Source organism: Pseudooceanicola nanhaiensis DSM 18065, assembly GCF_000688295.1.
Taxonomy (GTDB): Bacteria; Pseudomonadota; Alphaproteobacteria; order Rhodobacterales; family Rhodobacteraceae; genus Pseudooceanicola; species Pseudooceanicola nanhaiensis.
Map to the genome: position 1 here is coordinate 1174370 of NZ_JHZF01000011.1, position 109152 is coordinate 1283521.

Consider the following 109152-nt stretch of genomic DNA (forward strand, 5'->3'; position numbering starts at 1 on the left):
GGCGACCTCCTCGCCCATGACGAAGACGTTGGGATTGTCCCGCATCTCCTCGGCCATCGCGTCGCGAAGCGCCTCGCGGACGGTCTGGGTCTTCATCTCCGTCCCTTCGGGCCAGTCCGGAGTCTGATCGGGCTTCGGCGGCGCGTCGTCTTCCTTCGCCTTGGCGGGCGCCTTTTCGGGCGCCTTCGCGGATGTCTCCTCCGCAGGCTCTTCCTTCGCCTCGTCCGGGCCGCGCGCCTCGGAGGTCTCGCCGATGTCGTCGGCGCTCTCGCCCTCTTCCAGCAGGACGGCGATCGGCTGGTTCACCTTCACGCCCTCGGTCCCTTCCGCGACGATGATCTTGCCGATCACCCCCTCGTCGACGGCCTCGAACTCCATCGTCGCCTTGTCGGTCTCGATCTCGGCCAGGATGTCACCGGAGGAGACGGTGTCGCCCTCCTTCACCAGCCATTTCGCCAGCGTCCCCTCTTCCATCGTCGGGGACAGTGCGGGCATCAGAATTTCGGTCGGCATCTCGTCCCCCTCAGGCGTCTTCTTCCACCGCGGCACCCTGCGGGATGTCGTCGGCATAGATGTCGGTCCAGAGCTCGCTCGGGTCCGGCTCCGGGCTCTCCTTGGCGAATTCGGCAGAGGCGTTCACGATCTCCTTGATCTCCTTGTCGATCGCCTTGAGGTCGTCCTCGCTCGCGTGCTTGCCCGAGATCAGCAGGTCCCGGACATGTTCGATCGGGTCCTTCTCGTCGCGCATCTTCTGCACCTCCTCGCGGGTCCGGTACTTGGCCGGGTCCGACATGGAATGTCCGCGGTAGCGGTAGGTCTTCACCTCGAGGATATAGGGCCCCTTGCCTTCGCGGCAGTGCGCGACGGCCTTCTCGCCCGCCTCCTTCACGGCCAGCACGTCCATGCCGTCGACCAGCTCTCCGGGGATGCCGAAGGGCGCGCCGCGGGTATAGATGTCCTCGGTCGAGGTGGAGCGCTTCTGCGAGGTCCCCATGGCGTACTGGTTGTTCTCGATCACGAAGATCACCGGCAGCTTCCAGAGCGACGCCATGTTGAACGTCTCGTAGACCTGCCCCTGGTTCGCGGCGCCGTCGCCGAAATAGGTGAAGGTCACGCGGTCGTTCTCGAGATACTTGTCGGCAAAGGCCAGGCCGGCCCCGAGCGGCACGTTGGCGCCGACGATCCCGTGGCCGCCGTAGAAATGCTTCTCGCGGCTGAACATGTGCATCGAGCCGCCCTTGCCCTTCGAATAGCCGCCCTCGCGACCCGTGAGCTCGGCCATCACGCCGTCGGGATTCATCCCGCAGGCCAGCATGTGGCCGTGGTCGCGATAGGTGGTGATGCGCTTGTCGCCCTCCTCGGCGGCGGATTCGAGCCCCACGACAACGGCCTCCTGACCGATGTAGAGGTGGCAGAAGCCCCCGATCAGGCCCATGCCATAGAGCTGACCGGCCTTCTCCTCGAAGCGGCGGATCAGCAGCATGTCACGGTAGAATTGCTTGAGGTCATCGGCCGATACGTTCGGCTTCTCGGCGGCTTTCCTGGCGGCCATGAGCGCCCCTCCCGAAGATGGTTTAGCGTTAAACTATCTCTTACAACATTCCTCCGGGCCATGCGAGGCGAAAGTGACGCCGGGTCGCGGCAGAGGGCCGGGCCCGTGCAGCACCGCGCGCCGAAAGGGCACGGCGCCGGACGGCGGACTGCCGGTGCCCCGGAGACGTATGAGCGAGAAGGTCGAGGTGCGAACCGTGCCGCGCGGCACCCCCTGCGGGATCAGCGGATGACGATCTCGTCGCTGCGGATCAGGCCGAGCACGTCGCGGGCCTGCTGGTCCAGAAGGTCGAGGTCGAGGTAATCGTCCGAGAGCCGGTTCGTCAGGTTCTCCATCCGCGCGACATCGGCATCGAGCTCGGCCAGCTGCGCCCGGAGCGCATCCACGTCGGCCGAGATCTCGGCCCGCCGAAACAACCCGTAATCCCCCTGCACCGCGGCAAAGGTGAAATACAGCCCCAGGCTGAAGGCGATGAAGAAGAAGGTGACGGCCCCGATCGCGGGACGGTTGCGGATGGTCATTTGCTGCCTCGTTCCCCGCCTCTTTCGGGCGGTACAGGCACAATGACACAGGCGATTCGCAATGTGAATCCCCTCCCTGCCCCGATTGGCGAAAATAAACGCATGGCACTGGCCTCCCCGCCCCGTCCCTGCCATCCTTCACCCGAGGAGGAACGCCATGTCCCGATCCGCCCCCGACACGCGCCTGGCCACACACGAGGTCACGAACCAGCCCGAACCGCGCCGCAGCCGCGACGCCTGGGCCGAGGACGCAGCTCTGCGCGACGCCGCCGCCCGCGCCGGAGCGGACAGCCATGCCCTCGCCGCGGCCGGGGCCGCCTTCGGCACGGAAGAGGCCCTTGCCCTGGCCGAGGATGCCCGCCGCGACCGGCCCCGCCTCGTGACCCACGACCGCACCGGGCGGCGCCTCGACGAGGTCCGCTTCAACGACGGCTATCACGCCTGCATGGCGCTCGGGATCGCGCACGGCTATGCCGCCGTCGCGTGGGAGGGGCAGCCGGGCGGCCACGCGACCCATGCGGCGCTCGTCTACATGCTCAGCCAGCTCGAACCCGGCACCTGCTGTCCGCTGACGATGACCTACGCGGGCCACCCCGCCCTCGCCGCCGCGCCCGACATGGCCGCGCCCTGGCAGCCGAAGCTCGCCTCCCGCAGCTACGACCCCCGCCTCCTGCCGGTGGCCGAGAAGCGCGGGGCGACGCTCGGCATGGCGATGACCGAGAAACAGGGCGGATCGGACGTGCGCGCCAATGCGACCCGCGCGCTGCGCGACGGCGATCACTACCGGCTGACCGGCCACAAGTGGTTCTGTTCCGCGCCGATGTCCGACGGTTTCCTGACGCTCGCGCAGGCGCCCGAGGGGCTGACCTGCTTCCTCGTGCCGCGCTGGCTCGAGGGCACCCGCAACGTGTTCCGGCTGCAGCGGCTGAAGGACAAGCTCGGCAACCACGCCAATGCCTCCTCCGAGGTCGAGTTCGCCGACACCCTCGCGATCCGGCTGGGTGACGAGGGCGCGGGCGTGCGCACGATCATCGAGATGGTGCATCACACCCGCCTCGACACGGCGCTTGCCCCCGCGGGGCTGATGCGCGCGGCCCTCTCCGAGGCGCGTTGGTGGGCCGCGGGGCGCACGGCCTTCCAGCGCCGCCTGATCGACCAGCCGCTGATGCGCGCGGTGCTCGCCGACCTCGCGCTCGACTGGGAAGGCGCTCTGGCCCTCGGCATGGCCGCCGCCCGCGCCTTCGACGGCACGGGGCCCGCGGACCGGGCGCTGGCCCGGATCGCGGTGGCGCTGGCGAAGTTCCTCAACAACAAGCTCTGCCCGCTCGTCACCGTCGAGGCGATGGAGGTGCTGGGCGGCATGGGCTATGTCGAGGAGACGCCGATGCCCATGCTCTACCGCGAGGCACCCCTGAACGGCATCTGGGAGGGCTCGGGCAACGTGATCTGCCTCGATATCCTGCGCACCCTGCACCGCGCGCCCGACAGCGCCGAGGCCCTGACCGCGGCCCTCATGTCCGCAACGGGCAGCGACCGCCATTACGACGCCGCGCTGAAGGCCCATGTCACCCGCTGGCCCGGCGCCCCGGAGGAGGCCGAGGCCCGCTGGTTCGCCGAGAGCCTCGCGCGCCTGCTGGCCGCCGCCGAACTCATCCGCCACGCGCCCCCCGCGGTCGCCGACGCCTATGCCGCGACCCGTCTCACGGCGGAGCGCGGCCGCCTCACCGGCGCCATCCCCGCCGCCGACCACACGGCGATCCTGGAGCGTATCGCCTGAACCAGGTTCCCCTGCTTCCTCTTGCCATAAATATCCTGGGGGGAGCTCGAGGGGGGCAAAGCCCCCCTCGTCAGCAAGAATAGATAGCGTGCGCGGGCCGCAGGCCCGCGCTCCGCTGGATCAGACCCGGCTCACCCGGCGATCGAGGCCTCGTGGATGCTGGCGATCGTGCCGGCCAGCTCGCTGTCGAACTCCGTGTCCGCCTGCTTGGCCGACAGCCCCTCGGTCAGCGCCCGGCTGAACGAGGCGATCATGCCGCGGTTCGCCGCCAGCCGGCGGTTCGCCTCTTCCCGGGCATAGCCGCCCGACAGCGCCACCACCCGCATCACCCGGGGATGGGCCACGAGATCGGCGTAGTAGTTCTCCTGCTCCGGCAGGGTCAGCTTCAGCATCACCTCCACGCCATCCTCCAGCGCGTCGAGCCGGGCCGCGATCTCCTCGCGCAGGATGGTCTCGGCCGCCTGCTTGTCGTCGATCGAGATGGTCACCTCGGGCTCGATGATCGGCACCAGCCCGTGGGCGAGGATCCGGCGGCCGATCTCGAACTGCTGCGCGACCACCGCCCGGATCCCCGAGGGCGAGGCCCCGTTGATGACAGAGCGCATCTTGGTCCCGAAGATGCCCTTCGACACGGCCTTGCTCAGCAGCGCGTCGAGATCGGGCATGTCCTTCATCAGCTGGACGCTGTCCCGCTCGTTCTCGAGCCCCTTGTCGACCTTCAGGAACGGCACCACGCCGCGCTTTTCCCACAGGTATTCTGCGGTCGGGATGCCGTCGATCTCACCGTCCATGGTGCGCTCGAAGAGGATCGCGCCGATCACCTTCTCGCCCGAGAAGGCCGGCGACTTGATGATCCGGGCGCGCATCTCGTGGATCAGGCCGAACATCTCCTCCTCGCCGGAATAGGCGTCCTCGCCGATCCCGTAGAGTTTCAGCGCCTTGGGCGTCGAGCCGCCGCTCTGGTCGAGCGCGGCAATGAAACCCGCGCCGCTGCGCATCTGGTCCGCCTGTTTGTCGTTCATGATCTTTTCGCCTGAAATTGCTGGGAATGGCCGGGCTCGCGCCCCTCGCCAAGGGTTCTAGGCGAGGGGTCGGCCGGTTTCAATTCTGGTGGCGCTAACGCGGCCGCCCTTGCGTCGGTTCAGCCTTCCAGCGCGGCGACACCCGGCAGGGTCTTGCCCTCCATCCACTCGAGGAAGGCGCCCCCCGCGGTGGAGATGTAGGTGAAATCCTCGGCCGCCCCGGCGGTGTTGAGCGCCGCGACCGTGTCGCCGCCGCCCGCGACCGACACGAGGCTGCCCGATTTCGTCAACAGCGCCGCCGCCCTGGCCGCAGCCCTGGTGGCCGCGTCGAAGGGCTCGAGCTCGAAGGCGCCGAGCGGGCCGTTCCAGACCAGCGTGCCGGCCTCGGCGAAGATCTCCTCGATCCGCGCCACGCTCTCGGGGCCGGCGTCCAGGATCATCGCATCCGCGGGGCACTGGGTCGCGGGCACCGTCTCGTGCGGGGCGTTCGCCTTGAACTCGCGGGCCACGACCACGTCCGAGGGCAGCACGAGGCTGCACCCGAGGTCGAGGGCCTTGAGCCGGATCTGCACCGCCATCTCGGTCATCTCGTGTTCGCAGAGCGACTTGCCCACGTCGATCCCGCGCGCCGCGAGGAAGGTGTTCGCCATCCCGCCGCCGATGATGAGGTGATCGACCTTCTCGACAAGGTTGCCCAGCAGTTCGAGCTTGGTCGAGACCTTGGCCCCGCCCACCACCGCGACCAGCGGCCGCTTGGGCTGGCCGAGCGCCGCGTCGAGCGCCTCGAGCTCGGCCTGCATCAGCCGCCCCGCGCAGGACGGCAGGTGATGCGCCACGCCCTCGGTCGAGGCATGTGCGCGGTGCGCCGCCGAGAAGGCGTCGTTGCAATAGATGTCGGCCAGCCCCGCCAGCCGCCGGGCCAGCGCGGCGTCGTTCGTCTCCTCGCCCGGATGGAAGCGCATGTTCTCCAGCAGCAGGACCTCGGCCGCCTTCTGTTCCTCGGTGCCGCGTTCCAGCGCCTCGAGCGTCTCGACAAAGGTGACCTTGCGCCCGAGCGCCTCGCGCAGGGCCGGCAGGACGACGCGCAGCGACATCTCGGGCACGACCTTGCCCTTGGGCCGGCCGAAATGCGCCAGCAGGATCGGCTTGCCGCCGGCCGCGAGGATGTCGGTCACCGTCGGGACGATCCGCTCGATCCGGGTCGCGTCGGTGACCTTTCCGTGATCCACCGGCACGTTGATGTCGACCCGGACGAGCACGCGCTTGTCCTTCAGATCCATGTCGTCCAGCGTCTTCCAGCCCATTCGCGCTCTCCCGGCCAAGTCGGTCCGCGCGTTTCATGGCGACTTGCGGCCGAACCGTCAACCGCAGGCGGCTTGGCAATCGGCCCGAGGTCTCTTAATTGGGATCAAAGCCTGAAAGGAATTGCACATGGCCGAGATCAAGGACCCCGAAAACACCATCCTCATGGAACTCTCCGGCGGCACCGTCGTCATCGAGCTCCTGCCCGACGTGGCCCCCGCCCATTCCGACCGGATGAAGGAGCTGGCCCGCGCCGGCGCCTATGACAACGTGGCCTTCCACCGCGTGATCGACGGCTTCATGGCCCAGACCGGCGACGTGAAGCACGGCAACATGGAAGCCGATTTCAACATCCGCATGGCCGGCACCGGCGGCTCCGAACTGCCCGACCTGCCGGCGGAATTCTCGCGCCTGCCGCATGACCGCGGCACCCTGGGCGCGGCCCGGTCGCAGAACCCGAACAGCGCCAATTCGCAGTTCTTCATCAACTTCAAGGACAACCACTTCCTGAATGGGCAGTACACGGTCTACGGCCGCGTCATCGACGGGATGGAGCATGTCGACGCGATCACCCGCGGCGAGCCGCCCGCGAAGCCCGACCGGATGATCTCGGTCAAGGTGGCCTCGGATGCGTAAACTCATCGCCATCGCGGCGGCGGGGCTTCTCGCCCTGCCCGCCCATGCCACCGGGCTCGACATCGAGATCGCGGGCGAGGCCAACGGGACCGTGCATGTCGACCTCTTCGAGGACGTCGCGCCCGAGCATGTGAAGCAGATCACCCAGCTCGCCGCCTCCGGCGCCTATGACGGGGTCTATTTCCACCGCGTGATCGACCAGTTCATGGCCCAGACCGGCGACGTGGAATTCGCCCGCACCGAGGGCGGCGACATGCGCCGCGCCGGCATGGGCGGCTCGGATCTGCCCGACCTGAAGGCCGAGTTCTCGGACCGTCCCTTCGAACGCGGCGTGGTCGGCATGGCCCGGTCGCAGGACCCGAACAGCGCCAATTCGCAGTTCTTCATCATGTTCGGCCCCTCGCCGCAGCTCAACGGCCAGTACACGGTCGTCGGTGAAGTGACCGAGGGCATGGACGTGGTCGACCGCATCAAGCGCGGCGAAGGCCAGAACGGCGCGGTCATCGGCGAACCCGACCGCATGGTGAAAGTGACCGTGACCGAGTAACCTCAGGTTGTGGAATACCTCGCCCGCGGGACTGGAACGGTCCCGCGGGCTTCGTATACTCCCCGGATGCCAGTAGGACTACCGGGATGAAATTTGCGGGTCCGCTCCGGGCTGCGCTCTGCGTGGCCCTCGCCCTGATGCCGGTCCATGCGCCGGCCCAGAACCCGTTCCACGGGAAAGCCTGGCCGAAGACCGATTTCACGGCCTTCCTCGTCGATCCGCTGGAATTCGAGCCCGGCGGCCCGAACAAGGACGGCATCCCCGCGATCGACTTCCCCCGGATGCACCCCGCGGCGGAGGAGCACAGCCTCGATCCCCGCGAACCCGTCATCTCGGTCAAGATCGAGGGCCAGCTCACGCGGGGCTACCCGCTGCGCTACCTGCTCTGGCACGAGGTGGTCAACGATACCGTCGGCCACACGGACATCGCCGTGACCTATTCCGTGCTGGTCGATTCCGCGGTGGTCTACGACCGGCGGGACGCGGAGGGAAATGCCATGGTCTTCGGGGTCTCGGGGCTTCTGCGCTTCTCGAACAGCGTGCTCTTCGACCGCGGCACCGAGAGCTGGTGGCAGCAGACCACCGGCCGCGCCATCGTCGGCAGCCATGCCGGAGAGCGGCTCACCCCCCTGCCCGCCCGCGTCGAAAGCTGGGACGTGTTCCGGCTGCACCATCCGGACGGGCTGGTGATGATGCGCCCGGAATGGGAACGCGCCTACGGCACCACCCCCTTCGTGGGCTATGACAGCGCGCCCGTCCCTGCCCGCTATGCCGGGCCACTTCCGCCGAAGGGCATCGCGCCGCTCGAACGGGTGCTCCGGGTCGGCAGTCATGCCTGGCAACTGTCGCGCCTGATGAGCGAAGGGCGGATCACCGAGGCGGGGCTGGTCCTGACCTGGACACCCGGCATGGCCTCGACCCACGACGCGGCGGACATCGCGCGGGCGCGGGACATCGGCATGGTGCGGGTGCGCGACGCCGTCGGGCGGGACCTGCCCCATGACGTCATCTTCGCCTTCTGCTTCGCGGCCTTCTGGCCCGACGGCAGATGGATGCTCGGGGGATGCGGCGCCGCCGGGCTGCCGTGCTAGCCGCGGCTCACGCCGCCGCCGCGGCGGTCTCGCGGATGCGGCCGATCATCGCCCTCAGCCCGTTCGAGCGCTGCGCCGAGAGGTGATCCTGCAGGCTCAGCCGCGCCAGCTCGCCCCCCGCATCGACCTTGGGCACCTCGGCCACCGGCAGGCCGTTGTAGAGCGCGCGCAGCACCGCGATCAGCCCGCGCACGATCAGCGCGTCGCTGTCGCCGTCGAAGCGGAAGCGCCCGTCCTCGACCACCGGATGCAGCCAGACCTGGCTCGCGCAGCCCTCGACCTTCGTCGCGGGCGTCCTGAGCGCGTCGTCGAGCGGGTCCATCGCCTTGCCCATGTCGATGACGTGCCGGTAGCGGTCTTCCCAATCGTCGAGGAATTCGAAATCCGCGACGATGTCCTCGAATGCGTCCTGCGCCATATCCGTCTCTCCTGCTTGGCCCTGACCTAAGCGGCACACCCGCCAAGATCCAGACCTCGCGACCCCAGCAAGCGGCTTTTCAACGCGCGGCCGATGGGTTAACCCATCGGGACGCGACGTTGCAAAGGCCCGACCAGATGCGCAAGACCATCGCCCTCATGCTGATCTCGACCCTCGTCCTCGGCGGCTGCGGCGGGGTCCGTTCCTGGTTCGGCGGCGGCCGCGAGGTCCAGACCGCGGAGCCCGGCAACCCGCTGATCCCCACCTCGAGCGGCATGATGAGCCTGAACGCGGCCCGCGCCGTCTATCGCGGCAACCCGGTCGGGCAGATCACCGCGCTGAACGTGGAGCGGATCCCCGGCGGCGCCATCATCCGGGTCGAGGCCGTGGCCGACCGGCAGGGTCCCTTCAACGTGCGCATGGTGCCCGCAACGCCGGCCGACACGCCGCAGAACGGGGTCCTCGCCTACACGCTGGCCGCGGAACTGCCGCGCCGGTCGCCCGTGGGCACGCCGGCCACCCGCCGCATCGTCGCGGCGCATTACGTGGCGGACGACGCGCTGGCCGGCACCAGCGAGATCCGCGTCTCGGGCGCGCGCAACGCGCTCAGCTCGCGCCGCTGAGCCTCAGAGCTCGATGATCTGAACCTGGGCGCCCTTCGCGGCGAGACCGACCTTGCCGTCGCAGAGCTTCAGCGCGTCCTCGCCGAAGACCTCCCTCCGCCAGCCCTTGAGAGCCGGAAGATCGCGCATGCCCGCGGCGATGGCGTCCAGGTCCGAGGTCGGCGCGATCAGCCGCGCGGCAACGCCCGCACCGTCGCTCTTGGCCTTCAGCAGCACGCGCAGCAGATCCGCGAGCGCCGGGTTCACCTGCATCTTCTCGCGGCTGTTGTCGACCTCGGGGTAATCCTCGGGCTTGCACGCGATGCCCGCCTCGACGGCCGCGATGATGCCGTCCGCGATCTCGCCCTTGCGGGCCTCGCGCAGCAGCAGCCGCGACCGGCCGAGGTCCTTGAGGTTCGTGGGCTTGGTCGAGGCCAGCTCGACCAGCGCGTCGTCCTTCATCACCCGGTTGCGCGGGATGTTGCGGGTCTGGGCATAGCTCTCGCGGAAGCGCGCCAGCTCGCGCAGGACGGCAAGGAACTTGCCCGAATTGGTGCGCGTGCGGATGCGCTGCCAGGCGTCCTCGGGGCGGACGGTGTAGGTCTCGGGATTGGTGAGGATCTCCATCTCCTCGGCCACCCATTTCTCGCGCTTCTGCTTGCGGATCTGCTTGTCGAGATATTCGTAGATCTCGCGCAGGTGCGTGACGTCGGCCAGCGCGTATTTCTTCTGCGCGTCGCTCAGCGGGCGCCGGGACCAGTCGGTGAAGCGCGAGGACTTGTCGAGCTGCTCGCGCGCGATCCGCTTGACCAGCGTCTCGTAGCCCACCTGTTCGCCGAAACCGCAGACCATCGCCGCGACCTGGGTGTCGAAGAGCGGCTCGGGGATGACCCCTGCGTCGACCTGGAAGATCTCGAGATCCTGACGCGCGGCGTGGAAGACCTTCACCACCGAGGTATCGCGGAAGAGCGTGTAGAGCGGGTCCAGCGACAGCTCCTCGGACAGCGGATCGACAAGGACCGCATCCGCGTCGCCCTCGCCCGGAAGCGCGAGCTGCACGAGGCAGAGCTGGGAATAATAGGTCCGTTCGCGCAGGAACTCGGTATCGACGGTGACGTAATCGCAATCCGAGGCGCGGGCGCAGAATGCGGCCAGGTCCTCGGTGGTGGTGATGGTTTTCATCTGTCCCCGTTGTTGTTGTTTTCCCGCGCGGGCGTCCGGCGGGTATAGCCGAACGCGCGCGCCATGGAAAGCGAGCCCGGCGCGGCTGTCAAGGCAGCAGCACCGGCGTGCGGTCCCCGGCCGCGAAGCGACGCAGCACCGCGGGGTAGAGCCGGTGCTCCTCGACGAGGACCCGGGCGGCCAGCGTCTCGGGCGTGTCGCCCGGCAGGATCGGCACCCGCGCCTGCCCGAGAAGCGGGCCGTCGTCCAGCTCGGCGGTGACCTCGTGCACGGTGCAGCCCGCCTCGGTCTCGCCCGCCTCCAGCGCGCGGGCATGGGTGTGGAGCCCGCGGTACTTGGGCAGGAGCGAGGGGTGGATGTTCAGCATCCGGCCCTGCCAGCGGCGGGTGAAGCCCTCGGTCAGGACGCGCATGAAACCGGCAAGGCAGATGATGTCGGGCTGCGCCGCGGCGAGCGGTTCGGACAGCGCCGCCTCGAAGGCCGCGCGGTCGCCCTTGAAGGGCTTGTGGCTGACAGCGGCCGTGGGCACGCCCATCTCGGCGGCGCGCCTGAGGCCCCCCGCCTCCGGGTCGTTCGACAGCACCAGCACCGGCCGCGCCGGGTGATCGCCGGTCATGCTCTCGACCAGGCGGACCATGTTCGACCCGCCGCCCGAGACCAGGATCGCCACCCGTTGCGTCACGAAAGGGCGCCCGTGTAGGTGACCTTTCCGCTCTCGGTGACCGTGCCAAGACGGGCGACGGTCTCGCCCTCGGCCTTGAGCAGCGCCGCGATCTCGTCGGCCCTGTCGGGCGCGACGACGATGACCATGCCGATGCCCGAGTTGAACGTCTTCAGCATCTCTGCGGTCTCGATCCCGCCGGTCTCCTGCAGCCATTTGAACACCGGCGGAAGCGGCCATGCGCCAAGGTCGATCTCGGCCCCCGGCACCACGCGCGGCAGGTTCTCGGTCAGCCCGCCGCCGGTGATGTGCGCGAGCGCATGCACGCCGCCCGCGCGGACCGCCTTCAGCGCCGGGGTGACGTAGAGCCGCGTGGGTGTCAGGAGCGCCTCGCCGAGCGTGCCCTCGCCGAAGGGGCAATCCGCATCCCAGCCGAGACCCGAGATCTCGACCAGCTTGCGGACCAGCGAATAGCCGTTGGAATGGACCCCGTCCGAGGCGAGGCCGAGCAGCACGTCGCCCGCGGCCACGTCCTTCGGCAGGTCCTGCCCGCGCTCCATCGCGCCGACGGCGAAGCCCGCGAGGTCGAAATCGCCCTCGGGATACATGCCGGGCATCTCGGCGGTCTCGCCGCCGATCAGCGCGGTATTGGCCCGCGCGCAGCCCTCGGCGATGCCCTCGACCACGCGGGCGGCGTGATCGACCGAGAGCTTGCCGGTCGCGAAATAGTCGAGGAAGAAGAGCGGCTCGGCCCCCTGGCAGACCAGATCGTTGACGCACATCGCCACGAGGTCGATGCCGACGCCGTCGACGAGGCCGGTGTCGATCGCGATCCGCAGCTTGGTGCCCACGCCGTCGGTCGCGGCGACGAGGATCGGGTCGCTGTAGCCCGCGCCCTTCAGATCGAACAGCGCGCCGAAGCCGCCGAGGCCGGACATGGTGCCGGGCCGCTCGGTCCGTTTCGCCGCCGGCTTGATCCGGTCGACGAGCGCATTGCCCGCGTCGATGTCCACGCCCGCGTCCGCGTAGGTGATGCCGTTCTTGCCGCTCATATCCCGCCCTCCGGTGGTCTCCGGGGTCCGATACGGCAGGACGCGCGCGGAGTCCACGGGGGCGTTCGGGGCGGCGGGGCGATAAGGCCGGGATGGTGCGGGTTCGGGCATCCGAAGCGCCCGATCTCCGCACCGCCGCAGGCCGGGCCTGCCGCCCTGGGCGGATCGGGGGGACATCGGAACCGCGCCGCCTCCGACCCGGTGGCAGATAGGCGCGCAACGCTTCCCCGCCCCCGCCACCGCTGATGCGCGGAACCGGTTCGCGTGCTATGCTCCGCCGGGCTCGTTCGGAGGAGGCGTGCATGGCCGAAGGCGTGAAACTGCTCGTGGGCACGACCAAGGGCCTCTTCATCGTCGAGGGCGATCCCGGCCGGGAAAGCTGGAAGGTGAAGGGCCCCCATTGCGACGGCTGGCCGATCAACCACGCGATCGGCACCGGCGACTCGCTCTGGGCGGGCGGCGGCGGCGAATGGTCGGGCGCCGGGGTCTGGCGCTCCACCGACGGCGGCGAGAGCTGGGAGCTCACCCGGCTCACCCGGGGCTCGATGGACGAATGGGCCGCCAACGACCCGGACTTCGCCAAGATGATCGGCTGGACCGACACGCCCCTGCCCCATGGCACGGCGTTTTCGCAGATCTGGTCGCTCGCCCATGCCCATGGCCGCCTCTACGCCGGGACGAAGCCCGCGCAGCTTCTGGTCAGCACCGACGGCGGCGAGATCTGGGACAAGGTCGAGGGGCTGACCGACCATCCCTCTGCCGCCGAATGGCAGGGCGGCGGGGCGGGGCTCGTCCTGCACACGATCCTGGCCGATCCCGACGACCCGCGGAAGCTCTGGGTCGGCATCTCGGCCGCGGGCGTCTTCGCCACCGAGGACGGCGGCGCGACATGGGTGCGGCGTAACCGGCTCTCCAACGCCGATTGCGGACACCACGACCACCCGGCGGCTCCGCGCGACGGCGAGATCGGCCATTGCGTGCACAACATGAAGCGCGCGCCGGGCGACGGTGAGACCATCTATCAGCAGAACCACCACGGCGTCTGGCGCTCCTCCGACGGCGGCCGGAGCTGGGACGACATATCCGCCGGCCTGCCCTCGACCTTCGGCTTCCCGATCCATGTCCACCCGCGCGATCCCGCCACGATCTGGACCCTGCCGCTGAACGGCGACAGCCAGGGGCGCTATCCGCCCGACGCGAAGGCCGCAGTGTGGAAATCCACCGACGCGGGCACGACATGGGCGGACAAGCGCGCGGGCCTGCCGCAGGAGGCGTGCTTCTTCACGGTGCTCCGGCAGGCGATGGCCGGGGACCGGCTGGAGCCGGCCGGGGTCTATTTCGGCACGAACTCCGGCTCTGTCTTCGCCTCGCGCGACGCGGGCGAGACCTGGAGCGAGGTCGCGCGGCACCTGCCCACGGTGCTGGGCGTCGAGGTGGTGGAGAGCGCCTGATCGGGGCCGCGCCCGAAGGGATGAGACGGCCGACGCGGGGCGCGGAGCGCGTTGGAGCCGCGGAGGCGCGAACGACGGCGCGGCAGGCCTCTCCCTCCGATTGCGGTCATCATCCGGTTCGGCCGGATGATCTCCGACGCCGGGGGGCCGCGAAACATGCAAGGAGGCCGGTCACCCCTGGTGGGACGCCCCCGCCCCGCCGCCCCTCCCTAGGCCGGCACCAGCCGGTATCCCTGCGCCATGCGCTCGACCTTCCGGAGCCCCGGACCCCGGACATGCGGCCCGGTCACGGTGATCCCGTCGGTCGCCACCCGGTCGAATATCCGGCGGCGCGAGGCGCGCGCCATGTCGGGGTCGATGTCGAAGAGGACGCCCCAATCGGGCTCGGCCATCTGGAAGGTCTCGCAATGGATCGTGTCGCCCCAGATCAGCAGCTCCTCCCCGCCCGAGGACACATGCACCCCGGAATGACCCGGCGTGTGCCCCGGCAGCGGCACGAGGCCGACGCCCGGGAGCACCTCGGCCTCGCCCGCGACGTCCCGGCGCCTCTCGGCATAGGGCGTGACCGCGCATTTCGAGAAGAGGAACGAGTCGAGCGCCCGCCTGCGGCCCTGCAGCCGCGCCTCGACCTCGGGGCTGGTGAAATGGTCCCACTCGCCCGCACCCGAGACGAGTTCGGCATTGGCGAAGACGGCCCGGCCCTCCGCATCGACGATCCCGCCCACGTGGTCGATGTGTAGATGCGTCATGACCAGGTGCGTGACCTCCTCGGGCGCAACCCCGGCCTCGGCGAGCGCGGCCGGAAATGCCCCGGTCGTCGGCGCATGGCCGGGCGGGCTGCCCGCATCGACCACGGCCGTGAAGCCACGGCCCCGCAGGAGGAAACCGCGGATCGGGATCAGCGACTGCGCGCCGTCGTAGGCCACCCCGGCCTGCGCCGCCGCCGCGCGGGCGCGGTCCATGTCGTGATCCGGAAACAGGGTGTTCGGCGCGTGCTGGAAGCCGTCCTCCAGCACGGTCACCTCGATGTCTCCGATCCGGTGGCGTTCGATGGTCATGGCCTGCTCCCTGCTGATGCCGGGACACAGAACCACCCCGCGACCGCCGCGGCAAGGCGCCGAGGATTGACCGCCGCGTGGCGCGCGCCTATTGCAGCCTTGTGGCGGGCCTGTAGCTCAACGGTTAGAGCAGAGCGCTCATAACGCTTTGGTTGGGGGTTCGAATCCCTCCGGGCCTACCATCGCCGCCGGGCCATCCGTCGGACCGCGCCGATTGTGCGTCCTTCCAAAGCATCATCCCCTCCGCGATCTCGGTGCCCGGGACCATCTGCGTCGTGGTCGGGAACTCCTTGCCTCTCCCGCGACGCGCGGGGCGCAGGCGCCCCGGGACTGCCGCCGAGATCAAGGCAACCGGTCCGGCCCCCGGCCCGGCTGGTCGCCTCCCCCGCCCGGCGCCGCTTCCGCGTCACGTCCCGGACCCTGCCCGCCCTCAGCGCGCCACCACGAGGTCCGCGCGCAACCCGCCGAGCGTCTCGCTCGTGTCGAGCCTCAGCACCCCGCCATGCGCCCGCGCCACGTCCGCCGCGATCGAAAGGCCGAGCCCCACGCCGCCGCCCCGGTCCTGGTTGCGGGCCTGGTCGAGCCGCTCGAAGGGGCGCAGGGCGGCCTCGCGCGCGGCCTCGGGGATGCCCGGCCCGTCGTCCTCCACCCGGATCCGCAGCGCACGGTCGCCAAGCGCGACCGAGACCTCGGCGCGGCTGCCGTAGCGCACCGCGTTCGAGACGAGGTTCTCCACCGCGCGCCGGATCGCCGCGGGCCGGAGCTGCATCTCTCCCGCCCCCTCGGTCCGCACCAGATCCACCGGCGTCCCGCCGCGGCGCAGGTCGGCCACGAGGTCCCGGATCAGCCGGACCGGATCGACCGTCTCGGGGGTGTCGTCCGCGGTGCCCCGGGCGAAATCGAGAAAGCCCTCGATCATCTCCTGCATCTCGGCCACGTCGCGCTCCATCGGCTCGCGCTCCTCGTCGTCGAGCATCGAGAGCCCCAGCTTCAGCCGGGTGAGCGGCGTGCGCAGGTCGTGGCTGACCCCCGAGAGCATCAGCGTCCGCTGGTCGAGGTAGCGTTCGATCCGCATCCGCATGTCGAGGAAGGCCTGCCCCGCCTGCCGCACCTCCAGCGCACCGCGCGGCTTGTAGGGCACCACCCTGCCCCGCCCGAAGGCGGCCGCCGCCTCGGCCAGCTCGGTCACCGGGCGCAGCTGGTTGCGGAGGTAGAAGAAGGCGATCGCAGTCATCAGCCCGCCGAAGAAGACCATGTTCACGAAAAGCTGGTGCGGGTTCGAGGCCGAGACGTGTTCGCGCGCGAAATCGTAGAGCACCGGACCCTCCGGCCCGTCGAGGTAGACGCTGACCCGACGCTCCCGCATCAGCGACACCGCCAGCAGGTCCTGGCGCAGCCGGTCGAGCGTCGAGATCACCGCTGCGCCGGAGAGATCGTACCAGGGCCGCAGGTGGCCGGAGGGCACATCGCCCGGCGCGACCGTCTCGGCGGTGATGTCCAGCAGGCGTTTCGTGGCGTCGGGCGCCGCCGCGCCGCCCTCGGCCTTCAGGAGATCGAGCTCCCGGCTCACGGCGGCGGTCATCTGCTCGGTCACGCCCTCGAAATGGCGCTGGATGAAGACCACGGAGACCACGAGCTGCAACGCCACGACCGGCAGAATCAGGATCAGCGCGGCCCGCCCGTAAAGCCCGCGCGGCACATAATGTTTGAGCCATTCCGATATCATGGGCTAAGCCTACGCGGGCACCCCACAGGAAGGAAGCCGCCATGGACGCGCCCGACGATTTCGACCCGAAACCCGGCCAGGCCGAGCCGGTCGCCCCCGGCATCCGTCGGGTGCTCTGCAACAACCCCTCGGCCTTCACCTACCGCGGCACGAACACCTACCTGCTGGGCGCCGGCGGCGGCGTGGCGGTGATCGACCCCGGCCCCGAGGACCGCGCGCATCTCGAGGCGATTCTCGCCGCGCTCGGCCCCGGCGAACACGTCAGCCACATCCTCGTCACCCATGCGCACCGTGACCATTCGCCTCTCGCCGGACCGCTCGCCGCCGAGACCGGCGCGAAGGTCTGGGCCTATGGCGACGCCACCGCCGGACAGTCCGAGGTCATGCGCCGTCTCGCCGCCAGCGGCGCCATGGGCGGCGGCGAAGGAGCCGACCAGGGGTTCGTGCCCGACGAGATCGTCCCCGACGGCGGCACGATCTCGGGCGACGGCTGGTCCGTCACCGGCCTCTGGACCCCGGGCCATTTCGGCAACCACATGGCCTTCGATGCGCAGGGCGAGGTCTTCTCGGGCGATCTGGTCATGGGCTGGTCCACCTCCATCGTCTCGCCCCCGGACGGAGACCTGACGGATTTCATGGCGTCCTGCGAACGGCTCGCCGCCCGCGCGCCCGCCCGGCTCTGGCCCGGCCATGGCGCCGCCATCGAGGCGCCCGCCGACCGGATCACCTGGCTGCTCGGACACCGCCGGACCCGCGAGGCCGCCATCCTCGAGGCGCTGTCCGAAGGCCCCGCCGACGCCGCGACCCTGGCCGACCGGATCTACACCGACATCCCGCGCGCCCTTCTGCCGGCCGCGACCCGCAACGTCCTCGCCCACCTCGTTGATCTGATGGGAAAATCCCGCGTGGCCCCGCAGACGGAGCTCTCCGCGGAGACGGTTTTCGCCATCACCGGATGACCCTGCGGAAAAACCCGAAAATCTCTCCCTTTCGCCCTTGCCGAGGATTCAGGGTGTTGCTATACGGGCGCCCAGTTCCGGCGTAGCTCAGCGGTAGAGCAGTTGACTGTTAATCAATTGGTCGTAGGTTCGATCCCTACCGCCGGAGCCAACACAAAGCCAACGTGTTGATACTGAATGAAAAGGCGACCCGTCCGGGTCGCCTTTCGCGTTTCCGGCGGCCTTGCACGGTTCTGTCCCCACCCTTTCATCGCACGCGCCCTCCAGCGGTACGGCACTCACGACCCGTCGCACGCGGCCGCCCGACTGTCCTCGGCCGGAAGACGCCGGGCCGGCGGCGATCGGCGCTTCAAAGCGCCGTGCGGCTCGGTTAGTGCTGGGCCCATGGCACGTCACCTTCTTCCGATCACCGCCCTGCTCCTGGGGTCCGCGCTCCTGCTGTTTGCCGGGGGGATTCACGGGCTCATCCTGCCGATCCGCGGCGCGGCCGAAGGGTTCTCGGCCAGTTCGCTCGGCCTGCTGGGCACCGGCTGGGCCGTGGGATATGTCGCGGGCTGCATCGTGGCGCCGCGCCTCGTCGGGGCTGTGGGTCATATCCGGACCTTCGGCGTCATGTGCGCCTTCGCGGCGGTGGCGATCCTGCTGCAGGCGCTGATCGTCGAGACATGGGCCTGGATCCCGATCCGCGCGGTGTCGGGATTCTGCTTCGCGGGCGCCGCGATGATCGTGGAATCCTGGCTCAGCGAAAGGGCCCAGCCCTCGACCCGGGGGACGATCTTCGGGATCTACACGATGGTGAACCTCGGCGCGGTCACGGCGGGGCAGATGTCGATCTCGCTCGGGGACGCGAACGGCGCGGTCTTCTTCGCGATCGGTGCGATCTTCTACTGCCTCGCGCTGGTGCCGACGGCGCTGTCGACCTCGGCCTCGCCGGCGCCGCTGACCTCGGTCAAGCTCGACCTGCCGGGGCTCTGGAGGAACTCGCCCGTGGCGGTGGCGGCGGTGTTCCTCGTGGGGGTCTCCAACGCCTCCTTCGGAGCGCTCGCGGCGGTCTATGCGGGACAGGTCGGGCTGGCGCTGACGGCGATCACGCTCTTTGCCAGCATCCCGGTCCTCGCGGGGGCGCTCGCGCAGATCCCGATCGGCTATCTCAGCGACCGGATGGACCGGCGGATCGTGCTGGTGGCCACCGCGGCGCTCGCGATGCTGGCCGATCTCGCCTTCGCCATCCTGCTGCCCGAGGGGCAGCTGGCGAACCTCGTGCTGGTCGGCCTCTTCGGGGCCGGGATCTTTGCGATGTACCCGATCATCGTGGCCCATGCGAACGACCATGCCCCGCCGGGCACCGCGATCCAGGTCTCGGGCGGGCTGCTGATGGTCTTCGGTCTGGGCTCGATCCTCGGGCCGCTGATGGCGGGCGTCGCGATGTCCGCGGTGGGGCCGCGCGGGCTCTTCCTGACGACGGTCGCGGCGCATGTCGTGCTGATCGCCTTCACGCTCTGGCGGATGTCGCTGCGCGGGGCCGTGCCGCAGGCCGACAAGGCGGCGTTCCAGATATCGGTGCCCGCGCGGGCCACCACGCCGGAAACCGCCGCGCTCTCGGGCGGGGAGGAGGAGGCGCTGCCGCTCGAACCCGAGGCCGCGCCCGCAGACGAGGCAGACCGCCCCGAGGCGGACCGCGCCTGAGCCCCCCGCCCCACGCCCGGTTTCCGGGCCCCGAAAGGCGCTCCGGAACACAAGTGTGATGTCCGTCGCCGCGGGGCTGCCGCGGCGTTGACCGGTCCCGCCGCATGGGCCTAGCTCTGGTCCGGGGCAGGAACCGGCAAGGGGAGGACAGCCGATGGACAGGGCCGTTGAGGGGATGGACCGCAGTTTCGGCGCGTGGACCATGCCGGATGAATATCGCGAGATGCAGAGGCTGGTCCGGCGCTTCGTGCAGGGCGACGTGCGCGCGGTCGAGGACACCCTGCCCCATGACGCGACCTCCTGCCCCGCCGACAAGCTGGCGCCCCTGCAGGAGAAGGCCAAGGCCATGGGGCTCTGGTGCGTGCGCACCCCCGAGGCCTATGGCGGCGCCGGGCTGAACCTCCTGGGACAGGCGGTCTGGGCGGAAGAGGCCAAGCAGGTCCGCATGGGGCTCTACAATGCCGCCATGGGGGCCTTCGGGATCGATCCGCCGAACGTGATCTGGGAAGGCAACCGCCGGCAGATCGAGGCCTACGGGCTGCCGGGCGTCGAGAAGGGCACGAAATGCTTCGTCGCGATCTCGGAACCCTCGGGCGGCGCCGATCCGGGCCGGTCGATCCAGCTCAGGGCCGAGAAGGTCGGCGGAAAATACGTGCTGAACGGCTCCAAGATGTGGATCACGGGGGCGGCCAAGGCCGACTGGGGCATCGTCTATGCCCGGACGGGCGGGCGCGGGCGGTCGGGGATCTCCTCCTTCATCGTGGACCGCGACACGCCGGGCCTGTCGATCCGGGAGATCCCGGTGATCCGCGCCTATTCGCCCTACGAGCTCCATTTCGACAACGTGGAGGTGCCGGCCGAGAACCTGCTGGGCGCGGAAGGCCAGGGTTTCCAGCTGGCCGAGAAATGGCTGGTGGACAACCGGATCCAGTATTCCGCGGGCACGCTCGGCGTGGCGCAGGCGGCGCTCGACATCGCCGTCAAATGGGCGAACGAGCGCGAGACCTTCGGCTCCAAGCTCGCCGACAAGCAGGCGGTGCAATGGATGCTCGCCGACAGCGAGATGGAGCTGCGCGCGGCCCGGCTGGTGGTCTACGATGCCGCCTGGCGCGGCGACCGGGGCGAGGATTTCAAGCTAGAGGCCTCGATCGCCAAGGTGACGGCGACCGAGACGGCGGGGCGGATCGTCGATCGCTGCATGCAGATCCTCGGCGGGCTCGGCGTCTCGAAGGAACTGCCGCTGGAACGCTGGTATCGCGAACTGCGCATCCACCGGATCGGCGAGGGTCCGTCCGAGGTGCACCGCATGGTCGTCGCCCGCAACGTGCTGAACGGGAGGCGCTGATGTCGATCGATTTCGACCTGTCGCCCGAGGGCATCGCGACCGTCACGATCAACCGGCCCGAAGCGATGAACTCGCTCGACGCCGACCATTACAAGGCGCTGTCGGACGCCTGGATCGAGGTGCGCGACAATCGCGACGTCCGGGTGGCCATCGTCACCGGCGCGGGCGACAAGAGCTTCTGCGCCGGCGCCGACCTGAAATCCGTGGTGACCGTCCAGCCCGACTGGGCCGACAACTGGCTGACCCAGCGGGACCAGCTTCTCAACCGGGGGCTCGAGGTCTGGAAACCCGTCATCGCGGCGGTGAACGGCTATTGCCTCGGCGGCGGGGTGACGCTGCTCTACGGCACCGACCTCCGCGTCGCGGCCGAGGGCGCGAGCTTCGGGTTGTCCGAGGTGAAGCGCGGGATCATCGCGGCCAACGGCGGAACGCAGCGGACGCTGAAGCAGCTGCCCTATTGCCTCGGGATGGAGTTCCTGCTGACCGGCGACCGGATCGACGCCGAGACGGCGCTGAGCTGGGGGCTGATCAACAAGGTGGTCCCCCGGGCAGAGCTGATGGATGCGGCGATGGACTACGCCGCCCGGATCGCCGCCAACGCCCCCCTCGCCGTGCAGGCGGCCAAGGAGCTGGCGGTCCGCTCGCTCGACATGGACCTCGTGACGGGTCTGCGGATGGAAGCCATGGTCTCGCGCACGCTGCGGGAGACGGAGGATGCGAAGGAGGGGCCGCGGGCCTTCCGCGAAAAGCGGACGCCGGAGTTCAAGGGGCGATGAGCGGCGCGCGTGTCGGGCACCGCCCCCTGTGTGAGGCGGCGCGATGACGCTTTCGGGCAAATGCGTGATCGCCGGGATCGGCGCGACGGCCTTCGGCAAGCACCCGGGAAGGTCCTCCGTCTCGCTCAACGTGGAGGCGATCCGCGCGGCCCTTGCCGACGCGGGCGTCGAGAAGGGCCAGGTGGACGCGCTCTTCGTGAAGCCGCCGACCTCGGACTTCCAGATGCTCTACACGGTCAAGGTGGCCTCGGCGCTTGGCATCCGGACCAGGATGGGCGGCGCCTGGGACCAGGGGGGCGCGGCCAATGCGACGCTGATCTCGATCGCCTGCATGGCCATCGAGGCCGGGCAGATCGACGTGGCCGTCGTGAGCTTCGCCGACACCCCGCGCACCGGCAATGCCGCCGTCTACGCGCGCCCGCGGGGCGATGACAGCCTCTACGGCTGGTTCGGCACCCTGCCCGGCTACGCGATGATCATGCAGCGCCACATGGGCGTGCACGGCACCCCCCGGGAGGCCTTCGGCGAGATCGCGGTCGCCGCGCGCAGGCACGGAGCGGCCAATCCGAAGGCGCAGGTGCGCAATCCGCTGTCGATGGCGGATTACATGGCCGCCGACCCGCTCGTCGCGCCGTTGACGCGGGACGATTGCACGCTGATCTCGGACGGCGGCGGCGCGGTGGTCGTGATGAGCGCGCGCAGGGCGGCGGAGCTGGGCGTGGCGGCGCCCGTGCCGATCCTCGGCTGGGGCTACGGGCAGACCTATGAGGAGGTGACCTACCGCGCGGACCTGACGACGACGATGGCGACGGTCTCGGGCGCGACGGCGCTCGGGATGGCGGGGCTGACGCCAGAGCGGGTGGAGTGCGTCCAGCTCTACGACTGCTTCACCATCGCCGCGCTGATGACGCTGGAGGATTACGGCTTCTGCAGGAAGGGCCAGGCCGCGGATTTCGTGAAGGACGGCGCCCTGCAGCTGGACGGCGCGCTGCCCTTCAACACGTCGGGCGGGCTTCTGTCGGAAACCGGGATGCCGGGGATGCAGCTGATCCACGAAGGCGTGCGGCAGATGCGGGGGACCTCGGTGAACCAGGTCAGGGGGGCGCGGAACGTGGTGATCTCGAACCAGGGGGGCGTGATGCAGACCCATTCGACGCTGGTGCTGGGCCAATGAGCGGCGTGGGACCGGATCGCAGCGGGCCGGCGGGGGCGTACTGGGCCGCGCTCGACGAAGGTGCGCTGCGGTTCCAGCGCTGCCGCGCCTGCGGGGCGGCACAGCTGCCCGCGCGGGAAGAGTGCACGACATGCCTGTCGCCGGAGCTCGGGTGGGAAACCGCGCGGGGCGGCGCCAGGCTGATCTCGTGGGTGGTCTATCACCGCCCCTATCACGAGGCCTTCGCCGACCGCGTGCCCTACAACGTGGCGGTCGTGGAGCTGCAGGAAGGCCCGCGGCTGATCTCGAACATCCTCGCGCCGAACGAAAGCCTCAGGATCGAGATGCCCCTGCGGCTGGAGCTGGGCGAAAGTTTCGGGCAGACCGTGCCGCTGTTCCGACCGGTCGCCGGCTGAGGACCCGCGGGGGGCGGCGCGCGGCGCGCGATGCGCCCCGTGCGGAGGTGCTCCGTGGTGCGGGCAGAGGGGGGCTGTCTGCCCCCCGCTGGCCTGACGGCCAGCTCCCCCCGAGGATACATGGACCAGAGGAAGGTGGGGCTCAGGCGCCCGTGAAGCGGGGTTTGCGCTTTTCCATGAAGGCGTGGCGGCCTTCGGCGTAATCGGCGCTGTTCATCGCATCGGTCGAGAGCTGGCGCAGGCGGTCGAGGTCACGGTCGGCCTCGTTCCGGGCCAGTTCGCGGAGCGCCTGCTTGGAGCCCTGGATCGAGAGCGGCGCGTTCTCGGCGATGGCGCGGGCATGGGTCAGGACGGTGGCGTCGAGCGCGTCGATCTCGGTCACCTCCTCGATGAGCCCCATCCGGAGCGCCTCGGCCGCCTTGTAGCGGAAGCCGGTGAAGAGGATCTTCTTCGCGTTGCCGGGCCCCACGAGGTCGGAGAGCGCGCGGATCCCGTCGAACGGGTAGACGATGGAGAGCCGCGCGGCGGGAATGCCGAATTCGGCATCCGCGGCGGCGATGCGGAAATCGGCCGCCATCGCCACGGCAAGTCCGCCGCCGATGCAATAGCCGCGGATCTTGGCGATCAGCGGCTTGTCGAGGGTGGCGAGGAGATGGCGGGCATGGCCCGCGATGCGGTTGTACTCCGCCGAAGCCTCGGCATTGCCGCGATGCGTCTCGAACTGGGAGATGTCGGCGCCCGAGACGAAGGCCCGCTCGCCCGCGCCCTGCATCACCACCACCCGCACCTCGGGATCGGCGGCGAAGAGCTCCAGCACCTCGCCCATGGCCTGCCACATCTCGAGGCTCATGGCATTGCGCTTCTCGGGCTGGTTGAAGGTCAGCCAGCCGATGCCCTCGCCCTTCCCGGCGATGATCTTCGGCGTGCTGGTCTCGAGCGTCTGCATGGTCTGTCCCCCTGTCAGATGACGTTGCGGTCGCGGAGGTCCGCGATCTCGGCCGGGTCGAGGCCGAGGCCGCGCAGGACCTCTTCGGTGTGTTCGCCCGCGTCCGGCGCGGCGCAGCGGATGTCCCGCGTCGTCCCCGTCATCTGCAGGGGCGAGGCGACGATGGTGATCTCGCCCAGCTCGGCATGGCGGACGGGGGCGGCGAGCCCGAGATGGCGCACCTGCGGATCGGCGAAGGTCTGGTCGATGGAATTGATCGGGCCGCAGGGCACGCCCGCCTCCATCAGCACCGCGACCCAATGGGCGGAGGGGCGCGTCGCGGTGACCTCGCCGATAAGCGCGTTCAGCGCGGCGCGGTTCCGCGAGCGGGCGGCGCCGTCGGCAAAGCGCGGGTCCTCGACCAGATGGCCGAGCCCCGCGGCGGCCGCGAAGCGCGTCCAGAGGCGCTGGCCGGAGGCGGCGATATTGACGTGGCCGTCCGCCGTCGGGAAGACGCCCGTGGGGATCCCTGTGGGATGGTCATTGCCCGCCTGCTCCGGCACCTCGCCCGTCATGGTCCAGCGGGCGCCCTGGAAATCTAGCATCGCCACCATCGCCTCGAGCAGCGAGGTCCGGACCCAGCGGCCCTGTCCCGTCGCCTCCCGGTCGAGCAGCGCCATCGAGATGCCCATGGCAAGGTATCCCCCGGCGCAGAGATCGGCGATCGGGATCCCGACACGGACCGGGCCCTGCCCCGGCAGCCCGGTGATCGACATCAGCCCGCCCATGCCCTGCGCGATCTGGTCGACGCCGGCGCGTTCGGCATAGGGGCCATCCTGCCCGAAGCCCGAGATCGAGCCGTAGACGATGCGCGGGTTCACCGCGCGCACCGCCTCGTAATCGATGCCGAGCCGGGTCTTCACGGTCGAGCGCATGTTCTCGACGATCACGTCGGCCCCGGCCGCGAGCTTCATGAAGAGCGCATGGCCCTCGGGCGTCTTCAGGTTCAGCGTAATCGCGCGCTTGTTGCGGTGGAGGTTCTGGAAATCCGGCCCGTGGCGCGAGCCGCCGACCGGGTCGGAGGCGCCGGCGCCGGCGGGCGGCTCGATGCGGATCACGTCCGCCCCCCAGTCGGCGAGATGGCGCACGGCGGTCGGACCCGCCCGGGCCAGCGTGAGATCGAGCACCCGGATGCGCGACAGCGGCTTGTCCGCGCGCCCCTCCGTATCGGTCCAGGATGTCATGGCGCTCTCCTTCTGATCCGTCCTTGCACCATGCACCGGCCGGCGCGCGCGGGCGAGACCTGTCCGCGGCGCGGCACGTGGGCGGCGGACGAAAAACCGCCGCGGATCGCGCCGCGGCGGTGTCTTCAGGGCCGGATCACTCGTCGATCCAGGCCCGTGTCACGTCGACGATGCCGCCGTAGGGCTTCGGCACGCCCTTCAGGCGCTGCGTGGTGAAGGCCCAGTAGCGGCCGCCGCCCATGTAGAGGATAGAGGCGTCCCGGTTGATCATCTCGGCCACCTGGCATTGCAGATCGAGGCTCTCTTCCCGGCTTTCGGCCACCACCATCTTCTTGGCGACCTCGTCGAGCTCGGGCAGGTCAAAGCCGGTCAGGTTGTAGTTCGAATCCGATGTGGTCGATGCGGCGAGCGTCGGCCCCATGTCCACGTCATCCGGGAAGCGCCAGCCCGACATCGTGTAATCGAGCGAGAGCACGTTGCGCACCAGAGAGGTCTGGTCGACCGGGATCAGATTTACCTTGATGTCGATCGCCTTCATCAGCTGCTGCATCAGCTCGCCCAGCTCGCGCCCCCGCGGGGTCGAGGTGTTGATGAAGTCGAACTCGATCGGCTTGCCATAGGCCGCGACGTATTCCCGGGCCTTGTCCTGATCGAAGGCGCGATACCCCGCCTCGCCGCAATCCTTCTGGTTGCCCAGCGGATGGGTGACCGAGGGGCGCGTGTCGCGGAAGCTGATCTTGACCAGCGCGTCCTGGTTCCAGCCGTGGGCCACCGCGGCGCGGACGTTCGGATCGTCGAAGGGCGCGCGACGCCGGTTCAGAAGGATCGTCGCGGCGCCCGCGCCGTCGGCATGCATCGACACGATATCGGGGTCGTTCTGCGCCTCGACGATGGTCGGGCCGCGGTCGGTCCAGATCGCATCGACCTCGCCCGATTGGAGCGAGGCATAGCGCGTCTGGGTGTCGGGCAGGATCCGGAAGACGATCTTGTCGAGGTTGATGTCGTCCGCGTTCCAGTAATCCGGGTTGCGCTCGACCACGATCCGGTCACCCGAGGACCATTCGACGAACCTGAACGGCCCGGTCCCCACGGGATTGCGGTTCTGGGTGCCGGCCTCGACCGCCTCGGGCGACGGGATCGGCCCCGACATGCCCAGATCGGCCAGCGTCGGCAGGAAGGCGGTCCAGGGATGGGCCAGGCGGAACTCGACCGTCAGCGGATCGACCGCGACCACCTCTTCGATGGTGGTGAGGGACGACCGGCCGGCGAACTTGTTCTCCGGGTCGATCATGCGGTTGTAATGGGCCGCCACGTCCCCGGCATCGAAGTCGGAGCCGTCGTGGAACTTGACGCCCTCGCGCAGCTTGACCGTCCAGGTCAGGTGATCCTCGCTCTCGCTCCATTCGGTGGCGAGCAGCGGCAGCGGCTCGTTGGTCTCGTGGTTCCAGCCGAGCAGCGGCTCTTCCATCGTGATCGCCACGGTCGAGCCGGTCTGGCCGAAGATACGTCCCTCGAGCGGTTCGAACCCGTTCGGCTCGGTCTCGAGCGCGACGGTGATGGTGCCGCCCTGCGTCTTCTCCTCCTGCGCCAGGACAGGCGCGGCGATGCTGAACACCGTCACGGCCGAGGCGGCAACCCCGGCAAGCAGTCGCGTCGCAAATCGTGCTTGTGTCATGTCGATCCTCCCTGATCGGCCGCCCCAGGGGCGGTCACCTCATTGATATGCCGGTTCCGGATTCTGTGAAGACCGATTCTTCAAATCGTCACATCTATGCATTTTGACGGTGGATAGGTTGGCATACCCGGGTTTTGAATGACGCCCGATCCCGCATTTACCCGCGGGCGGCCGGCAAGAGACAGCCGATATCAGTCGGATTGACCGCCACGGGCTGAAACATTGCGGTTTCGGCATTATTGTAGGGGGATCGGACGTGACGATGCGGCCAGTCGCGGGGCCGCCGCATCCCGTGCTTCCGTGAATGGAAGATGTAGGTTGTTCCTATGTTTACTGGTGTCCAAGCGCCCCGGAAGCCGACCCCATGCCAAGAATACTGATTCTCGAAGACGATCCGGACTTCGCCGAGATCCTCAGCCTCGACCTCGAGGATGCGGGGTATGACGTCGTCGTCGAGGAAACCGGAGACGCGGCGCTCAAACGGCTCTCGTCCGAGTCCTTCGACCTGCTGATCACCGACATCCACATCTGGAAGGAAGGCCGCCCGACCGGCGACGGCGGCCTGCTGCTGACCGGACGGCTCAGGAACTTCCCCGCGCTCCAGTCGGGTGGCCGGCTGGTCGGTCTGCCGATCATCGCGATCTCGGGCGCGGTCGGGCGGCCGGGGCAGTCGAACATCCTGAACGCGGCGAAGTCCGTCGGGGCGGATGCGGTGCTGGCGAAGCCTTTCGAGGCCGACGAGATGCGGGCGCTCGTGGCCAGGCTGATCGACGAACGCGAGCTCGCGCGCCGGTAGCGGGGCGCTCTCCGGTCCTCAGCCCTTCAGAGCGGTGCGGATCGCGGCGGCCAGCTCCTCGGGCATGCAGGGCTTCTGCAGGACCGGGTATTCGATCCCCTGGGTTTCCGATGCCATGCGCTCCGCATACCCCGACATCAGCACGACCCGCGCATCCCGGCGGACGCGGCGCAGCCGGCGTGCGAGGGTGAGGCCGTCGATCTCGCCCGGCATGATCATGTCGCTGAGCAGCAGATCGAACTCCAGCCCGCCCCTGATCCGGCTGAGCGCCTCGGTCCCGCTGGTCGCCGTCTCGACCACATAGCCGAGGTCGGTGAGCATCTCGGACATGATGGACAAGAGGTCGGGCTCATCCTCGACCAGCAGCACCGTCTCGCCCTCGCCGCGGACCACTTCGGGCCGGCTCACCGGCCCCTCGCGGCGGTTCTCGGGCGTGCCCCGCGGCAGCGTCAGGCGGACCGTGGTGCCATGCCCCTCATCGGAATAGATCTGCATCTCGCCGTTCGACTGGCGCGCGAAGCCGTAGACCATGGCGAGCCCCAGCCCGGTGCCCTGGCCCTGGTCCTTGGTCGAGAAGAACGGATCCGTCGCGCGGCGCCGGACCTCGGCCGACATGCCGGGGCCGTCGTCGATCACCGAAAGCTCCACGTAGCGGTAATCCTCGGCGCTGACCGGCCGCCCCTCGGCGGCTTCCGCCCGCTGCCGGCGGCGCAGGTCGGAACTGGTCGAGGTGACCGCACGGGCGCTCACCCGGATCTCGCTGCCCTGCCCCGCGCCGAGGATCGCGTCGCGGCTGTTCAGCACGAGGTTCAGGAGCGCGTTCTCGAGCTGTGACTGGTCGCAATGGACATAGAGCGCCGGATCCGGCGGCTCCACGTGCATGGCGATGCTGGCCTCGATCGCCGGGCGGGCCAGCGCCTCGAACTCGCGAAGGACCTCGGCCACCGTGCGCGACCGGGCGGTGCCGGGCTGGCGCTTGGCGAAGCTGAGCAGCCGGCCCGTGAGGGTGCGCCCGCGATCGACCGAGGCGATCGCCTGCTTCAGGAGCCGTTGGCTGCGCTCGCTCTGCTCCTCGTTCAGGGCGAGGTTCACGGCATAGAGGATCGTGGCCAGCAGGTTGTTGAAATCATGCGCGATCCCGCCCGAGAGCTGGCCGAGCGCGTCGAGGCGGCTGTTGCGCTCGATATGCTGGCGGTGCCGCTCCTGCTGCGTGACGTCGTCGAGCACCGCCACCGCGGCGATGTCGCCGCCGCTGCGCAGCGGGCCGCCGGTGATGCGGACGTAATGCTCCTCTCCTCCGGGGAGCGACAGAAGGTAGGTCTCGCCCTTGATCCCGTCGCCCGCCGCGAGCCGGCCGAAGGGTCCGTGCGCCGTGGCCGGCTGGTTGTCTTCCGGAGCGCGCAGCGTGGCCTGTTCGGGCCAGTCGAAGGGCGGTGTGGCGGTCTCGGCGCCCAGCATCGCCCGGCCCTGCCGATTGATCATCGCCACGCGCCCCGCGGCGTCGAAGCCGATCACCCCGCCCGAGAGCGCGCCGAAGACCGCGCTCAGCCGCTCCTCCTGTGCGAGGGACAGGCGATGTTCGCGCAGCAGCATGAAGGCGAACCACCCCGCCAGGGCGACCATGGACAGCATCCCGGCAACGGCCTGGACCAGATAGAGGTCGCGCAGCCGATCCAGCCGTGCCTTGAGTGTCCGCCGCGCCTGCCGGAGTGTCGTCTCGATCTCGGCCGCGGCCGCGCTGTCGCTCAGACGCACCGCGTCGTCGATCTCGAGGATGGGCCGGCCTTCGGCATGCGCCGTCTCGACCACGGCGGCGCGGGCGCCGTAGCCGCGCACCGTCTCGAGCAGGCCGTCGAGCCGCTCGTCGAGCCCGATCTCGGCCGCCAGCCGGTCGAGCTCTGCGATCAGCTCCTCCGCGCGCCGGGCATGGGCCTCGGCCTGTGCGCAATATTCCGGCTCGTCCGGACGCAGCACGCAGTTCTTGAAATCGTGGATCAGGCCGACGAATCCGATGTTGGCCAGCAGGTCCTGCGAGGTCGTCTCGAACCGCAGGCCCGTCTCGCGCAGATCGCGCGCCTCGTCGAGGAGACGCAGGTAGGACCACGCGAACACGCCCAGCACCGCCGCCGCGGCCACCGGGCCGAGTATCAGCATCCTGCGGAAACGACGGCCTGTCATCATCGGTTCTTCATCCCCTGCGGGCATTCTTCGCGAAACTTCCCCCACCTGTCCACGTCTGCCTGCGCGGCGTGACCCTTGGGAATACATTCGCTTCGGAAGATTAAGGGACGGTTCAGCCCGGACGGCCTTCCGCCCCGCGGTGCCTCAGCTCGTGGTGCAGCTCACCTCGGCACCATCCGGATCGGCCTCGCGGTAGGTCGCCTCGTCCCCGTGCAGCCAGATCGACCGGCCGAAGCTGCCCTCGTAGAGCGACCCGGACCCGCTGGGCGCGAGGGTGCCCACATCCACGGTGTCGCCCCGCTCGATGCGGACGCTGGGCAGGGGCGTGTCATAGAAATAGGTGGTGACCTCGTTGGCCGGATCGCCGTCGCAGGTCCATGTGGCGACGCTGGAGGGCTCCATCAGCTGGTAGGTCGCGACCAGCTCGGCCTCGCGCCGCCGGTAGCTCTCCACGATGCAGGCCCGCTTGTCGTCGGCCATCCAGCAATCGTCCCGCCCGCCGATCCAGCCGCACTGCGTCGCGCGCAGTTCGGCCTCGGCCGCCTCCGCCCCGGCGTCGAGACCCCTTGCCGCCGAGACCGCCGCCTCGAAGGTCGCGCCGAGCGCGCGGTCGAGCGCCGAAAGCTCCGCGTCGTTGCAGATTATGGTTTCGGCTTCGTGCTCAGCCCTGGCGCAGTCGAAGGTCGGGCCTTCCTGCGCGGCCGCGCCGCTGCCGGCGGCCATCATCAGGAGGGCGAGCGAGAGGGGGATCCGGGTCATGGCGATACCTCGCGGGATACGTGGCGGCACGGGACGCGCGCCGCTGTCACCGTTGAGCATACACGATACCCGCAGCCACAACCTAGAGTTTATCTAGGCGGCGAGAAACCTGAACCGCGTGCCGCAGATCAGCGCGCCCTCCGGATGCCCGAGCCCCGCGGCCTCTGCCCGCAGGCGCGCGGCCGCCGGGTCCGGCAGCCGCAGGTCGAGCCCGCCCAGCCCGGGCCCGCGCCCGTCGCTGTCGGCCACGAAGCGCAGCGTGGCATTGGCGAGCGCCACGGTCGGCGCGGCCTCCGGGCCCTCCGCCCGCGTGCCCAGCACCCGCGCCCAGTGCGCGGCCAGCGCCGCCGGATCGTCGCCCTGGATCTCGACCGCCGTGATCGCGCCGGGGGCGGAGCCCGCCGCCTGCCACTCCAGCCCGCCGGCGGGCATCCAGTTTCCGGCGACCTCGCCCTGCGTATCCCAGTCGACCTCGAGGAAGGTGGCCCGCATGTCGCCGGGATGGAACTGGCAGACGTTCCATGTGCCGCGGTCCGAGAAATAGGCCTCCCGCACCCCCGCCGCGCGGGCATTGGCGCGGACCGCGTCCTGCGCGTCCCGGTCGCCTGCCTGGCAGATCACCATGTAGCCGCCATCGCCGCCCCGCCGGTCGAGGTAGCGTTCGGCGGCGGTGCCCGCGCGCGTCGGGGCCACGACCTCGAGGAACTGGGAGCCGAGGGTCAGGAGCGTGTTCTCGAGCCCGAACTTGCCGACGGCCGGATCGACATGGGCCACCGGCAGGCCCAGCACGTCCCGCAGGGCCGAGACCGCCGGCGCGAGCGCGCCGGCGACAAGGCAGACCTGGCGGAGGTGGATCACCTCAGCGGTTCTTCCATTGCGGCGCGCGTTTCTCGACAAAGGCGTTCACGCCCTCGCGGAAATCCTCGGTGTCGCGCAGCTCGGACATCACGTCGCGCGAATATTTCAGCGAGGCCGCGAGGTCCTCCATCTCGTCCATCTTGTTCAGCACGCGCTTGGTGGCCTTGACGGACGAGGGCGAGACGCTGGCGATCTCCTGCGCCTTGGCCATCGCCGCGTCCATCAGCGCGCCCGGCGCATGGACCGCGTTGACGAAGCCGAGCGCCCGCCCCTCTTCGGCGCCGACGCTGCGCCCGGTGAGCATCATCTCGACCGCGGGCTTGCGTCCGATCTGGCGGCTCAGCCGTTGCACGCCGCCCGCGGCGGCAAACAGGCCGACCTTGACCTCGGGCAGCGCGAACTTGGCCGTCTCCGAGGCGAGGATCACGTCGCAGGCCAGCGCGGTCTCGAACCCGCCGCCCATGGCGAAGCCGTTCACCGCCGCGACCAGCGGCTTTTCCAGATCGTAGCGCATCGACAGCCCGGCGAAACCCGAGGGCGGCGGCGTGCCCTTGCCGCCCTGCGCCGTGTACTTGAGGTCGTTGCCCGCGCTGAACGCCTTGTCGCCCGCGCCGGTCAGCACCGCCACCCAGAGGTCGTCATCGGCCGCGAACTCGTCCCAGACCTGCGCCAGCTCGTTATGGGCGGGGGCATGCAGGGCGTTGTAGACCTCGGGCCGGTTGATCGTGACGATCAGGATCGGACCCTCGCGATCCACCTTGCAGAATTCATGGGCCATGTCCGGTTCTCCTCCACGTGCTGGCTTTGCGCAGCGGAGGGTAAGAGGCGCCGAAAGGCGAGGCAAGCGAGCGCCTTGCCACATATCTGCCGAGGCGGGAGCGGCGCGATCTGAGGCATTCGGGGAACGGTCGAAGGCCGATGGCCGGGAATGGCGGAGCACCGCGCCGGCGCGCCCCATTCGCGCCACATTTCATTGCTGCCCTCGGGGGACGAGCAGAGCAACGAGGCAGGACAATGCCCAAGCCAGAGCAGACGAAACCGAAACCCGGCGCCAAGCCGAGGCCCCCGGGGCCCGTCCGGTTCAACGACTGGGCCGCTATCTGAGAAGCGCGTTCCGGGTGCGGCTGAGGCAAGCCGGGCTTAAGCCCGGCCTACACCTGTGCCACCTGCGGAGCGCCGGGGACCGGGGGACCTCCCATTCCAACCGCGGTATGGTGCGTACTTGCACGCACCATCGCCCTTGTCACCACGCGCAAGACGGACAAGCGCCGGCCCGTGGGATGGCGCTTCCCTCCCTCCGTGCCTCGCGCCTTATGCCAGCCGTGGTAGCTCCCATGTCGACACAAGGCGCCAACGTCACCTAAGCGGCGCCCTTCGGGCTCGTTCCGGACTCGGAAAACGGCACTGCCCAAAACAGAAAAGGCCGCCCACTCGCGCGGATGGCCCTGTATTTCTGAAGGCGCGAAAAAGTCAGCCGACCAGTTCGAGACCCGAGAAGAAATACGCGATCTCCTGCGCGGCGGTCTCGGGCGCGTCCGAGCCGTGGACCGAGTTCTCGCCGACGCTCTCGGCGAATTCGGCGCGGATGGTGCCCGCGGCCGCGTCGGCCGGGTTGGTCGCGCCCATCACTTCGCGGTTCTTCGCGATGGCGCCTTCGCCTTCCAGCACCTGCACCACGACCGGCTCGGAGGCCATGAACTCGCAGAGCTCGCCGTAGAACGGACGATCCTTGTGGACCTCGTAGAACTTGCCGGCCTGCTCCATGGTCAGCTTGATCCGCTTCTGCGCGATGATGCGGAGACCCGCTTCCTCGAACTTGGCGTTGATCTTGCCGGTCAGGTTGCGGCGGGTGGCGTCGGGCTTGATGATGGAAAGCGTGCGTTCGGTGGCCATGTCGGTCCTCTTTCGTGCATGAGCATGAGACGGGGCGCCCGCGGACGCCCCCGAAAAATCCGCCGCTCGCCTAGCATGGGTTCCCGGGCTTGAAAAGGCGTATCCTCCCCGGCGCGCGAAATGGCGGAGACCCCCGGCCCGCACGGGCCCTGCCGCGCGCCGGAGACTCCGGCACAAGTAGCTAGAATGACTTCGGAAAACAGCTTTTATTGACGCGCAAATCAATAAAGGACTATGGTCCCGGCAACGAAACGACGCGGCCCCGCCTCGCGGGCGACGGCCGGCACAGCGCGCGCGGGGAGCCGATGGCCAAGCCGAACATTCTCATCCTGATGGTGGACCAGCTCAACGGGACGCTCTTCCCGGACGGCCCGGCGGAGTGGCTGCATGCCCCGAACCTCAAGCGCCTCGCCGCGCGTTCGGTCCGGTTCGAAAACTGCTACACCGCCTCGCCCCTCTGTGCGCCCGGGCGCGCCTCCTTCATGTCGGGCCAGCTTCCCTCCGTCACCGGCGTCTACGACAACGCGGCCGAATTCCCCTCGGACCTGCCGACCTATGCCCATCACCTGCGCCGGGCGGGCTACCAGACCGCGCTCTCGGGCAAGATGCATTTCGTCGGCCCCGACCAGCTTCACGGGTTCGAGGAGCGGCTGACCACCGACATCTACCCGGCCGATTTCGGCTGGACCCCCGATTACCGCAAGCCGGGCGAGCGGATCGACTGGTGGTATCACAACATGGGCTCGGTCACGGGCGCGGGCGTGGCCGAGATCTCCAACCAGATGGAATACGACGACGAGGTGGCCTTCGAGGCGACCCGCAAGCTCTACGACCTCGCCCGCGGCCATGACGACCGGCCGTGGTGCCTGACGGTCAGCTTCACCCACCCCCACGACCCCTACGTGGCGCGGAAGAAATACTGGGACCTCTACGAGGATTGCGCGCACCTGCTGCCCGAGGTCCCGGCGATCCCCTACGAGGAGCAGGACCCCCATTCCCGTCGGATCTTCGACGCCAACGACTGGCGCAGCTTCGACATCACCGAAGAGGACATCCGCCGCTCCCGCCGCGCCTATTTCGCCAACATCTCCTATCTCGACGACAAGATCGGAGAGATCCTCGACGTGCTGGAGCGGACCCGGCAGGAGGCGGTGATCCTCTTCGTCTCGGATCATGGCGACATGCTGGGAGAGCGCGGGCTCTGGTTCAAGATGAACTTCTTCGAGGGTTCCGCGCGGGTGCCGATGATGCTCTGCGCGGAGGGGATCGCGCCCCGGCACGAGACGACGCCGGTCTCGAACATCGACGTCTGCCCCACCCTCTGCGACCTCGCCGGCATCTCGATGGAGGAGGTCATGCCCTGGACCGCGGGGATGAGCCTCGTGCCGCTCGCCAGGGGCGAGGTCCGGGAGGAGCCGGTGGCGATGGAATACGCGGCCGAGGCGTCCTTTGCCCCGCTCGTCGCGCTCCGGTCGGGGCGCTACAAGTACACCCGCTGCGCGCTCGACCCCGAGCAGCTCTTCGACCTTCAGGCAGATCCGCACGAGCTGACCAACCTCGCCGGCGACCCGGACCATGCCGAGGCGCTCGAGGCCCTCCGCGCCGAGGCCGACAGACGCTGGGATCTGGACCGCTTCGATGCCGAGGTGCGGCAGAGCCAGGCCCGCCGATGGGTCGTCTACGAGGCGCTCCGGAACGGGGCCTACTATCCGTGGGACCACCAGCCGCTGAAGAACGCGAGCGAGCGGTTCATGCGCAACCACATGGACCTGAACAACGTGGAAGAGGGCCAGCGCTTCCCGCGCGGGGAACAGCCGGCCCCCTGATCCGGCCCCCTGATCCGGTTCAGTCGATCCGGCGGCCGTCCGCGCCGAAGACATGCAGCGCGGAGGGATCGACCGTCAGCGCGATCTCGTCGCTCAGCGCCTGCTCCGCCGGGAAGGCGGCGATCAGGCGCTGGCCCTCGACCTCGAAATGCCCCAGACGCTGCGCGCCCAGCTCCTCCACATAGGCGAGCCGCGCCGGGATCGCGGTCTCTCCGAGCCCGGCCAGGCGCATGTCCTCGGCCCGCATCCCGACCTTCACCTTGCCGGGCGCGACGCCGACCGGCAGGCTTGCGCCGCCGACCCGCAGCGTGCCGCCCGCGACCTCGCCGTCGAGCATGTTCATCGCCGGCGAGCCGATGAACTCCGCCACGAAGGTCGAGACCGGGCGCCGGTAGACCTCGAGCGGCGCGCCGATCTGTTCCACCTCGCCGTCGCGCAGGACGACGAGCCGGTCGGCCAGGGTCATCGCCTCGAGCTGGTCGTGCGTGACGTAGACCGAGGTCGTCCCGAGCCGTTTCTGCAGCGCCCGGATCTCGCCCCGCATCGACACGCGCAGCTTTGCATCGAGGTTCGAGAGCGGCTCGTCGAAGAGGAACGCCGCCGGCTCCCGCACGATGGCGCGGCCCATGGCGACCCGCTGGCGCTGCCCGCCCGAGAGCGCGCGGGGCTTGCGGTCGAGGTAGGCGCCGATCTCGAGGATCCGCGCCGCCTCGTCCACCCGGCGGGCGATCTCGGCCTTCGGCGTGCCCCGGTTCTTCAGCCCGTAGGAGAGGTTCTGCCGCACCGACATGTGCGGGTAGAGTGCGTAGTTCTGGAACACCATGGCGATGTCGCGCTCGGCCGGCTCCAGCCGGTTCACGACCCGCTCGCCGATGCGCACTTCACCTTCCGTGATCTCCTCCAGCCCCGCGATCATCCGCAGGAGCGTCGACTTCCCGCAGCCCGAGGGCCCGACCAGCACGACGAATTCGCCGTCGCGGATGTCGATGTCGATCCCCCGGACGGCCGACACGCCCCCGGTATAGGTCTTGCCGAGGTTCTCGATCGTGATGGCGGCCATCTATTTCTCCGTTTCCACGAGACCCTTCACGAAGAGCCTCTGCATGAAGATCACGACGAGCACGGGCGGCAGCATCGCCAGCACCGCGGTCGCCATGATGAAGTTCCAAAGGGGTTCACTGTCCACCACGTCGGCCATCCGCTTGATGCCCGCCACGATGGTGTAGAAATCCGCGTCGGTGGTGACGAGGATCGGCCAGAGATACTGGTTCCAGCCGTAGATGAAGAGGATGACGAAGAGCGCCGCGATATTGGTCCGCGAGAGCGGCAGCAGGATGTCGCGGAAGAACTTCATCGGGCCCGCGCCGTCGATCCGCGCGGCCTCCATCAGCTCGTCCGGGATGGTGAGGAACACCTGCCGGAAGAGGAAGGTCGCGGTGGCCGAGGCGATCAGCGGGATCGAAAGCCCCGCGTAGCTGTTCAGCAGGCCGAGGTCCGCGACCACCTTGAAGGTCGGCACGATGCGGACCTCGACCGGCAGCATCAGGGTGATGAAGATCATCCAGAAGGCCGTCATCCGGAACGGGAAGCGGAAATAGACGATGGCGAAGGCCGAGAGGATCGAGATCACGATCTTCCCGATGGCGATCGACAGCGCCATGATGAGGCTGTTCGTCAGCATCAGGGTCAGCGGCACGGTCATCTGCGCGCGCACCCCGCCCGAGAGCACCTCGGTATAGGTGTTCACCATGTTGTCGCCCGGCAGGAGCGGCATCATGCCGGACATGAACTCCACCGGGTGATGGGTCGAGGCGATGAAGGCGATGTAGACCGGGAAGGCCACGACCACGACGCCGAGGATCAGGGTGATGTGGGCCAGGATGTCCAGCCAGCGTTGGTTTTCGACCATGGTCCTGCCTCAGTAGGTCACGCGCCGCTCGACGAAGCGGAACTGCACGACGGTCAGGGAAATCACGATGGCCATCAGCACCACCGATTGCGCGGCCGAGGATCCGAGGTCGAGGCCGACGAAGCCGTCCATGTAGACCTTGTAGACCAGCGTGTTCGTGGCCTGCGCGGGTCCGCCCTCGGTGGTGGCGTCGATCACCGGGAAGGTGTCGAAGAGCGTGTAGACCACGTTCACGACCAGCAGGAAGAAGGTGGTGGGCGACAGGAGCGGCAGGGTGATGGTGAAGAAGCGTTTCACCGGCCCTGCCCCGTCGATGGCCGCGGCCTCGCGCAGGCTGGCCGGGATGGACTGGAGGCCCGCCACGAAGAACAGGAAGTTGTAGGAGACCTGCTTCCAGGCCGCCGCGACGATCACCAGCAGCATCGCGTCGCCCTTGTCGAGCAGGTGGTTCCACGAGATGCCGACCGAGGCCAGCACGTAGGGCATGATCCCGATGGTCGGGTTGAAGATGAACCACCACAGGATGCCCGCGACCGCCGGGGCCACGGCATAGGGCCAGACCAGCAGCGTCGTGTACCAGCGCGAGGCGCGGATCAGCCGGTCCACCGCCACCGCCAGCAGCAGCGACAGGATCATCGCCAGCGCCGCGGTCGAGACCGCGAAGACCAGCGTCACCTGCATCGCGTTCAGGTAGTCGGGGCTGTGGAACAGCCGGGTGTAGTTGGCAAGCCCCACGAAGCTGGTCTTGAGCCCGAAGGCGTCCTCGCGCAGGAAGCTCTGCCAGACCGCCTGGCCGGCGGGCCAGAGGAAGAAGATGATCGTGATGGCAAGCTGGGGGGCAAGCAGCAGGTAGGGCAGCCCGCGGCTTCGGAAGATCGTGCGTTTCGTCTGCATTCTGTCGTCCTGACGGAAGCGGCCCGCACCCCTCGGGATGCGGGCCGGCGTGAGGCGCCCGAGGGCGCCCCGGGGGCTCAGCCGTTGGCGGCTTCGAAGTCGCGGATCAGCGCGTTGCCACGTTCGACGAGGCTGTCGAGCGCACCCTGCGCGTCGACCTCGCCCGAGAGCAGGCGCTGGAACTCTTCGTCGATCACGTTGCGGATCTGGACGTAATTGCCGAAGCGCAGGCCCTTGGAGTTCTCGGTCGGCGCGTTCAGCGTGATCTGCCGGATGCCGATGTCGGTGCCGGGGTTGGCTTCGTAATAGCCCTGCTCGCGGCCCAGGTCATAGGCGGCCTGGGTGATCGGCAGGTAGCCCGAGAACTGGTGCCAGTCCGCCTGGACCTCGGCCGAGGAGAGGTAGGTGAAGAAGTCGGCCACCCCCTTGTATTCCTCTTCCGGATGGCCCTGCAGGACCCAGAGGGTCGCGCCGCCGATGATCGAGTTCTGCGGCGCGCCGTCCACGTCGTCGTAATAGGGCAGCATGCCGTAGCCGACCTCGAAATCCTGCGCATTGGCGACGACGCCCGCGCGGCTGGCCGAGGAGTTCATGTACATCGCGCATTCCTGCGCATAGAACTTCGGCGCGCTGTCCGCACCGCCGCCCGGTCCGCCGTACTGGAACAACCCGTCCTGCTGCCACTTGGCGAGGTTTTCCCAGTGCTTCGCCTGCACGGGGCCGTTCACCGTCAGCTCGGTCCCGAGACCGCCGAAGCCGTTCTCGAGCGTGCCGATCGGCTGGTTGTGCCAGGCCGAGAGGTTCTCGAGCTGCACCCAGGAGATCCAGCCGGTGGTGAAGCCGCAATTGGCCGCGCCCGATTCCATGATCTTGTTCGAGAAGTCTTCCAGCTCGCCCCAGGTCTTCGGCGCGGCGTCCGGGTCGAGGCCCGCCTTCTCGAAGACGTCCTTGTTGTAATAGAGGATCGGGGTCGAGGAGTTGAACGGCATCGACAGCATGTTGCCGTCGGTGTCGGTGTAATAGCCCACGACGGCCGGCAGGAAGGCGCTCTGGTCGAAGTCCTCGCCCATGTCTTCCATCAGCTGGTAGACCGGGTAGACCGCGCCCTCGGCGGCCATCATGGTGCCGGTGCCGACCTCGAAGACCTGCACGACGGCGGGCTGCTCGCCGGCCCGGAAGGCGGCGATCGCGGCGGTCATGGTCTCGGTGTAGCTGCCCTTGTAGGTCGGCACGACCTTGTAGTCGGACTGGCTGGCATTGTAGCCCGCCACGATCTCTTCCAGCTTGGTGCCGAGCTCACCGCCCATGGCGTGCCACCACTGGATTTCGGTTTGCGCCTGGGCCGCGCCGAGCGATGCGGCGAGGGCGAGTGCGGAGAAGGAAAGCGTGCGGATCATCTGAATCCCCTGTTGGTTCGATGGCCCGCTCATGCGCCCGCCGCGTGACAGGCGCGTTGCAGTTTTATTGAGTTATTGTAACGACAAAGGTGCCGTGGCGGCACTTGATGAAGGGGCGGTGCCGGGCCCGGGCCGTGACAAGAGCCGCGATCAGGTGACGCGGCCGGCCTTGCGATACTCCGGCCGGTCCCAGAGCCGCTGGTCGATGACCTCGGCAAGGATCGCGACCGCGCGCCTGACGTCGGCCTCGTCGATGTACAGCGGCGTGAAGCCGAACCGCATGACGTCGGGCGCCCGGAAGTCGCCGATCACGTCGCGGGCGATCAGCGCCTGCATCGCGGCATAGCCGTGCTCGAAGCGGAAGGAGACCTGGCTGCCGCGCTGGCTGGCGTCGCGGGGGCTGGCGAGCTCCAGCGCCGGGCATTTCGCCTCCACCTCGGCGATGAAGAGGTCGCAGAGCCGGACGGACACCGCCCGGAGCTCGGCCATGTCGACCCCGTCCCAGGCCTCGAGCGCCACTTCCAGCGCCGACATCTGCAGGACAGGCGGCGTGCCGACCCGCATCCGCTCGATGTTCCTGGCGGGGCGATAGCCCTGCTCGAAGGCGAAGGGCGCATCGTGGCCCAGCCAGCCCGAGAGCGCGGGCTCGATCGCCGCCACGAGGTCGGGCCTGACATAGATGAAGGCCGGAGCCCCCGGCCCGCCGTTCAGGTATTTGTAGGTGCAGCCGACCGCGAATTCGCAGCCGGATCCCGCGACGTCCACCGGCACCGCCCCCGCGCTGTGCGCCAGATCCCAGAGCATCACCGCCCCGGCCGCATGCGCCTTCGCGGTGATCGCGTCCATGTCGTGCATCCGCCCGGTGCGGTAATCGACCTGGGTGATCATCGCCACCGCGACCTCGTCGGTGATCGCCGCCTCCACCTCCTCCGGCGCCACGATCCGCAGCTCGTGCCCCTTGCCGAGATGCCGGATCAGCCCCTCGGCCATGTAGAGGTCCGACGGGAAGTTCCCGCTGTCGGACAGCACGACCTTCCGCTCGGGCCGCATCTCGAGCCCCGCGGAAAGCGCCTGGTAGACCTTGATGGAGAGCGTATCCCCCATCACCACCGACCCCGCGGGCGCCCCGATCAACCGCCCGATGCGGTCGCCGACGCGGGTCGGCTGCTCCATCCAGCCGTCGAGGTTCCACCCCTTGATGAGGTTCGCGCCCCACTGGTCCGTCACGACGGAGGCGAGATGCCCCTTCACCGCCTTCGGCAGCGGCCCGAGCGAATTGCCATCGAGATAGATCATCCCCTCGGGCAGATCGAAAAGGTCCTTCCGCGGAAGTGTCGTGCTCATAGTTCGCCTCGCAATTTCCAGAGCTCGGGGAAGAGCTCCACCTCCAGCATCCGGCGCAGGTACATCACGCCCGAGGTGCCCCCGGTGCCGCGCTTGAAGCCGATGATCCGTTCCACGGTCGTCACATGGTTGAAGCGCCAGCGGCGGAAGTAATCCTCGAGGTCGACCAGCTTCTCGGCCAGCTCGTAGAGCGACCAGTGGGTCTGCGGGTCGCGGTAGACCTCGGCCCAGGCGTTCATCACCGCCTCGTCCGCCGCGTGGGGCTGGTCCATCCGGTAGACCTCGGCAGAGAACTCAACCCCCAGCCCCTCGGCCAGCTTGTCGAGCGCCACGTGGTAGAGCGACTTCGTGCGAAGCTCCTGCTCCAGCATCGCGTGCAGTTCGGGGCGGTGCTCGTGCACCTTCATCATCGCCCGGTTCCGGTTGCCGAGGATGAACTCGATCAGCCGGTACTGGTGCGACTGGAAGCCCGAGGACGCGCCAAGCTGGTCCCGGAAGGCGGTGTATTCGCTAGGCGTCATCGTCCGCAGCACGTCCCAGGCGCTGTTCAGCTGCTCCCAGATCCGCGCGACCCGCGTCAGCATCTTGAACGTCGGCGCGAAGCGGCCCGCGGCGAGGTTCTCGCGCGCCGCCGCCAGCTCGTAGAGCGCCAGCCGCATCCAGAGCTCGGAGGTCTGGTGCTGGATGATGAAGAGCATCTCGTCATGGGCGTCCGACAGCCGCTTCTGCGACCCGAGGATCGGGTCGAGCGAGAGGTAATCGATATAGCTCATGTCCTCCTTGAAGGACATCCGGGCGCCCTCGCCCGAGGGATCGTAACCGGCGGACATGGCCTCGCCTCCGCTATGCTGTGTGCGGGCGGTTCCGGCCCCGCCCGGGCCCGACTTCGACGCTCAGAAGGCGTTGAAGGTCATCGTGGTGAGCGTCCGTTCGATCCCGGCGATGCCGAAGAGCCCCTCGTTCAGGAACCGGCCCACGTCCTCGCCGTCCGGGATGTAGACCTTCAGCATGAGGTCGTAATGCCCGCTGGTCGAGTAGAGTTCGGAGTGGATCTCCTTCAGCGCGATCTCGGTCGCCACGTCGTAGACGGTGCCCGGCTTGCACTGGATTTGAACGAATACGCACTGCATGGCCGCTTCCTCACTTCCCGTCCGGCAGGACCGCCGTCGCCTCGATCTCGACCTTCGCCTCGTCCTCGACGAGCGCCGAGACGACGACCATGGTCATTGCCGGGAAATGGTAGCCCATCACCTCGCGGTAAGCCAAGCCGACCTGCCCCTGATGGGCGAGATATTCCTTCTTGTCCGTCACATACCAGGTCAGCCGGGTGATGTTCTCCGCCGTGCCGCCCGCCGCCTCGACCACGTCGAGAATGTTGCGCAGGGCCTGGGACATCTGGCCGATGAAATCCTTCGCCTCGAAGACCTGGCTCGCGTTCCAGCCGATCTGGCCGCCGACGAAGAGGACCTTGCCCTCGGCCACCACGCCGTTCGCGTAGCCCTTGGCGGGCTTCCAGCCCTCGGGGTGAATGATCATGGTGCTCACGCCACGTCCTCCGCATATCGTTCCAGGACCGCGCGCGGGCCGTCGGGCCAGCGGCGGGATTTCATTCGGTCGAGATCGACCATCACAAGCGTCCCCCGCGCCGTCAGCCGCGCCTCGTTCGCGCAGGCGGCCCGGATCACGAGGTCCGCGCTGGCCCCTCCTACACGAGCCGTCGCAAGCGTCCAGTCCAGCACGTCGCCAAGGCGGGAGGCCGCGTGGAAGTCGGCCTCGATCCGGCCCATGGGCACGCCGAGCCTCTCGACCACGTGCATCTGGTGGAAGGACCAGCCGACCGCTTCGGCGAAGAAGGTCTCCACCACGGCGTTGATCATCTCGAAATAGCGCGGGTAGAAGACGATCCCGGCCGGATCGCAATGCTGGAACAAGACGGTGTTGCTGTGCGCGAAGGCTGGCATGTCCGCTCCCTGTCCGGCCTGCGAACCCCTTGGGACCGCGTCGTTTCCGCCCTGGCGGGAGGCCCCGCCGCTCAGGGTCACTTTTCCCTGCGGAGGGAGAAATTTCAAGCCTAAAGTTTTATACTTGAAATTTCTCCGCGACCCGTGGAAAGTTTCCCGAGCACCGACGCCTTGAAGGAGGGAAGCGCATGAAGACCGTCTGCATCGGGGGCGGGCCGTCCGGCCTCTACTTCGCGATCAGCCTCAAGCTCCGCAATCCGGAGGCCGAGGTGCTGGTGATCGAACGCAACAGGCCCGACGACACCTTCGGCTGGGGCGTCGTGCTGTCGGACGAGACGCTCGACAACCTCGAGAAGAACGATCCCAGGAGCGCCGAGGCGATCCGCGGCCATTTCGCCTATTGGGACGACATCAAGGTGGTGAAGGAAGATGTGGCCATCACCTCGACCGGCCACGGCTTCTGCGGTCTGGGGCGGAAGGTGATGCTGATGCTCCTGCAGGACCGCTGCCGCGAGCTCGGGATCGAGATGCGGTTCGAGACGGAGGTCGAGGACCTCGATGCCCTCAAGGCCGAGTACGACCTCGTGGTCGCCGCCGACGGGATCAACTCGAAGACCCGCACGCAATATGCCGACGCCTTCAAGCCCGAGATCGACACCCGCGCCTGCAAGTTCGTCTGGCTCGGCACCCGCGCGAAGTTCGACGACGCCTTCACCTTCATCTTCAAGAAGACCCCGCACGGCTGGGTCTGGGCGCATGCCTACCAGTTCGACGCCGACACCGCGACCTTCATCGTCGAATGTGCCGAGGACACCTGGCGCGCCATCGGCTTCGACACGATGAGCCAGGAGGCATCGATCGCGGAATGCGAGCGCATCTTCGCGGACCACCTCGACGACAACGCGCTGATCTCCAACGCCAAGCACCTGCGCGGCTCGGCCTGGCTGAACTTCAACCGGGTGCTCTGCGAGAAGTGGCATCACGAGAACGTCGTCCTCCTGGGCGATGCCTCGGCGACGGCGCATTTCTCGATCGGGTCGGGCACCAAGCTGGCGCTCGAATCGGCCATCGCGCTGGCGGAGCTGGTCAGCACAAAGCCGTCGCTCGAGGAGGCCTTCACCGCCTACCAGGAGGAGCGCCGCCTCGACGTCCTCCGCCTGCAATCGGCGGCGCGCAACTCCACCGAGTGGTTCGAGGACGTGGAGCGCTATCTCCACCTCGATCCCGTACAGTTCAACTATTCGCTCCTGACCCGCTCCCAGCGGATCAGCCACGAGAACCTGCGCCTGCGCGACCCCGAATGGCTGAAGAGCGCCGAGGAATGGTTCCAGGCCCAGGCCGGCGCGAACGGCCACCGCGCGCCGATGTTCGCGCCCTTCCGGCTGCGGGACATGGCGCTGAAGAACCGCGTCGTGGTGTCGCCCATGGCCCAGTACAAGGCCGTCGACGGCTGCCCCACCGACTGGCACTTCGCCCATTACGCCGAACGCGCCAAGGGCGGCGCGGGGCTCGTCTATATCGAGATGACCTGCGTCTCGCCCGAGGGCCGCATCACGCCCGGCTGCCCCGGCCTCTACGCGCCCGAGCACGAGGCGGCGTGGCGGCGGCTGACGGATTTCGTCCATGCCGAGACCGGCGCGAAGCTCTGCATGCAGATCGGGCATTCGGGCCGGAAAGGCTCCACCCAGCTCGGCTGGGAGGAGATGGACGCGCCGCTCAAGGAAGGGAACTGGGAGACGGTCTCGGCCTCCGACCTGCCCTGGGGCGACGGTCACTCGAAGCCGCGCGCCATCGACCGGGCCGGGATGGACGCGATCCGCGACCAGTTCGTGAGCGCCACCGAAATGGCCGACCGCGCGGGCTTCGACATGATCGAGCTGCACGCGGCACACGGCTACCTGCTGTCGTCCTTCATCTCGCCCGTCTCGAACAACCGCACCGACGAATACGGCGGCAGCCTCGAGAACCGGATGCGCTACCCGCTCGAGGTCTTCCGCGCCATGCGTGCCGCCTGGCCCGAGGACAAGCCCATGTCCGTCCGCATCTCGGCCACCGACTGGGTCGGCGAGCGCGGCGTCGAGGGCGAGGAGGCGGTCGAGATCGCGCGCCTCTTCCGCGAGGCCGGGGTGGATATCGTCGATGTCTCGGCGGGCCAGACCTCGGTCGAGGCGCGCCCGGTCTATGGCCGGATGTTCCAGACGCCGTTCTCGGACCGCATCAGGAACGAGGGCGGGATCCCCACCATGGCCGTCGGCAATATCTACGAGCCCGACCACGTCAACTCGATCCTGATGGCGGGCCGCGCGGACCTCGTCTGCCTCGCCCGGCCGCACCTGGCCGATCCCTACTGGACGCTCCATGCCGCGGCCGCGCTCGGCGACGAGGAGACCGCCTGGCCCCTGCCCTACCTCCCCGGCCGCGACCAGATGCGCCGCCTCGCCGAGCGCGGCGAGGGGCTGGGGATCCGCGTATGACCGACCTCTCGGGCCGCCGCGCGCTCGTCACCGGCGGCGGAGGCGGCCTCGGTGCGGATCTCGCGCGGGGGCTGGCTGCGGCGGGGGCCGAGGTCTGGATCGCCGGGCGGAGGGCCGAGGCGCTGGAGACGGTCGCGGCGGACGCGCCGGGCGGGCGCATCCATCCGGTCGCAGCCGACGTCACCGACGAGGCCTCGGTCGCCGCGATGTTCGATGCGGCGGGCCCCTGCGACATCGTCATCGCCAATGCCGGGGCGTCCGAGAGCGCGCCCTTCGGGAAGACCTCGCTCGCCGCCTGGGAGCGGATGATCTCGGTCAACCTCACCGGCTGCTTCCTGACCCTCCGCGAGGGCGCGCGGCAGATGGACGGCTGGGGCCGCCTCATCGCGGTCGCCTCGACCGCGGGGCTCAAGGGCTACGGCTACGTCTCGGCCTATGCGGCGGCAAAGCATGGCGTGGTCGGCATGGTGAAGAGCGCCGCGCTGGAGATGGCGCGGAGCGGGGTGACGGTGAACGCCCTCTGCCCCGGCTTCCTCGACACCGAGATGACCGCGGCCTCCATCGCCAACATCACCGAAAAGACCGGCATGAGCGCCGAAGCCGCCCGCGCCTCGCTCGAGAAGATGTCCCCCCAGAAGCGCCTGATCCGGCCGGCGGAGGTCACCGCCGCCGCCCTTTGGCTCTGCGGGCCGGGGTCGGAGGGGATCACCGGCCAGGCCATCTCGATCTCCGGCGGTGAGGTCTAGGGCGGGATTAACCCTGCCGCGCCCCGCCCGAGGCGGGAAGTATGCCGGGCTTAAGCCCGGGGCTCCACGCGGATCACCCCGCCGTAGGGTGCCTGTCCGCACGCAGCGCCCTCAACCCGCGCAAGCCGGGCAAGCGCCGGCCCGTGGGGTGGCCCGGCCGCACCTCTGTGCCTCTAGATTTATGCCAGCCCTGGCAGCTCCCATGCCGACACGATGCGCCCAGGTCACCGAAGCGCCAGCCCGCGTTCGTCGGGCAAAAGGTCCCCCGGACCTTTTGCTGACCCTCCTCACCGGGCCGGCGCCTGTCCGGCGCCCTGCGGGCTTGTCCCGGACATTGGAAACAGCACAGCCCGAGAAACCTCCCGCATCGACGGGATAGGTTCACCGCGCCGATTATCCCGCCTCAAAAGACCCAGCGATTTCTTGACGCCCCCGGCCCTGTCATGGGCAGAACGAACGCTCATCCCAATCGCGCCGAGGCGCCCCGAACGTCGTAAGCCGGGCGCAAGCCCGGCCTACCGTCTTATCCAGCGCTCACGCGCGCTTCCGCGCCGCCGTCACCTTCGAGAACCCGGCCATGGACGCATACCCGCCCACGATCGCCTTCCGGTCGGCGAGGCAGAGCACCTTCTCGACGTCCTTGAACCCGGCCGGAGCGCGCTTCTCGACCTCGTCGATCACCCGCTCCGGACCACCGAGGCGGTTGGTCCGCACGACCTCGGCCGTCTTCGGCAGGCGCTCCTTCTCGTAGGCCCAGAGCGCCGCCCTCGGATGCTCCGCCCGCGCCATGTTGTCCGCCAGGCAGCGCGCATCCAGGATCGCCTGGCTCGCCCCGTTGGAGCCCACCGGGTACATCGGGTGCGCCGCATCGCCCAGGAGCGTCACCCGCCCGAAGGTCCAGCGCGGCAGGGGATCGCGGTCCGCCATGGGATATTCGAAGATCGCGGGGGTCTTCTTCACCAGCCCGCCGATGTCCATCCCCGGCACGTGGAACCTGAGCGCATGCGGCAGGACCTGCGCCAGAGAGGCCTGCCGCGACCAGGAATCCGGCGGCGGGGGCGACATCGCTCCGTCCTTCACCCGGATGTTCACCACCCAGTTCATCAGCTGCTTGCCCTTCACCGCCGGCGCAATCGGGTAGAGCACGAACTTTCCGCCGAGCCCGCCGCCGATGGCCATCGTCTCTCCGTCCTCCCAGACCGGCCATTCGGTCGCGCCGCGCCACATGACGACGCCCTGCCAGGAGGGCGACCCCTCGTTCGGGTAGAAGACCCTCCGCCCGACCGAGTGGATCCCGTCGGCGCAGATCAGCACCTCGCCGCGGCAGGTCTCGCCCGCGCCGCCCATGAGGCTGTCGCTGAAATGCGCGGTCACCCCGCCGTCATCCTGCACGAAGCCTTCGAGCCGCCGCCCGGTGCGGACCCTCGAGGGCCCGAGCCGCTCCAGCACGGCGTCATAGATCACCTTCTGCAGCCGCCCGCGGTGGATCGAGAACTGCGGCACCTCGTGGCCCGCATGGGTCCCGCGAAGCTCGGACCAGACCTCCTGGCCCTGCTTCGTCAGGTAGGACAGCTTCCGCGTCCGCACCCCGACCGCATCGAGCGCGGGCAAGAGCCCCAGCTCCGCCAGCTCCTTGATGGCGTGCGGCAGGACGTTGATCCCGACACCCACCTCGCGGACCTCGCGGGCGGCCTCGTAGACCACCACGTCGAGCCCCCTCGCGTTCAGCATCAGGGCCGTGGTGAGCCCGCCGATGCCCGCCCCTGCGACGATGATCGTCATCGGGTCACTCCTCTTCGGGCGGCAGGAAGTCCACCTCGTGCTTGGCCGAGATCGCCACCACGTCGGCCGGGTTCGGTTCGGGCCCGAGGTTGTGGAGCGCCCAGAAGAGGTCGTAGAGCCGCCGCGTGGGCGCGACCCAGAAGAGGCACTTGATGGTCGTGTCGGTCTTGTTGAAGATCCCGTGCGGGATGCCCATCGGCAGGCGGATCGTGTCGCCCGGCTCGGCATAGGTCTCGACCCCGTTCAGGAGCAGATCGAACCGGCCTTCGAGGACATAGATGAACTCGTCCTGCGTCGGGTGGATGTGCGGCGGCACGAAGGTGCCCTTCGGCAGGGTCGCGTGCCAGGCCATCGAGTTCTCGGACTTCGTCTTCGGGACATAGGTCTGCCCGAGGATGTTCCACGAGATGTCCTCGATGCCGGAGTTCGACTTGGTAACGCCAGGGATCATGGGGGGTCCTTTCAATCAGACGTGCAGGAAACGGTCCTTCACCTCGGGGGTGGCAAGGATCTCTTGCGTGGTGCCGGTCCAGACCACGCGGCCCTTCTCGATCACCACGTGCCGGTCGGCGAATTTCGTGAGCGCATCGACGTTCTTGTCGATGACGAGGATCGCCTCGCCCTCGGCCTTGAGCCGCGCGAGGCAGGCCCAGATGTCGGCGCGGATGAGCGGGGCGAGGCCTTCCGTCGCCTCGTCCAGCACCATGAGCCGCGGGTTGGTCATCAGCGCCCGGCCGATGGCCAGCATCTGCTGTTCGCCACCCGAGAGCTGGTTGCCCATGTTGCGGCGGCGTTCCTCCAGCCGGGGGAAGAGCTCGTAGATCCGCGTCAGCGTCCACTTGCCGGGCCGGGCGGTGGCGCGAAGGTTCTCCTCCACGTTCAGCGTCGGAAAGACCTGGCGGCCCTCCGGCACCAGCCCCATGCCGGCGAGCGCGATGCGGTGCGGCTCGGCCCCCGTGAGGTCGCGGCCGTCGATGGCCACGTTCCCGCCGCGCGGCCGCAGCAGGCCGAAGATCGACTTCACGGTCGTCGTCTTGCCCATCCCGTTGCGGCCGAGAAGCGTCACCACCTCGCCCTGCCCGACCTCCAGGTCGATCCCGAAGAGGATGCGGCTTTCACCATAGGCGGCCTCGAGGCCCTCGACACGCAGCATCAGGCGACCTCCTCTTCTTCCTCGCCCAGGTAGGCGGCGCGCACCTGCGGGTCCGAGCGGATCGCCTCGGGCGTGCCGGTGGCGATGATCCGGCCGTAGACAAGGACCGAGACCCGGTCGGCGAGCGCGAAGACCGCCTCCATGTCGTGCTCGATCAGGACCATGGTGAAGCGGCCCTTGAAGCGCTTGAGCCGGGCGACGAAGGCCTCGGCATCCTCGCCGCCGACCCCCGCGAGCGGTTCGTCGAGGAGGAGGACCTTGGGCTGCGTCGCAAGCGCAATGGCCAGTTCCAGCCGGCGGTGTTCGCCGTGGCTGAGCGCGCTGGCCCGGACATGGGCACGGTCGTCGAGCCCCGCCTCCTTCAGCGCGGCGAGGGCGGCGTCATTCAGCTCCTCCTCCTGCGCCACGGGGGCGAAGAAGCGGAAGCTGGAGCCGGAACGGGCCTGGACGGCCACGGCGACGTTTTCGAGCGCGGTGAAGCCCGGCAGGATGGAGGTGATCTGGAACGACCGCGCGAGGCCGAGCTTCACCCGCTCGGGCATCGACAGCCCGGTCACATCCTGCCCGCCGATGGCGACTGCACCGCTGTCCGAGGGCAGCTGCCCCGAAAGCTGCGAGATCAGCGTCGTCTTGCCGGCCCCGTTCGGTCCGATGATCGCGTGGATCTCGCCCGAGGCGACCTCGAGCGACACGTCGTCCGTGACCTTCAGCGCGCCGAAGTTCTTGGTGAGGTTCCTTACCGAAAGCGTGGTCATTCCTTGCCCCTCGCGATCCCGTATTTCTCCAGCACCCCGGTGATCCCGCGTGGCGAGAAGAGCACCATGAGGACGAGGAAGAGCCCGAAGAGAAGCGGCCAGTGCTCGGTCAGCACGCCCAGCCATTCCTCGAGCAGGAGCGCCGCCGCAGCCCCCGCGATCGGCCCGGCCAGCGTGCCGACACCGCCGAGCACGACCATGACGATCAGCTCGCCCGAGCGGTGCCAGGACATGAAGGCGGGCGAGACGAACTGCGCCTGGTTGGCGAGGATCACGCCGGCGACCGAGGTGATGCAGCCGGAGATGACGAAGGCCGTCAGCTGGTAGCGGAAGGGCGAATAGCCCACGGCCTCCATCCGCGTCGCGTTCTCGCGGATGCCGGTGAAGACCCGGCCGAAGCGGCTGCCGACGATGCGGTTGCACAGCAGGAAGAGCGCGGCCAGCAGTCCGAGGGCCATGTAGTAGAGCCCGTAATCGCTGTGCAGGATGTCGGTCCCGAGCACGGTCGACTTCTGCGACAGCGAATAGCCGTCATCCCCGCCATAGGCCGAGAGCGAGATGAAGAAGAAGAACGCCATCTGCCCGAAGGCGAGCGTGATCATGATGAAATAGACGCCCCGCGTGCGGAGCGAGATCGCCCCCGTCACCAGCGCGAAGAGCGCCGAGACGACCATCGCCCCGAGGATCTGGAGCACCATGTCGTTGATCCCGTAGCTCGACAGGATCGCGACCGCATAGGCCCCGAAGCCGAGGTAGGCGGCATGCCCGAAGCTCACCAGCGCGCCGTAGCCGAGGATCAGGTCGAGCGCCATCGCGGCGATCGCATAGGCGAGGATCCGGGTGCCGATCAGCACGTAGAAGGGATCGTTCAGCGCCGAGGCCAGGGGCGGCAGCAGCGCGAAGAGGACGAAGAGCAGCGCCGCCGCCTTCACCCGTCCCGCGAGGGCCGGGGCGCGGGTGGCGGTCGGAGCGGTGGTGACGTCCGACATCATGCGCTCCTCCCGAAGAGACCGGCGGGTTTTGCGAAGAGGATCAGCGCCATGAGGATGTAGACCAGCATCGGCGCCAGCACGCGGCCCATCTGCCCCGCCGCCGCCGGGTCGAGGACCGAGCGCAGCAGGATCGGGCCGAAGACGCCGCCGAGGGTGTCGACGATCGCCACGATCAGCGCGCCGAGGAAGGCCCCCTTGACCGAGCCGATGCCGCCGATGACGACCACCACGAAGGCGAGGATCAGCACGCTCTCCCCCATCCCGGTATCGACCGAGAGGATCGGCGCGACCAGCGCCCCGGCGAGGCAGGCGAGCACCGCGCCCAGCGTGAAGACGATGGCAAAGAGCTTGTTGATGTCGACGCCGAGCGCCGAGACCATGGTGCGGTTCGTGGCCCCTGCCCGCAGCAGCATCCCGATCCGCGTATGGTTCACCACGACGTAGAGCCCGACCGCGACGGCAAGCCCTGCGGCGATCACGGCGATCCGGTAGACCGGGTATTGCAGCGGTCCCATCAGCGGGACGGACCCCGACAGGAGCTCGGGCATCGGCACCGACAGCGGCGAGGTGCCCCAGGTGATCTCGACCAGCTCGTTGATGATCATGACCAGCCCGAAGGTCGCCAGCACCTGGTCGAGGTGCGAGCGGGCGTAAAGCCTTCGCATCACCACGACCTCCAGTATCAGCCCGACCGCCACCGCGGCGGGCAGCATCAGCAGGAGTCCCCACCAGAAACTGCCCGTCAAAGCCGCGAATGTGGCGATCAGGTAGGCGCCCACCATGTAGAGGACGCCATGGGCAAGGTTGATCACGTCCATGATCCCGAAGACGAGCGTCAGGCCCGCCGCAATCAGAAACAACAGAACACCCAGCTGAACCCCGTTCAGGAGCTGGAGAACGAACAGGTTCATCATGGACGCAATCCCCTCACCAACGCACCGTCACTGCATCGCGCAATCGGCGGCGTAGTTGTCGACGTAATCGTCGAAGATCTTCTCCTTCACCGAGGTGCCGTAATAGCCGTCGTCACGCTTCACGGCCTCCACGAGGTAGAAGTCCTGGATCGGATAGTTGTTGGCCCCGAACGAGAAGTCGCCGCGCGGGCTGTCGAAATCGGCCTCCTTGATCGCGGCGCGCAGGGCGTCGCGGTCGGTGAGGTCTCCGCCGACCTTCTTCACGGCGCTGTCGATCAGCTGCGCCGCGTCATAGGCCTGCATCGCGTAGGTGCCGGGAACGGCCTCGTACTTCTCGATGTAATCGGCGACGAAGGTCCTGTTCGCCTCGTTGTCCATGTCCGGCGCCCAGTTCGCGCCGCCCAGCATCCCGACGGCGGCATCCTGCGTCGCAGGCAGCGTCGTCTCGTCCACCGTGAAGGCCGACAGGAACGGAATGCCCGAAAGCCCCGCCTGCGCATATTGCTTCACGAGGTTCACGCCCATGCCGCCCGGCATGAAGGTGAAGACGGCATCCGGCTGGAAGGCCGCGATCTGCGCCAGTTCGGAGTTGAAGTCGAGCTGCCCGAGCTCGGTATAGACCTCGCCGGCCAGTCCGCCCTTGTAGGAGTTCTTGAAGCCCGCGACCGAATCCTTCCCGGCCTGGTAGTTCGGCACCATCAGGAAGACGTTCTGGTAGCCCTGCTGCTGCGCATAGGCGCCCATCACCTCGTGGTTCTGGTCGTTCTGGTAGGAGGTGGTGAAGAAGTTCGGGCTGCACTCGGCGCCGGCGAAGTTCGAGGTCCCCGCGTTGGTCGAGATCAGGATGTTGCCCGACGAGGTCACCGGCTGGTGGATCGCCATCAGGATGTTCGAGAAGATCGGCCCCACGACGAAGTCGACATTTTCGCGCTGCACCAGTTCGCGCGCCTTGTCGGCGGCAAGGTCGGGGCGGCCTTCGTCGTCCACGACGACGATCTCGGTCTTCATCCCTCCGATGTCGCCCATCTTCTCGGCCGCCAGCATGAAGCCGTTCTTCGCCTGCACGCCAAGCGCGGCGGGCGGGCCGGAGAGGGTGTAGACGAGGCCGATCTTCAGCACGTCGTCATTGGCCGAGGCGGGGACGTCCTGCGCGAAGGCCTGGGCGGAGAGCCCGAGGGTCAGCACCGTCGAGGCGAGCAGTCTGGTCTTGGTGGTCATTGGTAACTCCCTGGTTTGTGTCGTCGCGGCTTTGCCGTCTTGTTGGGCCTTCCGGCCTTTCGGAGGCATCCGCCGTGCAGGTGCATTCAGCGATCCAGCACGTTGCGAATGCAAGTTATTTCCCCGGTTCTGTCGCCTCCGCCCGGTCGAGCGCCGCGCGCATCAGGGGCGAGTCCGGATCGGCCAGCCCGTCGATGACGCTGAAATGGTGCCGGTCGGGTTCGACCACGCAGGCGGTCCGGGCGCCGAGCCCGTGCCAGATGTTGGGCAGAAGCGCCGCCTGACGCAGGAACTCCTGCCGCTCGCCGCCGCCGACCCATGCGGTCAGCTGCACGCCCGGCAGCGGGCGCTTGAGCGCCGGGCTGTTCGCCTCGGCACTCTCCATGTCGAGCTTCAAGAGGTCGTTCCGCGCGGTGTTCATCAGCGGGCGCAGGTCGTGCAGGCCCGAGATGGAGACCACGTGCTTCAGCCGGGCCTGAACGGCGCCGGGCAGCGGGCTGTCGTGGCACATCATGGCCGAGACGAGATGCCCGCCCGCCGAATGGCCGGAGATGACGATGGGGCCCGCGATCTCGTTGGCGGCATGCGCAATGGCCGCGCCGACCTGGCCGGTGATGTCGGTGATCGAGACGTCCGGGCAGAGGTCATAGGAGGGAATCGCCACCGCCCAGCCCCGCGCCACGGCGCCTGCGGCCAGGTGCGACCAGTAGCTCTTGTCGAGTGCGATCCAGTAGCCGCCATGCACGAAGACGAAGAGCCCGCGCGGCGTCCCTTCGGGCAGGAAGAGGTCGTAGCGGTGCCGCGCGCCTTCCCCGTAGGCGAGGTCCAGACGGGCGTTCGCGGAGTTGCGGAAATTTTCGGCAGGCGCCACCCACGGCCCCGGATATTCGGTGCCGCCGGGGATGTTGCGCCCGTTCTCGTAGGCGCTTTCCCAATCCTTCACGTCGAAGACGATCACGCAGGATCTCCCTTGTTTTATGGGGCAGCGGCCGGAAATCTCGCCTCCGAAGCGCCGTCCTTTTCAGCATCGTTACGCGGCGGCGAATATATTTCAAGCTCAAACCTTTTTTGCTTGAAATAATTTTGGGCGCTGCCTAGCCTTCGATCATTCCCGTCGAAACCACCGCAGGAGACGAGCGTGGCAGTGACCGGCCCCGATGCCAATCCCGAAGCGCAGACCCGTGACTTGCCCGCCTCGAAAGAGCGGCTGAGGATGTGGCTCCGGATGCTGAAGAGCACCCGCCGGGTCGAGGCCGCGCTACGTGAGCGGCTGCGCCGGGACTTCGCGACCACCCTGCCCCGGTTCGACGTCATGGCCGCCCTCGCCCGCTACGAGGACGGGCTGAAGATGAGCGCGCTGTCGGGCGTCCTGCGGGTCTCGAACGGGAACGTGACGGGCATCGTGGACCGGCTGGCCGAGGAAGGGCTCGTCGTCCGCGTGCAGGTGCCGGGCGACCGCCGCGCCTCGCTCGTGCGGCTGACGCGCAAGGGACAGGAGGTCTTTGCCCAGCAGGCCCGCGCGCACGAGGCCTGGATCGGCGAATTGCTCGAGGATTTCACGCCCGAGGAGGCGCGCATGTTCTCGGACCGCTTCGACGCGGTGACACACAAGGACGAGGAGGACCCGGCATGAAGGCCGACACCCAACATTTCCGCTGCGAGATCGAGGAGGGCATCGCGACGCTCCGGCTCGACCGGCCGGACCGCAAGAACCCGCTGACCTTCGAGTCCTATGCCGAGCTCCGCGACTGGTTCCGCGAACTGCATTACGACGACGAGGTGAAGGCCGTGGTCTTCGCCTCGAACGGCGGCAACTTCTCCTCGGGCGGCGACGTGCACGACATCATCGGGCCGCTCACCAGGATGTCGATGAAGGAGCTTCTCGCCTTCACCCGGATGACCGGCGATCTCGTCAAGTCGATGATCAATTGCGGCAAGCCGATCATCGCCGCCGTCGACGGGATCTGCGTCGGCGCCGGCGCCATCATCGCCATGGCATCGGACATCCGGCTGGCCTCTCCCGAGGCCAAATGCGCCTTCCTCTTCACCCGCGTCGGCCTCGCCGGTTGCGACATGGGCGCCTGCGCCATGCTCCCCCGCATCATCGGCCAGGGCCGGGCGGCGGAACTGCTCTATACGGGCCGGTCGATGTCGGCCTCCGAGGGCGAGGCCTGGGGCTTCTGGAACCGTCTGGTCGAGGCCGGGAACCTCGAGGCCGAGGCGGTCGAGATGGCCAGGCGCATCGCGGCGGGTCCGAACTTCGGTCACATGATGACCAAGACGATGCTGAACCAGGAATGGAACATGTCGCTCGAGCAGGCCATCGAGGCCGAGGCGCAGGCGCAGGCGATCTGCATGCAGACCGCCGATTTCACCCGCGCCTTCGAGGCCTTCGTGGCCAAGAAAACCCCGGTCTTCGCAGGCGACTGATGGCGGACACATCCTATCTCGACTGGCCCTTCCTCGAGCCCCGCCACAAGGCGCATGCCGAAACCCTGGACACATGGGCCGGCACCCTCGGCCCGATCGACCACCACGACACCGACAACGCCTGCCGGTCGCTCGTCGCGAAGCTGGGTGCCGACGGCTGGCTGGAACCGACCGCCGTGGACCCGGCCGATCCGAAGCCGCTCGATGTCCGCACCCTCTGCCTCTCGCGTGAAACGCTCGCCCGGCACGACGGCCTCGCGGACTTCGCCTTCGCGATGCAGGGGCTCGGGACCGGGGCGCTCTCGCTCTTCGGCTCGGACGCGCAGCGGGACGAATGGCTGCCGCTCACCCGCAGCGGCAAGGCGATCTCCGCCTTCGCCCTGACCGAGCCGCAATCGGGCTCGGACGTGGCGAACTCCACCATGACCGCGCGGGATGACGGCGACGCCTGGGTGCTGGACGGCGAGAAGACCTGGATCTCGAACGGCGGCATCGCCGACGTCTACACCCTCTTCGCCCGCTCCGAGGACACGCCGGGCGCCAAGGGCCTCTCGGCCTTCGTCGTCCCCGCCGACACGCCCGGCCTCGAGATCGCCGAGCGGCTCGAGACCATCGCGCCCCACCCCCTCGCCACGCTCCGCTTCACCGGCGCCCGGCTGCCCAAGTCGGCGCTGATCGGGGAGCGCGGCCAGGGCTTCAAGATCGCCATGTCCGTCCTCGACGTCTTCCGCACGACCGTCGCGGCGGCCGGCCTCGGCTTCGCCCGGCGGGCGCTGGACGAGGCCGTCACCCGCGTGACCGCGCGCAAGGTGCAGGGCAAGCCGCTCTCGGACCTCCAGATGGTGCAGGCGCATATCGCCGAGATGGCGCTGAAGGTCGATGCCTCGGCCCTCCTCGTCTACCGCGCCGCCTGGGCCAAGGATTCGGGCGCCCCCCGCGTCAGCCGGGAGGCCGCGATGGCCAAGCTCTTCGCCACCGACGAGGCGCAGAAGGTGATCGACGCCGCCGTCCAGCTGCATGGCGGCGACGGCGTGCGGGCGGGCGAGACGGTCGAACGGCTCTACCGCGAGATCCGGGCGCTCCGGATCTACGAGGGCGCCTCGGACGTGCAGAAGGTCATCATCGCTAGACAGACACTCGACGCGGCCCGCGCCTGACGCGGGCCTGAACCCGCCGCATCACGGGCGCAAAGACCCGGAGCGGCCTCACAGGGAGACCGACCACATGACGGCCACCAGCGACCTGTCCGACATCCTCGGCCCCTCGGCCCATGTCGACAGCTTCACCCGCGACAACCTTCCCGACCCGGACCTCTGGCCCGAGTTCCGGATGGAGGGCTTCCAGTACCCCGACCGCATCAACATCGGCGTGGAACTCACGGATGCCATGGTGGAACGCGGCTTCGGGGACCGCACGGCGCTGATCGGAAACGGGCGCCGCCGGACCTACAAGGAACTCGCCGACTGGACCAACCGCCTGGCTCACGCGATGGTCGAGGATCTGGGCGTAAAGCCCGGGAATCGCGTCCTGATCCGGTCTGCCAACAACCCGGCCATGGTCGCCGTCTGGCTTGCCGCGACGAAGGCCGGCGCGGTGGTGGTGAACACCATGCCGCTCTTGCGCGCGGGCGAGCTGGGCCAGATCGTCGACAAGGCCGAGATCGAATTCGCCTTCTGCGACACCCGCCTGATGGACGAGATCGTCACCTGCGCAAAAACCAGCAGGTTCCTCAAGACGGTCGTGGGCTTCGACGGCACCTCGAACCACGACGCGGAGCTCGACCGGCTGGCGCTGGAGAAACCCGTCCAGTTCCAATCGGTCGAGACGGGCCGCGACGATGTCGCCCTGCTCGGCTTCACCTCCGGGACGACCGGCTCTCCGAAGGCGACGATGCATTTCCACCGCGACCTGCTGATGATCGCGGACGGCTATGCGCGCGAGGTCCTGGGCGTCACGCCCGAGGACATCTTCGTCGGCTCCCCGCCTCTCGCCTTCACTTTCGGACTGGGCGGGCTTGCCGTCTTCCCGCTCCGCTTCGGGGCGGCGGCGACGCTGCTCGAGAACGCATCGCCGCCCAACATGATCGAGATCATCCAGAAGTATAAGGCGACGGTTTCCTTCACCGCGCCAACGGCTTACCGGGTGATGCTCAAGGCGATGGACGAGGGCGCGGACCTGTCGTCGCTCCGCGCCGCGGTCTCGGCCGGCGAGACGCTGCCGGCCCCGGTCTACGAGGAATGGATCAGGAAGACCGGCAAGCCGATGCTGGACGGGATCGGCTCCACCGAGATGCTGCACATCTTCATCTCGAACCGTTTCGACGACCACCGCCCCGCCTGCACCGGCAAGCCGGTCGGCGGCTACGAGGCGAAGATCATCGACGAGGCGGGGCAAGAGGTCCCGCGGGGCACGGTCGGGCGGCTTGCGGTGCGCGGGCCCACGGGCTGCCGCTATCTGGCGGACGACCGCCAGACGGCCTATGTCTCGGACGGCTGGAATGTGACCGGCGACGCCTTCACCATGGACGAGGACGGATACCTCCATTTCGCGGCGCGCAACGACGACATGATCATCTCGTCGGGCTACAACATCGCGGGGCCCGAGGTGGAGGCCGCCCTGCTCGCCCACCCCGCCGTGGCCGAATGCGCCGTCGTCGGCCAGCCGGACGAGGATCGCGGCGCCATCGTCGAGGCCCATGTCGTGCTCGCCCCGGATCACGTGGCCGGCCCCGAGCTGGCCAAGGCGTTGCAGGACCACGTGAAGGCCACGATCGCCCCCTTCAAATATCCGCGGTCGGTGAAGTTCACCGAGGCCCTGCCCAAGACCGAGACCGGGAAGATCCAGCGCTTCCGGCTGAAGACCCCCTCCGCCTGACACCCCGCTCACTGCAGGACAGACCCCGCCCGGCCCGGCCCGGCGGGGTCTTGGCGTTTCCCGGCCATGCGGGGGATGCAAGGCTCCAATGCGGATTCGGCATTACATGCGTTCTTCATCCATAAGCCTCCGTATTATATAAGGGCGTATCAACAGAGGATCCCTGCCATGAAGGACGTCGCCATTCTCCTGCACGAAGCCTCCGGGCTCCTGCGTCGCCGGTTCGAACAGGCGGCGCGGCCCGAGGGGCTGACGCTGATGCAATGGCGCGCCCTCGGGCTTCTGGACCAGCAGGGCCCGCTCAGACAGGTCGCCATCGGCGAGGCGCTCGAAGCCTCGCCCATGACGATCAGCGACCTTGCCGACCGGCTCGAATCCGCGGGCCTCGTGACCCGGGCGACCGACCCGTCCGACAGCCGGGCCAAGGTGCTGGAACTGACGGAAACGGGCGCCACGAAGCTTCGGACCATGCGGCGGATCAGCGAAGCCGTCTTCGCGCAGGTCTTCGCAGGCGTCACCGAGCGCGAGACCGCGGCGCTTCGGCAGGGGCTCCTCAAGCTCAAGAAGAACCTCGGAGGCGCGGCCCCGTCCGCCCCCGAAAAGGACGTCCAAGATGAACGCGAGAACTGAGAATATGGACGACGCCCAGCCCGTCGCCCCCGCAGCCGCCTCTCCTGCCGCCCCCGCGCCAAAGGCGCGCAAGGGCCGGCGCCGCGCATTGATGATCTCGGTCCCGCTGGCGCTCGCGTTGGCGGGCGGCGGTGCCTGGCTGCTCGGCGGCCGCTATGTCGAGACCGACAATGCCTATATCCACCAGCCGATGATCTCCGTCTCGCCCGACATCAGCGGGCGCGTGACCGAGGTGCTGGTGCACGAGAACCAGCGCGTCGAGGCGGGCACCCCGCTCTTCCGCATCGACCCGGCCGATTACCGCATCGCGCTCGACACGGCCGAAGCCCAGCTGGCGGCCGCCCGCCTGGCCGTGGCGCAGCAGCGTGCCGCCTACGCGACCGCCGCCGCCCAGCTGGATGCGGCCCGGGGGATCGAGGACGTCAAGCAGCGCGAACTCGAACGCCAGAGGGAGCTGACCGCCCGCGGCATCGGCTCCCAGGCCGCGCTCGACGAGGCGACGGTGGCCACCCGTTCGGCCACCAATTCCGTCGCCGTCGCGCAGGCCCAGCTCGACGCCGCCGCCGCGGCGCTCGGCGGCGATCCGGAGGCCGAGACCGATACCCTCCCGGCCGTGCGCGCCGCGCTTTCGGCCCGCGCCGCCGCCGCGCGCAACCTCGACCATACCGAGATCCGCGCCGCCGCCGCCGGCACCGTGAGCCAGATCGAAAGCCTGAACGTCGGCCAGTTCGTCCCCGCCGGCACCGGCATCGCGACGCTGGTCGATGCCGACGACACCTGGATCGAGGCGAATTTCAAGGAGACCCAGCTCGGCGGTCTGCAGGCCGGCCAGCCCGTGTCCATCGAGGTCGACGCCTATCCCGGCATGGAGCTCGAGGGCGAGGTCGAGAGCTTCGGCTCCGCCACCGGCTCCCAGTTCTCGCTGATCCCGGCGCAGAACGCGACCGGCAACTGGGTCAAGGTCGTGCAGCGCGTGCCGGTGCGCATCCGCCTCGACAGCGCGGCCGAGCGCCCGCTGCGCGACGGGATGAGCGTCACGGTCTCTGCCGACACGGGGGCCTCGCGGCTGGACCAGTTCCGATGACACAGACCCTTTCGGCCCCCAAGCTCTCGGTGGCCGCGCCGGGGCTGCTGACCGTCTCGATCATGATCGCGACCGTGATGCAGGTGCTCGACACCACCATCGCCAACGTCGCCCTGCCCCACATGGCCGCCAGCCTGAACGCGACGCAGGAAGAGATCACCTGGGTCCTGACCTCCTACATCGTGGCCTCGGCCATCGCGACCCCGCTGACCGGCTTCGCGGCCGACCGGCTGGGACGCCGGCGCGTCTTCACCACCTCGATCGCGGGGTTCGTGGCGACCTCGGTGCTCTGCGGCATCGCAAGCTCCCTGCCCGAGATGGTGATCTTCCGCATCCTCCAGGGCGTCTTCGGCGCCGCGCTGATCCCGCTCGCGCAGTCGGTGCTGCTCGACATCAACCCGCGCGAGAAGATCGGCCAGGCGATGGCGATCTACGGCGCCGGCATCATGGTGGGTCCGATCGTGGGCCCCACCCTCGGCGGCTACCTGACCGAGGTGTTCAACTGGCGCTACGTCTTCTTCATCAACCTGCCCGTCGGCCTCCTCGCCTTCCTGGGCGTGGCGGCCTTCATGCCCGCCGAGGACACGAAGCAACGCCGCTTCGACATGATGGGCTTCGCGATGCTGGCGCTGGCCGTCGGTTCGCTGCAGCTGATGCTGGACCGCGGGCAATCGGCGGGCTGGTTCGCCTCGGTCGAGATCTGGCTCTACCTCGGGCTGACGATCTCGGGCCTCTGGGCCTTCGTCATCCATTGCTGGGGTGCGCGCGAGCCCTTCGTGGAGCTCTCGATGTTCCGGGACCGCAACTTCGTGATGGGGCTGGTCTTCATCTTCATCATCGGGATGACGCTCTTCTCGGGTCTCGCGCTGCTGCCGCCGCTGCTGCAGAAGCTGATGGGCTATCCGGTGATCTCCACCGGGCTGGTGATGGCGCCGCGGGGCGTGGGCACGATGGTCTCGATGATCCTCGTCGGGCGGCTCGTCGCGCGCTTCGATCCGCGGGGGCTGGTGCTTTTCGGGCTGATCTGCACCGCCTGGTCGCTGCACATGATGACGGGCTTCGAGAGCGGGATGGATTCCACCCCGATCATCGTCTCGGGCGTGCTGCAGGGCTTCGGCCTGGGCTTCGTCTTCGTGCCGCTCTCCACGCTGACCTTCGCCACTCTGGCGAACCGGTTCCGGGGCGACGCCACGGCCATGTTCAGCCTCGTGCGCAACGTGGGCTCGGGCGTGGGCATCTCGATGGTGACGGTGGTGCTGGCGCATATGTCGACGGTCAACCACGAGGAGATCGCCTCGACCCTCACGGCGCAGTCGGGCGCGGTGCAGCACCTGATGCCGCAGCTCATCGCGGGGTCGCAGACCTATGCGGCGATCGTGGACGGGCTGGTCAGCCAGCAGGCCGCGATGGTCGCCTACATCGACAACTTCTTCCTGATGATGATCCTGACCGTCGCGACGATCCCGATCGTGCTGCTGCTGCGGCGGCCCGGCTGATCGTGGCCTCGCGGGCCACGCCCGGACCGCAGGGATCTCGCGCGCCCTCTGGCCCTCGCCGCCCGGGAGCGCTAAACGGGCGCGACACCTGAACAGAGAGCGCGGATCATGGCACGGCACCTCATCACCTCGGCCATCCCCTACATCAACGGGATCAAGCACCTCGGGAACCTGGTGGGCTCGCAGCTGCCCGCAGACCTCTACGCGCGCTACCTGCGGGGGCGCGGCCACGAGGTCCTGTTCCTCTGCGCGACCGACGAGCACGGCACGCCGGCCGAGCTGGCCGCCGCCAAGGCCGGCAAGCCCGTCGCCGAATATTGCGAAGAGATGCATGGCGTCCAGGCGAAGATCGCCGAGGGGTTCCGCCTGTCCTTCGACCATTTCGGCCGCTCCTCCTCGCCGCAGAACCACCGGCTGACCCAGCATTTCGCGGGCGTCCTGGCCGAGAAGGGGCTGATCCGCGAGGTCTCGGAGACGCAGATGTATTCGCCCACCGACGGGCGCTACCTGCCCGACCGCTACATCGAGGGCACCTGCCCCAATTGCGGGTTCGACAGCGCCCGGGGCGATCAGTGCGACAATTGCACCAAGCAGCTCGACCCCGTGGACCTGATCAACCCGCATTCCACCATCTCGGGCGCGACCGATCTGGAGATGCGCGAGACCAAGCACCTCTACCTGCGCCAGTCGGCCATGAAGGACGAGCTGGAGGCCTGGATCGACGGCAAGACCGACTGGCCGGTGCTGACCACCTCGATCGCGAAGAAATGGCTGAACGACGGCGACGGGCTGCAGGACCGCGGCATCACCCGCGACCTCGACTGGGGGATCCCGGTCAGGAAGGGCGAGGAAGACTGGCCGGGCATGGAGGGCAAGGTCTTCTACGTCTGGTTCGACGCCCCCATCGAATACATCGCCTGCGCGCAGGAATGGGTCGAGGCCGGCAAGGGCGACGACTGGGAGCGTTGGTGGCGCACCGACAAGGGCGCGGAGGACGTGACCTACACCCAGTTCATGGGCAAGGACAACGTGCCCTTCCACACGCTCGGCTTCCCGGCGACGATCCTGGGCTCGGGCGAACCCTGGAAGCTCGTCGATTACATCAAGTCGTTCAATTACCTGAACTACGACGGCGGCCAGTTCTCGACCTCGCGCGGGCGCGGCGTCTTCATGGACCAGGCGCTCGAGATCCTGCCCGCCGATTACTGGCGCTGGTGGCTGCTGAGCCATGCCCCCGAGAGCTCGGATTCCGAATTCACCTGGGAGAACTTCCAGCAATCGGTGAACAAGGACCTTGCCGACGTGCTGGGCAACTTCGTGAGCCGCGTCACCAAGTTCTGCCGCTCCAAGTTCGGAGAAGAGGTGCCCGCGGGCGGCAGCTACGGCCCGCAGGAAGAGGCGCTGATCGCCGATCTCACCGCCCGGATCGCGGCCTACCAGGGCCACATGGACGCGATCGAGGTCCGCAAGGCGGCGCAGGAGCTGCGCGCGATCTGGGTCGCGGGCAACGAATACCTGCAATCCGCGGCACCCTGGGCCGCCTTCAAGGAGGACCCGGAGCGCGCCGCCGCCATCGTCCGTCTCTCGCTGAACCTGATCCGGCTCTACGCGGTCCTCTCGGCCCCGTTCATTCCGGACAGCGCCGAGACCATGATGAACGCCTTCGGACCCGACGCCGTGCGCGACTGGCCCGCCGGCACCGCAGCGGATTTCGAGGCGCTGGAGCCCGGCGCGGCCTTCACCGTGCCCGAGAACCTCTTTGCCAAGATCGCCGACGAAAGCCGCGAGGATTGGCAGACCCGGTTCGCGGGCACGCGCAGCTGACGGCGCGCTGGCTCAGAACAGCATCTCGGCGTTGAGGCCCACGGTGATCGCGCCGATGGACTGGCCGGTGTCCGGATCGATGATCGGCAGGGAGACCTGGCCAAGGTAGCTCTTTGCCGATTCATCGAATTCGACATCGCTCACATGCATCGTGCCCGCCGGCATGCCGTAGGTTTCGTTGAACTTCGCCTCGTCGCCCTGCCAGTAGTCGGAGGTCGCATCGCTGGCGGCCACGTTCAGCCCGCGGTTGTCCATCACGAACACCTCCGAGATCACCCCGGCCGAGGCGGCCTGCCTGTCGCGCAGGAAGTCGGAGGCGGGGTTCGACAGAACGCCGTCGATCGTCGGACGGCTTTCGGCATTCACTTCGGCCTGCCAGCGCCGGTCGAGCGCGGTGATATCGGCATCCGAGAGCTCCGCATGCCGCCGGTTCTGCTTGCGGATCGCATCGATCAGCACCGGGTCGGACGTCCAGACGAGAACCTCGTTCTCCGTGTAGTATCGCATCGAGGGCTCGAAATCATTGGCCGATGCAGCCCCCGCCACAAGGCCCAGGGCCGTCGCCAGAAGAAGGGATTTCATGTCCGTCACCTATGGTTGGTCTCTCCGGCGGCGAGCATCCGCGAACTTTCTTGCGATGCCCTTAAGCGGCGCGGGGATTCGCGCCGGGCCACCAGCAGCGCCATCACCCCGGCCAGCTGCACGATGAAGAACGCCGCCATCGCCGGCACCACCCCCACCCCGTCCGCCAGGGCGCCCGCGGCGATCACCGGCACCGAGAAGCCGCAATAGGCATAGACGAAGAGCCCCGCCGTCGCCCGCGCGCGGTTGCCGGGCGCCAGGGCCGAGACCTCGGACAACGCGGCGAGATAGGTGAAGCCGTAGCTCGAGGCGCTGGTGAGCGCCGTGCCGAGCAGCAGGAGCGGGATCGACGGCAGCGCCGCGCCCGCGAGCATCGCCGCGAAGCCGAACGGGATCAGCCAGAGCCCCAGTGCAAGCGCCCGCGGATTGCTCAACCGGCGCGCAAGCGGCTGGCAGAGGAAGCCCACGAAGAGCGCGAGGAAGATCACCGGCCCGGACCAGCCCCCCAGCCCCTGCCCCTCGAGCACCAGCGGCAGGACCGAGATCGTCACGCCGGTCGAGGCCCATGTGAGCGCCATCGCCAGACCATAGGGCGCCGCGCCCGCCGGGAAGACCGGGCGCCGGAGCAGCGGCAGGCGCCGCACCGCGACCCGCGGCAGCGCGAGGCAGGCGGCGGCCAGCACCGGAACGGCGGCCAGCAGGGCGAGGAAACTGGCAGGCGCGAAGCCCGGCCCCTGCGCCATGAGGCTCAGCCCGGTCGCCAGCGCCCCGCCGCCGAACCCGAGCGTCGTGGCCGATGTCACGAGGAGCGCGGCCCGGCGCGAGCGCGCCTCGCCGGTCAGCTCGGTCATGTAGGCCGTGCCCGCGGTCGTGGCGAGCCCGGTGCCCACCCCCAGCAGGACCCGCGCGACAACCAGCTCGGCCCAGCCCGGCGACAGCACCAGCAGAAGCGTCGCTGCGCCGCTCAGGAGCAGGGCGCAGGCCACGGGCCCCCGGCGTCCGACCCGGTCCGACAGGCCGCCCAGGAAGATCAGCGTCGGCATGAGCCCCCCGACATAGGCCGCGAAGGCGAGCGTCCCCGCCATCGCCCCGACCCCGCTCGCGGCGAGGTAGGCGGGATAGAGCGGGGCCTGCAGGTTGACGGCGAAGGTGACGGTGAACAGGCAGAGCGCCAGCAGCGGAACGGCGTATCGGGGCATGATGTCCTCGGCGTGGAAATGTCGCTGCCGAGGATGCCGCCGACCCTCTGGCGCCGACAGGGCCAGTCCGGTACAGTTCGGCCGAACTGTACCGATCCACGGAGCCGTACAATGGAGGCACCACAGCTGTCACGCTCGGGCGAGCGGACCCTCGTGGATCAGGTCATGGAGACGCTGCGCACCCGGATCGCGGGCCGCCGGGCCGCGCCGGGCAGCCGCCTCCCCTCGATCCGCCGGCTGGCGGAGGAACTGGGCGTGTCGCGCTCTACCGTGGTCGAGGCCTATGACCGGCTGCTCGCCGAGGGCGTCGTGCAGGCGCGGCGCGGTTCGGGCTTCTACGTCGCGGCCCGGCTGCCGCCCTTTTCGCCCGGCGACAGCGGCCCGCCCCTGGCGCGGGAAATCGATCCCTTCCGCATCACGCGACAGGCGCTTGAAAGCCGCCGCATCCGCGCCAACCCGGGCTGCGGCTGGCTTCCCGAGGCGTGGATGCCGCGCGACGAGATCCGGCGGGGCCTGCGCAGCCTCGCGCGCCGGCCGGATGCGGGGCTGACGGATTACGGCACCCCGCTGGGTCTGCCGGAGCTGCGCGCGCTGCTCGCGGTGCGGATGGCCGACACCGGGGTCGCGGCGCATCCCGACCAGGTGATGCTGACGGAAAGCGGCACGCAGGCGCTGGACCTGACCTGCCGTCTGCTCCTCGAGCCCGGCGACCGGGTGCTGATCGACGATCCCTGCTACTTCAATTTCCTCGCCCTGTTCCGGGCGCACCGGGTCGAGGCGATCGGCATTCCGCGCACCCCGGCCGGTCCCGACCTCGCGGCCTTCGAAGCAGCGCTCGAGGCGCATCGCCCCCGGCTCTACATCACCAATTCCGGGCCGCACAATCCGACCGGGACGCTGACCTCGCCGGCCGTCTGCCACCGGCTCCTGCGGCTGGCCGAGGCGCATGACCTGCTGATCGTCGAGGACGACATCTTCGCCGATTTCGAGGACCGCCCGGCGCCGCGCCTCGCCGCTTTCGACGGGCTCGACCGGGTGATCCAGATCGGCAGCTTCTCCAAGACGCTCTCCGCCTCGATCCGCTGCGGCTACATCGCCGCGCGGCCGGAGTGGATCGAGGCGCTGATCGACCTGAAGCTCTCCACCTCCTTCGGCGGCGGGGCGCTGGCGGCCGACCTGCTGCTGCACCTGCTGAAGGAGGGCAGCTACCGGCGGCACGTGCAGGGGCTGCGCACACGGCTCGCCGGCGCGATGACCGCGCTTGTGCCGCGCCTGGCGGCACTCGGGATCACGCCGTGGCACCGGCCGGCGGCGGGCCTCTTCCTCTGGTGCCGCCTGCCCGAGGGGGTCGACAGCGCCGCCCTCACCCGCGCGGCCTGGGAGGACGGCATCGTCCTCGCGCCCGGCAACGCCTTCAGCGCCGGTCAGAGATGCGGCGGTTTCATGCGGTTCAACGTGGCGCAGATGCAGGACCCGGGGATCGACGGCGATCTGAGGGCGCTGCTGGCGGCGGGCTGATCCGGGTTCGGCAGACCGCCGAGGGCGCGCCCCGCGGGAGCGAACCGGACGCAAGGGCGCGCGACGGCCGACCGGCCTGCGGGTCCGCCTGACGACGGGCGTCGCCAACCTGCCGGCTGCCGGGCAGGCCCGATCGGCCGCGGCTCCGCCCGGCCAGTCGGCCATCGGCCGCTGGAGAGGCGCCGGCTTCTACCCGTCGGGCAGGAGTTCCTTCAGGCGCGCGGCGATCACCTGGTCCGAGAACGGCTTGTTGATGAACAAGGCCCCTTCCGGCAGGTCGCCCGGCGCCGGATCGACCTGGCCGGAGGCGACGAGGATCTTCACGGGCGGCCACCGCTCCGCGCATTGGCGCGCGAGGTCGAACCCGGTCTGTCGGCTGGGCGGCATCTGCACATCCGTGAACAGGAGCCGGATCGAGTCGGCATCACGCTCCAGGTGGGCAAGGGCCTCTTCGACATTGGCGGCCTCGTAGAGCCGGAAGCCGGCGTCGGAGAGAATGAACGATGCATCCATCCTGATGAGCGCTTCGTCGTCGGCCACCAATGCGAAGGGCTTGAGGTCTTCAGACATGGTGGCTTTTCCTTTTCGCTGTCGACCCACAACCCGCGAGGTGGCGGGTCGGGTTCCGTAGCTCCTGCGTCTTTCGTCTTGCGATGGTCCGACGGTTGCACTGCGGACATGTCGCGGCTCGGGCGCGCCCGAACGGTGGGGCGTGCAAGCCGGGCCCGCGCGGCTGGCCCCCGCGACCGCCGCATCCTTGATGCGCGGCGCCCGCCCCTCGGAAATCCGGGTGTTTGGTTGACGCATGCGCCGCGCTGATGCGCCCCCGCCGGGCACGGCGCGCGTTCCATGGCGACCGGGCGTCGCGCCCCGCTCTGCGAGGACGGCGGCCCGGGAAAACAGGTCCGTGCCCTCCGGGGCGATCTGCAAGGCCATGCCTGCGCGATCGGCAAGGACGGCGAAGCCGGAGCCCGGATACTCCGGACAGATGGAATGCGGAGCCTGGCAAGGGGCCCTGCGCCTTCGGCATCCGAGCCCTCGGACGAAGGCGCAAGGCTGTCTGGTGGTACCCGCGGCCGGCGTGTCAGGAAAGGCAATTTCACCAATGAAATCAGCGCTCAAGTGCCCCACGGGGCGCGAAATCTCGCGCTAATCAATACAACGGGTTAGCGCCATGGTGCCCCACGTATTCTGGCCGATCACCAGTACTTCCGCCGCTCCCCCGTCCCCATAAGATGCACGCCATCCAGGGCCTGCCCGCCGGCGTCCCAGAGGATGCGCATGTCCTCGGCCGCCTGTTGGCCGCACCGCGAGCACCACATCAGGCGCAGTATCGCGGCGCGCAGCCGGAGCTTCCCGCGAACCGGGGTCATCATTTGATGGCCGCAGCGGCAGTGGATGTGGTATGTGAGCATGCGGCGGAGGTGGCGCGCAGTAGACGGACAGTCAAGGCCGGTCCGACTTACCGCTGGGCTCAAGTCGAGCGCGCCAAAAGCGCGCTTGCTCAGCACTGAGCCGATAGCTAAAACGTATCGCCGTGACAGACACTCTAGAAACAATTGTCGGCGCGATGATCGCCGTAGGCGCGGTGGCGGTGCTCGTGTTGGATTCCGTCCTGCCTGACGGTCGAGCCAGCACATTGCTTAGGGCCGTCATGCTGCTCGCAACACCAATCGCGATGATCGCAGCATTGTACTACTTGCCCACCTAGCTAGTGGCAGCGCACCTTTTTTGGTGCGCAACTTCTTGCCCGGAAATTTGGCACCCACTTCCGCATGCACTACCTCGCCAAGGAGCGGCGCGTGGCCGACTTTCAGCGTGGCGCACGGCCCCGGTTCCTCAATCCACAACTTGGTGCCGGGGTCTCCTCTTCCAAGATGGCCGCGGCGACCGCAGAGGCTTGCAGTCAAGCATCGACATCGGCGGCTGGGCCTCCACACGGCCGCACCTTCACCAAGACGGTGCCAGCACAGCAATCGCTAACAGGATGGCCCCTACGCAGACAACGCCGATCGCCCCGCTTAGGCGCCTGTCCGTCAGGCGTAAGGCACCCCTCTCACCGAAGAAAAGTGCGATCAATATCGCCGCGAAAAGCCCTGCTACCAAGAATTGTGAAGCGCTAACACTCATGATACAACCTGAAGCTAAACATAGGAACCCGCACCACTACCTATAGTTTCCGACAGTATGCGGCAAGTTGCCAAGCTCCGGCATTCTCCTGGGTCCCCAGAGAGTGGCGCATACGGCATCCCTCGGTGCGTCGCTCGGCCCCGGCTGCTCGGCGAATAACCTGGTGCCGGGGCCTCCTATTCAGACTCGCGCTTCTTCGCGCGGCTCCGGCGCACATGCATCGCGCGGCGCGCCTTCTCGAACTCCTCGAGCACGCCCGTCCGATCGTCGGCCGGGTCAATCTCGCGGATCCCCTCGTGGATGATGACGGTCGCGCCCTTGCGCTTCAGCTGGTCGAGCATCCAGTCGACATCCTGCGGCGAGACGCCCAGGCACAGCAGGCTGGCGAAGTGCACGCGGTCTCCGGCGCTGAGGTTGCCAAGTAGGAAGTTGCGCTCGTGCAGCTGGCTCTGCGGCCGCGTGGCACGGGCCGGGAGATCGTCCTCCCAGACCGTGCCGCCATTGCCCAAATCAGCGCCGACGTAGCCCATGACCTTGAGCTGCGTTTCGCGCGAAGGCCGACCCGGCCCGGTTAGAACATAGCCCCAGATGACGCTCTCCATCGTGACTTTCTATACACTTGCTTGCACAAGTGTCTTGCGGTCACTTGTTGCACAATGTTATGCAATAGGCAAGAAGGTGAAGCCGAGGAGGCGCCGATGCCCGAACCGATCCAGAAGCAGTACCGGCAGGCGATGAACAAGATCGCCCGCGCGATCGACGAGGCTTTCAACGGGAAACGGAAGCCTGGGCGCAAGCCAACCGTGGGCTTCATCCTGCTGACGGCCGAGTTCGGAAAGGTCGACGGCGGCCGGGTCAACTACATCAGCAACGGCGAGCGCGAGGACATGATCGCGATGATGCGGGAGTACCTAGCCCGCGTCGAAGGCCGATACTCAGAACCCACCGACCGGCCGCAGTGAGCCGATCCAGCTAACCCGGAGGCCCCAATGGCTGACGTCACCGGTCCCATTCAAACCCTGCCCGGAGCGGGCCACGCCGTCCCGCCGGGCACCATGTGCGACGATCACCCCGACCGGCCGGCCGTCGCCCGCATCCAAGGCGAAACCGACAGCTTCGGCGCGGAGCTGATCGACTGCTGCGCGGAGTGCAGGGACGCGCTGCGCACATCAATCCGGGCACCGCAGGACGGATGGTGCGACTGGTGCAAGACGGTGGCGGAGGACGTCCGCGATCATCGCGACTTTGAGGAAGGCAGCAGCGGGCCGGTCTACTCAGTTTGCGCCGGATGCCGAGTCCGAGAGCAACAGCGCCTTGAGCGCGAAGATATATACTACGACTGAATCCAACAATCCCGGAGGCAACGATGACCGACCGCCCGATCCTGTTCTCCGGCCAGATGGTCCGCGCGCTCCTAGAAGGGCGGAAGACGCAAACGCGACGGGTGATCAAATCCCGTGGCTTCCCGCCTCAATTCTGCGGCGGCAGATACGACGACAAGAACGACCCGGAGTGCTGGGGATGGGAGGACTTCGACCGCGGCGAGTGGATCACGCTCGACCAGTGGCGGCGCTGGACCTTCGTTCCCTACGCCCCCGGGGACCGCCTCTGGGTGCGGGAAGCGTGGGCCTCGATCGACGCATGCACCCATAACGACCCGGGCTCGCAGGCGCTTGTCGACCGCGGCTTCTATCGCGCGGACCACCCGGTCGACTGCGGCGACGTCTCGCGCTGGCGTCCCTCCATCCACATGCCTCGCTGGGCCTCCCGCTTGACGCTGATCGTGACCGACGTTCGGGTCCAGAGGGTGCAGCAGATCAGCTGCGACGACGCGGTGGCCGAAGGGGTCGAAGTCAATCCGGCTGGTGTTGTCCTCATCGACGGGGTCGCGCACTCCGGGAAGGCCGCGTTCCGCAAGCTCTGGGATAGCCTCAACGGCCCGCGCGGCTTCGGCTGGGACGCGAACCCGTGGGTCGCCGCCTACACCTTCACCGTCCACCACCGGAACATCGACGCCGCCGCTGCGGCATGATCCAGCTAACCCCGGAGGCACGAAATGAACGGCATCGAGAGCATCGCCGCAGAGCGCGCGCGACAGGTCGAAGAGGAGGGCTGGACGCCCGACCACGACGACGAACACACGGACGGCGCGCTGGCGAAGGCCGCCGGCTGCTACGCGTGGGCCGCGGCGCAAAGCGACGGCTTGCGCGGGGTCTTTGTCACGCCGCCGCCGACGTGGCCGGAAGATTGGTCCGTCGAGTGGTGGAAGCTGAAGGACCGCCGCACCGACCTCGTCCGCGCCGGCGCCCTGATTGCCGCCGAGATCGACCGCCTCGACCGCGCCGCCGCGCGCCTGTCCAGCTAACCCGGAGGTCGGCATGCCGAAATCCTGCACATCCTGTCACTGGTTCGAAGCTGATTTCGAGGACACCAGCGACGGCCACTGGATGACCCGTCCTTACGCGGTCTGCCGCGCTCGCAATGGGGTGTCCAACCTGCGGCAATTCCCATTCACAAAAACCGACTGCGGCGAACACAAGCCGAAGTCCAGCTAATCCGGAGGCGCCTATGGCTGACGTGACCGGCCCCATTCAAACCCTGCCCGGAGCGGGCCACGCCGTCCCGCCAGGCACCATGTGCGACGATCACCCCGACCGGGCGGCCGTCGCCCGCATTCAAGGCGAAACCGACAGCTTCGGCGCAGAGCTGATCGACTGCTGCGCGGAATGCAGGGACGCGCTGCGCGCAGCAATCCGAGCGCCGCAGGATGGATGGTGCGACTGGTGCAAGACGGTGGCTAAAGGCGTCCGCGATCATCGCGACTTTGAGGAAGGCAGCAGCGGGCCGGTCTACTCAGTTTGCGCCAGATGCCGAGCCCGAGAGCAACAGCGCCTTGAGCGCGAAGACAGATACTACGACTGAATCCAACAATCCCGGAGGCCGAGATGGCCGAGTTCGCCAAAGGCACGACCGTTACCGCCGCGCGAAGCCGTGCAGAGATCGAGGACATGCTCGGCCGCTTCGGTGCGGACGGCTTCATGTCGGGCCGCGACGGGCGCCATGTGGTTGTCGCGTTCAAGGCGCGCGGCCGGCAGATCATGTTCCGAATGACGATGCCCGACCCCGCCGATCACTACTTGACACCGACGGGCAAGCAGCGGTCCGACGCGGATGCGCGAAAGGCGGCAGACGCCGAGGACCGACGCATGTGGCGCGCGCTGGCGCTTTCCATCAAGGCTAAGCTGGTCGGAGTGGAGGACGGCATCGAGAGCTTCGAGCAGGCCTTCATGGCCCATGTCGTCATGCCGGACGGGCTGACCCTTTCCGATCACATCACCCCGCGGATTGCCGAAGCCTACGATACGGGCTCGATGCCCCCGCTTCTGCCACCGCCCGCGAAATCCAGCTAACCCCGCTAGTTTTTGGCGGCTCCAGGGCGTCCAGTTCTATCCCAGTCTACGAGCTGCTTCTTTGCTTCACGCACCAGCGCCTTGGCGGCGTTCAACTTTGGGTGCACGCCGAGTGCCTCAACGTGTTCGAGCACCTCGTCTAGCGGCTTCTCCACGGGATCAGATGCAGGCAGAGAGGCGCTCTTTTTCGGGCGTAGGGACATAGCGTTGATCTCCTTTCCTCCGAAACATGACATTTGGGCCCGGAACCTGCAACTTGGCCCAGCAGGTGATCGCCGAAGTCCACCTAACCCCGCCTAATAAGGGCTTTAGCTTACTCGGTTTTTTGGCCGATATACGCTGCCGAGACCATGGCTGCTGCGGACTGGCTGGCTCTTATCTTCCTTCCATATCGAGCAGGCATCTCCGGTGACGTCCACCGACCAGCCACCATGATAGATGTAAGATCGCAGCCCAGCCGCAGCGCGTCATGTACGCCGCCGATGCGCGTGCTATGAGCCGACACGTCCGCCCGGTTTGTACACGTCTTTAGGATGCGCGATAGAGAAGATGGATGAAGTGGAGCGATCTTCCCGTTCGGTTGCGATTTTGTGAGAATGGGGTCGTCCCTCCGCAGGCCAGCGACTGCGATCCACGCGAGTACGGCCTCCGTCCCGGGGCCGGAAAGGTAGGCATACGCTCCTTGACCATAGGGGTCTGTCTTCGACCGGTGTACGAATAGCAGGCTTGAGCCATCGGATTGACGTTCGATGTCGCGAACCCGAAACGCCACGATCTCCGAGGCGCGGCACCAACTGTCAGTCGCAATCCAGAGAAGCGCCTTGTCCCTCATATCCCGCCGGCTGGCTCCAAGCTTCGCTATGACTGCGAGGACATCTGCTTTGCCGAGCGGTGGTGCCTGCCCAATTGCGGCCCCGTAGGTGCGTTTGACCCCCATAAGCGCGAGCTCGACCAGTCGGTGGCGACATGGATTAGGATAAAAATGGGAACGGTGCAGTTCAGAGATAGCCCAGAGCCTGCACTCGATCGTTGTGCTTTTAATCTTGCCCCCCAAGAAGTCGACGTACTCAGCCACAACGCGAGGATCGACCGGAGGCTTAGGATTGTGACCGTTCTCCGTGCACCATGCGACAAATAAACGGATGATCATGCGGTAATTTCGCAGTGTGGAGGGCGCGAACGCGGCCTCGCTTCGCGCGCGATACTCGGCCATCAGTTGCTCTCGATGCTCAAGAGGCGCTTGAGAGATTTGCACGACCGTAGCCTGCCGCTCATTCTCCCGGTCAAATTCGCGGTGTGCCATCGAATTTCCTCGAGCGGAGCGATCGGAGAACCGTCCCATAGCCAAGTGATTCCTGCACTCGCAAGCTGTTAACCAAATCTTAAGATTCTTCTGCTTTGCTCAATGTCGTGGCACATCTCGTGCGGAAGGCGAAATGCGAAGCAAGGCAGGAGGCCTCAGCGAAATGGTATTTAGACGTTCGGGAGGACGGCCCAAGCGGGATGAGGCGTGTGCACTGCTCGACGCGCCATCGCTACGTCGGGTGCCTACTAAATCTGATATCTCAAGGGTGCTGCGTGGGATGTTCAGGGACGCCGAGGTTCGAGGGCAGCGCCACATAGACGTCGTGGCATCCAAACTCGAACAAGCAGCCGATGGAAACGGTGGACAAGAATACCGCCTGCCATTGTGCTTCGATGCGATGATCGAAGAGTTGTGGACCGACGACGAAGTCCTGCATTGGCCACCATCAGTGGCAGCAGCCGAACTGGTGATCCGATTTAGGCTTCCGCGCCACTGATACCGATTTGCTGAACACCTTGGCCGCACAACGTCCTAGCGGTCGCGGCACCGACAAACCCTCCGCGGCGCTACGAGCCAAGCGGGGCCGATCTACCCCTGCTCGTGTTTGGCTCCGCCAGGGCGTCCGGCTCTATCCCAGTCAACGAGCTGCTTCTTCGCTTCACGCACCAGCGCCTTGGCGACGTTCAACTGTGGGTGCACACCGAGACTGTCAACGTGTTCGAGCACTTCGTCTAGCGGCTTCTCTACGGGATCAGAGGCGGGGAGAGAGGCGCTCCTTTTCGGACGTAGGGACATAATATCGCGTCTCCTTTCCCCCGAAACATGCCATTCGCGCCCAGAACCTGCAACTTAGCCTAGGAGCATGCTCAGCAAGTCATTGCCGAAGTCCAGCTAACCCCCGGACACCCGTTCCAGGGTTCAATCGTCATCCAGCCAAGGTGGAGTGGCGGCAGAAACGAAGTTACACTCTTGCCCTGAAAGCTGGAGAGGAGGCGGAACACATGGCCCGACGTAGCCTGAAAATCACCCTGCACCAGGTAAGTGTGGTGCTGTGAGGAACGGACCTACAGGCATCGAAATCCACGATGCAATCGAAGACCTCAAGACTGAGTTGAGTGAGGGCGAACCATTCACGGATGCCCTCTTGGGCGACGTCGCAAAGGACCACAGATTAAAACCGGAACTCTTGCGGCGGAAGTTCGAGGACGAAACCGGACAGAGGCCAGAAGATTATGCTGCCCCTGCCAAGGTGAGCCACGAACAGGCTATGAGGCTGCGGGGGCGCCAACTTGAAAGTCGGCTCGATCCGGTGGCATACAGCTTCTTTCGCCACTTGGAACCGAAAGTGTTCGGCCGAATTATCAATTTCGAGGGGCGCAAGCTCATGGCCGTGGCCGTGACGGGCGACCTCCATTGCCTCGACTGGGAAACCGGACGTGAAGTTCAAATCGTCTGGCAAAATCGCAACGAAGCCCACGACAACTTGAACCGCCTGATACGTGGAGAGGCAATCAGCGGACGCCTCAAAGGCTGATCCGCAAATGGCCCGGAGGGACCACAATGGCGCTGCGAAGGATGAGTCTGCTAACCGACCTCGAGCACGAGCTATGGCTTCTGCTCAAGGAGATGCAAACCCAGCACGACATCGACCCGTCCGATGCGTACGCCTACTTCGAACAAGCATGGGGCTAGGTCGGCGACGAATGGGGCTAGCGAGCACCCGGAAACTAAATCCAGCTAACCCCGGGCCGTGGGATGTCCGGTATGCGGACTTTTCTGCCGTTCGCCGCAACTGCTCGATCAAGGCCGCGTCCGCGGACCGATCGCTGGTGGAGCGGTCACTCCGCGGCTTGGGGCAGATGCTTCGGCAGGACTCCCTCGGCCTCGGCCTCCGTGCGCAACCATTGGCGGAATGCGGCGATCTTTTCCTCATCGGCACGGGCTTCGGGGCAGGCAATCGCGTAGATCGACATGGGCAGCGTCGTCACGTCGAAAAGGCGCTGCAATCGGCCTGACTCGATCGTGCCGCGGACCACCGCGTCGTAGGCCAGAGAGACACCCTGATGCTGCTCGACCATCGTCGTCGACAGCTCGCAGTTGGGATAGGTCGGTCCGGGCGGAAATTCCGCCCCGGCAAGGCCCGCCTCGGCGAACCATTCGGACCAGGCATCGTCAGTCTCGTCGTAGAAGAGCGTGAGGCGCAGCAGATCCTCTGGATGCCGGACATCCTCGCGCTCCCGCAGGGCCGGAGAGATCACCGGATACCGCGCCGAGGCCATCAGAGGCTCGACACGCAAGCCGGGCGTCGGGCGGTCGGACCACTGGATCACGACGTCCGCATCGTTGGTTGCGAAATCGAGCGACGGCGCGCCGTTCGAGACCCGCAGCCGAATGTCGCGGGCGAAATCGAGCCTCGGCAGGCGGGGCACCAGCCAGCGCGCGGCGAAGCCCGGCGTCGAGAGGACACGCAGGGTCCTCGGCGCCCCGCGCACGGCGTCGGTCTCTTCGAGAAACGCGTCCAACAGGTGCGTCAGCTTCCCGGCATAGGCCTCGCCCGTGAGGGTGAGCGCGATCCGGTTGCCCGAGCGCTCGAACAGTTGCGTGTCGAGAAAGCCTTCCAATGCCTTGATCTGATGGCTGACAGCCGAGGGTGTCAGGCAGAGCTCGTCCGCCGCGGCCTTGACCGACATGTGCCGTGCGCTGGCCTCGAAGGCGCGGACGGCTGCGAAGGGGGGAAGCTTGCGTCCCATCTTTTCCGCCTGAATTGAGCTCACGCCAGCCTGAAAAGCGATCGTTCGGTGACGTTAGGGAACCAGCATAGCATCGGGATACCAGATCTCAAAATCACATACCGGAGGGACCGATGCACCGATCCCGTTTCGCCGTGGCACTCGCCACGGCCCTCATCGCCTGGTGCCCGACGCTGCCACGCGCCGAGATCCCGACACCGCCATTGGTCGCCGAGTGGCGACAGGCGGAGAGCATGACCATGCTCGTCTCCACGCTCGACGCATGGCTCGATGCGCGAACAGACGTGCCACGCCGCGCGACGTCGCCGAACGTTCGTCTCGTCAGCGAGTGGCAGGCGGCCGCGCGGCAGGGGTCGACGGGGAGTTTCCAGCGCGGCCGTCTCAGGGGGCTCTACGACCCGGACCGATCGGAGATCCTCCTGGTGCGTCCCTGGGACCCGCGCGAAGCAGGCGATGTCGCCGTGCTGCTGCACGAACTCACACACCATCGACAGGCATCGCATCACTGGTATTGCCCGGCCGCACAGGAGCTGCCGGCCTATCGGTTGCAAGAGGCGTGGCTTGCGGAGCAAGGGCTTTCCGCCGAGGCGAACTGGATGGCCGTCGTGCTCGACGCCGGATGCACACCGCGGGACATTCATCCCGATTGAAGGCCCGGATGGCGCGGCGGAAGACCTGCGGCGCGAAGGACCGCCAGAAAAGAAGGTCCCGTGCCGCGGCTTTTCGTCGGCTGTCAGGCTCGAGAGCATTCAGAGAGGCAATCACCTTGGCCCGCCATCGGCGTGGTCGTGCGTCCGTCGCGCGACACTCCGTCACGGCGTGCAAGGCGGCTAAAACCGTGGGATATCGGTCGCCCGAACGCGGAAGGCTTCGCCGCGTTTGCGAAATCGTCCCGGCGCCCCGCTGTCGGTTTGGGGCTCGAAGCCGACTTTCGCTGCAGTCCAACTAACCCCCCGGAGGTACGACATATGAGCGTATTGATCAGTGGAACTCTTTCTTCAGGAGAGATCACGACCGAAGAGCCTACCTTTGCACTGCGCTATGCGCGGCGAAACGAAAACATGCATTACGAAAACATGCATTGGGCTCTCGTGCTCCAACAAAAATGGATTATCCGGAAGGGCGATGAGGTCCGCGCAGAATGCGCGCGACATCCCTACGGTCGACGAGTCAACCTAACCCCGCCTCAGCGACGCGCCATCTTTCGGTCCCGGGCCGCCTCGAGCTCCTCACGCTGCGCATCGGCCGCGAAGCACAGCAGCGCGAATGGCAGGGACAGCGCGGCCACCAACCAGCATATCCAGATCAACGGGGCATGCCATGTCAGGCTCCGCTTTGAGTGATCCCGCAGGCCTGCCGCTGGTTGGCCTCGCCAGTAGCGCGGGCGGCGCCTCATGTCGGCTCGATCGACGAGGCAAGCGTGATTGTCCCGTCGACCTGCAAGCGCCTCGGACCGGACAACTCGGTCCAGATGTTCAGGTAGTAGGTTCTGCCTTCCTTCAGCAGAGCAATATCCGGGGCCTCGAGGCGGATTTCGAAGAGCCCGGTCAGGGCATCCGCCAGCGTGATCTTTGCGGACGCGTCGTCGCTGGCGAATTGAAGGAGCGGATCATCCCCGTCAGTGCGCGCGAAAGTGAGGTACACCACCTGGCTCTCCGGGCTGTCGATCACAGCTCCGTCCGGCTCCTTCGCGAAGAAGTCGATCGAGAGCGGCTCGCCCTTGTGGACGGTGATGATCTTGAGTGTGCTGGGCATCAAAGGCCTCCGATGATGAAAGCGATGTCGTTCGGACCGCCGACACTCACCACCGGCGGCGCGGGGCGTCCGGTAATCGAAAGGCCCGCGGCAGGAGCGCCGGAAATCTCGATGACGACGAGCGACGGCAGGGACGCATCGCGGACGACGGGCGAGCCGACCTCCGAGGCCGTCACGATGCTGAAGGCCGAAAGGCTATGCACTTGCGTCAGGACCGCGGCTCCGACCTCGGCACTGACACCCAGGACCGCAGGAGTAAGGTCGTGGCGCTGCGCGATCACAGGCGCACCGACGAACGCAGCAATCTCAACGCCGACCCCCAGAAGGCCCGAGAATGAGGTGACGACGGGGGTCCCGACCCGGGCAGACGCCTCCACACCAGTCGCGGCAACGATGTGATCCTGCGTCAGAGTAGCGGACCCGATCTCCGAAATGATCGGCAATCCGGTGGGAGCAAGGGAATGAACCTGGGCGACGCCGACCGCGCCGAGATCCGCGACCCCCTCAAGGCCAGCCGCGGAAAGAGCGTGCCTTTGCGCTATCGCCGGTGAGCCGACCTCCGCTTCGACCTCGACTCCCTGAGGGACAGTCGCCTGCCCTTGGCTAATCGTTGGCGCCCCTAGCTCGACCGAGGCATCGAACCCCGCCGGAGTCAGAGCATGCCTGACCGAGAGCTCGGCCGCGCCAACCCCGGCGACCACCACCAATCCCGCGGCCGTCAGGGCGTGTGTCTGGGCCAAGGCAGTAGCCCCGATTTCCGCCGGCGCCGATACACCAACGGCTGTCAGGCTGACACCGGAGGACGGAAGGCTCACCCCGGGCGGGAGGTCTGCCTCGTCGAACACCACGCCGCCGTTCTCGACGGTGAAATGGTTGCCGTTTCCGCTGTCGTCATTGCCGACAGAGGTCAGGCCGCGCAGGGCGTAGACCAGTGCCGCCTCGGCAGCCGGGTCGAAGGCCTTGGCCTGGCCGGTCGTGGTGTCGCATCCGAGTTGGTCTAGCGTCCAGAGTCCATCGACAAGTGCAAGACCGAAGACCTTCACCTCGGTGCCATCGTCAGTGAAGGCGGTGCCGGCGTCGTCGCCCAAGGCGTAGTGGCGGCCATCGGTTTCGATGCGAGGCCCGCCTCCGCCCGAGGAATTCCCCTCTGCGGTCTCGTACCCAAGCACCGCGTCATAGGCTTCAAGCACGACGTCGTTCACGCCACCGCTGATGTCGAGGCCCATGCGAACGGCGAGGAAGACCCACTGCCCGACGGTGTACGTCGTGTAGAACCCGCCCGATGAGGTGTTCGAGTATCGCGCCGAGACACGGCCCGTGCTCGCATTGATGAAGATCTGACACCCGCCGTTGTCGTCAGCCCAGATCGTGTTGTTCGTGTTCCCGCCCGGATCTTTGAAGGCGAAGAACACGGTAAAATGCGCGGCCGCACCCAATCCCGGCACGAGTGCAGCGGAGTGCATGCCAGTCGCGGGCGACTGGCTGACCGAGGAAAGGGTGCGACCGGTGACGCTCACGGGGCTTAGCTCGGGTCTCTGAGAGTCGCCACGGCGAAAGCGCCCGTGCTGAACGTGTTCCCGGCGATCACCGCCTGCGTCGAGGCGAGGGCACCAGCTGCGACAAGCGTGTCGGAGCCGTTCGAAATGGCCCAGTGCGAAGCGGTGCCGGTGGCGCCAACGGTGCCATCGGTCACCGCGGGACATGTCACCTTGCGCCCGTCGGTATCGCCGTCCGCCGGGCCGGTCATGGTCAACCCGGTCTTCGATCCGAGTTCAACCGCCGCGATTCCCGCGTAGTTTGCGGGCTCGGCGGAGCAGATGTGCAGGACGGTCCCGGTCGAGACGATCCAGTCGAGGCCACCGTCGAGCGCCTCGTCGTTGAGATAGGACATGACGCCCCTCCTAGATGATGATGCAGAAGAGCCCCGCCCGCAGGCGAGACCGGCGGACCGGCCTTGCGCCGATCAGAACCGCCGTGCGCGCGGCAGGTGCTCCGCTCAGCGCAGACGCTGGTCGGAATAGTCGATCGAAGTGGTCGCGGGCGCTTTCTCCACGAAGCCGGGCAGCTGGTCGAGAGCCTTCCGGACGTACCGCTCGGCCAGGCGCTGCAGGATGAAGTTGTCCGGTGCCAGCTTCGCGATCGCGTCCGGCACGCTGGCCTTTGCATAGGCGATGGCCTCTTCGACCAGCATGTCGGCCGCCTTGGAGGGCCCGTTCTGCATTGCGGATTCGACACCCGACATCATGGCCGAGTGCAGGGCCTCGCGGTGCTTGGCTTCGATCTCGATGCCGGTCCAGCGCTTCAGCTGCGCGGCTGCGAAGGCGATTGCCGCCGTGATGATGATTCCGAGGATCTCGAGGATGTACGGTTCAAGCGCGTCCATCATGGCGCGTCTCCTTTCGGTGGTGGTGAGGCTCAGGCCTCGTTGGTGGAAAGCGCTCCGGTCGCGGCCGACGGCGCGGCGACATGGTTGAAGCCCGGCGGCACGCGGACACCGAGCAGCCGGTCGCGGTCGAACCAGGTCTCAGTGACGTTGTCGGACTGGTTGCCCCCGATGCCCCGGATGGCCGTTCGGCTCTGACCGGTCACGATGAAGACGTGGCCGTTCCAGCTCTTGGTCTTGTGCGTCCGCCACAGGACGCCGACGCCGCCGAGGGGCGGATTGTCGGCATCGGCCTCGTCGCCGTATTCGAGCCATGCTCGGGCGCCGAGACGGTTGAAATCCTGCGGGACGTTCGGCGCACCGGCCGACATGCAATGCGCGACGAACAGGCCGCACCACGGCACGTCATCACCGGGATACCACTGATCGAGATCCCGGGCCCAACCCATGATCGTCGGATTGTTCGCAGCGCCCGGCGCCTCCCGGGTGCCCAGCAGGCGCCGGGCCTCGGTGAGCCAAGCCGGATCATTCCCGACCGCCACCGGCGCGGGAGCCGGCTTTGCCTCGGCGGAGAACAGGGTCTCCAGCGTGATGGGTCCGGGGAACTCTCGGGCGCGGAGGCCGTGCGCTTCCTTGAAGTCGATCATCGCGTTTCGCGTGCCGGGGCCTTCCTGCCCATCGACACGCAGGCGGTAGTATCCGAGATCGGCAAGGCGCGATTGCACCGTCGACACGAGGTCAGACGTGAACGTCATGGTGATCTCCATGCGAAAAGGCCCCGCGGGCGGAGCGTAGGTTTCAGATTGTGGAGAGGGTCAGTCGGCTTTCGGGCCGGTGTAGAGCTCGGAGCAGTAGGGGCCGAAGTCAGCGCGCGCGCGACTCGGCAGCTCCGCCACGTAGCTCACGCAGAGCCGGAACGGCGTATTCGGAACCCAGCACGGGGCACCGATCCAGGCGTCCCAGGACCAGACCTTGGGGCTCTCGGTCGTGGGTCCGTAGTCGCCTGGTCCCTGACCGCCGCACAGCCTGGTCCCGCGCTCCCCCTCAACCCAAGCCTTCCATGTCGCGTGGAGCAGGGTCGGTGCGGTGACCGAGTAACTGACGAGCGGCTTGCCTTCCTTCGGCGCCAGCACCTCAACATGAGCCTCAACCCATGGCCGGGACCGCAGGTGCTCGTCGTAGAGGCGCTCAGCCGGGTCGATACCGACGAGAATCACCAGCGCGACCCCGACACCCACGATCAGGGTACGGAACGCGTTGGCGTTCGGCGTCCCCTTCTCAGCTCGCATCCCGATCATCCTTCTCCGCCTCCCGCTTGTCGATGACGCGCTCGATGAGGGTCACCGCGATCAGTCCGGTCATGAATGCCGCCGCGCAGAGCGTGCCGAGCTTGCCGTCGAGGCCCGCCGGCATCTCGCCGATCCATGGCTCGAGCACCTTCGGCCCCAGCTCCCCGAACGCGAAGCTGGTGGCCGCTCCGACGAAGATCACTCGGAAGCCCTCCCGCCACGTCGTTCTGAGCGTGGCCGATCGCACCGCGCCGCCGAGGGCACCAAAGAAGGCGAGGAGGGCGGAGCGGTCGTTGAAGATCTGCCCGATCAGGTTCGGGTCTTTCGTCGGATCGGACATACCGCCTCCCGATTTCGATGTGGGTGCCTTACTCGGGCCAGGTGATGTCGGGAATCTCAGCCACAGCCTCCGCCGGGGACGGAGCCGCACGCTCGCCGGCTTGCACATCCGCCAGCATCGCGAAGGCGGCCTGCCACACGCTGTCTCGCCAGGCGACGAAGGCCTGCGCTTCTGCGGCCCACGGGCCGACCGTGCTGGCCACGTATCCGGCCAGCGCCGCCGCGCTGTTGTAGTTGCGGGACCGCGCGGTCGCCTCGACGTGCGCGTCAATCGCTGCGGTCACGGCCACTCGGATCGCTTCGGCTTCTGCCGCCGCCTTGTCCTCGGCCGTCACCAGCTGGCTCAAGTCGATATTGCTCACTCTTCGGCCTCCTCATCTTCAGCGGGCTCGGGGTCAAACTCACTCAGGTCGACAGGGCCGTCCGGCACACCCATGCGTGGCGCAGGGCTCCATGCCGCGGCCGGTGCGCCAGCCTGCAGGCCGACAACGATCGGCAGGCTGAGCGTCCCGTCTTGGTCGCGCTCGACCGGGCCGTTGATGAGTTCGCAGGACACGGCGCCGAACGGCAGGGTGGCCCCGGCCGGAACGATCGAGAAATCGAACGCCTCGCCGTTGATGGTCAGCGTGTCCCCGGAAACTGCGAGTGTCAGAGCGTCGTCGCGGCGCTGTGCGGTGAAGATGATGTTCATGGTGTGCTCCTCAGAACCAGCGGCCGACGGCGAGGCAGCGCGCAGCGGCACTGTTCCCAGCGACAAAATCGGGGAGACCGGTGATCCGGTAGAGCGCGATCGTGGCTGATGTCGCGGTCTCGTTCGATGGCGCGCACTGACCAACTCCGGTCAGACCGGGCGCGGCGGAGTTCACCGAGTTCATGTCCGGCGCGGCGCTAACAACCTGCAGCGCGGAGAACGCAGCCGGATAGGTCCATGTCGCCGAGAGGTTCGATGCCGCGACATTGTTCAGCGTCAGGATGTGGGTGCAGATCTGTGTGCCGTCTGCCAAGCGCACGTACTCGCCGTTCGCGTTACTGCCGCGCTCGATCAACGCGCCGGTCGGCACGCCGCCGGACTGGCTGACAGTGCCGAGGATGCTGCGCATTGCAGCGGTCCCGGCCGCTGTCACGACAGGGATCTTTGCCCCAGACGACCCGGCAAGCGCAAGGATGGCCCGCGCAGCAGGCGTCAGGTCAGACACGGTCATCGCCCCGGCCCCAGTGAAGTAGGGCACCTTGTCCGCCGCACCGGACAGACCGGCCAACGCGCTGATGTTGCCGTTTTGGAGTTCCTGCAGCAGCTGGTTCGCCGCGACCAACGATCGGACGTTGTCGTCCAACAGCATGATGTCGTAGTTCGCCCCGGTCTGGGCCGCGCCCGGCCATGCGCGTGCTAGGGTGATCGAGGTGTTGCTGTTCACCGCCCCGATCAGAACCGAGAGGCCCGCGAGCATCAGCACATCCCCCGCTCTGATGCCGGACGTAAGCCACGAAGTACCATTACCCGTGACCGTGGTCCCGGTGGACCCGACGGAGACTGTCCCTGCCGAATAGGTGCTGTCACTCATCGTCAGTCTCCTGCTGTTCCGCGGCCTGCGCCTCGGCTTCCTTTTTCAACTCGTGGATCGCCTGCGCTTGGATCAGAACGCGGTTCCTCAGCCATGCAATCTCGGCTCTCATCTCGGCCATGGATACCTCCGGAGAGATCTCAATTGTTGTCGTGCTCATGCTCACCTCTTGGCCGCCAAGGCCCATATGTTTGAGAAAATCACGCCGGAACCCCCGGCGTTCACTATTGCCGCGCGAACAACCACAGGATCTCCGGTAACTCCGCCGCGTGCGAACGAAACGTCGAAGCGACGCTTACCTGGCTCAAGCGCCATCTCGGCCTGTGTAAGCTGAGCTCGCAGCACCCCCGCAATGTAGACTCGCACGGCAAAGTTATTCGGCATCGACGATGAGGAGGCATTCAGCAACAGAGTCAGATTACCGATCACTTTCGACGCCACCAGTTTGGTCGGAAGCGTTACGGAGCACATCTCGGTCTCGGTGCTGCTGTTATTCGTGACTACCTCGGACCCGCTGACGTCCATCACTGTCAGCGCGTCTTCCTCTAGACTCAACGTCCTGACGCGGGCGTCGGCGATGTAGACCGTGCCGCCATCGATGACGAAGGGTGCCGCGACTTCAACCCCGCCGCCGCTCGCGACAATAAATCGATCCGCCTCCACAATGACCCGGCTTTCGTTGCTTGACGAGGTCTCCAGAAACAGCGCGGCGGTTCTGTTGGTCCCCTCCTCCTCGTCCACGGCGGCCATCAGACCGATGCGCGACTGAGCGCCATGCTGATCGACGCTCGCGGTGGCACGCAGCAGACCAGAGGCCGACAGGTTCCCAACCGTCGCGCTGACGCTGGTGACGCTGTCGGAGAGGGCCGTAATACTGTCGCCCTGGCTCGTCACGGTTGTCGATAGGGCGTTGAGCGCCGACGTGCTGGCCTTGGTGTTCACCGTCGCGGTGAGGCTGGTGATCGCCGAGGTGTTGGCCGTAATACTATCGCCTTGGTTATCGACCACGGTGTACAGTGATGACAGCGCCGACGTGCTGGCCTTCCCCACCAACGCTGCATTGATCGAGGTGATGGCGGTGGCATTGGCCTCGATCCCGCTCTCATTGTCATCCACCCGCGCAGTGAGCGATTGCAGCGCAACCGCCGAGGCGAAATCTGGGACCGCTGCCTGCAGCAACGTCACCGACTGGCTCAGGACCGAGACGCTGCTATCGGTCGCGTCGATCCGAGTGGTCAGGGTCTGCGCCGCCGAAGCGGTGTATTCCCGCAACTGCTGCCGAGCGAGTTGATCGGCAGAGAGCCCTTCAATTGCCTGGGCAGTCAACTGCCGGAGCGACGATTTCAGCGCCCGAATTGCCTCTGACTGGATAACCTGCGATCCGTCACCGTCTAGAACCTGCGTTGATAGCGTGTCGACGGCATCCGCGAGCGCCTGTAGCCCCGTGGCCGGGTCTTCGACCTCTGACTGCAATGCGGTGAGCGCGGTGCCGGTGGCCTCCAGCCCGGTCTCAGTATCGGTGACCCGAGTTTCGAGACCGCCAACTGCGGTGGACAGACCGGAGACGTCGCCCTCCGCATCGGTCAGCCGGGTGTCCAGCTGGGTGATATCCGACGCAAGAGCGGTGTCGGCCTCCGTCACAGCCTGCTGCAGCGCGGTCAGATCAGCCGACGATGCGCCGGGTGCCGGACGGCCAATAGCGATCCAGTCGATGTCGATCAGGTTCCCGACGGCATTATCGGCCAGGTCCAGTCTTACGCGATCTACGGTACCGGTCCACGGCACGGTGACAGTGACGAGGCCGACGTCATCCGTCCAGGTGGGTTCCGGAACGGAGACACTCCGCCCTGCAGCCCATCCCTGCCCTGCAGCTTCCCACCAGAGCGTGCCGGTCCATGTCGGCGCTCCGGTCCTGACTACGCGGAGTCGAAGCTGAGAATACCGAGCCGCATCCAGCGCCATGCCCGCAGGCGAGATGACGTAGCCGCCAGCGCCGTCCGCAGGGCGAAGGAAGCCCCCCATCTGCCACACAGGGTTGGACGGCGAACCGGCCCAGCCCTCGGCCGTGGCGTCGAAGTGCCAGATCGCGGCTATATCGAATTGCGTGGCCGCCCCGACCGACAGGTTGGCGATGGTCTGTGCCAGCGCATTATCACCGTCCACAATTGCCTGCTCTATGGTCGTGATTTCAGCCGACAGCTCAGCCGTCTCCGCCTCGAGGGAGGTGAGCCGCAGGACCGCAGCGAATTCGCCATCTGCCTGTGCTGAGATCAGTTCGCTGAACGCCGCCGAGACACCGTTGATGGACGCGGTGAGGGTTCGCCGGATTTCCTCGCGCGCCAGATGATCAGCCGCCGCCAGTTCCACCGCCTGCGCGGTCAGGTCGCGCACGGTGTCCCGCGTCGTCCGCCATTCATTCGCAAGCGCCGAGGCATTCGCAACCCGTTGTTCCGTCTCCGCCGCCAGACCCTCGGCGATCTCAGTCAGCGAGCCTGGGAGGTCTTCGAGCCCACCCTCGATCCAGTCGTGCAGGCTCTCCAGATCGCCCGCCAGATCGGCCTCGAAATCGGAGAGGTTGAACCCGACATCCGGAGTGACGACGGTGCTCCAAACTGTCCAGAGCGCGCCCTTCCGAGAGAGCGCCCGGCCCCGCACCTCGTATTCAGTGGCCCGAAGGATGCCTTCCGACACGATGATCTGCCCGGCCGCGAGGTCCTGCGTCGTGCCGCTCTCGATTTCCGCACCAGTGGCCTTGACTCGGATCAGCCAAGCGATGCCGTTCGCTACGATATCGGGATCCCACATCATCTTGATCGCCGGGCGACGCGAGACGCCGCTGGCGTCGGTGATCGCCACCGCCGTCATCGCCCAGCCGTCGATCCCGTCAATCGTCGGCGTCGTGATGTACCGGGACGGTGGCGTCGGCACGTCTGCGTCGCTGGCCGGGTCGATGTCATAATCCGACGGATCGCGCTCCCGAATGAGCAGCGTCGAGAGCAGCGTCTCGGGGTCGATGACCTTCCGCACGACCTCGAAGAGTTTGTTCGTGTAGCCGTTGTGCGCGCTGGTCCAGGAAAGGGTGCCCAGCGGGACGAGACCGAGAGCGTCCGGGGGCAGCGTGACGACGTGGACCCGGAACCGGCGGTTATCCTCGGCCAGCTCGCGCATAAGCCGGCGGACCTGCGTGTCGAACCCGACGGCGTCGAGCTGCAGGTCGGCCACGAGACGCCGGCCGCCGTCCTCCGCCTCCCACGTCGCGTTGTAGATGGGCACGGCGTCCGTTGGGTCCCAGCCGTTCTCCGGGGACGGATAGACCGCGTGCACCGCGTTGTAGGTCTCGGCCAGCCCCGGGAAGGGCTCATAGTCCCGCGGGCTCGAGACGATCAGGTCCTCGTCGCTGATCGACAGCGTCGGCAGGTCCGGCGCACCGACGGAGACGTGCCAGTAACCGCCGAACTCGACCACGTCGCCGCCGCAGGCACGCATGAGCTCTTCGATGACCGCGAGGGGCTCCTCGTCGACCTTGACCTCGAGGCCCGCACGGTAGCGCTTCTCGGTGCCACCGCCGTCGAGGGGGACATCCTCGTCGCAGGCGTTCATCGCGGCGAACCACACCGAGAGCGGCAGGTCGGCAGGCGCGGCGCGCATGCCCCAGACGCTGCCGTCGGGCAGCTCGATCCCGCGCAGGATGTTGTAGACCATCACGACCGGGTTCTCGGTCCACGCCCACGTCGCCTTGTCCGTCCACCGGTGCGCGCCCGAGCCGCCCACGGTGGTGTCGAGACGCGGATCGTAGAGCGGGATACCCTCGGCCTCGAAGCGCACCCGTGGAAGCCCGGAGAAGACCTCCCGGTCGTACATGAACGTCAGCACGACATAAGGCACACCGCGCAGGATCATGTCGGCGGACCAGGGCCGCTCCGGATCGCTGCCGTACCGGTCGAGCAGCTCGGGATCGGCCGCCGTCTGGCTGCCGTCGTGGAATTTCAGCCAGGCCCGGCCGGCGAAGCGTCCATCGGCGGTCGGGCCCCAGCCGTTTGGGCTCACCGCGCCGTTGAAGTTGACCGCCTCACCGTCGATGTAGACCTTCGTCAGGCCCTCGATCGGCATGTCGGCCAGGTCGATCACGTAATTGAGCGTGCGGTTTTCCTTGCCATGCGACATCGGCGGCGCGACGAAATTGCCGCCCGTGGCGTAGCGGCCGAGGATGAAGCTCTGCGCCATCGTCTCGCCGGAGGAGGTGTAATCCGTCTTGATGCCGGGCGCCTTCGAGCTCTGCTTCGGCTGCAGCGCGCGGGAGAGCGCCGACAGGGCCACACCGACGATGATCCGCGTGATGGCCGAGGCGACGGTCGAGGCGAAAGCGGTGCCGCCCAGGGCCGTCGCGATGGCGGCCGTGACCGGGTCCGCGCGCGCCGGCGTGCTGAGGCCGACAGCCAGGACCGCGGCGAGGAGGAGACGACGGATCATACGCGGAAGGCCCTTTCGGCGGCAATGAGAGGCACGGTGCCGAGACCGCCTGAGATGTGCAGGACGTAGACGCGAGCGCCTTGGACGATGCCCAGGCCAGCCCGATCGCCCTCCGGCACAACCGCAAGGTCGCCGAGCCGCGCATGTGCGACCGGGACCTCATCGAAGAGTGCGGCGGCGAAGGAGACGTGATCGGCATGACCCGCCGCGCGCAGCGCGCTGATGCCGCCCTCGATCGTGCTGTAGCTCCCGCGCCAGTCCGCCGCCGGGTCCTCGCCGGTCATGGCCTCGATCGCGCCAGCCGCAAACAGCGCGCAATCGAAGCGGCCGGGCCGCAGCGGACGATCGAAAGACACGGCGATGTAAGCCGCGAGGCGCGACCTCCAATCCGGAAGACGTTTCATCAGTGGCCCCGGCTCTCATCCCAAGAGGCGCCACCGGTGGCGCCGGCGGGCTTGTTCGGGGTTGCCGCGACGGGCGCGGCCGGCACGTGGCGCTGCTCACCCCACCAGACCGGGATGCTGCCCGCGACGGCCGCGTAGCGGCGGCCCCGGTCGCCGGAGCGCTCCTGCTGGGCGCTGTCGGACTTCTTCAGAGGAAGGGTGCGCGTGCCCTCGCGCGAGGACGACGCCAGCGTCAGGTCGCACTGGTAGCCGGAACTGCCGTTCTCGAGCGCCGCCTCTCGGAACACGAGGTCATCGATCCACCCGGTGAACGCCCGCGGCGTGCCGACGAGCGCGTTGGTGATCGGATCGAAGAGAGCGAGGTGGACCTCGACCGGCGCCAGCCGCGGCTCGTACGTGCGGAGCGCCTGCTTCACTTCTTCCGTCACCGGCCCCATTGAGAGGCGCTGCATCTGGACAATGGTGCCGGCCTCATATGGCAGCTCGCGCAGCGCGATGAAGCCGCCCGCGCCGAAATAGTCCCGGCTCTGGCCGCCGATGGTGAAGGTCGCGTCGTCATCGCCGGTCCAGAACCCCTGCGTCTGCTCGGCACCGGTGAGGCGGTTCTTGGCCTCGATCCAGATCAGCCAGCGCGCGCGGATATCCGGGCGCCCCGCGAGGAACGCCTCTGTCGAGGGATCGAGAAGCATGGATTACCTCAGGGTCTGGATCGCGGAGAAAGAGAAGCCCTCTGTCACCACCGCGCGACGGACCCCGGGCCGGTACGAACCCGGGATCATCACCGCCTTGCAGAACGGCTTTGCCAAGGTCACGGCTGCGCCAGCCTGCGCGCCGGGGCGGATGAACGGCGAGACCTCGAAGAGCGGGGTCAGCCCTGAACCATCGGCCGTCACCGGGGTGATCACCTCGTGGAACGCGTACCTGGTAGGATCCAGTCCATAGGCGAAGGACAGCGGGTCGCCGCGCGACAGCACATAGCCCGCCGGCAGACCCTGCACGCGCATCCGGAGATTATCGGAACTGAGCGTGTGGATAGTGGGGGTGGCCGCGCCGAGCAGAACGCCGCCCGGGTCGGCGGCGGGGTATGGGGCAGTCTTATCGAAGGCGAAGAAGGGTCGGCCCGCCTGCCGCAGCATGCGCGCCAACGCCTCGCCCCTCCGGGCTTCCGCATGGGTCTTCGTCACCACTTGGACCTCAAAGGTCCAAAGACGGGGACCGAGATCCGAGACGAGGACCTCGCCACCCTGTGTCTGCGAATGCCGCATGCTCTCCGTCAGATCGAAACCGAGGGCGGTGACATCCAGTCCATCGAAGAATTCCCCGAGCGTCAGAGGAAAGGTCAGCGCATTCGCCATCAGTATCGCACCCTCGGATCTCGGGAAATCTGTGCCTGCCGGCCGGGCGCCACTGCGGTGCTGTACTCGCTCATTCCCTGCCGCGTGATCTGCACCGACTGCCCCCTCGCCTCCGCGAGGATCGCCCCGACGAGATCGGGCGACAGCTCCACGCGGACGACAGACGAACCGCCGGCACCAGCCGCACTTCCTCGCAGGGCAGCCTGCGCCTGCGGCACGTTCAAGATGGCGCCAGACTGGCTAGGCACGAACACCTCGGAATGAGGCGTGTTCTCATTAACCAGATATGGGATGCCGCCGGCCACAGGGCCGCCGCCTGCCCGCTTGCCTCCGATACCACCGCCGAAGAGGCCCGACAGCAGCCCGCCAAGAAGCCCACTGCCGCCACCACCCATAGGCCCATCACCAAACAGCGCGGCTTGCAGCGCAGCCTTGGCAAGCATCTTGGCGACGTTGCTCAGCACGTCCGCGAAGTTTTCGCCTTCGACAATCGCATCGACCAACCCGTCTTTGAGTTGCTGCTGGATGCTGGCGTAGAACTTCGCCTGCTCTGCCGTCTGCTTTTGCGCCATCTCTTGACGCTCGAGCTGTTGGACCAACTCGCCGATGGCTGCGGCCTTGGCCTCGATGACCTCCCGGTATGTCTGCCCGGTCCCGGCCATCTCTTCATCGAGATCGATACCCCGTTGCTTCGCATCGTTCAGCAGGTCGAATTTCGCCAGTTCCTCGGCGCGCACTGCGGCACTGGAGGAGATCAGGCTCATCTCTAGCTCTTGCCGCTCTACGGATTCCGTGAGGCTGACATTGTATTTTTCGCGGGCCTCGCGCTCCCGCTCCAGCTCATCGGCGCGCCGCTTTGCCGCGGCCTCGCGCTCCCTGTCCCGCTCTTTTGCCGCCTCGTCTTGCGCCTTCCCAGCAGCAATGACGGGATCAGATGCACCCCCGAAGGCCGAAGCCTCTTCCAGCCGACGCTCACGATTGATGCCCCCGTTGTGCGAGCCGAGGCGGGCGATCTCATCTGCCGCAACGTTCATCCGGCCCGACTGTATCGCCGCAACGACGCCGCCCAGGTCTCCGCCAGAGCGGAACTCGCCCGCGCCGTAGTTGTGCATAAGGGACGCCAGCGAACCCTTCTGTGCCCCCGACAGCGCATCAAAGCGGTCCTGCCCGATCTCGCGAATAATGGCGTCGAAGTAAGTGCCGATGCGGCGCCGAAGGTCAGCCTCCGCTTCCGCAATCGTGACCCGCATCCCCTCTGTGATGGTGGTGATGGCTCCCGACACGGGATCAGTCTTCGTGTCCGACCCGTAGCCCGCGCGGAAGTGGTTCACGTCCCACTTGCCAGCATCGAGGAAGCCCTCGCGCTGCTTGATCAATTCGGTGGCGGACTGCATGCCGTCCGAGCGGGACAGCCATGCGCCCGAGGTGCGGCTCTGCTGATAGCCTTGGTAGGCGCTCATCTTGCGCGCCTCATCGGACATACGCTTCAAGGCGCCCTCGCCTCGTTCGTATTCGTCCGCCAGTTCGGCAGCGGCTTCGACCGCACTGCCCGATGCCTTAATGATGGTTTCGAGATGTACCGCCGCTTCGGCCAGCGCAGGAGGTAGCTTCGCGCCTTCGGGATAGAACTTCTCGATCACGGCCAACGCCTCAGCGGCCTTGGTCGCGATCTCTTCCATGCTCTCAGCTTTTTCCAGGTCATCCAATGCGCGCGAAATTGCCCGCACCTCGTCCGGCATCAGACCTATTGCCTTGGCCGAATCGTAGGCCGCGTCCCGCGCAGCCTCCATTACCTCCCGAAAAACCTGCAGCTGCTGAGATGACGCCACTCCCAGTCCACGCTGGCGCTCGAAGTCCTCCGTTGCGCGGTCAAGCTCGTCCAGGTCATCCTTCGCCGCCCGAATACCGGCACGCATAGGATCGATCGCAGTCGCCAGCGCAGTCATGGCGCGCGACACGGAAACTTTCGCCAAGTAGCCTGCAGCATTCCGGACCTCGTCGGCGAACTCGCCAAACTCCTCACGAAGTTCTTTTGTCGAGGTGTCAGCAATGCGGGCATATTCCCTGTAGCTGTCCAGCGCGTCAGTCAGCGCATCGACACCCTTTTTAGCGTCTTTCGCGCCCTCTGCGTTCTTGAAGAACGATGCCGCCAAAGGGGCACCGACCGCTAATGCAGCGCCCGCGATAGCACCAAATACGCCGAACACGCCGAGCATCTGAGAGCCTTGCTGCGTGAAGGCCGTAATGGCCGACGTGCCGCCTTGCACCTGGACCGCAAAGTCACCGACCTGATAACCGGCCTGCTGAAACATCGAGCGGTTGCGGTTCATGAATCCCGCCATACGGCTCTGGGCTGCTGCGTTGGCATTGGCGGCCTGCACCGCCCTCCCGTTCGCTGCCGAATTTGCGTCGATAGCTTGCGTGGCCCGAGCTGCGGCGGCCTGCGCGTCCTGATATTCCTTCTCGACCTTATCCATGGCCACGCGGTGCCGGTCAGCGTCGATGGCGCCCTTTTCGAGCGCCTTGTTCAGCGTCCGCTGATCGCGCTCGTATCGCTGGGTTGCCTTCGCAAGCGGATCGAACCGACGTTCCAGCGCTCCGATCTGCCGCTCCAGGCTTTTGGCCTGTTTTTCGGCGCGCTCCGCCTCCAATTCGAGGATGATGCGCAGGCGCTCGGTGTCGCTTTCGTCGGCCATAGGCACTACCTCTTAGGGAAACTGGAGGGAACTGGATGAAGTTTGTTGCTATCGTCGCCGCCCTGGCGGCCGCACCAGCTGCCGCCTCAGAAGAGGCTCAGGAACCAGGCGACCGGACGTGTACCGCCAGCGGCTTGACCGTCATGTTCGCGGTTGAGATGGCGAAAAAGTACCAGGAGTTCTGCCACGACACATCCCTGTCACGAACGGAGCGAGACGCTGCATGTGCGGCGTTCGTGGACACGGTCGAAGCGATGAAACCAGCGGCCGAATGGGTGAAAGAAAACTGCCCAGCTGAGTGAACGGGACTCGAAGACCGCCGTCACGCATACCGCCGCTTCAATTCCCGGTATTCCTCGGCCGTCATAGGCTCGGGCTCATCGCCACCGCGCTGCGAGGCGTTCCAGCCCTCAATCCACAAGATCATATCGCGCGGCGTCATGGCCCGCACCTCCGCAGGCTTCAGGCCGGTTTTGACGAGGTCGCGGATGCGCCCTTTGACGTCCCAGCGGCGCTTTTCTTCGGAGCCGTCCGCCGCCCACCAACTCCGTTGCGCTTTTTTGGCGTCTTGTCGTCCTTCGGCGGCAGGAAGGCGGCAGTGACAAGCCCGGTCGCGATGCTGCGCAGCGCGACGTTCTGATCCGGGCCTTGGCTTTTCATCAACGCGTCCACAGCCGTCTCGGTCATTCCACCGCCCATGAGGCCGAGGGCCACAAGGTCGCGGACATGGCGTGCCTGGGGCTGGTCGCCCCGGTTGTAGAGTCGATCCAGCATCTCGAAGATGCCGACCGGTGCGTGATGCTCCTCGAACCGCTCGATTTCCCCGTTCCGCAGGACGAGCGGCCGTTGGGCACCGTCGATCTCCGCGACGATGCCCCCGACCGGAGCGGCAACGCTCGTGATCGCCATTACGCCTCCGGCGTGAAGGTGACGGCGCCGGACGATTGAAGCTCGACGGTCTGCGTGATCGCGCCCTCGAGCTCGCCGCCGAGCCCCACCGTGCCGACCGCGAAGGTGCCGGTGAAATCGCCGAGACCGGGGCAGGTGATCTGAAGGTCGAGGTACGTTCCGTCATTCTTCGCATCGATCAGCGCCTGGAACTGCGTCTTGCTCTCGAAGAAGCCATTCCCGGACACGTCCATGGACTGAATACCGGCGATGGTCTCGCGCCAGACGGTGCCGCCGGGGTCGGCCGTGTTGATCGAGGTGATATCGACGAGGTTCCCGTTCAGAGAGATGTTCCGGGTCGTCAGACCAGCCAGCGGCTCGTAAGTGGTGCCGCCATCCGTCGAGTACTGGACGAGCAGCGCGCGCGCGTTCTGTTTGGGCATGGTGCCCTCCTATGGTGATGATCGGCCGTGCCCAAGGGCCAGAGAGGGGCGGTCAGCCGCTGATCAGCGCCTCAAAGGCGACGATTGCGGAATAGGTTTCGCCGTCGTTGTTGCGCTCGACGGTGGTGGTGATCCAGTGGTTCTGCACAACGGCGAGGTCTGCCGACGCCAACGCGTCCTCGCGCTCGTTCAGCGCCTCTGTGACGGCGTGGCCGATCTTCGTGGCCTCCACCCTGCCCGAGCCACCCGAGCGGCTGTGAACCTCCATAGAGTAGGTCAGGATGGCAGCGCGAGACGCCTGCGCGCGAACGGGCCGAGGGACTATACCCCCGATGCGGATATAGGGCAGCGATGCGCCGTCAGGCGGGTGGTCGTAAATGCGGCCCGCTACCAGCGCGGAAACGTCCGCACTCGACTTGAGCGCGGCGACAAGGGCCTTCTGTAGCTCCAGGGCGTATCCGTCAGCCATCGCTCAGAAGCCCCTTCACAGCCTTGCGGTAGCGCGCCATGCGCTTCTTGTAGGTGCCTCGGATCGCCGGGTTCGCAAATGGCGTTCCCTTGCGCATCCCACGGTTCTTGCCGTCCTTCGTGGTCCGCTGTTCCGTGTCGCCCTCAAGGATGCGGGCCATTGGGCCGAAATCAACGAGGTATGAAGTGCCTTCCCACGATTGGCCCCGGATGCTGGATCGCGCGCGCCCTGTCTCACCCTCGGGAACAAGCACTTTCGCAAGCGCCACAATCTCTTCGCCACTCTCGCGGTTGACGGCCTCGAAAGTCTGGTCGGCCTTCGGGCCAAGGTTCCGCAGTTTGGCGCGCAGAGGGCCGAAGCCGCTGGTCTTCACGCCCATGTCAGCCCCTCAACGCCACAAGAATATCGATCCACTGTCGTCCGTCGCCTACCGCCGCAACCGACTTCACGTCCCATTCGTCGCCACGCGCCTGCGCCCGGTGCCCGCTGTTGATCCGGCGGCTGTCTGACGAAGCCCGAACGCGTATCGTCGCTGTCCGCTGATCCTCCAGCCGCCCCACTTCCAGCTTTTCCTTGCCGAGTGTCTCGCGCACGTTGGCCCAGACGGTCAGATCACCAGCCTGCGCCGGCATCTCGTTCCCGTATTCGTCTGTCTGAGGTTCGCCAGCCCCAGGCATCACGCCTACGAAGGTCACGCGATCCCGCAAATGTTCCGACCTCACAACGACCTCCACTGCAGTGGAGCGATCAGGGCATCCACGCCCCAGCTAACCTGCGCGTTCCGCACCACAGTCGTAGCGGCCCGGTCGGCGTCACAATGAGTGATGCGCATGATGACCCGACGATCCAAGTCGAGCCCGTTCATAGCAGGCGGCACCGGTACTTCTCGATCAGGCGCATCTGCGCGGGCTCGCCGGCCTCCCCGTCGTACCAGTGCCGGGTGAGCGCCTTGATCACCAACCTGATGTCAGCCGGGACATCTTCAGCCGCGCCGTAGCCCGCCTGAAAGTCCACGCGAACCCGCGCCTCGCGATCGTCGCCGAGGATCGGCGCCGAAAAGATGTCCTTGAACACCACCTCTGCGCCGAGATGACCCTCGACCACCTGGTAGTGCGCGGGAGCGACCGTCTGATCGACCGCCCCCGCATCGAGGTAAGTCACCACCACCGACTCCGCGTCCACGTCCGGAAACGGCAGCCGGAGGCGCGGAGACCAGCCTCGGAAGCCCTGCCGCCACGTCTGTGTCACCAGGCAGCGACCGAGGATCCCGGAATATCCGTCCAGATGTGCCACAGCCGCCGCGAGATATGCTTGCAGCGACGCATCATCGTCACTGAAGTCCACGCGGACTGCTTCCTTCACCTCGGCCAGAGAGACCGGTGTTTCCGCCGGAGCAGCGATGAGGACCGGCTTCACTTACTTCTTCGCCTTGCCGTACGGCACGGGATCGAGCCCCATCTTTTCGGGGTCGAAGTCGTTGGCCCGGCCGGACGGAATGTTCTGATCGAGCCGGTTCTGCTCCTTCGTGGTTCCGTCGCGAGCATCCTCGACGGAGGGGCCGTCGATGGTCTCGGTGCTGACGTTCACGTCGGTGTTCGTCGCCTTCACGTCGACCTTCTCGTCGTCGCTGGCTTTGGTGGTGGACTTGGGTGCCATGTCGGCCTCCATTTGACGGGGTTGAGGCGGCGCGAGGTGTACGCGCCGCCAGGTCTCATCAGGCCGCGGCGTTCTTCAGGACGCGCAGAACCTCGGGGTTCAGCAGGCCGCCACCGACGCGCTTCGTGGTGTAGAAGTGCACGAAGGGCTTGTTGGTGTAGGGGTCCCGCAGAACCCGAACCCCGACCCGATCGACGATCAGGTAGCCACGCTGGAAGTTGCCGAACGCGATCGGGAACGCGCCTGCCGCAATGTTCGGCATCGCCGGCATTTCCGTGATCGGGTAGCCGACCATCGTCTGGGGCTGGCCGATCTGGAAGGACGGCTGCCACAGGTAGTTGCCCTGCCCGTCCTTCAGCTTGCGGAGGCTGAAGATCGTGCTGCGGTTCATCACGAAGCGCGAGCCCGCGAGATAGGGCGTCGGGATGGACCCGATCAGGTCGATCACCTCGTCGGAGGTCACCGCGGCCGCGCCGGCCGCCGTGACGCCGGTCGGGATGGCGCCGTAGGGGTGCGCCGCAGCGTTCGCCGCGCCGGTCACGTAGGTCAGGAAGCCAGCGGGCTTGTTGACTCCGTTGCCCGACACGAAGGCGATGCCCTCCTGGTAGGCGAACTCCTGATCCACCTCGGCGGCCAGCCACTGCTCGAGATTGACCTCGGCGTCGTCCAGCATCTGCTGCGTCGCCGCGGGGTTCGCGTAGAGCTCGCCCGTGGTGTAGGTCATGCTGCCGAACGTCGGCGTGGTCGTTTCCGGCCGCGCAGCGGTTTCCCCGACCCAGCCGGAGCCGGTGCCCTTCTCGTTGAAGAGCTTGCGGAAGCCGTTGGTCGAGATCTGCTGAACCTGCGCGATCTGCCGCATGGGCGAGATCTCGACGAGCTTGTCGGTGATCGTGCGATCCCACTCGACCGGGGCGAGGTAGCCGCCTTCGTCATCGGCACCCTTGTTCAGGCTGGCCTGCACATCGCCCTTCCGGAAGTGGGCGCGGAAGGCGTCGGTGTACTCCTTGTCCTTCACCTGGCCAGCGCCGCCGCCATTCACCGACATCGCGGCGAGCTTAGCATTGGCCTGGTCGACAGCCGCCTGAAGCTCCGACACGCTCGAATTGATGCGATCGAACTTCTCGGTCGTCACCACGTCGTCGAACTTCGCCGCGACTTCCTTGTCTTTCTCGGCCTGCGTGTCCTTGAACGCCTGCCAGTTCTTCTGGAGGTTCGCGAGAACCTCCTTGAGGTCGTTGCCACCGCCTGCATCAGCACGAACGGCGACGATCCCGCGCACTTTGGCGGGGTTCATGTGCTTGGACATGAGTGTCTCCTTGATCAGAGTTTGAAAAGCCCAGAAGCGAGGGCCGCGATCTCGTCAGCGTCGTGCATGACGGTTAGGGCAGCGTCGTGCGTGCCCCCTTTTGCATCGGCCAGAAGCGCACGGCGTTCCGACCTCGGCATCCCGGATTTCGCCAGCAGCGCATCAACACGCCTGGTGGCATTCACGCCGCGATTGCTCTCGGCGCGCGTTTTGTCTTCAGAGACGGCATCCGCGGGAAGGTAGCCGTCCGCCAAGCCCTCAGCCACGGCATGCTCGCCGTTGAACCAGGTCTCGTTGTCCATCCATTCGGCGGCCTTGGCCTTCTTCACGCCGGCCCGGTCGGAATACACGGTCGCCATGGCGTCATCGAAAGGCTGCATCGTCGCCGCAGCTTCTGCAAGGTCGTGCCGGTTGCCGATCGCGATCACCCATGCATTGTGGATCATCAGGAACCCGGCCTTCCCGATCTGGATCTCGTCGCCGGCCATCGCGATCACCGAAGCGGCAGATGCTGCCAGCCCGAGAATGCGCACCGTGACCTTGTGCGGGTGCGCACGAAGGGCGTTGTAGATCGCCACGCCCTCGAAGAAATCGCCGCCGGGCGAATTGATGTCGACGAAGACCTCCTGATCCCCGATCGCGCGCAAGGCTGCCGCGACGCGCTTCGAGGTAACGCCTCCGCCGGACCAGAAGTCCTCGCCGATCACGTCCAGCACGGAGATGGTATTCTCCGGGGTTTGCGCCGCCATGACGCCGGCGTTCCAGCGCTCCAGCGCGTCGGCGTCGGGCTCAAAAGCGCACACCGTAGGAAGGCGCTGCGCCTCGATCTTGGGAAGGTCACGAAGGCTCATTGCCATCTCCTTGCGTTTGCTGGCCGGGCGCGGTCGGCAGGTCATCGCGCCGCGGAAGGTCCATCCAGTCGCGCGGCTCGTCGGGGTGCAGCCAGGGCTGGTGGCCGCCGGAGCCGAGCCCCTTGGCGAAGAACTCCGCCTGGTCCTTCATCGACCCGCGCAGCAACGCGCCGGCGTTGAACTTGGCCTCGAACAGATCGGCCTCCGCCTCGGTCAGAAGTGACCGCTCGATTGCCTGCTGCCATGCCTCGAACCACGGGTTCAGTGCGTAACGGACGAAGAACTGCCCGAGCACGTCGATCCCCGAGCCCCACGATGTGTCATCCACGCCCAGCAGGGGGCGCGGAACGCCGAACGGACGGGCGATGTCTTCGATCTGGAACTTCCGGTTCTCGATCGCCTGACTGTCGCGCCCCGAATGGCCGGGATCCTCGGCCTCCATCCCCTCCTCGAGGATCTTCCACCTGTGGGCGTTCTCAGCCCCCTCGTTCTCGGCCATGCTCTCCTTGAGCCGATCGTATGCTTCCTTAGAGAGCCTTTCCTTGTGCTTCAGGTAGCCACCCACGATCATGCCGTTCCGGAAGAGCCGCGCGGCCGCCTTCTCGGTCTGGATCGCCAGAGCGATTGCCTCGGCCGCTTGCTTGACCAGGGAGAGCCCGGTGATCCCGTCGTCGCTCATCCCGTAGCGCAGGTGGAAAACTTCGCTCTGGGGGAGGATCACCGTCTCCGCGCCGTTGCGCTTCAGGTGATACTCGAGGGCCCAGTCAGGGCGCTGAACCACCTTCACGTCCTTGGACGCCAGCGGCACGAGCTGGATGATCCGCCGACCGCTGCGCACGATCAGCGCATATGCGTTCCCGTCCACCAGCGCCCGCTGCTGCATGAGCGAGCGAAACTCGAACGCTGTCTGCCACCCGTTCGGACGCCGATGCAGTACCCGGAAGAGCGGATGGTCGTCGGCTTTGCCCTTGTCTGCCTTCCGTTGGAGATGCAGGGGCAGCATGCCGATCGAGAACGCGATCAGCGAGACGCACCGCAGAACCGTGGTGTTGCGCATCGCCACCTTGGGCGAGATCGACAGGCCCGCCTCCGTCAGCGCGGAACCACCACCGCGGATGAACTCCAGCAGGTTCGGGTCGGTCATGCCGGCGAACATGCCTGCCTCTCCCGCCATCGCCTGAACCGACGGCAGGTTGGCCGCCTCCGGTTCACGGCGGCGAAAGAAGTTCATAAAGCTCATTCCGTCACCCTCATACGGTCAGCAGGCCGCGTTCTTCGTAGACACTGGGCCCGCCGCTCGCGACGGGGTTCCAGCTCATCAGCATCACGGCGTTGAAGAGCGCCATCAGCGGGTCGATCTTCGCGGAGCCGCTCTGCGCCTTGGTCACAATGACCGCGTTGCCGCGAGCCTCGACCTTTGCGTTCCCGACGCACCAGTCCATGATCCGCTGTCCGCAATGCACCATGGAGCCGTTCTTGAGCTTGACCGGCGCGATCTTGATGGCCGCGTTCAGCTTGTAGCCCTGGCTGATCGAGCGGATGTCCTCGATCCGGAACGCCGCCTCAGTCAGCTCGTCGATGATGCTCCCGACGCCCTCCGGGTCCATCCCGATCGAATCTTCCTCCGGAAGCCGACCCGCCAGTTTCAGGCGGCTGCAGATGTCGACGATCTCGGGGTTCGCCTCGGCCTCGATGTTGTCGACCAACACCAACTCACCCGCCGCCGCCAAGTCCTCGAGCTCGGGCGCAATGACCTTGCGCAGCTGGAGGACGTCCCGATCCGCCCAGGCCTTCGCCCACGCCTGCCACGCCTTCGTTTCCGCATGCCGCCCTAGGACGCAGATGCCGAGCAGGTCATCAAGCCCGCCCCCGTCGACGCCGACGACGCAGACCTCAGACTTGGCGATGATGTCATCGAGAGTCATCCCCTCCCGCGCCGCCTTCGCCCAGTAGTCGGCGCCGACCCAACGATCGTCATGCAGGCCGATGCCGATCTCGATGTTCAGGTGCTGCGACACCCAGACCTGTTCGACCTCGGGCGAGATCGACCCGTTGTTCGTGTAGTCGTCCTCCAGCCGCTGGCGGCTGATCGACCGCCCGAGGTTCGGCAGAAGGCAACCCCAGTTCTCGCGGTTCCGCCAGAACGATTCCATCTTCTGCAGCTTCTCCGGGAACTCATAGAGCACCGGAAGCATGATCGGGCTTTCGCCGGCCTTACCGTCCCGGATCGCGCGAGCCTTCTGCAGCTCCGATTTCCAGATACCTGCCGGCCGCTTGTCCGACTGGGTGGTGATCATCATCACCTGCCCGCCGTTCATCGTGATGCCGCCGCCCCTGATCTGCTGCATCACCTGGATCGCGCCCGCCTTCTTCCCCAGTTCGTGCAGCTCGTCGATGATCGTCATCACCGGGATCTCGCCGGTGAGGATCGAGGTGTCGAAGGTCTTCACCTCGAGCGTCGTCATCGTCTTGCGCCGGGTGATCGTCTTCAGGTGATCCTGCACCTTGAAGATGAGCTTCAGGTTGTCATCCAACCGGATCATGCCCTGCGCCTGGTCGAAGCACCGCGCCGAGATGTTCTGCGACGGCCCGATCAGCAGCATCTGCGCGTTCGGAATCTCGCACATGTAGAGCGCCGTCAGTCCCAGGGCCGCCGTGTAGGTCGACTTGCTGTTCTTCTTCGGCACCATGCACAGGCATTCCCAGACGAGGCGCTCCATCGTCTCCGGGTCCTCGCCTGCCAGGAAGGCGACGAGGATGTCCTTGAACCACTGACCGCAGGCCTCCTTCATCGTCGGGTTGCCTGGCACGTCCGGCAGGCGCAGGCGGTTGAAGAACGCCAGAGCCTTTGCCGCCTTCGCCTCGTTGATCGGCACGTCCGCCATGGGCGTTTCGCCGGCCTTGATCTTGGCCCACCAGTCTGGGCAGGCGAACCGCGGCGCGGCCTCAGTGGCGCTTGTCACCCGAAGCCTCGAGTTCGAGTTCGGCCATCAGCAGTGCGTCCGCTTCCTCGGCCGCCCGGGCACTGGTCTCCTTCTTCCCGAGCTTCTCTTCCTTCGCCTCATCTTGCCGATCGGGGCGACCGATCCGATCTTCGGCGCGCATCAGATCGTTCTTCTCGACAAGCTGGTTGAAGAAGCGCATCGCGCCGACATTGCCGTTTTCGAATGCCGCCACCGCGGCGACCTCGAGCTGACGGGCGATCAGCCTGTCACGGGCGAAGTCGCGCTCCTGCAGCTCAGATCTAAAATACCGCTTCAGCGTCGGCTCGGAGATGTGTTTCCCGGTCCGAGGATCGATGATGCAGCGAGCAACCCGCGCATTGTTCCAACCCATTGCCAGTAACATACTGACTTTGCGTGCGTTTTCTTCGGTGCGCTCGAAGGGCGGCCGACCGCGCTTACCTTTGCGGCTGAAGGTACGGTTGCCCCAGAAGTCGATCTCGAACGAATCTTCATGCTCAGCCAAAAAAAATCTCCGAATGAAGGGGGCGCGGGTCTGGGGCTCGGACGCATTCCGGACTTTCACCCACCCCCCCTGCCGCCGGGCCGCTCAGACCTCGCCGCGTTTCTCGAGGCCCTGCTTCACCCGGTCGTGCCAGAGCTTGCTGACCGCCTGCAGGTTCCCCTCGTCCCAGAAGAGATCAGGGTTGCCGCGGTGCGGGACCTTGTGATCGACCACCGGGCTGTCGGGAGCCGGGTGCTTGCCGACCAGCGCAACGCCAGTCTGCTGGCAGACGTAGCCGTCGCGCTCGAGCACCTTGAGGCGCAGGCGCTGCCACCGTGCCGTATTCAGCCAGTCACGCGAGCGGCGCGCGCCGCCCTCGCGTTCAGCCGAAGGAGCGGGCGAGCGCAGCCGTGCGGGCGCACGGCCCAGCCTGTTGGGTAGGCCGCGGCCTGCCAGCTTTCCCATGATCAGCCGTTGTCCTGCTGGTCGGCCAGGTAGAACACCAAGACGAACGGGCCGACGAACACGCAGAGGGTGATCCGGTCAATGTCGACGCCGAACATGAACCGATGAAGGTAGACCTTCAGCGCGAGCCGCCGGTGAAGGAGCACCCAACCCATCAGGCCATCCGGATACCACCGCGCTTTCAGCATCCATCGACCTCACAATAGATCGGCCAGCCGCCCCCGCCGCTGCAGCTGGCCATCTGTCATCGCGCTTGTCGGCGGGCGCGCTCTGGGTATTGGTTGCCGGGGACGGGATCGAACCGCCGACCTCGTGGTTATGAGCCACGCGAGCTACCGCTGCTCCACCCGGACACAGCCAGCCGACCGGCGATCGAGCGGCCCAATGTGGCACGTCGGACCTCTCCCCGGCAGGCGGACATGAGAAAGCCCGGCAGCGGGGTCTCCGCTCCGGGCGCATTTCGTGATGATGACAGATCTCTAAGATCCGGTGAGGCTAACTGTCAACCCACATTTTGCGGGCGCGCGAGATCGAACCCCCGCATACGGTCCAACGCCGAGCACAGAGCGTGGCGAAGAGCCGACCTGGCCTTGTGGTCGGACGCCCAGCCATGAGCCTCTAGCACCTCAGTCAGCGACATTTCCCCGACACACACGCTGTCGACCAGCGTCTGCGCCAGGATCGCCTTCCGCTGCCGCTCAATCAGAGCCCTTTTGGCGGCGGCCTCCGTTGAGCTCTTCGGCTTGCCGGGTCGCAGACGCCGGACCTCCTTCGCCAACCCGTTGCCGATCCGACGCTCGAACACCCTGAGGCGCTGGAAGTCCCGAAGGATCGCTACCTCACGGTCACCGCCACCGGAGGCCGCGCTGCGCAACGCCTCGAGAGAGGCGCATTTCACGCCCGAGGCGGCACAGCGCTCCACCAAGGCTGCATACTCCCGGCCGATCACGACCTGGCCGACGGTGAACGGCGGCACGAACGGTGGCGCCCGGAACTCCTTGTCGCGCAGCCCCTTCTCCCATTCCCTTCTAGCCTTCGCCACGACAGCGGCGTGGCGTCTCTGGGCTTGCTCGGTCATCACGTCGAAGGCATCCGCCATCTGCATTGCCCGACGGCCGGCATATCCGTCAGGGCGCGAGCGCGGCCCGGAGGCCGTCATGGTCACTGCGCGCGGCGTGAAGACCTTCGTGCCACCACGAGCGGGAGCCGCGACAATGTCGGAGCCGCACTCGAATGGGACGGCGGCGCCCGACATGACGCTGGCATAGGCCGCGCGCGCATTCGCCTTGCGGGACGCAGCGGCATCGCCAGGCCACGGGCAGTCGAGCCGCGCGCGACCAGCCGGATCAACCCAGATCACGTCGCCCCTCACGCTGCCTGCCCTTCGGCCCGCGCGGCGGCACCATCACGCACCAGGCGCAGCGCCCGCTCTTCGATCGACTTCCAGTACTCGAGCTGTTCGAGGTCGGGCTGCAGCGGCGCGACGCCCCGGTTAAGCTTGTCCTCGGTCCGAGCCCGCTCCGACGCGATCGAGGCCGCCCGGTCCGCGACCAGCTTGCGCTCGTGTGCGCTCAGCGGCGGGCGCTTCTTGCGCTCCCACCACAGGAACTCGGCGATGAGGCGATTTTCGGCGAGCGCCGCTTCGCCCGCTCGAGAGCGGAACCAGCCCGCCACGCCGGGGGTCTCCTCGAGCGGTCGCGGCTCATAGGCCTCGGCGGTCGAGACGATCGAGGTGTGCGTCGGCCAGAACGTCCGCTCGGAGCCCTCGCCGTGGGTGGTCACCCACTCGCGCAGCGCATCGAGCGTCCGATCGCTCAGGTACGCCAGCTCGTCGCAGAGCCGGTCGAGGTGCTTGCGCTGGTCCTCGTCCGAGGTGCCCTTCCGGAACCGCATGCCCCGTTCCTGCGCCGGGGTGATCAGCAGGCGCCGCACCCGGTCTCGCTTGGTCTCGATGGTGGTCTGTTCTTCGGTCATAGCCATCCCCATTCTCAGCAATCAGGCCGCATCCCCGATGCCCACGGCTTCGGCCTCTTCTCGGGTGATCAATCCCTCAAGGATCATGCAGGCGGCGACGGTTGAGCTAATGGCGTTGGCCGGTATGAACCGCCCACCCCTGATCTCGCCGGCCCAGTACCGGGCTGCGACACGGACCTTTTCGTCGAAACAGGCCGCTGCCCGGGAGCTCGGAAGGTTATTTACTGGTTCCTTACAGGTTACCTCTCCAGTGGGCTGGAGACGGGACGTGGTCGAATTTGGAGACGGGACGCCATCAAAATTGGAGTCGGCCCCGTCTCCATTTTTTGGAGTCGGCTTCTTGGGCCCCCCGTCTCCAGTTTTTGGAGCCGGTTTCTTTTCCTGGACCGCGTCGCAACCGAGAACGTAATGGGTCGGCAACTGCTTGTGCGTCTTGCCGTCCCAGTGGCGCTCACGGCGCAAAAGGCCCTTCGCCTCGAGCCCGCGCAGGGCATTGTTCAGCGTGCCGTTCGAGACGCCCGTCGCGTCAATCAGGTAGGCCTGTGTCGGGAAGCAGCCTTGCGACGGGTTGTGGCAGTCGCACAGGTGGAAGAGCACCCGGAACTCGCTGTTGGTCAGGTCCTCTGCATCCAGTGCAGCTAGCCAGTTCGTGGCCTTGTGGCTCATACCTTCATTCCATGCCTGTTGCGCCGCCGGAAACCGACAGGCGCACGTTGCCTTCGGGGTCGCGGCCCTGCCTCGGACCGCTTGCGGCTGTTGCGCCGCCTCTGGTTGGCCGCTGGCGCCTCTGCGGGCGCTCAGGCGGCGGGTATCGGCTCTTCGGACACGATCTCGGCGCCCCACGCCTCGTATGCCGCCCGGGCGCGCCCTATGGCGTCATCCTCGAGGAGCATGCGCAGGAAGTGCTGGACCTCGGGCAGGCACAGCGGGCCACCGCTCACCATCCGTTCGGCGATTGAGCGCAGCGTGGTGCCGGCGATTTCCGGGCCGGGCCCGGGGTCGGAGATCTCTGGCAGAACCTCGGCCAAGGCCTCGACATGAGCCCGGATGATCGGATCGGCCGCGCTGCCCCGGTGATGGGCCAGGACATCGCAGCATGCGAGGAACAGGGTTTCGGCACGGGTCACAGCAGGGAGCCCTCCGGTGCTTTTAGGTGATCAGGAACGGGCGGGTAGTCACCCGGCCGAGTGAGACGCTGGCGACAGGGCGGGATGCGGCAGTGCTCGGAGACCTCCGAGCCATGCGTCCAGACGAGCCAGGAATAGGCCGTCGCGCTGGTCGGGTTGCTCTCCCGACCGTCCCGCCAGACCTTGATGTCCGGGTCCAGCAGGACCCCCTTCCAGAGCGCCACGCGCTCCACGAAGGGCATCACGATGGCCTCTGGACGATCGCGGAAGAGGTCCACGTAGCGTCCCTGCCCCTCGACGAAGGCCGAACGGACGAAAACCGCGACGCCCACGCGGGCGAAGCGAAGGGCATGCCGGATGAAGTCGGCGGCGAGACGGAATGGCGGGTTGGTGATCACCCAGTCGACGTCGGGCGCATCGGCGCCCCAGTCGATCAGGAAGTCGATCACGCCGTCCTGTCGCGGATCGCCATAGTCGTGCACGTCGGTCGCGTGCACGCGGTCGAAATACTCACCGAGCGGCCGGACCATGTGCATGCGGTTGCAGGCGGGTTCCCAGACGTGCTGCAGGTGCAGATGGTGTCCCCGGGCGACGAGCTGCTCACAGAGCGCGCGGGTCGCCCAGGGCGGCGTCGGGAAGTCGTCGAGGCTGTCGAGCGCCTCGTGACGCTGTTGCATGACGGCCGGGGAGCGGTTCTGGCTCATCGACTGACCTCCGACCCGTCACGAGCGACCCCGCCCCTCGTGAGAAGCCCTGCGAGGCGTTTCGGATAGATACCCATCTCACGCGCGATCGCATGGACGTTTCCGCCGCTGAGGAGCCTTTGCTGCGCCAAGCGCACATAGCCTGCCTCGACATCCGTCAGCGGTTTGAACCGGCTGGCGAGCGCGATCTCCCCCGGGCGATGCCCCTCGGCCCACGCGAGCCGCTTCATGGCGGCCGCCGTCATGGCCTCGACCTCCGGAGACGTTCGCGCACGCGGATGGAAGACCGGGGCGATCATCTGCATGGAATGCTCCCACGGATGGCGGGACGCGCAGGGAGAAGGAGACGCGTCCCGCCAGGGAGGAGCGGGGTGGCACTCGCGTTACCGGCAGCCGCGCACCCCTTGCAGTACGGCCCTGAGGAGGACCGAGATCCTCGCCGCGCTGATCGATCAAAACGCGCGGAGGACGTGCCCCTCATCGCCCCCCGCGCTAGTGGGCCGCGCGAATCCCCATGGCGCAGCCCGGCAGTGCCGCACAGGCAGGCGGCATTCCGTGAGTGTGTGGCGGGGATCATTCGGTCATCCCTTCGGCCTGCAAATGCTCCAGCAGACGCTGGTCGGCCGCGATGGCTTCGCTCAGCTCCTTAATCGCCCCAGTGCGGTCGCCGGCGGTGAGCAGGCGCAGGATGGCATTCGCCACGTCACCGTTCTCCGCCATCACTCGGGCGGCGAGCTTTTCGACCTCGCCTTGGGCGCCCCTGCCCTCGCGCCGGCCGTGCAGCAGGCTGGTGATGGGCCAGTGTTCGAGCTCATCCTCCAGCGCGGCCCAATGCTCGACCGGGATCTGCATGTGACCCGCCATCTCCTTCGAGATGGTTCCCTTCGTGCTGCGCAGGAAGGACGCCGACGCCTCCACGCCGCCGAAGTCGTCGACAAGCTGGCGGAAGAGCGCGCGGATCGCGGGACCATCATATGGGCGCGTCATGCGGAAACCTCGTTTCCTTTGCCGTTAATCGGCGGGGTGGCAGTGTGGAGGCATGAGAGGGATGCCGCGGGCGAAAAAGGAGGTTGAAGAGACATCAGGCGGCGTCCCTTTCGTCTTGGCAGGTGACGCGGAATCGCGTCATGCTCCTACCAGAGCCAACCTGGGGGAGATGATGAGACTGCTGAATTGGCTGATCGACCGCGCCGCAACAGAAGCGAGTGACGTTCCACCCGCACCGGTGTTTCAGGACCGGAAGCAGGTGATGCCGCCGGACCCAGTGACGCCCGACGAGCCTGAAATGGAGACCCCGGACGAGGACGGACGCATCGCTCTGGAAGAGGTCTTCACCCTGATCGACTACATCGACGGGAAGGGGCGGCACAGCCGCCGACGGATCACGTTGCGCGCGATCGTCGTCGGCCCGAACGGGCCCGTCTTGCATGCCATCTGCCACGAGAAGAAGGCCTTCCGAGCCTTTCGGTGCGATCGGATCGATTGCTTCATCAACCACGATGACGGCGAGATCATCGAAACCAGCACCTTCTTTCGAGACATCCTGCTGGTGGACCTTGAGGCGCTGGCGCCGGTTGAGACCGCCGACTATCTGGCGCCGCGGGAGCCCGGTCCGACGCCGGTATCCTCGGCCGTCATCGCGGCCAGGGAGATGCGGGAGATGCTGCGCGCGCCGCTCTCCCTTCTTGTGCTCGCCGCCACTGCCGACAACGATTTTCATCCCGAGGAACTCGATGTGATCTGCCGCTGGGTCGAGGACGAAGTCGATCACCTCGTCACGGGGACTGGGGTCGGCCTTGATGAACTTGACGCGATGACCGTGCTCATCCGAAAGATGCACCCGACGCGAAAGTCGCTGCCGACGCACCTCGCCAATGTGAGACGAATGGACAGCGTCAGGTTCAAGCGCCTGGCCGAGGCTCTGCGCGACGTCATCATCGCCGATGGCGCGCTGCACTTTGGGGAAGCGGAATTCTATACTGAGGTCGGCCAGCTGCAGACCCATAACGTCCGCACCCTGGTTGAGCAGGCAGAGCAGAAGAGGTTCCACTGAACAGGTCCGGGTCATGCGGCGCTCTCGTCGGGCTGTTCGGCCCATGCCGCAACCGGGACCGCGCCACCGGTGGTCACGGCAATCCTTTCGGCCACCCTCCAGCTTGGCCGGGCTTCACCCTTGAGCCAGCGGTGGACGGTGGGCTGCTTCACACCCACCCTCTCTGCGAATGCAGCTTGGGTCAGTTCGGCAGAGCGGAGATATTCGGCGAGACGCAACATGCGTCGATATACTCACGACGTATTAAATCAGTCAATACGCCACGCGAATATTTATACGCATGGAGGTCTGTTCCAGTGAACCAGACCCGATCATAAGTCGCGCATGAAGAACCTTTACCAGATCCGTAAGTCGAAGCGCATGTCCCAGGCGGAACTCGCCCACAAGGTCGGCGTGAAGCAAGCAACGATCTCCAGGATTGAAAAAGGGGTCAACAACCCCTCCCTGGCAGTTGCACGAAATATCGCAGACGCTCTCGACGTCAGCGTGGTCGAACTCTTCGGCCTTCCCGAGCTGGAGCAGCGGCTTCTTCAAGGCTTTCGAGAAGCCTCGCCCGAACGGCAAGCCGCGCTTCTGACGCTTCTCGGCGGCGATCAGAAATAGCTGATTCCTCGCAGCCATCCTCAAGATATTGAAGTGCGGCCCAAATCTGCCGTCGATACTCCCCCATTTGAACCCAATCCCTTCCTGTTCGCACTCCACCGCCTCTACCACGGCCTGACGCTAGCTGGCGTCGGTTTGTGCTTTATACGTTTTACGTATTGACAGAATGATACGTCAAACGGATATTTGCCCTCATCGACACCCGATGGAGGCACCACCATGCGAGACCACCTCGCCCAGCCGAACCTCTCCCTCGACAGCGCCCGCGCGGCGGTCTGCGACCCGGCCCGCGCTGTCGCTTACCCGTGGAACGTGCAGGATGCCTGGTTCCGACTGAAGGAAGTGCAGGGCCATCCGATCAGCCGCGAGGCCGCGGAGCGCCTCATCCCCTCGCACCTGATGACGGTCGATGAGACGACACCCTGCGACGTGATCCCGCTGCCTTGGGGCGGCTCGCACGTGGCGGAGCAGATCGAACCTTACCGCCTCAGCGCACTCTCAAAGGTCCGCGCCATGATCGGCCGCGGCGCCGATCCGACGGGGGGCGATGCGGCATGAACGTGATCCCCTGCATCCGAGCTCATCGCCTCGCCTTCGCGGCCGCGCTCGAGACACTCGATCCGGCAGCCCGCTTTGAGGCCGTCGAGGCCGCTGCCGTGCAATCCGGCGGGACCTTCGTCCTGCCCTCCCAGAACAGCTGGGGACCGCACGATGTCGAGGTTTCGCTCTTCGGCATATCGCAGTCCGGCGACACGGCCGAGAGCGCGATCCGGCACTGGATCGCGACCGTGCTTCGCATGGAGCGCGCGCTTCAGGAAGAAGAGGGGTTGGCGGCATGAAGGCCTTCGCCCTCGCCTTTGGCTGGTCGGTCGCCGGGATCTTTGCGATCGCGGTCGCCGGGAACTCAGGGCCGCAGATGGCCGAGATCGCCTCGACCCGGGCGATGACTGTAGAGGCCCCCCAGTGAAGGCGCTCCCCGAAGAGACGTTCTGGATGATCTGCCGGAAGCCGACGCATCCGAATGCCAAGCCCGAGCCGAAACAGCTCTACC

At 67.3% G+C, this 109152-nt stretch carries 121 protein-coding genes and 3 tRNA genes (2 of these 124 only partly in view); 42 read left to right on the forward strand and 82 right to left on the reverse strand.

Features of this window, described 5'->3' with window-relative positions; translation table 11 throughout:
- The 3 genes from Q344_RS0106610 to Q344_RS0106620 form a co-directional block, all read right to left on the reverse strand.
- On the reverse strand, positions 1-513 hold the beginning of the coding sequence (locus Q344_RS0106610; protein ID WP_028286004.1) for a pyruvate dehydrogenase complex E1 component subunit beta. Its footprint begins 885 nt before the window's first position; the window shows 513 of its 1398 coding nt (coding positions 1-513); the start codon lies at positions 511-513; its stop codon lies off the left edge, out of view.
- 10 nt (positions 514-523) lie between these two features.
- Entirely contained in the window at positions 524-1552 is a 1029-nt protein-coding gene (gene pdhA / locus Q344_RS0106615) for a pyruvate dehydrogenase (acetyl-transferring) E1 component subunit alpha (RefSeq protein WP_028286005.1), read from the reverse strand.
- Between the two features lie 221 nt (positions 1553-1773).
- Positions 1774-2073 carry an FtsB family cell division protein gene (locus tag Q344_RS0106620; protein WP_028286006.1) on the reverse strand — a complete coding sequence of 100 codons (300 nt, stop codon included), beginning with the start codon at positions 2071-2073 and terminating at the stop codon, positions 1774-1776.
- A 157-nt stretch (positions 2074-2230) separates the two neighbouring features.
- On the opposite strand from Q344_RS0106620, the gene Q344_RS0106625 reads away from it, so the two are divergent.
- Entirely contained in the window at positions 2231-3850 is a 1620-nt protein-coding gene (locus Q344_RS0106625; protein ID WP_028286007.1) for an acyl-CoA dehydrogenase family protein, read from the forward strand.
- Positions 3851-3981: 131 nt separating this feature from the next.
- Here Q344_RS0106625 and Q344_RS0106630 read toward each other — a convergent pair whose 3' ends face one another.
- Entirely contained in the window at positions 3982-4872 is an 891-nt protein-coding gene (locus Q344_RS0106630) for a fructose bisphosphate aldolase (RefSeq protein WP_156954633.1), read from the reverse strand.
- Positions 4873-4991: 119 nt separating this feature from the next.
- Positions 4992-6176, reverse strand: coding sequence for a phosphoglycerate kinase (locus tag Q344_RS0106635; protein WP_028286009.1), 1185 nt, complete (start codon positions 6174-6176; stop codon positions 4992-4994).
- 127 nt (positions 6177-6303) lie between these two features.
- On the opposite strand from Q344_RS0106635, the gene Q344_RS0106640 reads away from it, so the two are divergent.
- From Q344_RS0106640 to Q344_RS0106650, 3 genes are all read left to right on the forward strand, one after another.
- Positions 6304-6810 (forward strand): peptidylprolyl isomerase, encoded by a 507-nt coding sequence (locus tag Q344_RS0106640; protein WP_028286010.1) that lies wholly within the window; start codon positions 6304-6306, stop codon positions 6808-6810.
- Complete coding sequence (locus Q344_RS0106645; protein ID WP_028286011.1) at positions 6803-7357, forward strand: peptidylprolyl isomerase; 555 nt, start codon at positions 6803-6805, stop codon at positions 7355-7357. The genes Q344_RS0106640 and Q344_RS0106645 overlap by 8 nt, the downstream gene beginning before the upstream one ends.
- Positions 7358-7443: 86 nt before the next feature.
- Positions 7444-8448, forward strand: a complete 1005-nt coding sequence (locus Q344_RS0106650; RefSeq protein ID WP_028286012.1) for a DUF3179 domain-containing protein — start codon at positions 7444-7446, stop codon at positions 8446-8448.
- 7 nt (positions 8449-8455) lie between these two features.
- Here the strand turns inward: Q344_RS0106650 and Q344_RS0106655 are convergent, their stop codons facing one another.
- Entirely contained in the window at positions 8456-8866 is a 411-nt protein-coding gene (locus Q344_RS0106655) for a SufE family protein (protein ID WP_028286013.1), read from the reverse strand.
- A gap of 137 nt (positions 8867-9003) precedes the next feature.
- On the opposite strand from Q344_RS0106655, the gene Q344_RS0106660 reads away from it, so the two are divergent.
- Positions 9004-9489, forward strand: coding sequence for a hypothetical protein (locus Q344_RS0106660; protein ID WP_028286014.1), 486 nt, complete (start codon positions 9004-9006; stop codon positions 9487-9489).
- 3 nt (positions 9490-9492) lie between these two features.
- Here the strand turns inward: Q344_RS0106660 and rnd are convergent, their stop codons facing one another.
- The 3 genes from rnd to purM form a co-directional block, all read right to left on the reverse strand.
- Positions 9493-10650: a ribonuclease D gene (rnd, locus tag Q344_RS0106665; RefSeq protein ID WP_028286015.1), complete on the reverse strand. Its 1158-nt coding sequence runs from the start codon at positions 10648-10650 to the stop codon at positions 9493-9495.
- A gap of 88 nt (positions 10651-10738) precedes the next feature.
- Complete coding sequence (purN, locus tag Q344_RS0106670; RefSeq protein ID WP_028286016.1) at positions 10739-11332, reverse strand: phosphoribosylglycinamide formyltransferase; 594 nt, start codon at positions 11330-11332, stop codon at positions 10739-10741.
- A complete protein-coding gene (gene purM / locus Q344_RS0106675) occupies positions 11329-12363 on the reverse strand; it encodes a phosphoribosylformylglycinamidine cyclo-ligase (RefSeq protein ID WP_028286017.1) in 1035 nt (344 codons plus the stop codon). Before purM ends, purN begins: the two co-directional genes overlap by 4 nt.
- Before the next feature lie 302 nt (positions 12364-12665).
- Between purM and Q344_RS0106680 the strand changes: the two genes are divergently transcribed.
- Positions 12666-13814: a WD40/YVTN/BNR-like repeat-containing protein gene (locus Q344_RS0106680; RefSeq protein WP_028286018.1), complete on the forward strand. Its 1149-nt coding sequence runs from the start codon at positions 12666-12668 to the stop codon at positions 13812-13814.
- 209 nt (positions 13815-14023) lie between these two features.
- Here the strand turns inward: Q344_RS0106680 and Q344_RS23255 are convergent, their stop codons facing one another.
- Positions 14024-14872 (reverse strand): MBL fold metallo-hydrolase, encoded by an 849-nt coding sequence (locus Q344_RS23255; RefSeq protein ID WP_051630328.1) that lies wholly within the window; start codon positions 14870-14872, stop codon positions 14024-14026.
- Positions 14873-14978: 106 nt separating this feature from the next.
- Here Q344_RS23255 and Q344_RS0106690 point away from each other — a divergent pair.
- Positions 14979-15054 (forward strand) — tRNA-Ile (locus Q344_RS0106690).
- Positions 15055-15302: 248 nt separating this feature from the next.
- Here Q344_RS0106690 and Q344_RS0106695 read toward each other — a convergent pair.
- Complete coding sequence (locus Q344_RS0106695) at positions 15303-16598, reverse strand: ATP-binding protein (RefSeq protein WP_028286019.1); 1296 nt, start codon at positions 16596-16598, stop codon at positions 15303-15305.
- 41 nt (positions 16599-16639) lie between these two features.
- Here Q344_RS0106695 and Q344_RS0106700 point away from each other — a divergent pair, with 41 nt between their 5' ends.
- The 7 genes from Q344_RS0106700 to Q344_RS0106730 all read left to right on the forward strand — a co-directional run bounded on the left by Q344_RS0106700 (position 16640) and on the right by Q344_RS0106730 (position 22933).
- Positions 16640-17557 carry an MBL fold metallo-hydrolase gene (locus Q344_RS0106700; RefSeq protein ID WP_028286020.1) on the forward strand — a complete coding sequence of 306 codons (918 nt, stop codon included), beginning with the start codon at positions 16640-16642 and terminating at the stop codon, positions 17555-17557.
- Positions 17558-17633: 76 nt separating this feature from the next.
- A tRNA-Asn gene (locus Q344_RS0106705) sits at positions 17634-17708 on the forward strand.
- Positions 17709-17941: 233 nt separating this feature from the next.
- On the forward strand, positions 17942-19243 hold the full coding sequence (locus Q344_RS0106710; protein ID WP_028286021.1) for an MFS transporter: 1302 nt from the start codon (positions 17942-17944) through the stop codon (positions 19241-19243).
- 154 nt (positions 19244-19397) lie between these two features.
- On the forward strand, positions 19398-20588 hold the full coding sequence (locus tag Q344_RS0106715; RefSeq protein ID WP_229669143.1) for an acyl-CoA dehydrogenase family protein: 1191 nt from the start codon (positions 19398-19400) through the stop codon (positions 20586-20588).
- The gene (locus Q344_RS0106720) at positions 20588-21364 is read left to right on the forward strand and encodes an enoyl-CoA hydratase/isomerase family protein (protein WP_028286023.1); all 777 of its coding nucleotides are present in this window, start codon (positions 20588-20590) and stop codon (positions 21362-21364) included. Before Q344_RS0106715 ends, Q344_RS0106720 begins: the two co-directional genes overlap by 1 nt.
- A 43-nt stretch (positions 21365-21407) precedes the next feature.
- Complete coding sequence (locus Q344_RS0106725; RefSeq protein ID WP_028286024.1) at positions 21408-22538, forward strand: thiolase family protein; 1131 nt, start codon at positions 21408-21410, stop codon at positions 22536-22538.
- Positions 22535-22933, forward strand: coding sequence for a Zn-ribbon domain-containing OB-fold protein (locus Q344_RS0106730; RefSeq protein WP_028286025.1), 399 nt, complete (start codon positions 22535-22537; stop codon positions 22931-22933). Before Q344_RS0106725 ends, Q344_RS0106730 begins: the two co-directional genes overlap by 4 nt.
- A 142-nt stretch (positions 22934-23075) precedes the next feature.
- On the opposite strand, the gene Q344_RS0106735 is transcribed toward Q344_RS0106730, so the two are convergent.
- The 3 genes from Q344_RS0106735 to Q344_RS0106745 form a co-directional block, all read right to left on the reverse strand.
- Positions 23076-23879 (reverse strand): enoyl-CoA hydratase, encoded by an 804-nt coding sequence (locus Q344_RS0106735; RefSeq protein ID WP_028286026.1) that lies wholly within the window; start codon positions 23877-23879, stop codon positions 23076-23078.
- Between the two features lie 14 nt (positions 23880-23893).
- The gene (locus Q344_RS0106740) at positions 23894-25102 is read right to left on the reverse strand and encodes a CaiB/BaiF CoA transferase family protein (protein ID WP_036538407.1); all 1209 of its coding nucleotides are present in this window, start codon (positions 25100-25102) and stop codon (positions 23894-23896) included.
- Positions 25103-25238: 136 nt separating this feature from the next.
- Positions 25239-26777: an ABC transporter substrate-binding protein gene (locus tag Q344_RS0106745; protein WP_028286028.1), complete on the reverse strand. Its 1539-nt coding sequence runs from the start codon at positions 26775-26777 to the stop codon at positions 25239-25241.
- A 364-nt stretch (positions 26778-27141) separates the two neighbouring features.
- Here Q344_RS0106745 and Q344_RS0106750 point away from each other — a divergent pair, with 364 nt between their 5' ends.
- On the forward strand, positions 27142-27573 hold the full coding sequence (locus Q344_RS0106750) for a response regulator (RefSeq protein WP_028286029.1): 432 nt from the start codon (positions 27142-27144) through the stop codon (positions 27571-27573).
- An 18-nt stretch (positions 27574-27591) separates the two neighbouring features.
- Here the strand turns inward: Q344_RS0106750 and Q344_RS23260 are convergent, their stop codons facing one another.
- The 5 genes from Q344_RS23260 to ndk all read right to left on the reverse strand — a co-directional run bounded on the left by Q344_RS23260 (position 27592) and on the right by ndk (position 33264).
- Entirely contained in the window at positions 27592-29754 is a 2163-nt protein-coding gene (locus tag Q344_RS23260; protein WP_169739181.1) for an ATP-binding protein, read from the reverse strand.
- Between the two features lie 144 nt (positions 29755-29898).
- Positions 29899-30513 carry an MliC family protein gene (locus tag Q344_RS23265; protein WP_084178319.1) on the reverse strand — a complete coding sequence of 205 codons (615 nt, stop codon included), beginning with the start codon at positions 30511-30513 and terminating at the stop codon, positions 29899-29901.
- Between the two features lie 93 nt (positions 30514-30606).
- A complete protein-coding gene (locus Q344_RS0106765) occupies positions 30607-31371 on the reverse strand; it encodes a VOC family protein (protein WP_028286030.1) in 765 nt (254 codons plus the stop codon).
- 1 nt (position 31372) lies between these two features.
- Positions 31373-32149 carry an enoyl-CoA hydratase-related protein gene (locus Q344_RS0106770; RefSeq protein WP_028286031.1) on the reverse strand — a complete coding sequence of 259 codons (777 nt, stop codon included), beginning with the start codon at positions 32147-32149 and terminating at the stop codon, positions 31373-31375.
- A gap of 692 nt (positions 32150-32841) precedes the next feature.
- On the reverse strand, positions 32842-33264 hold the full coding sequence (gene ndk / locus Q344_RS0106775) for a nucleoside-diphosphate kinase (protein ID WP_028286032.1): 423 nt from the start codon (positions 33262-33264) through the stop codon (positions 32842-32844).
- 305 nt (positions 33265-33569) lie between these two features.
- Here ndk and betC point away from each other — a divergent pair, with 305 nt between their 5' ends.
- Entirely contained in the window at positions 33570-35090 is a 1521-nt protein-coding gene (betC, locus tag Q344_RS0106780) for a choline-sulfatase (protein ID WP_028286033.1), read from the forward strand.
- 19 nt (positions 35091-35109) lie between these two features.
- On the opposite strand, the gene Q344_RS23270 is transcribed toward betC, so the two are convergent.
- From Q344_RS23270 to Q344_RS0106825, 9 genes are all read right to left on the reverse strand, one after another.
- On the reverse strand, positions 35110-36150 hold the full coding sequence (locus Q344_RS23270) for an ABC transporter ATP-binding protein (RefSeq protein WP_051630331.1): 1041 nt from the start codon (positions 36148-36150) through the stop codon (positions 35110-35112).
- Positions 36151-36999 carry a sn-glycerol-3-phosphate ABC transporter permease UgpE gene (gene ugpE, locus Q344_RS0106790; RefSeq protein ID WP_028286034.1) on the reverse strand — a complete coding sequence of 283 codons (849 nt, stop codon included), beginning with the start codon at positions 36997-36999 and terminating at the stop codon, positions 36151-36153. It lies immediately after the preceding gene.
- 9 nt (positions 37000-37008) lie between these two features.
- On the reverse strand, positions 37009-37893 hold the full coding sequence (ugpA, locus tag Q344_RS0106795; RefSeq protein ID WP_028286035.1) for a sn-glycerol-3-phosphate ABC transporter permease UgpA: 885 nt from the start codon (positions 37891-37893) through the stop codon (positions 37009-37011).
- A 77-nt stretch (positions 37894-37970) separates the two neighbouring features.
- Positions 37971-39290, reverse strand: coding sequence for a sn-glycerol-3-phosphate ABC transporter substrate-binding protein UgpB (ugpB, locus tag Q344_RS0106800; RefSeq protein WP_028286036.1), 1320 nt, complete (start codon positions 39288-39290; stop codon positions 37971-37973).
- 150 nt (positions 39291-39440) lie between these two features.
- Complete coding sequence (gene kynU / locus Q344_RS0106805) at positions 39441-40634, reverse strand: kynureninase (RefSeq protein ID WP_028286037.1); 1194 nt, start codon at positions 40632-40634, stop codon at positions 39441-39443.
- The gene (locus tag Q344_RS0106810; protein ID WP_028286038.1) at positions 40631-41464 is read right to left on the reverse strand and encodes a tryptophan 2,3-dioxygenase; all 834 of its coding nucleotides are present in this window, start codon (positions 41462-41464) and stop codon (positions 40631-40633) included. Before Q344_RS0106810 ends, kynU begins: the two co-directional genes overlap by 4 nt.
- A 63-nt stretch (positions 41465-41527) precedes the next feature.
- Positions 41528-41764, reverse strand: coding sequence for an Lrp/AsnC family transcriptional regulator (locus Q344_RS0106815; protein WP_028286039.1), 237 nt, complete (start codon positions 41762-41764; stop codon positions 41528-41530).
- 10 nt (positions 41765-41774) lie between these two features.
- Positions 41775-42170, reverse strand: a complete 396-nt coding sequence (locus tag Q344_RS0106820) for a RidA family protein (RefSeq protein ID WP_370283377.1) — start codon at positions 42168-42170, stop codon at positions 41775-41777.
- A 5-nt stretch (positions 42171-42175) separates the two neighbouring features.
- A complete protein-coding gene (locus Q344_RS0106825) occupies positions 42176-42595 on the reverse strand; it encodes an acyl-CoA thioesterase (RefSeq protein ID WP_028286041.1) in 420 nt (139 codons plus the stop codon).
- A 188-nt stretch (positions 42596-42783) separates the two neighbouring features.
- On the opposite strand from Q344_RS0106825, the gene Q344_RS0106830 reads away from it, so the two are divergent.
- Positions 42784-45069, forward strand: coding sequence for a bifunctional salicylyl-CoA 5-hydroxylase/oxidoreductase (locus Q344_RS0106830; protein ID WP_028286042.1), 2286 nt, complete (start codon positions 42784-42786; stop codon positions 45067-45069).
- Positions 45066-45815 (forward strand): SDR family NAD(P)-dependent oxidoreductase, encoded by a 750-nt coding sequence (locus Q344_RS0106835; RefSeq protein WP_028286043.1) that lies wholly within the window; start codon positions 45066-45068, stop codon positions 45813-45815. Before Q344_RS0106830 ends, Q344_RS0106835 begins: the two co-directional genes overlap by 4 nt.
- A gap of 534 nt (positions 45816-46349) precedes the next feature.
- Here the strand turns inward: Q344_RS0106835 and Q344_RS0106840 are convergent.
- The 8 genes from Q344_RS0106840 to Q344_RS0106875 form a co-directional block, all read right to left on the reverse strand.
- Entirely contained in the window at positions 46350-47597 is a 1248-nt protein-coding gene (locus Q344_RS0106840) for a flavin-dependent oxidoreductase (protein ID WP_028286044.1), read from the reverse strand.
- A 4-nt stretch (positions 47598-47601) separates the two neighbouring features.
- On the reverse strand, positions 47602-48048 hold the full coding sequence (locus Q344_RS0106845) for a cupin domain-containing protein (RefSeq protein WP_028286045.1): 447 nt from the start codon (positions 48046-48048) through the stop codon (positions 47602-47604).
- 15 nt (positions 48049-48063) lie between these two features.
- Positions 48064-48750: an ABC transporter ATP-binding protein gene (locus tag Q344_RS0106850; RefSeq protein ID WP_028286046.1), complete on the reverse strand. Its 687-nt coding sequence runs from the start codon at positions 48748-48750 to the stop codon at positions 48064-48066.
- Positions 48750-49505, reverse strand: a complete 756-nt coding sequence (locus tag Q344_RS0106855; protein WP_028286047.1) for an ABC transporter ATP-binding protein — start codon at positions 49503-49505, stop codon at positions 48750-48752. The genes Q344_RS0106850 and Q344_RS0106855 overlap by 1 nt, the downstream gene beginning before the upstream one ends.
- Entirely contained in the window at positions 49502-50494 is a 993-nt protein-coding gene (locus Q344_RS0106860; protein ID WP_028286048.1) for a branched-chain amino acid ABC transporter permease, read from the reverse strand. Before Q344_RS0106860 ends, Q344_RS0106855 begins: the two co-directional genes overlap by 4 nt.
- Complete coding sequence (locus Q344_RS0106865; protein ID WP_028286049.1) at positions 50494-51411, reverse strand: branched-chain amino acid ABC transporter permease; 918 nt, start codon at positions 51409-51411, stop codon at positions 50494-50496. The genes Q344_RS0106860 and Q344_RS0106865 overlap by 1 nt, the downstream gene beginning before the upstream one ends.
- Positions 51412-51438: 27 nt before the next feature.
- Positions 51439-52629, reverse strand: coding sequence for an ABC transporter substrate-binding protein (locus tag Q344_RS0106870; RefSeq protein ID WP_028286050.1), 1191 nt, complete (start codon positions 52627-52629; stop codon positions 51439-51441).
- A gap of 115 nt (positions 52630-52744) precedes the next feature.
- Positions 52745-53587 (reverse strand): alpha/beta hydrolase, encoded by an 843-nt coding sequence (locus Q344_RS0106875; RefSeq protein WP_211249904.1) that lies wholly within the window; start codon positions 53585-53587, stop codon positions 52745-52747.
- A 180-nt stretch (positions 53588-53767) separates the two neighbouring features.
- Between Q344_RS0106875 and Q344_RS0106880 the strand changes: the two genes are divergently transcribed.
- The 8 genes from Q344_RS0106880 (at position 53768) to metG (ending at position 62967) form a co-directional block, all read left to right on the forward strand.
- Positions 53768-54262, forward strand: a complete 495-nt coding sequence (locus Q344_RS0106880; RefSeq protein WP_028286052.1) for a MarR family winged helix-turn-helix transcriptional regulator — start codon at positions 53768-53770, stop codon at positions 54260-54262.
- The gene (locus Q344_RS0106885; protein WP_028286053.1) at positions 54259-55059 is read left to right on the forward strand and encodes an enoyl-CoA hydratase family protein; all 801 of its coding nucleotides are present in this window, start codon (positions 54259-54261) and stop codon (positions 55057-55059) included. The genes Q344_RS0106880 and Q344_RS0106885 overlap by 4 nt, the downstream gene beginning before the upstream one ends.
- Complete coding sequence (locus Q344_RS0106890; protein ID WP_028286054.1) at positions 55059-56216, forward strand: acyl-CoA dehydrogenase family protein; 1158 nt, start codon at positions 55059-55061, stop codon at positions 56214-56216. Before Q344_RS0106885 ends, Q344_RS0106890 begins: the two co-directional genes overlap by 1 nt.
- Positions 56217-56310: 94 nt before the next feature.
- Positions 56311-57933: an AMP-binding protein gene (locus tag Q344_RS0106895; protein WP_028286055.1), complete on the forward strand. Its 1623-nt coding sequence runs from the start codon at positions 56311-56313 to the stop codon at positions 57931-57933.
- Positions 57934-58101: 168 nt separating this feature from the next.
- On the forward strand, positions 58102-58563 hold the full coding sequence (locus tag Q344_RS25020) for a MarR family winged helix-turn-helix transcriptional regulator (protein ID WP_051630333.1): 462 nt from the start codon (positions 58102-58104) through the stop codon (positions 58561-58563).
- Positions 58547-59647: an HlyD family secretion protein gene (locus tag Q344_RS0106905; protein WP_028286056.1), complete on the forward strand. Its 1101-nt coding sequence runs from the start codon at positions 58547-58549 to the stop codon at positions 59645-59647. Before Q344_RS25020 ends, Q344_RS0106905 begins: the two co-directional genes overlap by 17 nt.
- Positions 59644-61143, forward strand: coding sequence for a DHA2 family efflux MFS transporter permease subunit (locus tag Q344_RS0106910; RefSeq protein ID WP_036538423.1), 1500 nt, complete (start codon positions 59644-59646; stop codon positions 61141-61143). Before Q344_RS0106905 ends, Q344_RS0106910 begins: the two co-directional genes overlap by 4 nt.
- 108 nt (positions 61144-61251) lie before the next feature.
- Positions 61252-62967 (forward strand): methionine--tRNA ligase, encoded by a 1716-nt coding sequence (gene metG, locus Q344_RS0106915; RefSeq protein WP_028286058.1) that lies wholly within the window; start codon positions 61252-61254, stop codon positions 62965-62967.
- Positions 62968-62979: 12 nt separating this feature from the next.
- Here metG and Q344_RS0106920 read toward each other — a convergent pair whose 3' ends face one another.
- Positions 62980-63549, reverse strand: a complete 570-nt coding sequence (locus Q344_RS0106920) for a cache domain-containing protein (protein WP_028286059.1) — start codon at positions 63547-63549, stop codon at positions 62980-62982.
- Between the two features lie 5 nt (positions 63550-63554).
- Complete coding sequence (locus tag Q344_RS0106925) at positions 63555-64748, reverse strand: MFS transporter (protein WP_036538426.1); 1194 nt, start codon at positions 64746-64748, stop codon at positions 63555-63557.
- 111 nt (positions 64749-64859) lie between these two features.
- Here Q344_RS0106925 and Q344_RS0106930 point away from each other — a divergent pair, with 111 nt between their 5' ends.
- Positions 64860-66266 carry an aminotransferase-like domain-containing protein gene (locus tag Q344_RS0106930; RefSeq protein ID WP_051630337.1) on the forward strand — a complete coding sequence of 469 codons (1407 nt, stop codon included), beginning with the start codon at positions 64860-64862 and terminating at the stop codon, positions 66264-66266.
- A gap of 189 nt (positions 66267-66455) precedes the next feature.
- Here Q344_RS0106930 and Q344_RS0106935 read toward each other — a convergent pair whose 3' ends face one another.
- Both Q344_RS0106935 and Q344_RS0106950 read right to left on the reverse strand, forming a co-directional pair.
- Entirely contained in the window at positions 66456-66836 is a 381-nt protein-coding gene (locus Q344_RS0106935) for a response regulator (RefSeq protein ID WP_028286062.1), read from the reverse strand.
- A gap of 1736 nt (positions 66837-68572) precedes the next feature.
- Positions 68573-68998 carry a hypothetical protein gene (locus Q344_RS0106950; protein ID WP_028286063.1) on the reverse strand — a complete coding sequence of 142 codons (426 nt, stop codon included), beginning with the start codon at positions 68996-68998 and terminating at the stop codon, positions 68573-68575.
- 96 nt (positions 68999-69094) lie between these two features.
- Between Q344_RS0106950 and Q344_RS0106955 the strand changes: the two genes are divergently transcribed.
- From Q344_RS0106955 to Q344_RS0106980, 6 genes are all read left to right on the forward strand, one after another.
- Entirely contained in the window at positions 69095-69358 is a 264-nt protein-coding gene (locus Q344_RS0106955; protein WP_028286064.1) for a hypothetical protein, read from the forward strand.
- 27 nt (positions 69359-69385) lie between these two features.
- The gene (locus Q344_RS0106960; protein ID WP_051630338.1) at positions 69386-69739 is read left to right on the forward strand and encodes a hypothetical protein; all 354 of its coding nucleotides are present in this window, start codon (positions 69386-69388) and stop codon (positions 69737-69739) included.
- Positions 69740-69762: 23 nt separating this feature from the next.
- Positions 69763-70428 carry a hypothetical protein gene (locus Q344_RS0106965; RefSeq protein WP_028286066.1) on the forward strand — a complete coding sequence of 222 codons (666 nt, stop codon included), beginning with the start codon at positions 69763-69765 and terminating at the stop codon, positions 70426-70428.
- A gap of 24 nt (positions 70429-70452) precedes the next feature.
- Positions 70453-70761 (forward strand): hypothetical protein, encoded by a 309-nt coding sequence (locus tag Q344_RS0106970; RefSeq protein WP_028286067.1) that lies wholly within the window; start codon positions 70453-70455, stop codon positions 70759-70761.
- A 203-nt stretch (positions 70762-70964) separates the two neighbouring features.
- Positions 70965-71318: a hypothetical protein gene (locus tag Q344_RS0106975; RefSeq protein WP_051630342.1), complete on the forward strand. Its 354-nt coding sequence runs from the start codon at positions 70965-70967 to the stop codon at positions 71316-71318.
- 23 nt (positions 71319-71341) lie between these two features.
- Positions 71342-71806: a hypothetical protein gene (locus Q344_RS0106980; protein WP_028286069.1), complete on the forward strand. Its 465-nt coding sequence runs from the start codon at positions 71342-71344 to the stop codon at positions 71804-71806.
- A gap of 313 nt (positions 71807-72119) precedes the next feature.
- Here Q344_RS0106980 and Q344_RS25510 read toward each other — a convergent pair whose 3' ends face one another.
- Positions 72120-73109 (reverse strand): site-specific integrase, encoded by a 990-nt coding sequence (locus Q344_RS25510; protein WP_084178322.1) that lies wholly within the window; start codon positions 73107-73109, stop codon positions 72120-72122.
- 262 nt (positions 73110-73371) lie between these two features.
- Positions 73372-73548, reverse strand: coding sequence for a hypothetical protein (locus tag Q344_RS26045; RefSeq protein ID WP_156954636.1), 177 nt, complete (start codon positions 73546-73548; stop codon positions 73372-73374).
- A 708-nt stretch (positions 73549-74256) separates the two neighbouring features.
- Between Q344_RS26045 and Q344_RS26050 the strand changes: the two genes are divergently transcribed.
- A complete protein-coding gene (locus Q344_RS26050; protein ID WP_156954637.1) occupies positions 74257-74646 on the forward strand; it encodes a hypothetical protein in 390 nt (129 codons plus the stop codon).
- Between the two features lie 304 nt (positions 74647-74950).
- Here Q344_RS26050 and Q344_RS0107000 read toward each other — a convergent pair whose 3' ends face one another.
- Entirely contained in the window at positions 74951-75862 is a 912-nt protein-coding gene (locus Q344_RS0107000; RefSeq protein ID WP_028286071.1) for a LysR substrate-binding domain-containing protein, read from the reverse strand.
- A gap of 113 nt (positions 75863-75975) precedes the next feature.
- On the opposite strand from Q344_RS0107000, the gene Q344_RS0107005 reads away from it, so the two are divergent.
- Entirely contained in the window at positions 75976-76512 is a 537-nt protein-coding gene (locus Q344_RS0107005; RefSeq protein ID WP_028286072.1) for a DUF6647 family protein, read from the forward strand.
- 742 nt (positions 76513-77254) lie between these two features.
- Here the strand turns inward: Q344_RS0107005 and Q344_RS0107015 are convergent.
- The 16 genes from Q344_RS0107015 to Q344_RS0107095 all read right to left on the reverse strand — a co-directional run bounded on the left by Q344_RS0107015 (position 77255) and on the right by Q344_RS0107095 (position 92115).
- The gene (locus Q344_RS0107015; protein ID WP_028286073.1) at positions 77255-77617 is read right to left on the reverse strand and encodes a hypothetical protein; all 363 of its coding nucleotides are present in this window, start codon (positions 77615-77617) and stop codon (positions 77255-77257) included.
- Entirely contained in the window at positions 77617-79134 is a 1518-nt protein-coding gene (locus Q344_RS0107020; RefSeq protein ID WP_156954638.1) for a hypothetical protein, read from the reverse strand. The genes Q344_RS0107015 and Q344_RS0107020 overlap by 1 nt, the downstream gene beginning before the upstream one ends.
- Before the next feature lie 5 nt (positions 79135-79139).
- A complete protein-coding gene (locus Q344_RS0107025; RefSeq protein ID WP_028286075.1) occupies positions 79140-79508 on the reverse strand; it encodes a hypothetical protein in 369 nt (122 codons plus the stop codon).
- A 105-nt stretch (positions 79509-79613) separates the two neighbouring features.
- Positions 79614-80003, reverse strand: a complete 390-nt coding sequence (locus Q344_RS23285; RefSeq protein WP_051630343.1) for a hypothetical protein — start codon at positions 80001-80003, stop codon at positions 79614-79616.
- Positions 80004-80032: 29 nt separating this feature from the next.
- On the reverse strand, positions 80033-80767 hold the full coding sequence (locus Q344_RS23290) for an NlpC/P60 family protein (protein ID WP_051630344.1): 735 nt from the start codon (positions 80765-80767) through the stop codon (positions 80033-80035).
- 48 nt (positions 80768-80815) lie between these two features.
- Positions 80816-81289: a hypothetical protein gene (locus Q344_RS0107040; protein WP_028286076.1), complete on the reverse strand. Its 474-nt coding sequence runs from the start codon at positions 81287-81289 to the stop codon at positions 80816-80818.
- On the reverse strand, positions 81279-81629 hold the full coding sequence (locus tag Q344_RS23295; protein ID WP_051630345.1) for a hypothetical protein: 351 nt from the start codon (positions 81627-81629) through the stop codon (positions 81279-81281). Before Q344_RS23295 ends, Q344_RS0107040 begins: the two co-directional genes overlap by 11 nt.
- 28 nt (positions 81630-81657) lie before the next feature.
- On the reverse strand, positions 81658-81990 hold the full coding sequence (locus tag Q344_RS0107050; RefSeq protein ID WP_028286077.1) for a hypothetical protein: 333 nt from the start codon (positions 81988-81990) through the stop codon (positions 81658-81660).
- Positions 81987-82319 (reverse strand): hypothetical protein, encoded by a 333-nt coding sequence (locus Q344_RS0107055; protein ID WP_028286078.1) that lies wholly within the window; start codon positions 82317-82319, stop codon positions 81987-81989. The genes Q344_RS0107050 and Q344_RS0107055 overlap by 4 nt, the downstream gene beginning before the upstream one ends.
- 10 nt (positions 82320-82329) lie before the next feature.
- The gene (locus Q344_RS25025; protein WP_051630351.1) at positions 82330-83190 is read right to left on the reverse strand and encodes a hypothetical protein; all 861 of its coding nucleotides are present in this window, start codon (positions 83188-83190) and stop codon (positions 82330-82332) included.
- Positions 83183-83350 carry a hypothetical protein gene (locus Q344_RS26055; protein WP_156954639.1) on the reverse strand — a complete coding sequence of 56 codons (168 nt, stop codon included), beginning with the start codon at positions 83348-83350 and terminating at the stop codon, positions 83183-83185. Before Q344_RS26055 ends, Q344_RS25025 begins: the two co-directional genes overlap by 8 nt.
- Before the next feature lie 2 nt (positions 83351-83352).
- Entirely contained in the window at positions 83353-87660 is a 4308-nt protein-coding gene (locus Q344_RS25030; protein WP_051630353.1) for a phage tail tip fiber protein, read from the reverse strand.
- A complete protein-coding gene (locus Q344_RS0107080) occupies positions 87657-88064 on the reverse strand; it encodes a DUF6950 family protein (protein ID WP_028286079.1) in 408 nt (135 codons plus the stop codon). Before Q344_RS0107080 ends, Q344_RS25030 begins: the two co-directional genes overlap by 4 nt.
- Positions 88064-88753, reverse strand: a complete 690-nt coding sequence (locus Q344_RS23310) for a GPW/gp25 family protein (RefSeq protein ID WP_051630355.1) — start codon at positions 88751-88753, stop codon at positions 88064-88066. The genes Q344_RS0107080 and Q344_RS23310 overlap by 1 nt, the downstream gene beginning before the upstream one ends.
- A gap of 3 nt (positions 88754-88756) precedes the next feature.
- Positions 88757-89419 (reverse strand): hypothetical protein, encoded by a 663-nt coding sequence (locus Q344_RS0107090; protein WP_036538434.1) that lies wholly within the window; start codon positions 89417-89419, stop codon positions 88757-88759.
- On the reverse strand, positions 89419-92115 hold the full coding sequence (locus tag Q344_RS0107095; RefSeq protein ID WP_028286081.1) for a hypothetical protein: 2697 nt from the start codon (positions 92113-92115) through the stop codon (positions 89419-89421). Before Q344_RS0107095 ends, Q344_RS0107090 begins: the two co-directional genes overlap by 1 nt.
- A 35-nt stretch (positions 92116-92150) precedes the next feature.
- On the opposite strand from Q344_RS0107095, the gene Q344_RS0107100 reads away from it, so the two are divergent.
- A complete protein-coding gene (locus Q344_RS0107100) occupies positions 92151-92417 on the forward strand; it encodes a hypothetical protein (RefSeq protein ID WP_028286082.1) in 267 nt (88 codons plus the stop codon).
- A 160-nt stretch (positions 92418-92577) separates the two neighbouring features.
- Here Q344_RS0107100 and Q344_RS0107110 read toward each other — a convergent pair whose 3' ends face one another.
- The 22 genes from Q344_RS0107110 to Q344_RS0107220 form a co-directional block, all read right to left on the reverse strand.
- Entirely contained in the window at positions 92578-93024 is a 447-nt protein-coding gene (locus Q344_RS0107110; protein ID WP_028286083.1) for a GTA-gp10 family protein, read from the reverse strand.
- Positions 93024-93446 carry a phage tail tube protein gene (locus tag Q344_RS25035; protein WP_051630357.1) on the reverse strand — a complete coding sequence of 141 codons (423 nt, stop codon included), beginning with the start codon at positions 93444-93446 and terminating at the stop codon, positions 93024-93026. Before Q344_RS25035 ends, Q344_RS0107110 begins: the two co-directional genes overlap by 1 nt.
- Before the next feature lie 52 nt (positions 93447-93498).
- Positions 93499-93915 carry a DUF3168 domain-containing protein gene (locus tag Q344_RS0107120; protein ID WP_028286084.1) on the reverse strand — a complete coding sequence of 139 codons (417 nt, stop codon included), beginning with the start codon at positions 93913-93915 and terminating at the stop codon, positions 93499-93501.
- Positions 93908-94294, reverse strand: a complete 387-nt coding sequence (locus tag Q344_RS0107125) for a hypothetical protein (protein ID WP_028286085.1) — start codon at positions 94292-94294, stop codon at positions 93908-93910. The genes Q344_RS0107120 and Q344_RS0107125 overlap by 8 nt, the downstream gene beginning before the upstream one ends.
- Before the next feature lies 1 nt (position 94295).
- Entirely contained in the window at positions 94296-94649 is a 354-nt protein-coding gene (locus Q344_RS0107130) for a phage head closure protein (RefSeq protein WP_425311621.1), read from the reverse strand.
- A gap of 127 nt (positions 94650-94776) precedes the next feature.
- A complete protein-coding gene (locus tag Q344_RS25040; protein WP_051630358.1) occupies positions 94777-95331 on the reverse strand; it encodes a head-tail connector protein in 555 nt (184 codons plus the stop codon).
- Complete coding sequence (locus Q344_RS0107145; RefSeq protein ID WP_036538438.1) at positions 95332-95571, reverse strand: hypothetical protein; 240 nt, start codon at positions 95569-95571, stop codon at positions 95332-95334.
- A gap of 58 nt (positions 95572-95629) precedes the next feature.
- Positions 95630-96877, reverse strand: a complete 1248-nt coding sequence (locus tag Q344_RS0107150; protein ID WP_028286088.1) for a phage major capsid protein — start codon at positions 96875-96877, stop codon at positions 95630-95632.
- 14 nt (positions 96878-96891) lie between these two features.
- Positions 96892-97728: a head maturation protease, ClpP-related gene (locus Q344_RS0107155; protein ID WP_028286089.1), complete on the reverse strand. Its 837-nt coding sequence runs from the start codon at positions 97726-97728 to the stop codon at positions 96892-96894.
- Complete coding sequence (locus tag Q344_RS0107160; protein ID WP_028286090.1) at positions 97715-98968, reverse strand: phage portal protein; 1254 nt, start codon at positions 98966-98968, stop codon at positions 97715-97717. Before Q344_RS0107160 ends, Q344_RS0107155 begins: the two co-directional genes overlap by 14 nt.
- Positions 98969-98978: 10 nt before the next feature.
- The gene (locus tag Q344_RS0107165) at positions 98979-100691 is read right to left on the reverse strand and encodes a terminase large subunit (RefSeq protein WP_028286091.1); all 1713 of its coding nucleotides are present in this window, start codon (positions 100689-100691) and stop codon (positions 98979-98981) included.
- On the reverse strand, positions 100675-101196 hold the full coding sequence (locus tag Q344_RS0107170; protein WP_028286092.1) for a hypothetical protein: 522 nt from the start codon (positions 101194-101196) through the stop codon (positions 100675-100677). Before Q344_RS0107170 ends, Q344_RS0107165 begins: the two co-directional genes overlap by 17 nt.
- A gap of 84 nt (positions 101197-101280) precedes the next feature.
- Positions 101281-101640, reverse strand: a complete 360-nt coding sequence (locus Q344_RS0107175) for an HNH endonuclease (protein ID WP_028286093.1) — start codon at positions 101638-101640, stop codon at positions 101281-101283.
- 2 nt (positions 101641-101642) lie between these two features.
- Positions 101643-101828, reverse strand: coding sequence for a hypothetical protein (locus Q344_RS26060; RefSeq protein ID WP_156954641.1), 186 nt, complete (start codon positions 101826-101828; stop codon positions 101643-101645).
- 90 nt (positions 101829-101918) lie between these two features.
- Positions 101919-101994 (reverse strand) — tRNA-Met (locus Q344_RS0107185).
- 148 nt (positions 101995-102142) lie between these two features.
- Entirely contained in the window at positions 102143-103000 is an 858-nt protein-coding gene (locus Q344_RS23325; RefSeq protein WP_156954642.1) for a hypothetical protein, read from the reverse strand.
- 8 nt (positions 103001-103008) lie between these two features.
- Positions 103009-103614, reverse strand: coding sequence for a hypothetical protein (locus Q344_RS23330; protein WP_051630364.1), 606 nt, complete (start codon positions 103612-103614; stop codon positions 103009-103011).
- 21 nt (positions 103615-103635) lie between these two features.
- Positions 103636-104280, reverse strand: a complete 645-nt coding sequence (locus Q344_RS25045; protein WP_028286094.1) for a MarR family winged helix-turn-helix transcriptional regulator — start codon at positions 104278-104280, stop codon at positions 103636-103638.
- A 131-nt stretch (positions 104281-104411) separates the two neighbouring features.
- Complete coding sequence (locus Q344_RS0107205) at positions 104412-104741, reverse strand: hypothetical protein (protein WP_028286095.1); 330 nt, start codon at positions 104739-104741, stop codon at positions 104412-104414.
- Complete coding sequence (locus Q344_RS23340; RefSeq protein WP_051630366.1) at positions 104738-105445, reverse strand: hypothetical protein; 708 nt, start codon at positions 105443-105445, stop codon at positions 104738-104740. The genes Q344_RS0107205 and Q344_RS23340 overlap by 4 nt, the downstream gene beginning before the upstream one ends.
- Positions 105442-105750: a hypothetical protein gene (locus Q344_RS0107215; RefSeq protein WP_028286096.1), complete on the reverse strand. Its 309-nt coding sequence runs from the start codon at positions 105748-105750 to the stop codon at positions 105442-105444. Before Q344_RS0107215 ends, Q344_RS23340 begins: the two co-directional genes overlap by 4 nt.
- Positions 105751-106018: 268 nt before the next feature.
- Positions 106019-106432 (reverse strand): hypothetical protein, encoded by a 414-nt coding sequence (locus Q344_RS0107220; RefSeq protein WP_028286097.1) that lies wholly within the window; start codon positions 106430-106432, stop codon positions 106019-106021.
- A 172-nt stretch (positions 106433-106604) separates the two neighbouring features.
- On the opposite strand from Q344_RS0107220, the gene Q344_RS0107225 reads away from it, so the two are divergent.
- On the forward strand, positions 106605-107498 hold the full coding sequence (locus Q344_RS0107225; protein ID WP_156954643.1) for a hypothetical protein: 894 nt from the start codon (positions 106605-106607) through the stop codon (positions 107496-107498).
- Between the two features lie 11 nt (positions 107499-107509).
- On the opposite strand, the gene Q344_RS26790 is transcribed toward Q344_RS0107225, so the two are convergent.
- Positions 107510-107719: a helix-turn-helix transcriptional regulator gene (locus tag Q344_RS26790; protein ID WP_036538443.1), complete on the reverse strand. Its 210-nt coding sequence runs from the start codon at positions 107717-107719 to the stop codon at positions 107510-107512.
- 103 nt (positions 107720-107822) lie between these two features.
- Here Q344_RS26790 and Q344_RS25520 point away from each other — a divergent pair, with 103 nt between their 5' ends.
- The 5 genes from Q344_RS25520 to Q344_RS0107255 all read left to right on the forward strand — a co-directional run.
- Positions 107823-108101: a helix-turn-helix transcriptional regulator gene (locus tag Q344_RS25520; protein ID WP_084178324.1), complete on the forward strand. Its 279-nt coding sequence runs from the start codon at positions 107823-107825 to the stop codon at positions 108099-108101.
- Positions 108102-108320: 219 nt separating this feature from the next.
- Positions 108321-108659, forward strand: coding sequence for a hypothetical protein (locus Q344_RS0107240; RefSeq protein WP_028286099.1), 339 nt, complete (start codon positions 108321-108323; stop codon positions 108657-108659).
- A complete protein-coding gene (locus Q344_RS0107245; protein ID WP_028286100.1) occupies positions 108656-108940 on the forward strand; it encodes a hypothetical protein in 285 nt (94 codons plus the stop codon). The genes Q344_RS0107240 and Q344_RS0107245 overlap by 4 nt, the downstream gene beginning before the upstream one ends.
- Positions 108937-109068, forward strand: coding sequence for a hypothetical protein (locus Q344_RS26680; protein ID WP_268238614.1), 132 nt, complete (start codon positions 108937-108939; stop codon positions 109066-109068). The genes Q344_RS0107245 and Q344_RS26680 overlap by 4 nt, the downstream gene beginning before the upstream one ends.
- A protein-coding gene (locus Q344_RS0107255) for a hypothetical protein (RefSeq protein WP_028286101.1) crosses the window boundary here: on the forward strand, positions 109065-109152 show its beginning. It continues 128 nt past the right edge of the window; 88 of the gene's 216 nt are visible here — the first part of the coding sequence; its start codon is at positions 109065-109067; its stop codon lies beyond the right edge, outside the window. Before Q344_RS26680 ends, Q344_RS0107255 begins: the two co-directional genes overlap by 4 nt.

Bases quoted from the DNA above. Each gene is read 5' to 3' on its own strand.
- pdhA (WP_028286005.1), bottom strand. From the start codon at position 1,552: ATGGCCGCCAGGAAAGCCGCCGAGAAGCCGAACGTATCGGCCGATGAC.
- Q344_RS0106620 (WP_028286006.1), bottom strand. From the start codon at position 2,073: ATGACCATCCGCAACCGTCCCGCGATCGGGGCCGTCACCTTCTTCTTC.
- Q344_RS0106625 (WP_028286007.1), top strand. From the start codon at position 2,231: ATGTCCCGATCCGCCCCCGACACGCGCCTGGCCACACACGAGGTCACG.
- Q344_RS0106630 (WP_156954633.1), bottom strand. From the start codon at position 4,872: ATGAACGACAAACAGGCGGACCAGATGCGCAGCGGCGCGGGTTTCATT.
- Q344_RS0106635 (WP_028286009.1), bottom strand. From the start codon at position 6,176: ATGGGCTGGAAGACGCTGGACGACATGGATCTGAAGGACAAGCGCGTG.
- Q344_RS0106640 (WP_028286010.1), top strand. From the start codon at position 6,304: ATGGCCGAGATCAAGGACCCCGAAAACACCATCCTCATGGAACTCTCC.
- Q344_RS0106645 (WP_028286011.1), top strand. From the start codon at position 6,803: ATGCGTAAACTCATCGCCATCGCGGCGGCGGGGCTTCTCGCCCTGCCC.
- Q344_RS0106650 (WP_028286012.1), top strand. From the start codon at position 7,444: ATGAAATTTGCGGGTCCGCTCCGGGCTGCGCTCTGCGTGGCCCTCGCC.
- Q344_RS0106655 (WP_028286013.1), bottom strand. From the start codon at position 8,866: ATGGCGCAGGACGCATTCGAGGACATCGTCGCGGATTTCGAATTCCTC.
- Q344_RS0106660 (WP_028286014.1), top strand. From the start codon at position 9,004: ATGCGCAAGACCATCGCCCTCATGCTGATCTCGACCCTCGTCCTCGGC.
- rnd (WP_028286015.1), bottom strand. From the start codon at position 10,650: ATGAAAACCATCACCACCACCGAGGACCTGGCCGCATTCTGCGCCCGC.
- purM (WP_028286017.1), bottom strand. From the start codon at position 12,363: ATGAGCGGCAAGAACGGCATCACCTACGCGGACGCGGGCGTGGACATC.
- Q344_RS0106680 (WP_028286018.1), top strand. From the start codon at position 12,666: ATGGCCGAAGGCGTGAAACTGCTCGTGGGCACGACCAAGGGCCTCTTC.
- Q344_RS23255 (WP_051630328.1), bottom strand. From the start codon at position 14,872: ATGACCATCGAACGCCACCGGATCGGAGACATCGAGGTGACCGTGCTG.
- Q344_RS0106695 (WP_028286019.1), bottom strand. From the start codon at position 16,598: ATGATATCGGAATGGCTCAAACATTATGTGCCGCGCGGGCTTTACGGG.
- Q344_RS0106700 (WP_028286020.1), top strand. From the start codon at position 16,640: ATGGACGCGCCCGACGATTTCGACCCGAAACCCGGCCAGGCCGAGCCG.
- Q344_RS0106710 (WP_028286021.1), top strand. From the start codon at position 17,942: ATGGCACGTCACCTTCTTCCGATCACCGCCCTGCTCCTGGGGTCCGCG.
- Q344_RS0106715 (WP_229669143.1), top strand. From the start codon at position 19,398: ATGGACAGGGCCGTTGAGGGGATGGACCGCAGTTTCGGCGCGTGGACC.
- Q344_RS0106720 (WP_028286023.1), top strand. From the start codon at position 20,588: ATGTCGATCGATTTCGACCTGTCGCCCGAGGGCATCGCGACCGTCACG.
- Q344_RS0106725 (WP_028286024.1), top strand. From the start codon at position 21,408: ATGACGCTTTCGGGCAAATGCGTGATCGCCGGGATCGGCGCGACGGCC.
- Q344_RS0106730 (WP_028286025.1), top strand. From the start codon at position 22,535: ATGAGCGGCGTGGGACCGGATCGCAGCGGGCCGGCGGGGGCGTACTGG.
- Q344_RS0106735 (WP_028286026.1), bottom strand. From the start codon at position 23,879: ATGCAGACGCTCGAGACCAGCACGCCGAAGATCATCGCCGGGAAGGGC.
- Q344_RS0106740 (WP_036538407.1), bottom strand. From the start codon at position 25,102: ATGACATCCTGGACCGATACGGAGGGGCGCGCGGACAAGCCGCTGTCG.
- Q344_RS0106745 (WP_028286028.1), bottom strand. From the start codon at position 26,777: ATGACACAAGCACGATTTGCGACGCGACTGCTTGCCGGGGTTGCCGCC.
- Q344_RS0106750 (WP_028286029.1), top strand. From the start codon at position 27,142: ATGCCAAGAATACTGATTCTCGAAGACGATCCGGACTTCGCCGAGATC.
- Q344_RS23260 (WP_169739181.1), bottom strand. From the start codon at position 29,754: ATGATGACAGGCCGTCGTTTCCGCAGGATGCTGATACTCGGCCCGGTG.
- Q344_RS23265 (WP_084178319.1), bottom strand. From the start codon at position 30,513: ATGACCCGGATCCCCCTCTCGCTCGCCCTCCTGATGATGGCCGCCGGC.
- Q344_RS0106770 (WP_028286031.1), bottom strand. From the start codon at position 32,149: ATGGCCCATGAATTCTGCAAGGTGGATCGCGAGGGTCCGATCCTGATC.
- ndk (WP_028286032.1), bottom strand. From the start codon at position 33,264: ATGGCCACCGAACGCACGCTTTCCATCATCAAGCCCGACGCCACCCGC.
- betC (WP_028286033.1), top strand. From the start codon at position 33,570: ATGGCCAAGCCGAACATTCTCATCCTGATGGTGGACCAGCTCAACGGG.
- Q344_RS23270 (WP_051630331.1), bottom strand. From the start codon at position 36,150: ATGGCCGCCATCACGATCGAGAACCTCGGCAAGACCTATACCGGGGGC.
- ugpE (WP_028286034.1), bottom strand. From the start codon at position 36,999: ATGGTCGAAAACCAACGCTGGCTGGACATCCTGGCCCACATCACCCTG.
- ugpA (WP_028286035.1), bottom strand. From the start codon at position 37,893: ATGCAGACGAAACGCACGATCTTCCGAAGCCGCGGGCTGCCCTACCTG.
- ugpB (WP_028286036.1), bottom strand. From the start codon at position 39,290: ATGATCCGCACGCTTTCCTTCTCCGCACTCGCCCTCGCCGCATCGCTC.
- kynU (WP_028286037.1), bottom strand. From the start codon at position 40,634: ATGAGCACGACACTTCCGCGGAAGGACCTTTTCGATCTGCCCGAGGGG.
- Q344_RS0106810 (WP_028286038.1), bottom strand. From the start codon at position 41,464: ATGTCCGCCGGTTACGATCCCTCGGGCGAGGGCGCCCGGATGTCCTTC.
- Q344_RS0106815 (WP_028286039.1), bottom strand. From the start codon at position 41,764: ATGCAGTGCGTATTCGTTCAAATCCAGTGCAAGCCGGGCACCGTCTAC.
- Q344_RS0106820 (WP_370283377.1), bottom strand. From the start codon at position 42,170: ATGATCATTCACCCCGAGGGCTGGAAGCCCGCCAAGGGCTACGCGAAC.
- Q344_RS0106825 (WP_028286041.1), bottom strand. From the start codon at position 42,595: ATGCCAGCCTTCGCGCACAGCAACACCGTCTTGTTCCAGCATTGCGAT.
- Q344_RS0106830 (WP_028286042.1), top strand. From the start codon at position 42,784: ATGAAGACCGTCTGCATCGGGGGCGGGCCGTCCGGCCTCTACTTCGCG.
- Q344_RS0106835 (WP_028286043.1), top strand. From the start codon at position 45,066: ATGACCGACCTCTCGGGCCGCCGCGCGCTCGTCACCGGCGGCGGAGGC.
- Q344_RS0106840 (WP_028286044.1), bottom strand. From the start codon at position 47,597: ATGACGATCATCGTCGCAGGGGCGGGCATCGGCGGGCTCACCACGGCC.
- Q344_RS0106845 (WP_028286045.1), bottom strand. From the start codon at position 48,048: ATGATCCCTGGCGTTACCAAGTCGAACTCCGGCATCGAGGACATCTCG.
- Q344_RS0106850 (WP_028286046.1), bottom strand. From the start codon at position 48,750: ATGCTGCGTGTCGAGGGCCTCGAGGCCGCCTATGGTGAAAGCCGCATC.
- Q344_RS0106855 (WP_028286047.1), bottom strand. From the start codon at position 49,505: ATGACCACGCTTTCGGTAAGGAACCTCACCAAGAACTTCGGCGCGCTG.
- Q344_RS0106860 (WP_028286048.1), bottom strand. From the start codon at position 50,494: ATGTCGGACGTCACCACCGCTCCGACCGCCACCCGCGCCCCGGCCCTC.
- Q344_RS0106865 (WP_028286049.1), bottom strand. From the start codon at position 51,411: ATGATGAACCTGTTCGTTCTCCAGCTCCTGAACGGGGTTCAGCTGGGT.
- Q344_RS0106870 (WP_028286050.1), bottom strand. From the start codon at position 52,629: ATGACCACCAAGACCAGACTGCTCGCCTCGACGGTGCTGACCCTCGGG.
- Q344_RS0106885 (WP_028286053.1), top strand. From the start codon at position 54,259: ATGAAGGCCGACACCCAACATTTCCGCTGCGAGATCGAGGAGGGCATC.
- Q344_RS0106890 (WP_028286054.1), top strand. From the start codon at position 55,059: ATGGCGGACACATCCTATCTCGACTGGCCCTTCCTCGAGCCCCGCCAC.
- Q344_RS25020 (WP_051630333.1), top strand. From the start codon at position 58,102: ATGAAGGACGTCGCCATTCTCCTGCACGAAGCCTCCGGGCTCCTGCGT.
- Q344_RS0106905 (WP_028286056.1), top strand. From the start codon at position 58,547: ATGAACGCGAGAACTGAGAATATGGACGACGCCCAGCCCGTCGCCCCC.
- Q344_RS0106910 (WP_036538423.1), top strand. From the start codon at position 59,644: ATGACACAGACCCTTTCGGCCCCCAAGCTCTCGGTGGCCGCGCCGGGG.
- metG (WP_028286058.1), top strand. From the start codon at position 61,252: ATGGCACGGCACCTCATCACCTCGGCCATCCCCTACATCAACGGGATC.
- Q344_RS0106920 (WP_028286059.1), bottom strand. From the start codon at position 63,549: ATGAAATCCCTTCTTCTGGCGACGGCCCTGGGCCTTGTGGCGGGGGCT.
- Q344_RS0106925 (WP_036538426.1), bottom strand. From the start codon at position 64,748: ATGCCCCGATACGCCGTTCCGCTGCTGGCGCTCTGCCTGTTCACCGTC.
- Q344_RS0106930 (WP_051630337.1), top strand. From the start codon at position 64,860: ATGGAGGCACCACAGCTGTCACGCTCGGGCGAGCGGACCCTCGTGGAT.
- Q344_RS0106935 (WP_028286062.1), bottom strand. From the start codon at position 66,836: ATGTCTGAAGACCTCAAGCCCTTCGCATTGGTGGCCGACGACGAAGCG.
- Q344_RS0106950 (WP_028286063.1), bottom strand. From the start codon at position 68,998: ATGGAGAGCGTCATCTGGGGCTATGTTCTAACCGGGCCGGGTCGGCCT.
- Q344_RS0106955 (WP_028286064.1), top strand. From the start codon at position 69,095: ATGCCCGAACCGATCCAGAAGCAGTACCGGCAGGCGATGAACAAGATC.
- Q344_RS0106960 (WP_051630338.1), top strand. From the start codon at position 69,386: ATGGCTGACGTCACCGGTCCCATTCAAACCCTGCCCGGAGCGGGCCAC.
- Q344_RS0106965 (WP_028286066.1), top strand. From the start codon at position 69,763: ATGACCGACCGCCCGATCCTGTTCTCCGGCCAGATGGTCCGCGCGCTC.
- Q344_RS0106970 (WP_028286067.1), top strand. From the start codon at position 70,453: ATGAACGGCATCGAGAGCATCGCCGCAGAGCGCGCGCGACAGGTCGAA.
- Q344_RS0106975 (WP_051630342.1), top strand. From the start codon at position 70,965: ATGGCTGACGTGACCGGCCCCATTCAAACCCTGCCCGGAGCGGGCCAC.
- Q344_RS0106980 (WP_028286069.1), top strand. From the start codon at position 71,342: ATGGCCGAGTTCGCCAAAGGCACGACCGTTACCGCCGCGCGAAGCCGT.
- Q344_RS25510 (WP_084178322.1), bottom strand. From the start codon at position 73,109: ATGGCACACCGCGAATTTGACCGGGAGAATGAGCGGCAGGCTACGGTC.
- Q344_RS26045 (WP_156954636.1), bottom strand. From the start codon at position 73,548: ATGCAGGACTTCGTCGTCGGTCCACAACTCTTCGATCATCGCATCGAA.
- Q344_RS0107000 (WP_028286071.1), bottom strand. From the start codon at position 75,862: ATGGGACGCAAGCTTCCCCCCTTCGCAGCCGTCCGCGCCTTCGAGGCC.
- Q344_RS0107005 (WP_028286072.1), top strand. From the start codon at position 75,976: ATGCACCGATCCCGTTTCGCCGTGGCACTCGCCACGGCCCTCATCGCC.
- Q344_RS0107015 (WP_028286073.1), bottom strand. From the start codon at position 77,617: ATGCCCAGCACACTCAAGATCATCACCGTCCACAAGGGCGAGCCGCTC.
- Q344_RS0107025 (WP_028286075.1), bottom strand. From the start codon at position 79,508: ATGTCCTATCTCAACGACGAGGCGCTCGACGGTGGCCTCGACTGGATC.
- Q344_RS23285 (WP_051630343.1), bottom strand. From the start codon at position 80,003: ATGATGGACGCGCTTGAACCGTACATCCTCGAGATCCTCGGAATCATC.
- Q344_RS23290 (WP_051630344.1), bottom strand. From the start codon at position 80,767: ATGGAGATCACCATGACGTTCACGTCTGACCTCGTGTCGACGGTGCAA.
- Q344_RS0107040 (WP_028286076.1), bottom strand. From the start codon at position 81,289: ATGCGAGCTGAGAAGGGGACGCCGAACGCCAACGCGTTCCGTACCCTG.
- Q344_RS23295 (WP_051630345.1), bottom strand. From the start codon at position 81,629: ATGTCCGATCCGACGAAAGACCCGAACCTGATCGGGCAGATCTTCAAC.
- Q344_RS0107055 (WP_028286078.1), bottom strand. From the start codon at position 82,319: ATGAACATCATCTTCACCGCACAGCGCCGCGACGACGCTCTGACACTC.
- Q344_RS25025 (WP_051630351.1), bottom strand. From the start codon at position 83,190: ATGAGTGACAGCACCTATTCGGCAGGGACAGTCTCCGTCGGGTCCACC.
- Q344_RS26055 (WP_156954639.1), bottom strand. From the start codon at position 83,350: ATGAGCACGACAACAATTGAGATCTCTCCGGAGGTATCCATGGCCGAG.
- Q344_RS25030 (WP_051630353.1), bottom strand. From the start codon at position 87,660: ATGATCCGTCGTCTCCTCCTCGCCGCGGTCCTGGCTGTCGGCCTCAGC.
- Q344_RS0107080 (WP_028286079.1), bottom strand. From the start codon at position 88,064: ATGAAACGTCTTCCGGATTGGAGGTCGCGCCTCGCGGCTTACATCGCC.
- Q344_RS23310 (WP_051630355.1), bottom strand. From the start codon at position 88,753: ATGCTTCTCGATCCCTCGACAGAGGCGTTCCTCGCGGGGCGCCCGGAT.
- Q344_RS0107090 (WP_036538434.1), bottom strand. From the start codon at position 89,419: ATGGCGAATGCGCTGACCTTTCCTCTGACGCTCGGGGAATTCTTCGAT.
- Q344_RS0107095 (WP_028286081.1), bottom strand. From the start codon at position 92,115: ATGGCCGACGAAAGCGACACCGAGCGCCTGCGCATCATCCTCGAATTG.
- Q344_RS0107100 (WP_028286082.1), top strand. From the start codon at position 92,151: ATGAAGTTTGTTGCTATCGTCGCCGCCCTGGCGGCCGCACCAGCTGCC.
- Q344_RS0107110 (WP_028286083.1), bottom strand. From the start codon at position 93,024: ATGGCGATCACGAGCGTTGCCGCTCCGGTCGGGGGCATCGTCGCGGAG.
- Q344_RS25035 (WP_051630357.1), bottom strand. From the start codon at position 93,446: ATGCCCAAACAGAACGCGCGCGCGCTGCTCGTCCAGTACTCGACGGAT.
- Q344_RS0107120 (WP_028286084.1), bottom strand. From the start codon at position 93,915: ATGGCTGACGGATACGCCCTGGAGCTACAGAAGGCCCTTGTCGCCGCG.
- Q344_RS0107125 (WP_028286085.1), bottom strand. From the start codon at position 94,294: ATGGGCGTGAAGACCAGCGGCTTCGGCCCTCTGCGCGCCAAACTGCGG.
- Q344_RS0107145 (WP_036538438.1), bottom strand. From the start codon at position 95,571: ATGGCACCCAAGTCCACCACCAAAGCCAGCGACGACGAGAAGGTCGAC.
- Q344_RS0107150 (WP_028286088.1), bottom strand. From the start codon at position 96,877: ATGTCCAAGCACATGAACCCCGCCAAAGTGCGCGGGATCGTCGCCGTT.
- Q344_RS0107155 (WP_028286089.1), bottom strand. From the start codon at position 97,728: ATGAGCCTTCGTGACCTTCCCAAGATCGAGGCGCAGCGCCTTCCTACG.
- Q344_RS0107160 (WP_028286090.1), bottom strand. From the start codon at position 98,968: ATGAGCTTTATGAACTTCTTTCGCCGCCGTGAACCGGAGGCGGCCAAC.
- Q344_RS0107175 (WP_028286093.1), bottom strand. From the start codon at position 101,640: ATGGGAAAGCTGGCAGGCCGCGGCCTACCCAACAGGCTGGGCCGTGCG.
- Q344_RS26060 (WP_156954641.1), bottom strand. From the start codon at position 101,828: ATGCTGAAAGCGCGGTGGTATCCGGATGGCCTGATGGGTTGGGTGCTC.
- Q344_RS23330 (WP_051630364.1), bottom strand. From the start codon at position 103,614: ATGACCGAAGAACAGACCACCATCGAGACCAAGCGAGACCGGGTGCGG.
- Q344_RS25045 (WP_028286094.1), bottom strand. From the start codon at position 104,280: ATGAGCCACAAGGCCACGAACTGGCTAGCTGCACTGGATGCAGAGGAC.
- Q344_RS23340 (WP_051630366.1), bottom strand. From the start codon at position 105,445: ATGAGCCAGAACCGCTCCCCGGCCGTCATGCAACAGCGTCACGAGGCG.
- Q344_RS0107215 (WP_028286096.1), bottom strand. From the start codon at position 105,750: ATGCAGATGATCGCCCCGGTCTTCCATCCGCGTGCGCGAACGTCTCCG.
- Q344_RS0107220 (WP_028286097.1), bottom strand. From the start codon at position 106,432: ATGACGCGCCCATATGATGGTCCCGCGATCCGCGCGCTCTTCCGCCAG.
- Q344_RS0107225 (WP_156954643.1), top strand. From the start codon at position 106,605: ATGAGACTGCTGAATTGGCTGATCGACCGCGCCGCAACAGAAGCGAGT.
- Q344_RS26790 (WP_036538443.1), bottom strand. From the start codon at position 107,719: ATGTTGCGTCTCGCCGAATATCTCCGCTCTGCCGAACTGACCCAAGCT.
- Q344_RS25520 (WP_084178324.1), top strand. From the start codon at position 107,823: ATGAAGAACCTTTACCAGATCCGTAAGTCGAAGCGCATGTCCCAGGCG.
- Q344_RS0107240 (WP_028286099.1), top strand. From the start codon at position 108,321: ATGCGAGACCACCTCGCCCAGCCGAACCTCTCCCTCGACAGCGCCCGC.
- Q344_RS0107245 (WP_028286100.1), top strand. From the start codon at position 108,656: ATGAACGTGATCCCCTGCATCCGAGCTCATCGCCTCGCCTTCGCGGCC.
- Q344_RS26680 (WP_268238614.1), top strand. From the start codon at position 108,937: ATGAAGGCCTTCGCCCTCGCCTTTGGCTGGTCGGTCGCCGGGATCTTT.